The organism is Marinobacter sp. SS21 (assembly GCF_028369065.1).
Classification (GTDB): Bacteria; Pseudomonadota; Gammaproteobacteria; order Pseudomonadales; family Oleiphilaceae; genus Marinobacter.
In genome coordinates this window covers 114,213-229,555 of the sequence record NZ_JAQNDA010000005.1, presented here as the reverse complement: position 1 = coordinate 229,555, position 115,343 = coordinate 114,213, and the positions used below count along the sequence as shown (strand labels likewise).

The 115,343-nt window shown below is 59.7% G+C and carries 98 protein-coding genes and 1 pseudogene (2 of these 99 cut by a window edge); 35 read left to right on the top strand and 64 right to left on the bottom strand.

What is annotated here, in order from left to right; genetic code table 11:
* The 5 genes in view from N6L25_RS09080 to N6L25_RS09060 are tightly spaced (at most 36 nt apart) and all read right to left on the bottom strand, a layout consistent with a single transcriptional unit that may run on beyond the window.
* Positions 1-592 carry the 5' portion of an SDR family oxidoreductase gene (locus N6L25_RS09080; protein WP_271979509.1) on the bottom strand. The gene continues 176 nt to the left of window position 1, outside the view, so 592 of the gene's 768 nt are visible here — the first part of the coding sequence; its start codon is at positions 590-592; its stop codon lies beyond the left edge, outside the window.
* Between the two features lie 11 nt (positions 593-603).
* Complete coding sequence (locus tag N6L25_RS09075) at positions 604-1,293, bottom strand: histidine phosphatase family protein (protein WP_271979508.1); 690 nt, start codon at positions 1,291-1,293, stop codon at positions 604-606.
* Complete coding sequence (locus N6L25_RS09070; protein ID WP_271979507.1) at positions 1,293-2,357, bottom strand: phosphotransferase family protein; 1,065 nt, start codon at positions 2,355-2,357, stop codon at positions 1,293-1,295. The genes N6L25_RS09075 and N6L25_RS09070 overlap by 1 nt, the downstream gene beginning before the upstream one ends.
* 36 nt (positions 2,358-2,393) lie before the next feature.
* Positions 2,394-3,209 (bottom strand): SDR family oxidoreductase, encoded by an 816-nt coding sequence (locus N6L25_RS09065; RefSeq protein ID WP_271979506.1) that lies wholly within the window; start codon positions 3,207-3,209, stop codon positions 2,394-2,396.
* Between the two features lie 16 nt (positions 3,210-3,225).
* Positions 3,226-4,434 (bottom strand): acyl-CoA dehydrogenase family protein, encoded by a 1,209-nt coding sequence (locus N6L25_RS09060; RefSeq protein WP_271979505.1) that lies wholly within the window; start codon positions 4,432-4,434, stop codon positions 3,226-3,228.
* Between the two features lie 123 nt (positions 4,435-4,557).
* Here N6L25_RS09060 and N6L25_RS09055 point away from each other — a divergent pair, with 123 nt between their 5' ends.
* A complete protein-coding gene (locus N6L25_RS09055) occupies positions 4,558-5,454 on the top strand; it encodes a LysR family transcriptional regulator (RefSeq protein WP_271979504.1) in 897 nt (298 codons plus the stop codon).
* Between the two features lie 5 nt (positions 5,455-5,459).
* Here N6L25_RS09055 and N6L25_RS09050 read toward each other — a convergent pair whose 3' ends face one another.
* Entirely contained in the window at positions 5,460-5,816 is a 357-nt protein-coding gene (locus tag N6L25_RS09050; protein ID WP_271979503.1) for a hypothetical protein, read from the bottom strand.
* 177 nt (positions 5,817-5,993) lie between these two features.
* Between N6L25_RS09050 and N6L25_RS09045 the strand changes: the two genes are divergently transcribed.
* Together N6L25_RS09045 and N6L25_RS09040 are read left to right on the top strand one after the other, a co-directional pair.
* The gene (locus tag N6L25_RS09045; RefSeq protein ID WP_271979501.1) at positions 5,994-7,169 is read left to right on the top strand and encodes an isocitrate/isopropylmalate dehydrogenase family protein; all 1,176 of its coding nucleotides are present in this window, start codon (positions 5,994-5,996) and stop codon (positions 7,167-7,169) included.
* Positions 7,170-7,371: 202 nt separating this feature from the next.
* Positions 7,372-8,631 carry an aspartate aminotransferase family protein gene (locus N6L25_RS09040; protein WP_271979500.1) on the top strand — a complete coding sequence of 420 codons (1,260 nt, stop codon included), beginning with the start codon at positions 7,372-7,374 and terminating at the stop codon, positions 8,629-8,631.
* Between the two features lie 329 nt (positions 8,632-8,960).
* On the opposite strand, the gene N6L25_RS09035 is transcribed toward N6L25_RS09040, so the two are convergent.
* Positions 8,961-9,941, bottom strand: coding sequence for a D-2-hydroxyacid dehydrogenase (locus tag N6L25_RS09035; protein WP_271979499.1), 981 nt, complete (start codon positions 9,939-9,941; stop codon positions 8,961-8,963).
* A gap of 169 nt (positions 9,942-10,110) precedes the next feature.
* Between N6L25_RS09035 and N6L25_RS09030 the strand changes: the two genes are divergently transcribed.
* The 4 genes from N6L25_RS09030 (at position 10,111) to N6L25_RS09015 (ending at position 13,013) form a co-directional block, all read left to right on the top strand.
* Positions 10,111-11,334, top strand: coding sequence for a pyridoxal phosphate-dependent aminotransferase (locus N6L25_RS09030; protein ID WP_271979498.1), 1,224 nt, complete (start codon positions 10,111-10,113; stop codon positions 11,332-11,334).
* 10 nt (positions 11,335-11,344) lie between these two features.
* Complete coding sequence (locus tag N6L25_RS09025; RefSeq protein WP_271979497.1) at positions 11,345-11,536, top strand: CPXCG motif-containing cysteine-rich protein; 192 nt, start codon at positions 11,345-11,347, stop codon at positions 11,534-11,536.
* A gap of 179 nt (positions 11,537-11,715) precedes the next feature.
* A complete protein-coding gene (locus N6L25_RS09020) occupies positions 11,716-12,270 on the top strand; it encodes a DUF1439 domain-containing protein (RefSeq protein WP_271979496.1) in 555 nt (184 codons plus the stop codon).
* Positions 12,271-12,287: 17 nt separating this feature from the next.
* A complete protein-coding gene (locus tag N6L25_RS09015; protein WP_271979495.1) occupies positions 12,288-13,013 on the top strand; it encodes an esterase/lipase family protein in 726 nt (241 codons plus the stop codon).
* A 203-nt stretch (positions 13,014-13,216) separates the two neighbouring features.
* Here the strand turns inward: N6L25_RS09015 and N6L25_RS17705 are convergent.
* Positions 13,217-13,330, bottom strand: a pseudogene (locus tag N6L25_RS17705) (acetoacetate decarboxylase (ADC)); the annotation flags it as partial.
* A gap of 54 nt (positions 13,331-13,384) precedes the next feature.
* Here N6L25_RS17705 and N6L25_RS09010 point away from each other — a divergent pair.
* Positions 13,385-14,317: an NAD-dependent epimerase/dehydratase family protein gene (locus N6L25_RS09010; RefSeq protein ID WP_271979494.1), complete on the top strand. Its 933-nt coding sequence runs from the start codon at positions 13,385-13,387 to the stop codon at positions 14,315-14,317.
* A 28-nt stretch (positions 14,318-14,345) separates the two neighbouring features.
* Positions 14,346-14,840, top strand: coding sequence for a hypothetical protein (locus N6L25_RS09005; protein WP_271979493.1), 495 nt, complete (start codon positions 14,346-14,348; stop codon positions 14,838-14,840).
* 241 nt (positions 14,841-15,081) lie between these two features.
* Here N6L25_RS09005 and N6L25_RS09000 read toward each other — a convergent pair whose 3' ends face one another.
* The 5 genes from N6L25_RS09000 to N6L25_RS08980 all read right to left on the bottom strand — a co-directional run bounded on the left by N6L25_RS09000 (position 15,082) and on the right by N6L25_RS08980 (position 22,651).
* Positions 15,082-15,420, bottom strand: a complete 339-nt coding sequence (locus N6L25_RS09000; RefSeq protein WP_271979492.1) for a hypothetical protein — start codon at positions 15,418-15,420, stop codon at positions 15,082-15,084.
* Between the two features lie 688 nt (positions 15,421-16,108).
* The gene (locus N6L25_RS08995; RefSeq protein WP_271979491.1) at positions 16,109-18,514 is read right to left on the bottom strand and encodes an efflux RND transporter permease subunit; all 2,406 of its coding nucleotides are present in this window, start codon (positions 18,512-18,514) and stop codon (positions 16,109-16,111) included.
* A gap of 16 nt (positions 18,515-18,530) precedes the next feature.
* Positions 18,531-19,559, bottom strand: a complete 1,029-nt coding sequence (locus N6L25_RS08990; RefSeq protein ID WP_271979490.1) for a WD40/YVTN/BNR-like repeat-containing protein — start codon at positions 19,557-19,559, stop codon at positions 18,531-18,533.
* Positions 19,560-19,677: 118 nt separating this feature from the next.
* Positions 19,678-21,036, bottom strand: coding sequence for a DUF1329 domain-containing protein (locus N6L25_RS08985; protein WP_271979489.1), 1,359 nt, complete (start codon positions 21,034-21,036; stop codon positions 19,678-19,680).
* 25 nt (positions 21,037-21,061) lie between these two features.
* Positions 21,062-22,651, bottom strand: a complete 1,590-nt coding sequence (locus tag N6L25_RS08980) for a DUF1302 domain-containing protein (RefSeq protein WP_271979488.1) — start codon at positions 22,649-22,651, stop codon at positions 21,062-21,064.
* Between the two features lie 348 nt (positions 22,652-22,999).
* Between N6L25_RS08980 and N6L25_RS08975 the strand changes: the two genes are divergently transcribed.
* Positions 23,000-23,680: a TetR/AcrR family transcriptional regulator gene (locus N6L25_RS08975; protein ID WP_271979487.1), complete on the top strand. Its 681-nt coding sequence runs from the start codon at positions 23,000-23,002 to the stop codon at positions 23,678-23,680.
* A 40-nt stretch (positions 23,681-23,720) separates the two neighbouring features.
* Entirely contained in the window at positions 23,721-24,476 is a 756-nt protein-coding gene (locus N6L25_RS08970) for a TetR/AcrR family transcriptional regulator (RefSeq protein WP_442915223.1), read from the top strand.
* On the opposite strand, the gene N6L25_RS08965 is transcribed toward N6L25_RS08970, so the two are convergent.
* The 7 genes from N6L25_RS08965 to N6L25_RS08935 form a co-directional block, all read right to left on the bottom strand.
* Entirely contained in the window at positions 24,477-25,487 is a 1,011-nt protein-coding gene (locus tag N6L25_RS08965) for a methyl-accepting chemotaxis protein (RefSeq protein ID WP_271979486.1), read from the bottom strand.
* Complete coding sequence (gene phaZ, locus N6L25_RS08960; protein WP_271979485.1) at positions 25,484-26,335, bottom strand: poly(3-hydroxyalkanoate) depolymerase; 852 nt, start codon at positions 26,333-26,335, stop codon at positions 25,484-25,486. The genes N6L25_RS08965 and phaZ overlap by 4 nt, the downstream gene beginning before the upstream one ends.
* A complete protein-coding gene (locus tag N6L25_RS08955) occupies positions 26,328-28,064 on the bottom strand; it encodes an alpha/beta fold hydrolase (protein WP_271979484.1) in 1,737 nt (578 codons plus the stop codon). The genes phaZ and N6L25_RS08955 overlap by 8 nt, the downstream gene beginning before the upstream one ends.
* A 23-nt stretch (positions 28,065-28,087) precedes the next feature.
* On the bottom strand, positions 28,088-28,558 hold the full coding sequence (locus N6L25_RS08950) for a MaoC family dehydratase (RefSeq protein ID WP_271979482.1): 471 nt from the start codon (positions 28,556-28,558) through the stop codon (positions 28,088-28,090).
* Between the two features lie 230 nt (positions 28,559-28,788).
* Positions 28,789-29,484: a hypothetical protein gene (locus N6L25_RS08945; RefSeq protein WP_271979481.1), complete on the bottom strand. Its 696-nt coding sequence runs from the start codon at positions 29,482-29,484 to the stop codon at positions 28,789-28,791.
* A gap of 43 nt (positions 29,485-29,527) precedes the next feature.
* Positions 29,528-30,178: a c-type cytochrome gene (locus N6L25_RS08940; RefSeq protein WP_271979480.1), complete on the bottom strand. Its 651-nt coding sequence runs from the start codon at positions 30,176-30,178 to the stop codon at positions 29,528-29,530.
* The gene (locus N6L25_RS08935) at positions 30,175-31,668 is read right to left on the bottom strand and encodes a flavin monoamine oxidase family protein (protein WP_271979479.1); all 1,494 of its coding nucleotides are present in this window, start codon (positions 31,666-31,668) and stop codon (positions 30,175-30,177) included. Before N6L25_RS08935 ends, N6L25_RS08940 begins: the two co-directional genes overlap by 4 nt.
* 243 nt (positions 31,669-31,911) lie before the next feature.
* Here N6L25_RS08935 and N6L25_RS08930 point away from each other — a divergent pair, with 243 nt between their 5' ends.
* From N6L25_RS08930 to N6L25_RS08920, 3 genes are read left to right on the top strand one after another with little or no spacing between them, the layout of a single operon-like run.
* Positions 31,912-33,423, top strand: a complete 1,512-nt coding sequence (locus N6L25_RS08930; RefSeq protein WP_271979478.1) for a flavin monoamine oxidase family protein — start codon at positions 31,912-31,914, stop codon at positions 33,421-33,423.
* On the top strand, positions 33,420-34,094 hold the full coding sequence (locus tag N6L25_RS08925; RefSeq protein WP_271979477.1) for a c-type cytochrome: 675 nt from the start codon (positions 33,420-33,422) through the stop codon (positions 34,092-34,094). The genes N6L25_RS08930 and N6L25_RS08925 overlap by 4 nt, the downstream gene beginning before the upstream one ends.
* A 23-nt stretch (positions 34,095-34,117) precedes the next feature.
* Complete coding sequence (locus N6L25_RS08920) at positions 34,118-34,816, top strand: hypothetical protein (RefSeq protein ID WP_271979476.1); 699 nt, start codon at positions 34,118-34,120, stop codon at positions 34,814-34,816.
* A gap of 458 nt (positions 34,817-35,274) precedes the next feature.
* Here the strand turns inward: N6L25_RS08920 and N6L25_RS08915 are convergent, their stop codons facing one another.
* The 4 genes from N6L25_RS08915 to N6L25_RS08900 form a co-directional block, all read right to left on the bottom strand.
* Positions 35,275-38,328 carry an efflux RND transporter permease subunit gene (locus N6L25_RS08915; protein ID WP_271979475.1) on the bottom strand — a complete coding sequence of 1,018 codons (3,054 nt, stop codon included), beginning with the start codon at positions 38,326-38,328 and terminating at the stop codon, positions 35,275-35,277.
* A 3-nt stretch (positions 38,329-38,331) separates the two neighbouring features.
* Positions 38,332-39,420, bottom strand: coding sequence for an efflux RND transporter periplasmic adaptor subunit (locus tag N6L25_RS08910; RefSeq protein ID WP_271979473.1), 1,089 nt, complete (start codon positions 39,418-39,420; stop codon positions 38,332-38,334).
* A 94-nt stretch (positions 39,421-39,514) separates the two neighbouring features.
* Complete coding sequence (locus tag N6L25_RS08905; RefSeq protein ID WP_271979472.1) at positions 39,515-40,876, bottom strand: NAD(P)/FAD-dependent oxidoreductase; 1,362 nt, start codon at positions 40,874-40,876, stop codon at positions 39,515-39,517.
* 193 nt (positions 40,877-41,069) lie between these two features.
* The gene (locus N6L25_RS08900) at positions 41,070-42,089 is read right to left on the bottom strand and encodes an AraC family transcriptional regulator (protein WP_271979471.1); all 1,020 of its coding nucleotides are present in this window, start codon (positions 42,087-42,089) and stop codon (positions 41,070-41,072) included.
* 202 nt (positions 42,090-42,291) lie between these two features.
* Here N6L25_RS08900 and N6L25_RS08895 point away from each other — a divergent pair, with 202 nt between their 5' ends.
* The 5 genes from N6L25_RS08895 (at position 42,292) to N6L25_RS08875 (ending at position 49,794) form a co-directional block, all read left to right on the top strand.
* Positions 42,292-43,791: a flavin-containing monooxygenase gene (locus N6L25_RS08895; RefSeq protein ID WP_271979470.1), complete on the top strand. Its 1,500-nt coding sequence runs from the start codon at positions 42,292-42,294 to the stop codon at positions 43,789-43,791.
* Positions 43,792-43,891: 100 nt separating this feature from the next.
* Positions 43,892-45,529, top strand: coding sequence for a 3-(methylthio)propionyl-CoA ligase (locus tag N6L25_RS08890; RefSeq protein ID WP_271979469.1), 1,638 nt, complete (start codon positions 43,892-43,894; stop codon positions 45,527-45,529).
* 9 nt (positions 45,530-45,538) lie between these two features.
* A complete protein-coding gene (locus tag N6L25_RS08885) occupies positions 45,539-46,510 on the top strand; it encodes an alpha/beta hydrolase (protein WP_271979468.1) in 972 nt (323 codons plus the stop codon).
* A gap of 78 nt (positions 46,511-46,588) precedes the next feature.
* Positions 46,589-48,208, top strand: a complete 1,620-nt coding sequence (locus N6L25_RS08880) for a GMC family oxidoreductase (RefSeq protein WP_271979467.1) — start codon at positions 46,589-46,591, stop codon at positions 48,206-48,208.
* Entirely contained in the window at positions 48,205-49,794 is a 1,590-nt protein-coding gene (locus tag N6L25_RS08875; RefSeq protein ID WP_271979466.1) for an aldehyde dehydrogenase family protein, read from the top strand. The genes N6L25_RS08880 and N6L25_RS08875 overlap by 4 nt, the downstream gene beginning before the upstream one ends.
* A 172-nt stretch (positions 49,795-49,966) precedes the next feature.
* On the opposite strand, the gene N6L25_RS08870 is transcribed toward N6L25_RS08875, so the two are convergent.
* From N6L25_RS08870 to N6L25_RS08855, 4 genes are all read right to left on the bottom strand, one after another.
* The gene (locus tag N6L25_RS08870) at positions 49,967-50,974 is read right to left on the bottom strand and encodes a putative solute-binding protein (RefSeq protein ID WP_271979465.1); all 1,008 of its coding nucleotides are present in this window, start codon (positions 50,972-50,974) and stop codon (positions 49,967-49,969) included.
* A gap of 69 nt (positions 50,975-51,043) precedes the next feature.
* Complete coding sequence (locus N6L25_RS08865) at positions 51,044-51,439, bottom strand: hypothetical protein (RefSeq protein WP_271979464.1); 396 nt, start codon at positions 51,437-51,439, stop codon at positions 51,044-51,046.
* Between the two features lie 109 nt (positions 51,440-51,548).
* Complete coding sequence (locus tag N6L25_RS08860; RefSeq protein ID WP_271979463.1) at positions 51,549-52,751, bottom strand: alkane 1-monooxygenase; 1,203 nt, start codon at positions 52,749-52,751, stop codon at positions 51,549-51,551.
* 26 nt (positions 52,752-52,777) lie between these two features.
* Positions 52,778-53,839 carry a 2Fe-2S iron-sulfur cluster binding domain-containing protein gene (locus N6L25_RS08855; RefSeq protein WP_271979462.1) on the bottom strand — a complete coding sequence of 354 codons (1,062 nt, stop codon included), beginning with the start codon at positions 53,837-53,839 and terminating at the stop codon, positions 52,778-52,780.
* Positions 53,840-53,945: 106 nt separating this feature from the next.
* On the opposite strand from N6L25_RS08855, the gene N6L25_RS08850 reads away from it, so the two are divergent.
* A complete protein-coding gene (locus N6L25_RS08850; protein ID WP_271979461.1) occupies positions 53,946-54,974 on the top strand; it encodes an AraC family transcriptional regulator in 1,029 nt (342 codons plus the stop codon).
* Positions 54,975-54,985: 11 nt separating this feature from the next.
* Here N6L25_RS08850 and N6L25_RS08845 read toward each other — a convergent pair whose 3' ends face one another.
* Entirely contained in the window at positions 54,986-56,020 is a 1,035-nt protein-coding gene (locus N6L25_RS08845; protein WP_271979460.1) for an AraC family transcriptional regulator, read from the bottom strand.
* Positions 56,021-56,149: 129 nt separating this feature from the next.
* Here N6L25_RS08845 and N6L25_RS08840 point away from each other — a divergent pair, with 129 nt between their 5' ends.
* The 3 genes from N6L25_RS08840 (at position 56,150) to N6L25_RS08830 (ending at position 60,366) form a co-directional block, all read left to right on the top strand.
* A complete protein-coding gene (locus N6L25_RS08840) occupies positions 56,150-57,661 on the top strand; it encodes a flavin-containing monooxygenase (protein WP_271979459.1) in 1,512 nt (503 codons plus the stop codon).
* A gap of 3 nt (positions 57,662-57,664) precedes the next feature.
* On the top strand, positions 57,665-58,597 hold the full coding sequence (locus N6L25_RS08835; protein ID WP_271979458.1) for an alpha/beta hydrolase fold domain-containing protein: 933 nt from the start codon (positions 57,665-57,667) through the stop codon (positions 58,595-58,597).
* A gap of 137 nt (positions 58,598-58,734) precedes the next feature.
* Positions 58,735-60,366: a GMC oxidoreductase gene (locus tag N6L25_RS08830; protein WP_271979457.1), complete on the top strand. Its 1,632-nt coding sequence runs from the start codon at positions 58,735-58,737 to the stop codon at positions 60,364-60,366.
* A gap of 257 nt (positions 60,367-60,623) precedes the next feature.
* Here the strand turns inward: N6L25_RS08830 and N6L25_RS08825 are convergent, their stop codons facing one another.
* The 5 genes from N6L25_RS08825 to N6L25_RS08805 form a co-directional block, all read right to left on the bottom strand.
* Positions 60,624-61,721, bottom strand: coding sequence for a fatty acid desaturase family protein (locus tag N6L25_RS08825; protein ID WP_271979456.1), 1,098 nt, complete (start codon positions 61,719-61,721; stop codon positions 60,624-60,626).
* Positions 61,722-62,149: 428 nt separating this feature from the next.
* Complete coding sequence (locus N6L25_RS08820; protein WP_271979455.1) at positions 62,150-62,815, bottom strand: response regulator; 666 nt, start codon at positions 62,813-62,815, stop codon at positions 62,150-62,152.
* A gap of 29 nt (positions 62,816-62,844) precedes the next feature.
* On the bottom strand, positions 62,845-64,791 hold the full coding sequence (gene acs, locus N6L25_RS08815; protein ID WP_271979454.1) for an acetate--CoA ligase: 1,947 nt from the start codon (positions 64,789-64,791) through the stop codon (positions 62,845-62,847).
* A gap of 351 nt (positions 64,792-65,142) precedes the next feature.
* Entirely contained in the window at positions 65,143-66,678 is a 1,536-nt protein-coding gene (locus tag N6L25_RS08810) for a fatty acyl-CoA reductase (RefSeq protein WP_271979453.1), read from the bottom strand.
* Between the two features lie 596 nt (positions 66,679-67,274).
* The gene (locus N6L25_RS08805; protein ID WP_271979452.1) at positions 67,275-68,684 is read right to left on the bottom strand and encodes an AAA family ATPase; all 1,410 of its coding nucleotides are present in this window, start codon (positions 68,682-68,684) and stop codon (positions 67,275-67,277) included.
* 387 nt (positions 68,685-69,071) lie between these two features.
* On the opposite strand from N6L25_RS08805, the gene N6L25_RS08800 reads away from it, so the two are divergent.
* Positions 69,072-69,323 (top strand): ATP-binding protein, encoded by a 252-nt coding sequence (locus tag N6L25_RS08800; RefSeq protein WP_334312391.1) that lies wholly within the window; start codon positions 69,072-69,074, stop codon positions 69,321-69,323.
* A 44-nt stretch (positions 69,324-69,367) separates the two neighbouring features.
* A complete protein-coding gene (locus N6L25_RS08795) occupies positions 69,368-71,542 on the top strand; it encodes a putative bifunctional diguanylate cyclase/phosphodiesterase (RefSeq protein WP_271979451.1) in 2,175 nt (724 codons plus the stop codon).
* Positions 71,543-71,553: 11 nt separating this feature from the next.
* Here N6L25_RS08795 and N6L25_RS08790 read toward each other — a convergent pair whose 3' ends face one another.
* Positions 71,554-72,393 (bottom strand): substrate-binding periplasmic protein, encoded by an 840-nt coding sequence (locus tag N6L25_RS08790; RefSeq protein WP_271979450.1) that lies wholly within the window; start codon positions 72,391-72,393, stop codon positions 71,554-71,556.
* 364 nt (positions 72,394-72,757) lie between these two features.
* On the opposite strand from N6L25_RS08790, the gene N6L25_RS08785 reads away from it, so the two are divergent.
* Positions 72,758-73,411, top strand: a complete 654-nt coding sequence (locus tag N6L25_RS08785) for a class I SAM-dependent methyltransferase (RefSeq protein WP_271979449.1) — start codon at positions 72,758-72,760, stop codon at positions 73,409-73,411.
* Between the two features lie 47 nt (positions 73,412-73,458).
* Positions 73,459-74,466, top strand: a complete 1,008-nt coding sequence (locus N6L25_RS08780; RefSeq protein WP_271979448.1) for a DUF2156 domain-containing protein — start codon at positions 73,459-73,461, stop codon at positions 74,464-74,466.
* Here the strand turns inward: N6L25_RS08780 and murI are convergent.
* Positions 74,444-75,286: a glutamate racemase gene (gene murI / locus N6L25_RS08775; RefSeq protein ID WP_271979447.1), complete on the bottom strand. Its 843-nt coding sequence runs from the start codon at positions 75,284-75,286 to the stop codon at positions 74,444-74,446. The two genes, N6L25_RS08780 and murI, sit on opposite strands and share 23 nt — an antisense overlap.
* A complete protein-coding gene (nudC, locus tag N6L25_RS08770; RefSeq protein ID WP_271979446.1) occupies positions 75,283-76,083 on the bottom strand; it encodes an NAD(+) diphosphatase in 801 nt (266 codons plus the stop codon). The genes murI and nudC overlap by 4 nt, the downstream gene beginning before the upstream one ends.
* Before the next feature lie 134 nt (positions 76,084-76,217).
* On the opposite strand from nudC, the gene plsB reads away from it, so the two are divergent.
* Entirely contained in the window at positions 76,218-78,683 is a 2,466-nt protein-coding gene (gene plsB, locus N6L25_RS08765) for a glycerol-3-phosphate 1-O-acyltransferase PlsB (protein ID WP_271979445.1), read from the top strand.
* A gap of 23 nt (positions 78,684-78,706) precedes the next feature.
* Here plsB and N6L25_RS08760 read toward each other — a convergent pair whose 3' ends face one another.
* The 7 genes from N6L25_RS08760 to ppc all read right to left on the bottom strand — a co-directional run bounded on the left by N6L25_RS08760 (position 78,707) and on the right by ppc (position 86,531).
* Entirely contained in the window at positions 78,707-79,513 is an 807-nt protein-coding gene (locus tag N6L25_RS08760; protein WP_271979444.1) for a class I SAM-dependent methyltransferase, read from the bottom strand.
* Positions 79,513-79,860, bottom strand: a complete 348-nt coding sequence (locus tag N6L25_RS08755; RefSeq protein WP_271979443.1) for a UDP pyrophosphate phosphatase — start codon at positions 79,858-79,860, stop codon at positions 79,513-79,515. Before N6L25_RS08755 ends, N6L25_RS08760 begins: the two co-directional genes overlap by 1 nt.
* A gap of 120 nt (positions 79,861-79,980) precedes the next feature.
* Positions 79,981-80,778: an undecaprenyl-diphosphate phosphatase gene (locus N6L25_RS08750; protein ID WP_271979442.1), complete on the bottom strand. Its 798-nt coding sequence runs from the start codon at positions 80,776-80,778 to the stop codon at positions 79,981-79,983.
* Positions 80,779-80,808: 30 nt separating this feature from the next.
* Positions 80,809-81,504, bottom strand: a complete 696-nt coding sequence (gene tsaB / locus N6L25_RS08745) for a tRNA (adenosine(37)-N6)-threonylcarbamoyltransferase complex dimerization subunit type 1 TsaB (RefSeq protein ID WP_271979572.1) — start codon at positions 81,502-81,504, stop codon at positions 80,809-80,811.
* Between the two features lie 29 nt (positions 81,505-81,533).
* Complete coding sequence (gene adk, locus N6L25_RS08740) at positions 81,534-82,187, bottom strand: adenylate kinase (protein ID WP_271979441.1); 654 nt, start codon at positions 82,185-82,187, stop codon at positions 81,534-81,536.
* Positions 82,188-82,436: 249 nt separating this feature from the next.
* Entirely contained in the window at positions 82,437-83,804 is a 1,368-nt protein-coding gene (locus N6L25_RS08735; RefSeq protein ID WP_271979440.1) for an HDOD domain-containing protein, read from the bottom strand.
* A gap of 84 nt (positions 83,805-83,888) precedes the next feature.
* Positions 83,889-86,531 (bottom strand): phosphoenolpyruvate carboxylase, encoded by a 2,643-nt coding sequence (gene ppc / locus N6L25_RS08730; protein ID WP_271979439.1) that lies wholly within the window; start codon positions 86,529-86,531, stop codon positions 83,889-83,891.
* Positions 86,532-86,614: 83 nt separating this feature from the next.
* On the opposite strand from ppc, the gene N6L25_RS08725 reads away from it, so the two are divergent.
* A complete protein-coding gene (locus N6L25_RS08725) occupies positions 86,615-86,848 on the top strand; it encodes a hypothetical protein (protein ID WP_271979438.1) in 234 nt (77 codons plus the stop codon).
* A gap of 76 nt (positions 86,849-86,924) precedes the next feature.
* Here the strand turns inward: N6L25_RS08725 and N6L25_RS08720 are convergent, their stop codons facing one another.
* From N6L25_RS08720 to cysM, 5 genes are all read right to left on the bottom strand, one after another.
* Positions 86,925-87,269: a pilin assembly protein gene (locus N6L25_RS08720; protein WP_271979437.1), complete on the bottom strand. Its 345-nt coding sequence runs from the start codon at positions 87,267-87,269 to the stop codon at positions 86,925-86,927.
* 222 nt (positions 87,270-87,491) lie between these two features.
* Positions 87,492-88,343 (bottom strand): nucleoside triphosphate pyrophosphohydrolase, encoded by an 852-nt coding sequence (mazG, locus tag N6L25_RS08715; protein ID WP_271979436.1) that lies wholly within the window; start codon positions 88,341-88,343, stop codon positions 87,492-87,494.
* Positions 88,340-90,577 carry a GTP diphosphokinase gene (gene relA, locus N6L25_RS08710; RefSeq protein WP_271979435.1) on the bottom strand — a complete coding sequence of 746 codons (2,238 nt, stop codon included), beginning with the start codon at positions 90,575-90,577 and terminating at the stop codon, positions 88,340-88,342. The genes mazG and relA overlap by 4 nt, the downstream gene beginning before the upstream one ends.
* Positions 90,578-90,630: 53 nt before the next feature.
* Positions 90,631-91,968, bottom strand: coding sequence for a 23S rRNA (uracil(1939)-C(5))-methyltransferase RlmD (gene rlmD / locus N6L25_RS08705; protein ID WP_271979434.1), 1,338 nt, complete (start codon positions 91,966-91,968; stop codon positions 90,631-90,633).
* 91 nt (positions 91,969-92,059) lie between these two features.
* Positions 92,060-92,953, bottom strand: a complete 894-nt coding sequence (gene cysM, locus N6L25_RS08700) for a cysteine synthase CysM (RefSeq protein ID WP_271979433.1) — start codon at positions 92,951-92,953, stop codon at positions 92,060-92,062.
* Between the two features lie 256 nt (positions 92,954-93,209).
* On the opposite strand from cysM, the gene N6L25_RS08695 reads away from it, so the two are divergent.
* Complete coding sequence (locus tag N6L25_RS08695) at positions 93,210-96,071, top strand: response regulator (protein WP_271979432.1); 2,862 nt, start codon at positions 93,210-93,212, stop codon at positions 96,069-96,071.
* A gap of 10 nt (positions 96,072-96,081) precedes the next feature.
* Here the strand turns inward: N6L25_RS08695 and pdxJ are convergent, their stop codons facing one another.
* From pdxJ to rpoE, 13 genes are all read right to left on the bottom strand, one after another.
* A complete protein-coding gene (gene pdxJ, locus N6L25_RS08690; RefSeq protein WP_271979431.1) occupies positions 96,082-96,822 on the bottom strand; it encodes a pyridoxine 5'-phosphate synthase in 741 nt (246 codons plus the stop codon).
* Between the two features lie 10 nt (positions 96,823-96,832).
* A complete protein-coding gene (recO, locus tag N6L25_RS08685) occupies positions 96,833-97,540 on the bottom strand; it encodes a DNA repair protein RecO (protein ID WP_271979430.1) in 708 nt (235 codons plus the stop codon).
* A gap of 7 nt (positions 97,541-97,547) precedes the next feature.
* On the bottom strand, positions 97,548-98,462 hold the full coding sequence (gene era / locus N6L25_RS08680; protein WP_271979428.1) for a GTPase Era: 915 nt from the start codon (positions 98,460-98,462) through the stop codon (positions 97,548-97,550).
* A gap of 2 nt (positions 98,463-98,464) precedes the next feature.
* A complete protein-coding gene (gene rnc / locus N6L25_RS08675) occupies positions 98,465-99,154 on the bottom strand; it encodes a ribonuclease III (RefSeq protein WP_271979427.1) in 690 nt (229 codons plus the stop codon).
* Positions 99,151-99,540, bottom strand: a complete 390-nt coding sequence (locus N6L25_RS08670; protein WP_271979426.1) for a DUF4845 domain-containing protein — start codon at positions 99,538-99,540, stop codon at positions 99,151-99,153. Before N6L25_RS08670 ends, rnc begins: the two co-directional genes overlap by 4 nt.
* Before the next feature lie 24 nt (positions 99,541-99,564).
* Positions 99,565-100,365 (bottom strand): signal peptidase I, encoded by an 801-nt coding sequence (gene lepB, locus N6L25_RS08665; RefSeq protein WP_271979425.1) that lies wholly within the window; start codon positions 100,363-100,365, stop codon positions 99,565-99,567.
* 9 nt (positions 100,366-100,374) lie between these two features.
* Complete coding sequence (gene lepA, locus N6L25_RS08660) at positions 100,375-102,177, bottom strand: translation elongation factor 4 (RefSeq protein ID WP_271979424.1); 1,803 nt, start codon at positions 102,175-102,177, stop codon at positions 100,375-100,377.
* Positions 102,178-102,325: 148 nt separating this feature from the next.
* Complete coding sequence (locus tag N6L25_RS08655) at positions 102,326-105,052, bottom strand: bifunctional diguanylate cyclase/phosphodiesterase (RefSeq protein WP_271979423.1); 2,727 nt, start codon at positions 105,050-105,052, stop codon at positions 102,326-102,328.
* 156 nt (positions 105,053-105,208) lie between these two features.
* A complete protein-coding gene (locus tag N6L25_RS08650; protein WP_271979571.1) occupies positions 105,209-106,591 on the bottom strand; it encodes a DegQ family serine endoprotease in 1,383 nt (460 codons plus the stop codon).
* 185 nt (positions 106,592-106,776) lie between these two features.
* Complete coding sequence (locus N6L25_RS08645) at positions 106,777-107,238, bottom strand: SoxR reducing system RseC family protein (RefSeq protein ID WP_271979422.1); 462 nt, start codon at positions 107,236-107,238, stop codon at positions 106,777-106,779.
* On the bottom strand, positions 107,235-108,263 hold the full coding sequence (locus N6L25_RS08640; RefSeq protein ID WP_271979421.1) for a MucB/RseB C-terminal domain-containing protein: 1,029 nt from the start codon (positions 108,261-108,263) through the stop codon (positions 107,235-107,237). Before N6L25_RS08640 ends, N6L25_RS08645 begins: the two co-directional genes overlap by 4 nt.
* A gap of 32 nt (positions 108,264-108,295) precedes the next feature.
* A complete protein-coding gene (locus N6L25_RS08635; protein ID WP_271979420.1) occupies positions 108,296-108,841 on the bottom strand; it encodes a sigma-E factor negative regulatory protein in 546 nt (181 codons plus the stop codon).
* A 39-nt stretch (positions 108,842-108,880) separates the two neighbouring features.
* On the bottom strand, positions 108,881-109,492 hold the full coding sequence (gene rpoE / locus N6L25_RS08630; RefSeq protein WP_271979570.1) for an RNA polymerase sigma factor RpoE: 612 nt from the start codon (positions 109,490-109,492) through the stop codon (positions 108,881-108,883).
* A 214-nt stretch (positions 109,493-109,706) separates the two neighbouring features.
* Between rpoE and nadB the strand changes: the two genes are divergently transcribed.
* The 5 genes from nadB (at position 109,707) to N6L25_RS08605 (ending at position 114,021) form a co-directional block, all read left to right on the top strand.
* Positions 109,707-111,311 carry an L-aspartate oxidase gene (nadB, locus tag N6L25_RS08625; RefSeq protein ID WP_271979419.1) on the top strand — a complete coding sequence of 535 codons (1,605 nt, stop codon included), beginning with the start codon at positions 109,707-109,709 and terminating at the stop codon, positions 111,309-111,311.
* A 39-nt stretch (positions 111,312-111,350) separates the two neighbouring features.
* Positions 111,351-111,605, top strand: a complete 255-nt coding sequence (locus N6L25_RS08620) for an FAD assembly factor SdhE (protein ID WP_271979418.1) — start codon at positions 111,351-111,353, stop codon at positions 111,603-111,605.
* Positions 111,571-112,038, top strand: coding sequence for a hypothetical protein (locus N6L25_RS08615; RefSeq protein ID WP_271979417.1), 468 nt, complete (start codon positions 111,571-111,573; stop codon positions 112,036-112,038). The genes N6L25_RS08620 and N6L25_RS08615 overlap by 35 nt, the downstream gene beginning before the upstream one ends.
* 50 nt (positions 112,039-112,088) lie before the next feature.
* Positions 112,089-113,054, top strand: a complete 966-nt coding sequence (ygfZ, locus tag N6L25_RS08610) for a CAF17-like 4Fe-4S cluster assembly/insertion protein YgfZ (protein WP_271979415.1) — start codon at positions 112,089-112,091, stop codon at positions 113,052-113,054.
* A 133-nt stretch (positions 113,055-113,187) separates the two neighbouring features.
* Positions 113,188-114,021: an HDOD domain-containing protein gene (locus N6L25_RS08605; RefSeq protein WP_271979413.1), complete on the top strand. Its 834-nt coding sequence runs from the start codon at positions 113,188-113,190 to the stop codon at positions 114,019-114,021.
* A gap of 20 nt (positions 114,022-114,041) precedes the next feature.
* Here N6L25_RS08605 and ung read toward each other — a convergent pair whose 3' ends face one another.
* Positions 114,042-114,773: a uracil-DNA glycosylase gene (gene ung / locus N6L25_RS08600; protein WP_271979412.1), complete on the bottom strand. Its 732-nt coding sequence runs from the start codon at positions 114,771-114,773 to the stop codon at positions 114,042-114,044.
* Positions 114,774-114,775: 2 nt separating this feature from the next.
* Positions 114,776-115,343, bottom strand: the end of a protein-coding gene (lysS, locus tag N6L25_RS08595; protein WP_271979411.1) for a lysine--tRNA ligase. It continues 965 nt past the right edge of the window; 568 of the gene's 1,533 nt are visible here — the last part of the coding sequence; the start codon falls outside the window, past its right edge — the gene reads right to left on this strand; its stop codon occupies positions 114,776-114,778.

Genomic DNA, 115,343 nt, shown 5'->3' with positions numbered 1-115,343 from the left:
CAAACTTGGTGTCCGTCAGCCCCGGCAACAGGGCGTTGACGCGGATATTTTGCTGCCCCAGTTCCATCGCAAACGATTTGGTCATGGAAATCACCGCCGCCTTGGTGACGGAGTAGATGCCCTGGTAATGGCCAGGATTAACGCCGTTCACGGAGGCCACATTGACGATCGCGCCGCCGTCCTGGCGCTTCATCATCTGTGCGGCGCGGGCGCACATAAAGAAATAACCGCGGATGTTCACGTCCACCGTTTTCTGGAAGGCGCTCAGGTCAGTGTCCTCCACCGGCCCGAAATAGGGGTTGGCGGCGGCATTGTTGACCAGGATATCGACCTTGCCATGGCGCTCCTGAACCTGCCCCCACAGCCCTTCGATCTGCTCCATGTCACCAATATGACAGGCAATCGCCTCGGCGCTGCCACCGGCTTCCCGGATGCTGGCAGCAACCGCCTCACAGCCCTCAAGCTTGCGGCTGCTGACAATGACGTGGGCACCGTGAGCGGCCAGAGTGCGGGCGATGCTTTCACCGATACCACGACTGGCACCGGTGACCAGGGCCACCTTGCCTTCAAGATCGAACAGGTTGTTACGCATAGAGTTGCCTCTTATCGAAACGTCACCAGGGCGGGGTCTTCCGCTTCCAGGTGACTGTAATTGTTGAACACGGAAAGGCTGCGCCGAGCCCCGGAATACAGCACCCGGGTGACGCTGGTGTTGGCGATGACTTCGTTCAGCCGCAGGGCCTTCTCGTCCGTCAGGCCCAGCAACTCCTGGACAATGACCGAGATCGGGCCGCCAGAGGTGGTCACCAGTACATCGGCGCCATCGCCGAATTCGATCAGCTGATCCAGGGCCGCCAGCACCCGCTGCCGGAACGCCGGCCAGTTCTCGCAGTAATCCTGATCATGAAACCCGGACGCCCAACGCTGCACGGCCTGTACAAAGGCCTCCTGAAACGCCTTTGCGGGCTTGGGAAATGCCGACAGGTCCCGCGCCATCACCGCCCGATCCGCCCAGGCCGGCCGGAAGGCCTCAATGACCGAGCGGTGGTCGAATTCATTGAGTCCGGCCAGGATCTGCATGTCTGGGAGGTCGCCGCCATAACCGCTAGCAATGGCTTCAGCCGTTTCCCGGTGGCGCTCCAACGAACCGCCCAACACCACCTGGGGACTGATCTTGCCGGCCAGCCAGCGACCCAGCACCCGCCCCTGCCGCCAGCCGGTCTCGGACAGCTGGTCGTAATTGTCCTTGCCGAAGCTGGCCTGGCCATGACGGATTAGATAGATGGTGGCCATTACAAAGCGCTGCCCCGGATCAGGTGTTGGCAGCGCTGCTCAAGGTAATTCGCTGCCTCACCAAACCCCGCGAAACGCTGGTCCCTGGTCTGGCCGTGATAGAAGCGGTAATAAATTTGCTGGATGATGACCGCCAGTCGGAACAGCCCGTACACCTCGTAGAAATCAAAATTGGTGACCTGCAGCCCGGAACGCTCCAGGTAATAATCCACCACCTCTTTGCGGGACAACATGCCCGGACGGTGGGTGGGCTGGCGGCGCAGTATCTGCATTTCCGGATCGTCGTCCGCCTGAATCCAATAGGCCAGACTGTTGCCCAGATCCATCAACGGATCGCCGATGGTGGCCATCTCCCAGTCCAGCACACCCACCACCTCAAACGGGTTATCAGGATTCAGCACCACATTATCGAAACGGTAGTCGTTGTGGATGACGCACTGGGCCACATCCGCCGGCATCTTTTGCTCGAGCCAGGCCATCACCTCCTCAAAGTCGCCGACGTCCTCGGTACGGGCCTTGCGGAAACGGCTGCTCCAGCCACCGATCTGACGCTGGACATAGCCCTCGCCCTTGCCCAGTTTGTCCAGGCCAGCGGCTTTGGCATCCACCTGGTGCAGTTCCACCAGCTTGTCGATGACACTCAGGCACAGCTTGCGGGTATCCGCTTCGTTGAGGGTTAGGTCGGCCGGGAAGTCCTGCCGCAGGATAATGCCCCTGAACCGCTCCATGACGTAAAAATCGCAGCCCAGAACCTCGTGATCGTCGCAGATCGAGACAATGTCCGGCACGTACGGATATACCGGCCGCAACGCCTTCATCACCCGGGCTTCCCGCAGCATGTCGTGGGCGGATTTGGCGATGGTGCCAAAGGGCGGACGGCGTAGCACGTAGGAACGCTCGCCGTAGTCCACCTGGTAGGTCAGGTTGGAGGCACCACCGGGGTACTGGCGAATGGCAGCTTGTCCCTGCAAATCCGGGACAGCCTGTTTCATAAACCGGTCTACCGCTGCGGCATCCAGCTCTTCGCCCTCACGAATGGCCACCGCCTGGTCAATCTGTGTCATTTACTGCGCTCCTGTTGAATCCTGCACGGGTGAGTTTCAGGCTGTCTTGGCAATCTTGGCTAGCCAGCGTTTGCTTTCCTGGTGCATCAACCAGTCGAAGGCCCAGGGCGCATGGCGCTTGATCAGCCACAACCGACGCTCTTTGGCGTGGGGCAATACCCAAAAATCGCCTGCCTGCACGGCCCGGAAGATGTCAGCGGCCACCTGCTCCGCCGTCACCGTGGACCGCTTCATCAATTTATTGACGTTCTGCTGCATGCCGGCGATGTCCGAGCGCATGGTGCTGGCCAGGTTGGTCTGGAAAAAGGCCGGGCACACACAGCTGGTGTGAATGCCATAATCCCGCAGTTCCTGGTGCAGGGTTTCCGACAAGGCAATCACACCGGCCTTGGAGACATTGTAGCTACTCATCATCGGCGCCAGCATCAGCCCCGCCATGGACGCCACGTTGACAAAAGTGCCTGCGCCCTGCTGCTTGAACAGCGGCGTAAAGGCCTTACAACCCCGTACCACTCCCAGAACGTTAATATCGAGAATCCACTCCCAATCGCTCAGGGTGCTCTCTTCAATCGCACCGGCAGAGGCCACCCCGGCGTTGTTGACCACAATATCGACACCGCCCCAGCGCGCCTTCAGCTCGTCCCGTACCTTCTCCAGATCCGAGATCCGGCGCACATCGCAATCGACGTAGTAACCGTCGCCGCCGGCGGCGCGGATCTCCGCCTCGACCTGACCGCCCAGTTCCGGATTGATGTCACCAATACAGACCCGGGCGCCCTCACGGGCATACCGCAGGGCAAGGGCACGCCCCAGGCCGCTGGCCCCGCCGGTGATGAAGATACGTTGCGTCATGATTACTCCTCGCCAATTACGCGTATTTTTTGAGTTCCAGTCGGGCCACGGTCGCCCGATGTACTTCGTCAGGACCATCGGCCAGGCGCAGAACCCGGGCATAGCTGAATAGCTGAGTCAGCGGGAAATCCTCGTCGCTGACACCGGCACCACCATGGATCTGGATCGCATCGTCAACAATGGCTTGCAGCATTTTGGGCACCACGGCCTTGATCATGGCCACTTCCGCCAAGGCTCCTTGGATGCCCTGGGTATCCAGCAGCCAGGCGCACTTCAGGGTCAGCAACCGAGCTTGCTCGATGTTCATGCGCGCATTGGCAATGATGTCCGGGTTACCGCCCAGTTTGGCAATTGGCCGACCAAAGGCTTCCCGCGAGACGGCCCGTTTGATCAACAGCTCCAATGCCCGCTCGGCAGCTCCGATGGCCCGCATGCAGTGATGAACCCGGCCCGGTCCCAAGCGACCCTGGGCAATTTCGAACCCCCGGCCCGGCCCTGCGATAAAGGCGCTCGTGGGCAGGCGGACATTGTCGAACACCACTTCGCCGTGGCCATAGGGCTCATCGTAGGCGCCAAACACCGGTAGCATTCGCTCAATCCTGATGCCCGGAGTATCCAGCGGCACCAGCACCATGGAGTGCCGGCGGTGTTTGTGGGCTTCCGGGTCTGTCAGCCCCATGAAGATTGCCACCTTGCAATCGGGATGGCCGATACCGGTGCTCCACCACTTGCGTCCGTTAAGCACCACCTCATCGCCTTCAATCTTGGCCGTGGCCGCCATGTTGGTGGCATCGGAAGACGCCACACCGGGCTCGGTCATGCAGAAGGCAGAGCGAATCTCGCCGCTTTGCAATCGCGGTAACCATTCCGCCTTTTGAGCCGCCGAGCCATAGTGGATCAGCACTTCCATATTGCCGGTATCCGGCGCATTGCAGTTGAAGATCTCTGGGGCGATCCAGCTCTTGCCGGTTTCCTCGGCAATCAGCGCGTAATCGGAATTCAACAGGCCACAGCCGTGAGTCTCATCCGGAAAGAACAGGTTCCACAGGCCCTGGGCCTTGGCTTTTGCTTTCAGTTCCCGAATGATCGGCAGCACCACCCAGCGATTCTCCTGGGCGGCCAGCTCCCGGTGGTATTCCTCTTCAATGGGAAAGATTTCATCACGCATGAACGCCTTCACGCGCTCGAGATAATCCTGGCCCTTATCGGATAGGGTGAAATCCATGAAGCACTCCTCTCACTCTGTCAGCACATAGCACTCAGTCTAGATACGCCTAATGTATTAAGCGACTGAATCTTTCTTATCGTTTAATATTAGCGTTACTTATGCAATAACGGAGCCGACACCATGGCCCTGAATCGATTGGACCTCAATCTTCTGCATGTGTTCGATACCATTTATCGGGAAGGCAGCCTGACCCGGGCGGCCAAGGCGCTGCACCTGACCCAGCCGGCCATCAGCCATTCCCTGGCCCGGCTGCGGGAGCAGTTCGACGATCCGCTGTTTGTCCGCCAGGGCAATCAAATGGTACCGACACCACTGGCGCGCCGGTTCCTGGATTCCATGCGCCCTGGCCTTACCCAGATCCAGAGCGCAGTCAACCAGTTCCACAGTTTCGATCCGGCCAGCCAACGCAAGACCTACGCCCTGGCACTGCGAGACATTCTGGAGTCCACCTTTCTGCCGAGCCTGATGGCCCGGCTGGAAACGTTCCCGGAGCTGGAGATATCCAGCCAACGGGTGGCACGACGGGAGATGGAAACCCAATTGGCGGCGGGAAAACTGGATTTTGCGGTGGATGTGCTGCTGCCGGTATCCGACCAGACCGCCCATGAACTGCTTCACCGGGATCGGCTGGTGGTGATTGCACGCAAGGAGCATCCGGTACTGGATGGCGAAATCACCATGGAACGTTACCTTCAGGCCCACCACATCCTGGTGTCGTCGCGCGCGGAGGGGCCCGGCATTGAGGATTTCGAACTGTCTCGCCTGGGGGTGCAACGCAAGATTCGCCTGCGCTGCCAGCACTACTTCGCCGCCTGCCGGGTGGTGGAGCAAAGCAACCTGCTGGTCACCATGCCGGAGACCTACGCCAACATCATCGCCGAGAACGCCCGGGTCAACATCCTGACTCCGCCGACAGAACTGCCGGCGGTGGATGTCCACCTATACTGGCACCGGGCCTACGAGAAAGAGCCGGCACTGCTGTGGATGCGTGAGCAGTTGCACGCGGTGACCAGCTAACTGGCTCAGACCGCCCCCACCAGATAGAGGAAGGCGACAAAGCCCAGGCCGGTAATGGTCATTGCGGCGGCCACAATGGCCAGCCCCCACCAGACGGCGGCCGCATCGGAAATGTCTACATTATGGCCCCGGAGCGTGCGATAAAAGGCCCAGGGCCCCAACACGAAGGCGCCAACCCCGGCAAAGATCAATCCCACGCTGATGCCCGCAAAGGTCCAGGTGGCAAGTATGGTGGCCCGATCGGTCACCTGATCGTCGACGCCATGACGTTCGAGAAACTTACGACAAAAGAACCACAGCAGCGCAAATAACACCGCGACAAACACAATGCCGCCCACCAGCGTTACGATTCTGTATATCACTTTGCCATTTCTCCAATAGTTTCAAATACCTGAATTCATCTCATCATAACCAGCGCGGGACCATAGGTAAATGACAGCGGCTGGCGCCCTGCCCCAGGCTGGCTACACTGAATCCAGAACGGCTTCGATCAAGATCCGGCAAGCTTTGATCTCAAACCGGTAACAAGGAGCGGTGTCATGAGCCAGAGAACCCGAATCGCGATCACACCCGGCGACGGCATCGGCCCAGAGGTGGTGACCGAAGCGGTTCGCTGCCTGCAGGCATTGCGGGAAAAACACCAGTTGGCCCTGGAATGGGTGCGCTTCCCCTGGCCGTCACACGCCTGGCATGAAGAGCATGGTGAATGCATGCCGGCCGACGCCCTGACGCAGCTCACAGCGTTCGACGCCATCCTGCTCGGAGCCCTGGGCGACCCGGGCCCGGCGGACGATCCCGAGCGCTACCTGCTGCCAGACAGTGTATCGCTGGCGCCGCTGCTGGAGATCCGCAAAGGTTTTGACCAATGGGTGTGTGAACGGCCGGCACGGCTACTTCCCGGGGCGCACCAGTACCTGGCGGATGACCGCGCCCGCGACATCGACATGCTGGTGATCCGCGAGAACAGCGAGGGTGAGTATGTGGCCCAGGGTGGACGACTGCGCCAGGGCCGCCGCGACGAGGTCGCCACCCAGGTGGAGGTGTTCACCCATCGCGGCACCGAGCGCATTATCCGCTACGGCTTTGAACAGGCCCGACTCAGGGCACAGTTCCGCGGTCAGGAAGGCGTCCCACGCAGCTTTCGCACCTTCGATGGCCGCACCTTCGATGGCCGCACCTGCGAAAGCCAGGTGTGCCTGATCACCAAACGCAATGCGCTGCGCTACTGGGGCGACCTGTACACCGAAGTGTTTGCCGATGTCGCCCGCGACTTCCCCGATGTAGCGGTTCACCATGAGCTGGTGGATGCCGCCTGCATGAAATTTGTCCAGTGTCCCTGGGCCTTTGACGTGGTGGTGGCCAGCAATCTACAGGGCGACATTCTGACCGATCTGGCGGCGGTGCTGTCCGGCGGAATGGGCGTCGCCCCGTCCTGTAATCTGAATCCCGATAACCCAGACCTTCCCTCCATGTTCGAACCCACCCACGGCAGCGCCCCGGACATTGCGGGCCAGGGCATTGCCGATCCCACGGCGATGCTGCTCACCACCGCGCGAATGCTGAAGTGGCTGGGCCGGAAGGACCCCGCCCTGGCCCTGGCAGGACGCGAACTGTTCGAAGCTGTAGCCGCGGACCTGGCCGAAAAAGGCGGCCTCCAACGGGATACCCAAGAGGTCGGTAGCGCCATCTGTCAACGACTGGTCGCCCCCCCTTGACCGCCGCCACACCAAGTCAGATGCCGGTCATTTTTTCGGCTGCATTTTACATCCCCCGCTCAGCGGCTAGGCTGGAAAGTACTTAAGCTGCGAAGCATTTAATCTGAACAGTGCTTAAGCTGAACAGTACTTAAGCTGAACAGTACTTAAGCTGGAAAGTGCTTAGCCCGGTAAGAACGCAATCCATTTAGGGAGGTGCATCGTGACCGACCACAAAGGCAAACTGTCTCCGTTGCTCAAACAGGCCACCGGTATCATTGCCGCCAGGGGTGAAGGCGCCTACATACTCGATCCACAGGGGCGTCGCTACCTGGATTTCACCTCGGGCATCGGCGTCACCAGCACCGGCCATTGCCACCCCAGGGTGGTGGAGGCGGCGCAGAAGCAGGTGGCCACCATGATTCATGCCCAGGCCACCACGGTGATGAACCCACGACTGCCGGAACTGGCTGACAAGCTGGGGGAGCTAACCCCGGACCCGCTCAACAGCTTTTTCTTTTCCAATGCCGGCACCGAAGTGGCCGAAGCCGCCATTCGCCTGGTGCGGCAGGTCACCGGCCGCCCCAATATCATCGTATTTCACGGTGGTTTTCACGGTCGCACCATGGGGTCATTGTCGCTGACGACGTCCAGTGTGGGTTTGCGGGCCGGCGTCAGTCCGATGATGGGCGGCGTGGTGGTCGCGCCCTTCCCCCACCCCCACCATTACGGCTGGAATGAGGACGACACCACCGAGTTTTGCCTGCGCGAACTCGACCGCATCTTTGTCACCTACTCAGCGCCCAAAGAAACCGCGGCCATGCTGGTGGAGCCGGTTCAGGGTGAAGGCGGCTATGTGCCGGCCAATACCCGTTTCATGCAAGGACTGCGGGAGCGCGCGGACAAACACGGCATGCTGCTGGTGTTCGACGAAGTGCAGGCCGGGTTCGGTCGCAGCGGCAGGTTCTGGGGCCACGATCATTTCGGGGTGACGCCGGATGTGCTGATGATCGCCAAGGGTCTGGCCAGCGGCTTCCCGATCTCCGCCCTTGCCGCCTCCGAGGAAACCATGGCCCGGGGCTGGCCCGGTTCCCAGGGCGGCACTTACGGAGGCAACGCCGTGGCCGCCGCCGCCGCCATGGCCACCATCGATGTGATCCGGGAGGAGGGTCTGGTGGCCAATGCCGAGAAAATGGGCAAGCACCTGCGGGCCGGGCTGGACAGCCTGCAGCAGGATTACCCGGAGATGGATCATGTCCGCGGCCTGGGTTTGATGCAGGGGGTGGAGATGCGCCGCGATGGCGTGCCAGACGGCGAGCGGGCCGGCAATATCCTCAAGGAATGCGAGCAGCGAGGACTGCTGATGTTGCGCTGTGGCCCTTACCAGGAAATCGTGCGCTGGTTGCCGCCGCTGATCGTCAACCAGCAACAGATCGACGAGGCCTTGGGGGTCTTCGAGGAGGCGTTGAAGGCTACGGTCTGATACTTGATCGATACAGCAATCCTAGCCTGTCCGGTGGTGCCGGTGACCAGAGGCGGGACGATCGCCCCACCCCACAAACGTCAGGCTATAGCAGGAGGCAATCTAACCATTCTTCGGACTCTTGCGACGCTGGTAACGGCCATTGGCGGGTCTTTCGGAGCAGCAGCATGGATGCTGCGGTGCCCGACAGGTACATGGACGTACCTTGGAGGGCAGCGGAGAAAGACCTGCCAATGGCCGCAGGCACGGAATCCGCCGGCTAAAACAATCAAGACCCCATGGAGAAAGCCCTCCTACGGGCCGCCGGCACGGAGTCAATCAGAGGCTCCCTAAGCCCCGGCATAGCCCAAAGCCTTATTCACCTGATTGAACAACGCCTCGCCACGATGCCAACGATCAAAATTCTCCAGGAACTGATCGGTCAACGCCCTGCGCCAGCCAATAAAGTCCCCCGCCATATGGGCGGTCATGATCACGTTATCCATGTCCCAGAGCGGGTGGCCCGCCGGCAACGGCTCCTCTTCGAACACATCCAGCGCGGCGCCGGCAATCTCGCCAGCCTTCAGGGCTGAAATCAGGTCGTCGGTTTTCACGATCGGCCCGCGACCAATGTTGATGAGCCGAGCCCCGGTACGCATGGCGGCAAACGCCCTGGCATCGAACAACCCCGCCGTCTGCGGCGTCAGCGGCGCCGCGATCACCACATAGTCCGCCAGCGCCAACTGCGCCAACAGATCCGCCTGGCTGTGGACCGCCACGAAATCCGGATCGTCGTCATGGGCGCTGCGGGCAATGCCATGAACGTGCAAACCGATGGCCCTGGCCAGGCGGGCGATCTGACGGCCAATGGAACCGGCGCCCACCACCAGCACCCGCCGGCCTTCGGCCCGCTCGGTATCCCGGTGCTGCCAGCGGTGCTCCAGCTGGCAGCGGATCGACCGCGGAAAATCCTTGGCGAACATCAGGATGGTACACAGCACGTATTCAGCGATGGTGCGGTCGAAAATGCCTCGGGCGTTGGTTACCGTCACGGCCCCCTCAACCAAAGCCGGGAACATCAAGGCATCGACCCCCGCACTGGTGGCATGCACCCACTGCAGCCGGTCGGCCGCTGGCCAGGCCGCCGCCAGGGCTTCGGTGCGAAAGTCGGTCACCATCATCACCTCGGTTCCCGGCAGAGCCTCCCGTAATGTCGCCTCATCGCAGGCAAAGCGTACCTCTGCCCTTGCCCGCAGGGCGGCCACGCCCGGAAGCGCCGGCTCTCCTGGCGCGGTCAGGACTGTGACGACGGGGCGATGAGCGGCACTCATGGACGTTCTCCGGGTGGTGACTGTTGTTCCTAGTCTGGTGGCTAGGCCAGGGCGGGTCAAATGAGCCTGCGCCCTCACCAAAACGGTGACGAAAGTCTCTTGTACCTCGAGTGTATAATTACTAACCTGCAAACGTGGTCACCGGAATTGTGTCATCTGGGAGGTCGAGATGCCGGAAAGTGCAGCAGACACGGACAACCCCCAACCTCGCAAGGTCAAGTACCGCAAGACCAAGGCCCGCTGGCACCCGTCCATGCAGGCCATTCCTGTGCCGGGGATACGGCGCATGGTCAACATGGCCGCCACCATGAAGGACGTCATCCACCTGTCGATTGGCCAGCCCGACCTGCCAACGCCCCAGCACATCGTGGATGCCTACATTGATGCCCTCAATGCCGGCCAAACCGGTTACACCATGGACGCGGGATTGCCGGAGCTGCTGGTCGCCCTGCGCGATTATTACGGCAGACGCTATAACCGCAAACTCACCCGCGATAACATCCTGATCACCAGCGGTGCCACCGAGGCCATGTACCTGGCGCTGTCCGCCACGGCGGCACCCGGGCGGCAGTTCATCATCACCGATCCGTCATTTTTGCTGTACGCGCCGTTGATCCGGATGAACGGCGGCGAGGTCAAGTTCATTCCCACTCACCCTGAGAACCATCACCAGCTCGACCCGGATGACGTCTTAAAGGCCATTGGGGAACGCACCTTCGCCATTATCCTCAATTCCCCCAACAACCCCACCGGCGCGGTGTACCCCCGCAGCACCATCGAGACCATCGTGGAGGAATGCGCCTACCGGGGTATCCAGGTCTACAGCGATGAGGTCTACGACCACCTGATCTTTGATGATGACGAATACGCCAGCGTACTCAGCTGCGCCCTCGATCTGGACAACGTGATGTGCATCAGCAGCTTCTCCAAGACCTACAGCATGGCGGGGCTGCGGGTGGGCTGGGTCATCGCCAGCCAGGCTGCCATCAAGTCGCTGCGCCGCTTCCACATGTTCACCACCTCCGTCGCCAACACGCCCGCCCAGTTTGCCGGCGTGGCCGCACTGACCGGGGACCAACAGTGTGTCACCGACATGGTCAGTATCTATCGGGAACGGCGGGACCGAATCATGACGCTGATCAACCAAACACCCCACCTGACTGGCTACAAACCTGGGGGAGCGTTCTTCTCCTTTCCCAATCTGCCGCCCCATGTCGATGGCTCCGATCTGGCCCTGCGCATGCTTCAGGAAACCGGTGTCTGTGTGGTGCCGGGTGATGCCTTCGGCGAAGATACCGCCAATGCCTTGCGCTTCAGCTTCTCCACGTCGCTCGAGAACCTGGACGAAGCCTTCGACCGGATCATCCCGTGGATGGCCAAACAGTCGCTCTAAGGAGCTCGCCATGTCCGCAATGGAGACAGCCGAAATTCAATGCCCCTACTGCTGGGAAATGCTCGACATCAGTATCGACCCGTCAGTACCGGTGCAAACCTATGTGGAAGACTGCCAGGTGTGCTGCCAGCCCATCCTGATTTCCGTTTCCCACGATGAGAACGGCGACCTGAGCGTATCCGCCGATCAGGAAAACAACTAGGGACCCTTAACACAAGGGAGCCTCTGATTAATTCCGGATCAACGCTTGCTGAGCCGACACACGCCGCACCAACGCCTTACCGATCATTAATGGCTCGGGTAAACGGGAATCCCGGTACAATCTCACTACACTGTGAGGGCATTCTCGCCCCCAATCGACCCGATTATGGAGATCTCACCATGACACGCCTGGCCTTGATCCTGCTGCTGACACTGAGTTTCGGCGGCTGCGCCAGCTTTTCGCCTTATTCCATCAGCGAGCAGACTCTGGAGAATCACCTGCAGAAGTCCATCGCGGACTTTGACCGACAACAACTTCGCGCCGGCTCGCCGCTGAGCGTCACATTGGGTGATGCCGACATCACCCTGGGACCGGACGGTCGCGACGTGGCGGTGATCGACCTGACCGGCCAGGTGGCGGTGAATGCCCTGATGACCCGTATACCGGTGGACATCGTGCTCAAGGTGGAAGGCGCCCCGGTGTACGACAGCCAGGAGAAAGCGATCTACATCCGTCGCCTGCAACTGCTGGACAGCCGGGTGGAATCCACCCTGTTCAACCAGGATCTCCAACCATTGACCGACACCGTGATGCGCAGTGTGGCGCAACTGCTGGAAACCGTGCCGGTGTACCGGCTGGATGAATCCGACCCAAGCCAGAAGCTGTTTGGCATGGTGCCCATGGACATCCGGGTCGCGCCAGGGCGGCTGGAGTTCGTGATGGCGGATCAGTAGCGGGTTCAAGCCAAGCCATGCGCAGATTCACGGCCCTTGCACTCGCCGCCGTCCTCGGGCTACCGCCACTGGCCGGGTCGGCCTCGGAGGCCCAGCCCAGAACGGTAGTGCTGCTGCACGGCCTCGCTCGGTCGGCCGATTCGATGCTCGATATGGAAGACGCCCTGAAAGCGGCGGGCTACCTCACCTGCAACATTGACTACCCATCGACCGACCATCCTATCCAGACTTTGGCCAGTGTCCATATCCTGCCGACGATCCGTGCTTGCGCCGATAGCGAGCAGCGCACTCTGGACTTCGTGACCCACTCCATGGGCGGCATCATCGTGCGGCATCTCCGCACCGTTGAACCCACGCTGAAATTTGGCCGCGTGGTGATGCTGGGACCGCCCAGCAAAGGCAGCGAGGTGGTGGACAAGCTGGGCGAGCTGGCACCGTTTGAATGGATCAATGGTCCCGCCGGCCAGCAACTGGGGACAGACGAGCACGCCCTGCCCCGATCCCTCGGGGCAACCGACCTGGAGGTCGGGGTCATTGCCGGCGAGGATTCGATCAACCCTATCCTGTCGTTACTGATTCCGGGAGAAGACGACGGCAAGGTCTCGCTGGAGAACGCCAGGCTCGACGGCATGGCTGACTTTCTGATCGTACCGGTGAGCCACCCGTTCCTGATGACGGACCAAGAGGTCATCACCCAGACACTCTATTTTCTGGAGCACGGTGCATTCGAGCACGACGGCTAGTCAATGGATCAGCCGAAAGACGCTTCGCAGCCTAGCGCAGGCGGACGATCATGACCAGGCGTCGGCTCGTTGTGGCTTGTTCAGCAAAAACCTCCGCTGTTCACAGGCTTGGCCGCCAATTAAGCCTAATGGTAGAGTTAATCAAAGGCTCCTTAAGGTCACCCCTGACCACAATGGCTGGAAAGAAGTTGTCGCCAAAGACGCCTCGCAAGCTCGCTATCCATAGGCAGCTTGAGAACGTAACCCAAGAAATCTTCTAACATTGACTGCCCCAACAGGGAGACCGGCCCCAGATTCGATGGCCCCGGTTTGCTGGTGACCATGGCCAGAAAGGAGCCAGGCATTTCTATAGAGACCAAGGAGTTACGTGAATGCAGACGATTCTGGGAGCCACTGGACAAATTGGCCGCGAACTCGCTACCAATCTTGCACGCGACTTCACCACCGACCTTCGCTTAGTGAGTCGCCGCACGCAAAAGATCAACGACACCGACCAGCTACTGAGCGCCGACCTCCTCGATGCCGAGCAGACCCTGCGGGCCGTCGAAGGATCGGAGATTGTCTACCTCACGGCCGGATTGCCCATGGACACGCAGCTATGGGTCGACCAGTGGCCGACTATGATGCGCAACGTCATCGATGCCTGCGCCAGCCACAACGCCAAGCTGGTGTTTTTCGACAACACCTACATGTACCCGCAGACCGATGCCCCTCAGACCGAAGAAATCGCCTTTAAACCGCATGGCAAGAAGGGCAAAGTCCGGGCCGCCATTGCCCGGGAACTGCTCGACGCCATGAGCAGCGGTCGCGTTCAGGCCATGATCTGCCGGGCCCCGGAGTTCTATGGGCCAGGCAAGACCCAGAGCATCACCAACGTCACCGTAATCAATAAGTTGCGGCACGGTAAAACGGCAAAGGTGTTCCTGCGTGACGACACCCTGCGAACCCTGATCTTCACCCCCGATGCCAGTCGGGCCATGGCCTTGCTGGGCAACACCCCCGATGCCTTTGGCCAGACCTGGCACCTGCCCTGCGACGACAACCGACTCACCTACCGGCAATTCATCGAACTGGCGGCAAACACCTTCGGTGTCGAGGGCAACTACCAGATCCTCAAACATTGGCAGCTGACGCTTGCCGGCCTGGTTAACCAGAGGCTTAGGGACGCAGCCGAGCTACTACCCCGCTATAAGGCAGACAACCTCTTTGTCTCCGACAAATTCAAAACCCGCTTCCCGGAGTTTCGTGTCACGACTATTCCAGAAGGCCTTGCGGCGATCTGGGACGAAACCCCAAAGACATAAAGCGAAACGGGACAGCAAGATCACCACCGTGCCACTGGCGTACAAGGTGCGCCGCATCGACTTCGGCGACGGCGAGAAGGACGCTATGTCCATTCCCTGGGGCGATGTGTCCACCGCTTACCACACCACCGGCATTCCCAACATCGAAGTGTTCATCCCAGGCTCACCCAGGATGATTACCAGCGCCAAGCGCGCCAACTACATCCGGCCACTGCTGGGCATCTCCCTGGCGCAAAAGCTGATCAAGGCACGCATCGCAAAAACGGTGAAAGGGCCCGATGAGGCACAACGGGCGCAAATGCCAACCTTTGTTTGGGGCGAGGCCACCAATGCCCGCGGACAACGCAAGACCGCCCGCATCCGCACCGCCAACGGCTACAGCCTGACCGTTACCGGCTCGCTGGCGGTCATCGAACACCTGATGACCAACACCCCCGCTGGCGGTGCCTACACGCCATCGAAGCTGGTTGGCGCTGATCTGGTGACGCGGCTGCCGGATTCGGGGCAGCTGCAGATCTCCTAAGGGAAGCAGACAGGTTTGTAGGAAGGCACTAACTTGATCGCCCAACGGCGTATTTGGAACCGACGTTGGGTGCAATCTACTTTGGCGGCTTCACCCTCACCTCGGGGTGAAACCGCCAAATCGATCTGCATACATCAAGGCGCACTGATTAACGGGGCGGTCCCCAGACATTCAGAAGAAAAAAAGCCGGGGGGTAGCCCGGCCAAAAAAGCGTCATCGCTTCATCAAGATTCATAGTGCTTCAAGACGCAAACTGTTCCATGAAATCGGAAGCTTCCTGTCTGGTGAAGAAACGCCCGAGTCGTACAAACCCGGAAATAATGGAACTCTTGATCTTAACCACTCGCCCGGCCAGGTCTCTCTCGGTGACCCAATCCTCCGGCAAGCCGTCGATAAGGTGAAAAGGTGCAGGTCGACCGTCGCGAAAACGGGAAATTTCCACTTGCCCGGTTTGGGCATCCTGGAAAGCAGGCACAAAGTGGGCCTGTGCGTTGTTTTCGCTCACGCCCCCAGTACCGGCGAAATGACGGTTTTCTTCTACCAGGAACGATGTTGTCTGTTGATTAAACATCTGCGCCACCTATCTGATTTTCTGGCTACGCCGTTTTAATCTCCTTACCGTTTTCCGGGTCACTTCCTTTTATATGATCCTAACAAGGCCCACCATTTAACACAACAGTTGTTATGCTTAATTGGTGATTTGTAATGTTTGGCCCGACCGTGCCGCCCCAAGGCACTAGTCCAGCCTTAGCGCCACTGACGACGGCGGTGAGCCAGAGTCCTCAATCCGGCAGCAGACACACTCGGGGGCGACATTAGGTGCCTAAATTGGAAACGAAAAGAAAACCGGAGGTCGCAGGTAGGCCTGCAGCGGCGACGTCTGCCTGGTCAGAAAAAGGAGTCGTCCCTGACCCGTGACGTGCACAACAACACTTCAATGTGTTGGGAGGGGATGGTCTTACGAGTTCGGAGGATTTGGATTATGCAGTGATCCCGCCCTGCTCTATCAGGATTGAAAAGGAGCACCTGCATTAGCATTGAAAAAATGGGTCATCCATGACCCTTAAGGGCACAACAACAATCCTTTGGCATTAAGGACTCTCATAATCGCGAGAAAGGTCTCGCGTTGACTCGCGAACCGTGCCTGCCCGGTTATAAAAAGAGGACTTCCCCGACCTGTACGGGACCCAACAGCGTTCCAATGCGTTGAATGGCAGGACGACGCTACGTCATCTCTCGATACATCAACAAACGTTCAATGAGACCCTTTAGGTAGCGGCATCCACCAATTCCTCGCGGGACCGCTGCGAAGGCTTGGGCGCCTCCCCCACCTTATCCTTCTGCCCATTGCCCCGGCTCAGGAAGTGGGTCAGTGCAGGCAGCAGGGTCAGTGCACCGATCATGTTCCAGAGGAACATAAAGGTAAGCAGGATGCCCATGTCGGCCTGGAACTTGATCGGCGACACAATCCAGGTCGCCACCCCGATCGCCAGGGTCATGCCGGTAAAGGACACCGCCTTGCCGGTGGTTTTGAGGGTTTCCTGGTAGGCCACGCGCAATGGATGCCCCAGAGCCAGGTAGGAATTCAGACGGGTGTAGATATAGATGCCGTAGTCGACACCGATCCCCACGCCCAGCGCAATGACCGGAAGGGTCGCCACTTTGACGCCAATTCCCAGCACCGCCATCAATGCCTGGCACAGTAGTGACGTCAGCGCCAGCGGCAACAGGATGCAGATCACCGCCTTGATAGACCGGAACGTCAGCAACACCATCAGGCCGACGATGCCGTAGACATAGGCCAGGATCTCCAGCTGGGCACGCTCGATGACCTCGTTGGTGGCAGCCTCGTACGCAGCATTGCCCGTACCGAGACGGAACCAGATGTCGAAATCGTCGTGCTTGGCGGAAAAGTCCCGCACCACGCCGACGACTCGCTGCAGGGTTTCCTGGCTGTGATCGGTCAGCTCAAGCTGCAATTGTTGATGATCGCAGCCGGCCGATGCGCCGGTGAAGGAGAACCCGGAAACGGCGATCGCCCGGCTCAGTACCCGTTCGTCCCTCGGCAGCGCCATCATCTTCAGATTGCCCTCGTTACCAAGGTAGCGGTTCATTTTGGCCCGTGTTGCCGGAGAGCTCACGGATTGCACGCCCATGGTATTGGTCAGCTGCCACCCCAGGCGATCGATAAGATCGATGGCCTTGTAGGTTTCACATTTCCCCTCCGGCATACCGGCGAACACGGTCATCAGATCGGTACTGGTGCTGAAATGGCTGGTGATGAAGTTGTTGTCCTGGTTGTACCGGGAGTCGGCACGCAACTCCGGCGCCCCCTTGTCCAGGTCACCAATCTTCAGGCCCTGGCTGTACCAGACCCCTAAACCGGCCAGCACTACCGCGCTGATGACAGCGATGCGAGCCATTTTCGGCTGGGCAAAATGAGCAAGGCCTTCCCAGAGGGCGGACCGGGTTTCCAGCTTGTGCTGGGCATGTTCGACGCAACGCCGGGACACCCCAACGTAAGACATCAACACCGGCAGCAGCACCAGATTGGTAATAATCACCAGCGCCACACCAACACTGGCCGCCATCGCCAGGTCCTTGATGGCACCAATGTCGATCATGAACAGCGTCGCAAAGCCGATGCCGTCACTCACCAGCGCCACCAACCCCGCCTTGTGTAGGTGATGGAAGGTCATACGGGCCGCATTGAAGTGAGTCTCACCCTTGGCGGTTTCATGGGCGATGGCATTGATCACCTGCACGCCATGACTGACGGCAATGGCGAACACCAGGAACGGTACCAATACCGAAAATACGCCCAGCCCGTAACCCAGCAAGTTGATCGCGCCCAACTGCCAGACCACCGCCACCACCGAACAGAACAATGGCACCAGGGTGGATTTGAAACAGCGTGAGTAATGAAACAGCAGCGCCGCGGTGATCAGGAACGCGATCAGGAAGAACACGGCCACCTGGGTGAAGCCGTTCACCAGGTCGGCCACTTTCTTTACATCGCCAATCACGTGAATGCTGATGTCGTCGCCCTGGTACTTCTGTCGTACGCGCTCCAGACGCTCGGAGAAAGCGTTGAAATCCAGCGGCTGCCCGGTGGCCGGGTTGATCGGCAACACCTGGAAGTCGATCATGCTGGCCTTGAAGTCGTTGGACACATAGCTTCCCACCAGACCGGCCCGGAAGGCGTTGGTGCGGATGATGTCCATCGATTCGGTGGAATCCTCGAAGGTGGCAACATCAATCACCGGGCCGCTGTCGTACCCAAGGGGCGTGATCGCAAACCAGAGCATGCCCGGAGACCAGAGCGAGTTGACACTGCTGGTATCCACGCCCTGCAGCAACGACAGGTCATCACTGATTTTTTGAAGCTTGACCAGGTAATCGTAGTCGAACACGGTGCCTTGTTCGCGGGCGACCGCCACCCGCACTATGCTGCTGTCGCCCACGCTTTCCGTGCCGAGGAAATCCCTGCCATTCGCCACGAACTCATGGCCGCCCGGGATCAGACGTTCCAGACGGGTATCGGGCTGAACAAAGCTCGCCTGCCACCCCAGATACAGCGTGGCCAACAGGCTAAGCAGCAAAACAGGCAAGCGGAAGCGGAAGACGCCTCGGGTAAGCGCTGAAAACTGAAGGTTTTCGTTGAGATTACTCATTCACTCTCTCCTCCGCTTACCGGCGTGGCAACTGTTCAAGGGTTTGGATCCCGCCCAGGCCGACCAGTACGTAGTGGTCCTGGGATGGTTCAGCCACAGCACTCAACGGGAGGCCATTTTCAAGCTGGTATTTCGTTACCGAATTCAGGTCCGCAGCCACATGAAGTAACAGGCCATCGGTACCGACGACCAGAGCCGTGCCATCGTCCAGCCAGGTGCCGCTGGCCAGCCCAGCTTCGGTATGGGTTTCCAGCTCCCGCAAGCTTGCTCCGCCATCTTTGCTGGTAAACAGCTTGCCGCCGACGCCGGACAGAATCAGCCAGTCGTTTCCGCCCTCGGCCCGTTTCGCGAGAACACCGTGGAAAGAGCCATTGTGATCGGTTTGCAGCGGCTCAAAACTCTCGCCCCCATCCACGGAACGGAACAGCAGGCCGACTTCGGAACTGATGTATAGCGTGTCGGCATCCGTGGCCGCCATGGCGAAGAAATGCCACTCATTCAAGTTTTCGGCGTGATCGCTCCAGTCGGTCCAGGTGGTCCCGCCGTCATCGGTGCGATAGAGCTTATTAAAAACACCAACGGCGTAGCCTTCGTTGGCATTCCTGAAGTAAAGATCCAGCAACGGACCCGGGAATTCAGCGTCGCGGGCGTCGAACTGTTTCTGCCAGCTGCGGCCGGCATCGTTGCTATGCACGATGGCGGCGTCTTCCCCTACTGCCCAACCTTCTTTTTCATCGACAAAAAAGACGGCATTGAGCTGGGTACTAACGGCCACCTCAGCCTGCTGCCAGTTACCGCCCTGATCGTCCGAATAGAGAATATGGCCACGCTCGCCCACCGTCACCAGCCGGTCACCAGCCTTCGTGACATCCAGCAGTAAAGACTGGGGCGCGGAAGCCATTGCCTGCGCCGGCAGATCCAGCGGATCCTGATATTCCGCCCAGGCTGTCTGAACGCTTGCGGCAGCGCCCAGTCCGATCGAAAGCAGTATTTTCAGTGAGCGATGCAGGCCTTTGGAGCCCTTGTCGCTGTAGTTATTGGTCATAAAGTCACCTTTGCGGTTAGACGCATTCCTAACCGTGTCCCGGTCTAAGTGCCAGGAGAACAGCCTCACATCGAGGCTCCGCCCCCTACTGGTGACGAAGCCTCATTCCGGTCGGTTTCTACCGGCCGCGGCGGCGCAGCGCCGCTGCGGAGTAGTAGGTCGACTGGGGAGGTGCCTCATCGAAGGTCTGGGCCCGGTCCTGACCCGTCACGCCGTTGACGGCATAGTACCCACCCACCTTCAGGTCATAATGGACGTTAAAGCCGCCCGCGGTGACCGGCACTTCCGGTGCGGTGACCGGGAAGTTGAAGCCCACCCGCCACAGGTTGTCGTTACCGTCATACTTGTCGGTCGCCAGGATGGTCCAGGTATCTTCATCGATGTAGAAGACGCGCTTGGCGTAGATATGACGGGCATCAGGCTTGACGGTCGCCTCCACCACCCAGACACGGTGCAACTCGTAGCGCGTCAGCTCCGGGTTAATCACCGGGGCTTCATAGACATCGGCAATGGAGTGATTGATGGAGTTCAGACGGTTGTTGTTGTACGGCACGTACATTTCCCGCTTGCCCACCAGCGTCCAGTCGTATCGCTCTGGAGAGCCGGAGAACATGTCGAAGTCGTCAATCACGTTCAGCGGACGGTCCGGCGTATCGAAGGCCAGGTTCGGTGCGCGACGGGCGCGACGCTCACCCGGGTCATAGGTCCAGGCCTTGCGTGGGTTTTCCTTGGCGTCGATGTACTCAATAGCAATCTGGCCCTCTCCCGCGTCCCGGGCCGGGGCATGCACGGTGGCGGCGTATCGCAGCAGGGTACCTTCCTCCCTGGCCTCCTCACTGATACTGGGGTCGTAGTAGGTATAGTGCACCTTGTTATCAAACAGCCACTCGAGCTTCTGGCCGTTGTTGTAGACGACGTTCGCCAGCGCTGATGGAATGTCTAGATAAGTGCCCTGGTATCGCAGATTATGGTTCCAGATGACCTCATTGCCATTCTCAGGAATCGGGAACGGAACGGCGCCCCAGACGCCGGAGACACCGTTACCGTCGTCCACCAGCTTGGCCGTGGTGGCGTGTTCCGCAATGCTGTCGTAAACCTGTTGCGGCCACGCGGCGGTACGATGGGTCTTATAGACCGGCATGCTGAATTCGGGATAGCGCTCCAACAGAGCAATGGCGCCGTCAGTCAGACGATCAGCGTACTGATCGACATTGGCGGCGGTAATTGTGAATAGCGGCTCTTCGCCCGCAAACGGGCTCGGGCGATCATCGCCCCGCTTCCAATTGGCCGGGGCGTCGGTGAGTCCGCCCGTCCACGCCGGAATGGTGCCATCGGCGTTACCGGCACGCTCGGCGCCAACCGGCGTCAGCTCCGCCTGTAGCCGTTTGACTTCAGCCGCACTGATTGCCGCAGATACGTTTGCGCTGTAAAGGCCCAGCGTGGCCACCGCGGTATACAATACTTTTCGATTAAACATTGATCGTGTCCCCCTAAGCGCTGGCTCAGAACTTGTAGTTAACAGACAGGTTGGCGTTGTCCTGGGTTTCGTAGTTGGAGTTATCCTGTTCGATCCAGTTGTACCCCAGCTTGGCCTCCCACGAATTGCCGATATTGGCGGTCAGGGACACGGTGCCAAGCGTCCGGTCTTCGGCAAAGTTGCCCCAGAAATGAGAGTTGCCATCCAGGTCTCGCTGCAGGAACAGCCCCAGGGTGAGGTTGGTTCCGGGATAGACGGCGTACCAGGTACCGTTCCATTCCGCCGCGATGCCATAGGCCAGGTCATCCGGCGCCACGACTTCGTCATGAACTGAGTTATGGGCCCTCAGGTTGTCCAGATCACCGTCAATGTAGTCGGCGCCGAGTTGAACCAACACCAGCTGGGAGTCGATGCCCAGCGGCATGGCGCCGCCCAACCAGATGCCGTGAACCGAGGCGTGGAGGGTGTCATGCTCTTCGATGTTGCGACCTTCGGAATCAAAAGTGGTCAATTGAGTGAACAATGGGCGGTCTGGCCGGTACGCTATTTCACCGTTAACGGACCAGGTACCGATGGTTGTGGCCAGGCTGAGGCCATACATATCCAGATCTTCGGGCCAGGCTTGCTGCAGTCCCGTTGCCGAACCCAGATCGTCGGAGCTCCCCGGCACCGTCAGCTTTATAAAGGGCAAGGTTTCGTGGTAACGGGAGTAGTAGACGCCCAATTCGGTGTCTTCGGTCACGAACATCCGACTGGCAACGCCCCATTGGCCGCTGTCATCCGGTGTGTGATCCCGATCCCGAAGTGGAACGCCCAACAGCGGATCAACCTCGGTACCGCCCCGGAAGAAGAAGTCGTCACTGAAGAAGGTCCCACGGGGCCCGAATTCGGCTCGCTCCCAATCGGTTTGCACGTAGGCGGCGATGGATGCGCTGTCACCAAGCCCCATCTGTGCGAAAACACTGGTAACGCCGATATAGGCTTCTTTGAGATCCGAGCCCGGTGTGACCAGCTTGTTGTAGTTCAGGGGTACCTGTGTGGAGACGCCATCGATAAAGTAAAGCCCCTCCCCCCAGTTGATCACCTGCTTGCCAATCCGCAGGTCAAGGGGATTTCCCGCAACATCGAAAGAGCCATAGACATAGGCATCCAGAAGGTCGAAGTAGTTGCCGGCATAGTCTTCCGCGGCGTCGGTCCAGGGCGCGGAGTTACCCATGAAACCAACGGATTCATCATCCATGATCTCGGTGTCGTACTGATAGGTGCCGGAACCGGCAAAGCCGTAGTTGCGCCAATCCAGTCCCAGTTCCGCCGTAGCCTTGAAGACGTTGGAGATCAGGTCACCTGCCTCTGGTACCCGGGCGTCAGACAGATAGTTGGGCGTCGCGCCGGTACCCAGCAGGCTGTTAGCCGGGTTCAACGCAGATGGTTTCGCATCTTCTGCACGCACTGATGCCGCATAACCCAGAGTGATATCCAGGTTACCGGTCACCTCGCTGTCTTTACCGAAATCAAACTGCATGGCCTGCACCTGGCCGACACTCGCCAGGCCGATAGTGCCCGACAGCATCGCGACCGCCAGGGGCAGCCGTTTTAGTGGAAGACTCTTTCGCATACTTGGGACCTCTCGTTATTTATTGTTTTGCTTGTCCGTAAACCGAAGACGCGTCCTTGCTTTTTCTAATCGTTAAGTCACGTGCGTTGGTTTCAGGTCGGCGGGCGTTATGCGTGGCCCACCGGGTTACTCAAGAACACCTGTGGATAGGTGCATTTGCGTAACGTTTTTTCGACTCTATCAAGGCGACCACTTAAAGACAACATCCGTTATGTATATTTTTAGACCTTCGCCTTCATTTTTAATAACGGATGTTTGCATTAACTAGCAAGACTGCTAACCTGTTCCAAAACCCATAACGACCTAAATGGCTTTTATGGCAGCCAAACAGAGGAACGCGATTTACCCATGACACCCCCAGATGCACCACGCCCCCCAACATCCGGCCGAGACGCCCCCACCAAGGCCAAACCTTCTGGCCGACGTGGAAGACCGACCGGCGACCGCCAGGCCAAGCGAGCGGAACTACTTGCAGCAGCAATAGCGGTTACCGCACAGGTGGGTTACGCCGGTGCGTCCATGCGGAAGGTCGCCAAGCAGGCGGGGTGCACCACCGGTGCCGTCACCTATTACTTCGCGAACAAAGAAGATATGGACTCGGCCGTTGCGCAAAGCCTGTTCGACCGGTTCGACAGCCTGCTGGATGCCAACCAGGGACGAATCGATATCAGGGGGCTGATTGAGCAGTGGCTGGACTGGACCCAGGTTGAAGAAACAGACCTCTGGCTGGCGCTCACCCAGTTGCTTGCCCACGCAAGACACGAACCGGCCTTTGCCGGCATCGTTCAGGCGCGCTACTCAAGATTTCGCCATGCACTAAGCTCCATTCTTGCCAAAGGCCAAAACCAGGGCATCGTGCGCAACGACATCCCCGCCGATTTACTCGCAGATCAACTCAGTGCCATGGGCGACGGATGGATGATGCTGATGCCAATCGAGCCGGACAGATTCGAGCCATCCCGCGGCGAGGCCCTGATCAATGCGGTCATCACCCTGATCTCGCCGCCCCCACAGACCTCGGCATCCTGATAGAAATGCTTGCGCTACGAATCTTGCTTAGTGCATCCTCTTGAAGAAACAGGGCAAGCAAACCACCCATGGGGTGGGATATCCCATCTCAGCCATTCAACGATCAAATCCACCAGGTTCTATGCAGGATTCACATTCAAACCCGTCCACGGACACCGGTCATCGCGCATCGAAAAACGCCAGTGAGACCAAACCCGCTCGAAGGGGGCGCCCGGTCGGCGATCGCGAAGCCAAGCGGAAGGAATTGCTGACGGCGGCGATATCGGTGATTGCCAAGGAGGGCTACGCAGGGGCCTCCATGCGCAAAGTGGCCAAGCAGGCCGGACACACAACGGGCGCTGTCACCTACTACTTCGCCAACAAGGAGGAGATGGTGTCCGCGGTCGCGCAGAGCCTGTTCGACCAGTTTGACACCCTGCTGGAAGCGGACGAAACAGCCATTGATGTCAAGGCCATTATCCAGGAGTGGCTGGACTGGACGAGCATCAACGAGACCGATACATGGCTGGCGGTCTTTCAGTTGCTGGCCCACGCCCGACATGAACCGGCGTTTGCCAGCGTGATACAACAGCGCTATGCCAGCTTCCGGCTTGGGCTGGCAACAATCCTGAAAAAAGGACAACAACAGGGTATCGTGCGCGGCGATATCCCCGCGGATATCCTCGCCGACCAGCTCAGCGCCATGAGCGATGGCTGGATGATGATGCTGCCGATCGAGCCGGAAAGATTTGCGCCGAAGCGGGCCAGGGCTTTGCTGGACGCAGTGACCACCCTGATCTCGCCATCCGCCCGGTAATCAGTTCGACCGGGCCACCTCTCCTTCCTGAGACTCTAGCATCTCCTGGATTCGACTGGTCGCCTGCTGGGTTCGGTCCGCCAGTTTCTTGACCTCTTCAGCGACCACCGAGAATCCCCGCCCCGCCGATCCGGCCCTCGCCGCCTCGATAGCCGCATTGAGCGCCAGCAAATTGGTTTGGGTTGCGATACCGCTGATCACATCAACCACTTCGGAAATCTTACTGTAGGTTTCCTGGTTGGTATCCAGCAACTTCTCATGGGCAGTCTTTGATGCATGTTCGTCTTCGATATTACGAACGGCACCTATGATCCGAACGAGCCGGCCTTGCGCATCCCGTATTGCCCTGCCCCGCTCCCGAAACCAGCAGTACCCCCTGCTCTTATGGTGCATTCGGTACTCTTCCACATATTCTCCGGAGCCCGCTGGGGACAGTATGTTGGCTTCAATGACCGCCATGAGGCGAGGCAGGTCATCTGGATGAGTGATCCTGACCTGGCTTTCCAACCCATCCGGAAGCTCGTCACGGCTATACCCGAGTAATTGACGAAAAGGATCCGTTATAATTAGCTTACTGTCAGGGTCCTCAATGTTCCCGTTGCAAACGACGAAGTCCCAAACGCCCTCCGTAAGTGTCGAGAGGATCATGCCCCACACCCGGCATTCCTCGTGCAACCGGTCTCGGTCCTGCTCAAGTTCGCCCGAATAGCATCGCACCTCCCGGAGTTCCTGACCCAGTGATTCGATTCGATTATCCCGCTCTTCAATCTCTTCAGCATGCCGACGTTCCAGAACCTTGAGTCGAGCCATGAGCGTCTCAATCTCACAGGACAGCGCCACCTCTGTCTGATTGGCCTCATCCATAAAGGACCGGAGCGATGAGGAAATCGAAGGGTATTGCCTCAACGCTTCGAACTGCAATTCGTCCGGGTGCCCATGGCCATATTTGAGCTGATCCAGGAAACCCACGACCTCTGCCGCCAACTTCCTGGCCGAGCCAAGCTTGATCATCTGCAATGCCCCTCCGTACAGGACGTGCCCTGGGATCCCATACGCCTCGAGTCAGGAAGTATAAAGCGGCTAATCTCCCGGCTTACTTCTGGTAGATCATCAAGCGGAAACATGTGGCCTCCGCCACGGATGATACGCAACCGGGCCTTCGGAATACGCCACGCCAGCAAGCGCGCATTGGCGACAGGCACGATAGGGTCGTCATCGCCAGCGAGCACCAGCGTCGGCTGCGGAAGCTTGTGCAACCACAAAGCGCTGGTCCACCCCATGACCGCAAGAAGTTGATGGAGATAGCCGACGCCTCCTTGCCAGCGCACGCGACTAAAATGCTTCTTTAATCGATCGGGCCTGTGGCGTAATTTTCCACCGTAAATTGTCGGGCCTACTTCATGCATATAGCTCGCGCTGATGTATCGCTTGGGATGAGCCATTTTCAACAGCACCTTAGGCGACCCGGGAATCATCACCATGCCCATCGAAGTGGCAGCCAGGATCAAGCCATTGACCCGATCGGCTGAGAGATGGGCCAGCTGCTGAGCCAGCGTTCCGCCCCAGGAAATCCCCATCACCGTGACACGATCGTACCCAAGTTCATCCAGCAGCCTGACCACCAGGCGAGCCAGTGACGGTAAACGGTACGGAAACAAGCGGGCTGGAGAACCCCCAACCCCCGGGACGTCAAAGCGGACCACTTCAAGGCGCTCATCCAGTGCTTCCACAAGTGGATCCAGGAGTTCCAGATTTGCGCCCACACCGTTGACGATCAGCAGGACATGATGACTGTCGGAACGCCCAGGCCTGACCTTTACCTTCACCGCCTGTTTGCCGACACTCAAGAGCTTATCCATTGTCTTTCCTGGTAGCCTTGTAGCCCTTCATTACATAGCTGCCAGGCGCGTCTTCCAGAGGCTGAAAGTGGTTGTTACCGAGTTGCGATTTCGCTTCAACCAGTTCGCCTGAGCGCTGGTTCAGCCAGGCCTCCCAGCTCGCCCACCAGGAACCCTCTTGCAGGTTGGCCTCAGCTTTCCACTGTGTCGGGGATGGCGGCATTTCATCGTTGACAAAAAATTTCGCCTTCGGGTTACCGGGCGGATTCAGGATGCTCTGAATATGGCCACTGTTGCTCAGCACAAAAGTCTTTCTGCCACCGAAAAGATTGGCCGTTTGATAACAGCCTTGCCAGGGCGTGATGTGATCGGTGACTCCCGCAACGGAGAACAGATCAACATTGATCTCCTGCAAATCAATGGCATAGCCACCGATCTTCATTTTCCCCTTGGCAATCTGGTCGTCGTGAACGAAGAGATCCAGAAAGTCGCTGTGTAGCTGGGCAGGGATATTGGTGGTGTCACAGTTCCAGAACAGGATATCGAAGGCGGGCGGCTTTTTGCCCAGCAGATAATTGTTGACCCAATAGTTCCAGATCAAATCATTGGGTCGCAACCAGGAAAATGTTCGCGCAAAGTCGTTTCCGGACAGCACGCCCTTCTTTTGCGAATACTTGCGGGCATAGTCTATCGCTTCGCCTGATGCAAACAGGCCCAGCGAGGTCTCTGCCGAGGGATCCAGAATACAGACCAGCAAGGTGAGCGAGTTGATGGTGGACTTTTTCTTGGCCGCCAGGTAGCCGACCAGAACGCTTAGGGTAATGCCGCCCGAACACCCGCCCATCACATTGCAGCTTTCGGTCTCGCTGATGGCGCAGGTTACATCGACAGCCGATTCCAGTGCCTCGACGTAACTCTCCAGCCCCCAATAAGCAAATTTCTTATCGGGATTTCTCCAACTGACGATAAAAACCTGAAAGCCGGCTTTTAGATAGTGGTCAACAAGGCTGGCTCGTTCCGAGAGGTCAAAGATATAGAATTTGTTAATCTGGGGAGGCGATATTAACAGTGGTTTTTCGCGAACTTTTTCTGATTGGGGCAAGTATTGAATCAACTCAAACATCGCATGGCGATAGACCACCTTGCCCGGGGTTCTGGCGACATTCTCGCCCAGCCTGAATCGGGATTTATCGACCTGCAGCGGAAGTGAACCGTTGTTACGGAAGTCATCCCACAAATTCCGCACACCCTGTACAGCACTCGCTCCGCCGGTTTCGATGGCTCTTTTGATGGCCACCGGATTGGTTGGCAGGTTACTCGGCGATAACGCATCGATGGCCAGGGAAAGTAGATAATTCGCCCGCGACCTGTCGTGGTCATTGATGTCGATATCGTCAAGCCATTGATTTATTTCCATCGAGGCCGCGAGATACGTTTGCAGGGCTTTGCGGTACAATCCATTTTCCTGCCAGGTAACATCTTCAAATCGTTTGTCTTTTTTGTCGGGGGCCAGTTCCGACCTTCCATTTATGATGTCTTTGAACTGGTTCCCAAAGCTAGTGACCCGTTTCCACGTTGTATTTGGTTTCGAGCGAACCTGCTGCAGCAGCATCTCCGTGGTGGAAAGCAGCCCTCGACGATTGAGCCCAATGAATGCGTTTGGACCGTGCAACTGGTCCATGTCTTCGGCCTGGCGAGACACGGGAACGCATGCCTTTGATCCCGCCCCGGTACTTCCTTGCTGACTCATGACCTACACCTCTCCGATGGTTTCTACGATTTCGGTTGCTGCACCAAAACCAACGTGTCGGCAATGAGCGCAGGTTTTTCGCTGCCCTCAATTTCCACAACGTTTTCTATGGTCAGTAACTTCCGTGCCCCTTTGTCCTGGCAGTCGGTGAGCTTCATTCGATTCCGCACCCGTTTACCCGCGAGAACCGGAGACATAAATCGGACCTTGTTACTGCCATAATTCACCGCAGTTGCGGCGTCGGAGGGGATACCACCACTTTCAAAATTCCACTTCGCCAACAGCGACAACACCAGAAAGCCATGGGCAATCGTCGCCCCAAATGGACTCTCTTGAGCCGCTCGCTCGGGATCAACATGTATCCATTGCTGGTCACCGGTACAGGCTGCAAATTGGTTTATGCGCTGTTGATCAATTGCAAGCCAATCTGAGGTACCGATTTCCTTTCCTACATAGTGTTCTACATCATCGTATTGATACTGAGTTCCATGCATCGTTTTTTTCCCTGGCTAATTGAACGACTCGATTGCCTATATAGATCTGCGTTAGTTAACTCATGACTCAAATCTGATGGTCCACCGCATGCCACTGATCCTTGACGTTTGTGGTCCTCCTCGTTGATTCAATGGCTGACTGCCGAAGCCTTTCGCAGAGTCTATGTCTGCAAGGGCAAGCCGGATCCAGGATCGGCAGTCAGTTGGTTATGAAAATGAATGTTTAGCCTCTATCGACCGTTGGACGATGCAGTAGAGGCAAACAGCCCCACGCTGCCTTTAGGCAAATTATTCCGAGCTACCGCGCGCTCGAGGGCAAGGTAGGCGTAATACAGTACGACCACCAGATACGACCAGGTCGTCAGGGCGAGGATCAGGAAGATGATTTGATGTTCATCGCCCGGTATCGGGAAGAAATCGTAGATAACGGCGATGGTCTGACTGCACACCATGGCAAGAAATACATGCACAGCGTGACGAGCTTCCCCAGCCCGCATCAGTCTGGACGCGAAGCACACCAGATAGATCGAGAACCCGGTCCACATGGCGACGTAGAAGTAAGGCAGGGGTTTGGCAAAGACATCCAGTGAGAGCAGCGCGGCCGTTCCAGCAAAGGCACCCACAAAGAAGACCACGTCCACCACCTTGGATGGCTTGTAGTTATGGGTCACAGCCATCAGACCGGCAGTGGCAATGATTGGGATGCCGGCAGCCCTTGAGAATGCATCGAGGAAATACGAGATGTCGTAGGCGAGCTGGGATTCGATCAGCAGATAGATAAAGAGGTTGGTGGTCGACACCGTCACGACCAGGAACTCAATCCCAAGCAGGTAATTTTTCCGCTTGAGAAATTTCAACCCCCAGATCAGTGAGGTCGACCAAAGTAATACCGTAGCAGCACACAGGATGGCAATCTTGGTATCCATAATTACTCCCAGTGGTTTATTGTGGATGCGCGCTTGATCAGTTTTACTCTGTAGGCAAGCCCGCGAGGTAAGTTGCAATCGCCTTGCGATCCTCCGGTGACCAACCTGCTGCCAGGCTGTTCATCATGCCGGTGGGATCGTTACGCTCACCTTCGGCAAACGCATCAAGTTGATTCAGGAGATAGTCGTAACCCTGGCTGGCAAGGCGTGGGAAAGGGCCCTGCCCCATCAGGCGATCACCGTGACAGCCGGCGCAGCCACCGGACTCAGCCAATGTTTCACCACGTTCCCGGTTCTGGACATCCGCTTCGAAATATCGGTTGTCTTTAGCGGGCTGCCTGGCAAAGAACTTGGCGTATAGCTGGATTTCCTCTTCGCTCATGGTCATGGCGAGTGGGGTCATGTTCGGGTTTTCCCGATCACCATTGGCAAAGTTTCGAAGCTGGGTAGCCAGGTAGGCTTCCGGTTGCCCGGCCAAGCTGGGATACCCCTGGTGCAACGAACTTCCGTTACGACCATGGCAGGCCTCACAGGCATCGGTTAGATGCGGCCAGGCGCCCTTGTTGGCCTGGTACTGCTCTTCCGACTCGGTGAGATAGGCCTGCAACCGATAGAGGTCGACCAGCTCCTGGCCAAAGAACACCAGCAGCAGAACAACGACTGCCGGAAGACCAATCAGTAACGTTTTTTTCATGACCGACTCCTCAACCGCAGGGCATTGAGTGCCTCCAGGGCGCTCTGGTGACCGGAACGCACTGCGCCATCCATGTAACCGGCCCAGATATCGGCAGTCTCGGTACCGGACCAGATAAGGTTACCGCTGGGCGGATTCAGGGCTTCGCCATGGGTGGTCCAGAATCCCGGCGGAATGGCGGAGATACAGGTGATGGTCCAGGGATCTACTTTCCCCCAGTCCTGATCGTGGTAGGCCACGGGCCGCAAGGCTGCGTCGCCCCAAGCCTGGGCATAGATTTCCGCCAGTGCCCGCTTGGCCTGGTTGTGATCCGAGGGCAGATTGGCGTTCGATACGAAGGCGTTGATCACCCCCACCTCACCATTGACCGGCGAGTTGTCGTAGGCCCATATAATGGGACCATTCACCTGGAAGATATGGCCATTTAACCCCTTCTCCCGCCAGAACGGACGGGAATAAACCATGGCCGTCTTGCGCGCCGGGGAATGGGCGGGCCAGGCCCGCTGCAGCGCTGCCCGGTTCGCCGGAAGCGCCGGACTGAAGTCGATCTGCTGGCACAGCGGCGGACTCAACGCCATGATCACCTGACGGGTGCGAATGGTTCCCTGATCAGTGTGCAGGGTGACGACATCGCTGTCCCAGTTGGAGATCTTGCGAACCGGGCAGGACAGCCGAAGCTTATCGCCCAGCTCCTCAGCCATCTTGATGCTGAGCAGTTGCGCACCACCCACGAAACGGGTGCCTTGGGCACTGTCTTTAATTGCATCCAGCTTGAAATAGTCGCTGTTGGCGGAGTTGATCATGGACAGAAAGTGCAGGAGGCCCATTTTTGCGGGCAATGCGCCGCCGGTTAGGGCAATACTGCCATCCCAACCCGGTTTGTCTTCCGGCTTGATATCCTGCTTGGCCAGCCAATCGCCGACGCTAAGTTTGTCGAGTTCCTCAGCTCGCGGGGATGTCCAGGGAGCACCGGAGGGCACGTCCCGGGACAGCTCACTGAGTTGCTCGCCAAGGGCGTGATCGGTACCAAAGGTTCCCTCCAGGTCGATCGCGAGCTGTCCGTCACCACCCAGCATGACTGTCTTGCCTTCGTAGTAGGACGGGAAGGTATCTACCTCCAATTCGCGAGCCAGATCCGCTACGGCGGTCTGTCCGGGGCCGATCCACTGGCCACCCACATCCGATACTTCGCCGTGACCTACGTCGTAATTGAGCGTTCGTCCACCCACACGGTCCCGAGCCTCCAGCACCACAAAAGATTCGCAGCCGGCCCGCTGCAGATCCCGGGCCGAGGTCAGACCGGACAGCCCAGCGCCGATGATGGCGATATCCAGCACCTCGCCGGGGGCACTACCACTCAAGGCTTCACTTGCCCTGGCAAGCCCGGCACTCAAGCCCAGACCACCCACGGCGGCGGATGCGCCGGCAAACTTCAGCAGCTTCCTGCGCTGCGTGTTGATCGCAGTGTCAGAGGATTGTTTTCTGGCCATCTTGTTGTGCCTCGTGTTGCGCCTCGATTACAGGATTAAATTCGAGCTTAGCAATCCCATTACTTTAACGCAACGTTAGTTATGTTTATTTTGAAAGGGACCAGTGCAGTGCTGAAAATGGGCGGTTCGTGCCTTACCCAAACGATGCTTTTCGCGGTTGCACTTTGCGTAGGTGTATTAGTCAGGTATATTGTGATAACAGCTGTAATGTTTAATTCTGAGACCAACGCAGCAGGGGCCAAGATGAAAACAGAAAAAGACAAGCAGCCGCTCAGAGCCCGTCGGCGCTTACTACTTCAGGCGCTGGGCGGGGGGGCACTGGTTGGAGGCTTGGCATTGACCGGCAGTGCCAATGCCAAGGCAGCGTTATCCGGGAGCACTCGACCACGCCAAGCCGATTCCGACGTCCTGGACGTGGCCATCATCGGCGCCGGGCTGTCCGGCCTGACCTCGGCCCGGGATCTGCAGCGGGCCGGCTGCGAATCCTTTGTGGTGCTGGAGGCCCGGGAGCGCGTTGGTGGCCGGACCTATAATCACGAACTGGGAAACGGAGTGGTCTCAGAAGCCGGTGGCCAATGGATTGGCCCCGGACAAACGGCCATCGCGGACCTGGCGCGTCAGTTGGAGGTGGGCACCTTCGACCAGTACTACCAGGGTAAAACCGTCTACCTGGCGGGTGATGCCCGATACGCGGAAGCGTCCGCCAGTGGCGGCGCCAGCGTCAGTCACGACATTGCCCGCAAGCTGAACGAAATGGCCCGCTCGGTTCCGGGAGAGGCCCCCTGGACAGCACCAAACGCCGCTGAGCTGGACAACATCACTCTGGGCGAATGGCTGAACCAACAGGGCGTTACCACCGAAGACAAAATCGGCCTCAACATGTCCACCACTCTCACCTTCGGTGCACCACCGGCCAGTTTGAGTCTGTTGCACTATCTGTCGATCATCAACACGTCCGATTGCAGTCTCGAGCAACTCGAAGGCATCAAAGACGGCGCCCAGGAAACGCGGTTTGTCGGTGGCTCCCAGATTCTTTGCACCAAAATGGCCGAGCACCTGGGTGGCAAACTCAAGCTGTCGTGCCCGGTGCGCGAGATCGTAGGCTGGGACCAGGATGTTGTCGAATTGCACACCGATCAAGGCATCATTCGGGCCCGCCAGATCATCGCCGCCTTAAACCCAGCCCTTTGCAACCAGATTCGCTTTACTCCCGCCCTTCCCTCCGGCCGAGCTGGACTACAGGATCGCTGGCCGGCGCATGCGCCCATGCGCAAGACCGTACACGTCTACGCCCGCCCCTTCTGGCGTGACCAGGGAATGAACGGTCAGGTCGTTCAAACCCAGGGACCGATCATCTGGTCCTACGATAATTCGCCGCCAGACGGATCCGTCGGCATTATCAGCGCCTTCATCAAACCGGGGCAGCTTTCCCACAATCCCGCCGAGGCGGAACGGGTGCTCTCCGACCTCTACGCCCGCGCGCTGGGCGAAGAGGCCCGACATCCAACCCAATTCCACGATCATGACTGGGGCAAGGTCGACCCCTGGAGCCTTACCTGCATTCACCCAATCCCACCCGGGTTCTGGACACAATGGGGTGAATTCCTGCGCCCGGCAGCGGGCCGACTGATCTGGTCCGGGACCGAAACCGCCGACATCTGGCCAGGCGCCATGGACGGAGCCGTCCGCTCCGGTCACCGGGCCGCCTTCCAGGCACTCCAGGCGCTGACTGAAAACCGGAGGACGACCGGATGAGACGGGCAATTGTAGTCACCGCGATCCTGGCAATGTTCGGCGCCGTCGCACTGGGAGCACTGATTGGCCCGGACCTCTGGGCGGGGTATCAGTTCATGAAAGTTGTGGACCAGCAAACCACAGCGTACGAGGCTAACGGAGGCGCCTGGCCCCAACTTCAAGACACCTGCGCCCTCTGTCACGGCCAAAATGGCCAGGCTGCAAATGCCCACTACCCGTCCCTTGCAGGGCTATCCGCTTCGTACATCGAGAATCAGCTGCATGCCTTTGCTGAGGGACGCCGGCCTAACCCGCAAATGCAACCGTTGGCAAAAAGCCTGAGCGATGAGCAGATTCGAATGCTGGCTGCCTATTACGAACGCCAGTCCCCGGCTGCAAACGATCCTCTGTCCGCCAATGCATCCCTGGACCCACTGGGCCAGACGGTCGTTGAAACCCGCGGTTGCGCCACCTGCCACGGCGGCCAGTTTCAGGGCAGCCCGATGGCGCCACGCCTGGCTGGCCAGGGTGAATACTACCTGGTGGACCAGCTACAGGCCTTTAAAGCCAGCGTCCGTCAGGATCCAACCCAGGCGATGAATGGCATTGCCAGCACTTTGTCCGAAGCCGAGATCCAGGCTGCGGCCAGCTACCTGGCGAGCCTGACACCCGCCGATTCACCCGCGCAATAAGCCTCTTTAGGAGAGAAAACCCTATGAATCAAAACCAAAGCCAGATGGTGCGCTTCACCGCCTGGGTCGCCATACTCGGCGGCATTTTCGCCTACCTCAACGTTGTTCTGGCGGTGGTCGTCACCAGTGGGGACTTCACCGTCACTCTGGACGGCGCCAAGATGCTGGGTCTGCCCCCGGAAATGCGCGAGCTGTTCCGCCTGTCCATGTTTGCCGATGTCCTGGGATTCTATCTGCCAGTGCTGGTCATAGGTGGTTACCTGTGGCACCGATTCCGTGATGAAGCGGGGGCGCTAGGTGACATGGCCGCCCTGGCCATCCTGCTGTATGTGGTGGTGGGCGTGAGTGGAGCTGCCATCCTGCAAACGGCCCTACACACGCTGGGATCGCTGCACGACGGCGGCGATGAAGCAACCAAGGCGACGGCCGAAACCATCTGGGCAACCGTTGCCTACTTCTGCCAGCGAGGCCTATGGTGGTGCGAAGGACCGGTGGTTCTGTTTTGGGGACTGATCGTCGGAGCACACCTGAAGCGCGCCGGGTGGGGCAAGGCACTGCTGCTTCCACTAAAGATAGTTGGCTGGGGCTTTGGCCTGTTCTTCCTGTTCGGCTTCTTCCCAAGCCTGAATGCCGTTACCAATGGCATGCTGGTCATCGTGGTACTGATATTTCCAATGTGGATGATCCTGTTCGGCCGCCAGTTACTGCGTCAGCGGGCCTGACACCAGGACGCTCATAAGCCCAGAAAGCTCACCTGAAACCATTATCCCCGCCGCGCCCTTGAGCCGGCGGGGATTTTTTTGGCCGTGAGCCAGTCGCAGGATGCTGGTGAGGCTCTCCGAACCGTATCAACAAGCTGGATTAAGATGCGGTTCGCTTCGCTCACCAGCATCCTACCGGACGATTCCCCCTCATCAACTGGCAATACGGAAAGGTACTAGAGCTAGGACATCGGCCCAGGGAAACATCTGCCCAACAACAGCTGCCCAGTCGTAGGATGATGGTGAGGCTCGCCGCACCGCATCATTGCTCTGCAGATTCCGGCATCAACAGGAATTGCAGGCGGGTACTGGAGTTGAAGCCAAGGAAAGTGAAGGTGACGCTGTCTCGGAAGGAGGAGCCCAGCGGCGGGGCCCAAGAGTGCTTCGCTCAGGGGCCCTGGAAAGTATCAGCTGGTAACTCAATGATGACCGTCGGAGCCCTCCACGGGCGCACGATAGATCAATGCATACAGCACGGGCAATACAACCATGGTGAGCACCGTTGCAAACAGCAACCCGCCTATAATGGTGATTGCCATGGACACAAAGAAGGCGTCGAACACCAACGGAATCATGCCCAATGCCGTTGTGAGGGCGGCCATGGCCACCGGGCGCAAACGGCTTACTCCGGAATCCACAATCGAGGACAGCAATTCCTTGCCGCTTCCGACTTCCAGGTTGATCTCCTCCACCAGCACAATGGCATTCTTGATCAACATGCCCATCAGGCTGAGAAAACCGAGCAAGGCCATAAAGCCAAATGGCTGCCCCGTCATCAGCAGGCCCGCCGTCACCCCGATGAGCGCCAGGGGCACGCACAGCCAGATCACGAGCGGCTGTCGTAACGAGTTGAACATCATGATGGTAATCAGGATCATCGCGAAGATGAACACCGGAATCGTCTCGGCAAGGCCGGCCTCGGCTTTGCCGGCATCCTCGTATTCGCCGCCCCACTCCAGTGTGTAGCCCGGCGGCAATGCCAGCGCCTCAACCTGAGGCCGAAGCCTGGCGAACAGCTCGCTGGCATTCCCCTCCTGCGGATCCGCATAAACAGTGATGGTCCGCTTGCGATCGCGGCGGTGGACAATCTCATCCTCAAACAAGGTGTCGAACGATCGCACCACCTGTCGCAACGGAATCATCTTTTGCGCCACCGGGCTCCAGATCTGCAGGTTCGCCAGGCTGTCGATGTCATTGCGGGAGGCCTCATCCGCCCGAACGATGATGGGAAGCAGCAAGTCGCCTTCCCGATAGATGCCAGCGGTCACACCCTGAAAGCCCTCCTGCATGGCTTCCGCAACCATGGGCCGGGTGATGCCGTTAAGGTTGGCTTGCTCCTCGGCCAAGACCGCACGGACAAGCTTCACCCTTTGTCGCCAATCGGTGCGAACGCCCTTGGTATCAGGATCGCTGCGGTAGATGCTCTGTACCTCATTGGCCAGGCGTCGCAGTTCATTGGCGTCCGGGCCGCTCAGCCGGGTCTGGATCTTGCCGCTTGTCCCCGTACCAAGCTCGAACGGCGAGGCGTAGGCCAGCGCATCCGGAAACCGGGCGGCCAGCTCGGCTTCGACCCTGGGAAGCAACGCTTCAATGGTCCTGGAATCGTCCACGCTGACTAGGAACTGGGCATAGGCACTATTGGGCTGTTCCGGCTGGTAGGTCAGCAGGAACCGGAGCGCACCCTCGCCAATCGTGGTGGTTACGTGGGTGACGCCCGGTTGTTCCAGCAGCAGCTGCTCAACCTGCTCCGCATCCTTGCTCGTCGCGTTGATGTGGGCACCTTGCGGCAACCAGTAGTCCACCATGAACTGCGGCCGTGTCGAGCTGGGGAAAAAGCTTTGCTCGACATAGGAGAAGCCCCACACCGCAGCGGCAAATACGCCGACCACCGTTGCCGAACTCAGGTACCGGTGACGAATACAGCTCCGCAGAAACATGCTGTAACGCCGGTAAAATCCGCCGGCATAAGGGTCCGTATTCGATTGCTCAGCCTTAGGCGGCTTGAGGAACATCACACACAAAAGGGGCGTCACAGTGACTGCGGTGACCCAACTCAAGAGCAGCGACACCATCACCACCTGAAACAGGGAGCGACAGTACTCACCGGTAGCGTCGTTCGACGTGCCGATGGCTGCGAAGGCCAGAATGGCAATCAGCGTAGCGCCTAGCAGCGGCCAGGCGGATTGCTTGACCACCGCCGAGGCCGCACTCTCCGCGGTCTGCCCCTTCTGCATTCGCACCAGCACGCCATCGACCACCACAATGGCATTGTCCACCAACATGCCAAGCGCGATGATCAAGGCGCCCAGTGAAATGCGTTCCAGTGCAACCCCCATCGGGTCCAGGAACAGGAAGGAGCCGGCAATCGTGAGGATCAACACAAAGCCAATCAGCAATCCGCTGCGCAGGCCCATAAACACCAGCAATACCGCGATGACAATCGCCACGGCCTGCAACAGGCTGTTTACAAAACCTGAAATCGCCGTGGTCACCGCCTCCGACTGCATGGAGACAACACCGAACTCCACGCCCACTGGCCGCTCGCCTTCCAGCTCCGCCAATCGGGCCTGAACTGCTTCGCCCATGGTAACCACGTTGCCCCCGGACACCGTGGAAATCCCAAGGCCAATGCCCAGCTGACCGTCAAAACGGATGACGGATTCCGGAGGCTGGACATAACCGCGCCGAACGTTGGCAATATCGCGAAGGTACAGCTGGCGTCCCTCGCCACCGTGAATCAGCAGCGACTGGAAGTCCTCCACCGAGCTCAGCCCACCCGATGGCATGAGTGTGACATAGGCCGACCCGACCTGCGCCCGACCGGCATCCGCCGCCACGCCCTTCTGACGCAACTCTTCAATGATCGCGGTGGGCGGAATGCCCAACTGGGACATCCGATCCCGATTGAACTCGACAAAGATCGCCTCCTGCCGCTCGCCGAAGGTGGTGATCTTGCCAACATCCTTCACCAGCAGGAGCTCACGCTGGAGGCTGTCCACGTAGTTCTTCAGCTCGGCATAGCTGTAGCCGTCACCGGTGACCACCATGAAAACGCTGTAGACGTCGCCATAGTCATCGAGAACAATGGAGGGCCCGGCACCAGGAGGCAACTCCCGCTGTGCGTCGCTTATTTTCTGCCGAAGTTTGTCCCAGACCTGGGGTAACGTCTCGCTGTTGTAGCTCTCCTTAATGGTGACGGTCAGGGTGGACAGCCCGCGTTCGGATTTCGAGCGTACCCGCTCCAGTTCCCCGAGCTGCTGCACAACCTTCTCCAGTCGCTCGCTGACTTCCTGCTCAACTTCCAGGGCCGACGCGCCGGAATACGGGGTAATGACCAGGGCATCCTTGATGGTGAATTCCGGGTCTTCCAGACGGCTCATCCCGCTGTAGACCAGTAGCCCGGCAAAGAGCATGACACCCGTGAGAACCAGCGTGACCACCCGGTTCCTGATGGCAATGGCGGCAATATCCATGAATCAATTCTCCAGCGGATGCACGGGAAAGCCCTCGGAGAGCATGTGCACGCCGGAGACGGCGATGCGGTCGCCCGTCTCAAGTCCCGAGATCACCTGGATACTGTTGCCAGTGAGCTCTCCAACCTCAATGGATTGCCTGCTGACCGAACCGGATTCCGCATCGAACAGCCACACATAGGGGGCGTTATCCGGCGCCGCGACAACGGCACCGGCAGGCACCAGCAGGCCGCCCGGGGCATGCTCGGGAGGCGGCGTATAGGCGACATGACCGGTCATCCCCGGGCTAACGGAGCGGCCTTCGGGAGCCTCGAAACCCACGGTCACTTCAAAGGTCCGTGTTACCGGGTCTGCGCTACTGGAGAACGCCGTAATCCTGGCCGGAATGGGCGTGTTCGGCAAGGAACTGAGTACAACGCTGATATCGACATCCGAACTAATATCCGCAGCCGAATCCACGGGCTTGTAGCCTACCCAATCGGCTTCAGGGACATTGACCCTCATTTCCAGGGCGTCGTCGCTTTGCAGGATCAACACGGGCTGTTTGGCTTGCACGTTGGCGTAGTCCTCTACCAGCTTGCGGGCAACGCGGCCAGAAAAGGGCGCCCGGAGTACTGTATCCTCGACGGCCTTGCTGGCGCGCTGGAGCCCAGCCTCAGCCACTTCCAGGGCTCGCCTGGCCCGATCCAACTGCTGTGCCGTCACCGCATCGGCCTGAAACGCTTTGTCATAACGATTGAAGTCCGCTCGAGCGACATTGCGCTCGGCGCGGGCCCGATCACGCTCCGCCTCGTAATCCCTCGGGTCGAGCCTGGCCAGAACAGCCCCAGCCTCAACGCGATCGCCTTCAGTGACCGGCATCTCGACAATTCGCCCGGACACTTCAAAGGCCATGTCCGACTGCTGGACGGCCTCAACACTGCCGGGGAACTTCAAGGTCTGGCCACTGCCCAGCTCACCAACCGTAAACAGTTTGACGGGCCGCGATACCGGCTCCGCCACTTGAGGCTCCGGGTCGCTACAGGCACTCAGCATCACAGCGACGGTTAGCCAAAGCGAAAACGACTTGAAGTGATCACACACCCCTTCCATATCCCCTCCAGAATTGAAGTTATCCGCTATCGGTGCCGGCCGGGCTCAGGAAAACCGGCCTTCAGCGACCACGATGACAGCCGTTCTCACGGAGTCAGGATTTTGCTTTGCGCGCGTTACGATTAATATAGTCGTCCATCCGGTTTGCTGCACCCAGCGCCAACTTGAACGCGCACCACTGCAGCGGTTCCGGCAGGGTTGTCGGAGTTTTGTGGCGCAGCGCGGCGAGCAGCGGATGCTCCACTCCGTTTATGCGCTCCGCCAACAGTTGCCCCATCAACGATTGGGTAGCCACACCGTGTCCGGAACATCCGGCGGTATGGAACACGTTGTTCTGGCCACCGGTTTCTCCAACCACTGGCAGGGCGTCGTAGGCAAGGCTGACATAGCCGCTCCAGCAGGACTTGATGCCAATGCCCCTCAAGGTGGGGAATCGATCACTCAGGGCCACCGCGAGCTCACCATAGGCCGCCTGGTCCGGCACGTTCGGGGTCTTGCCGCCATAGGTGTAACCAAGTCGTTTGGTGGTGACAACAAGGGAATTGCGCGCGGTCAGTCGGTGACTTTCCATGGTCCAATGGGGCGTCACAATGCCCTCTCGTCCTTGCCATCCCAGGGACTCAAGTTGCGACGGACTTAACCGGTCGGTCTCGATGGCCGAGACCCGCAACGGCACCACCTTGTTCCCGAGCAGTCCGAGTTGAGGGGTATAGGCGTTGGTGGCCAGCACCAGGAACGGTGCCGAGGCACTGCCTTTTTCAGTCATGCAGGTGACGACCGGGCCCTCACGATAGGAGATTAGCGGTGTCTTCTCATAGATCCTGACACCCGCCTGAAGAGCCGCACGCCGCAGTCCCAACACGTACTTTCCAGGATCGAGCGTGCCACCGTGTCTCTGGTAGCAGCCAAACAGAAAAGCGGGTGGCACACCGCGGGCCCGCATGGCCGCCGGATCCAGGAATTCGGTTTTTGACCCCAGCTGAAGCCCAAGCTCCATACCCTTGCGCAGCCGTTTCTCCTGAGATGGATGGACAGCGGCGCGAATGATACCGGAGGCGTTGTAGTCGCAGTCGATCCCCAGTTCGCCCAGTCGCCGTTCCACATAGTCGACACCCTCATCGTAGAAACGGACAATCTCCTTGGCCCGCTTCAGCCCGACACGTTTCAGAAAGAACTCGAACTCGACCCCCATACTGCCGGCAAGGTAACCCGCGTTGCGTCCGCTCGCGCCGAAACCAGCGTAATCGCGCTCGAGCACAACCACGTCGGCCCCCTTGGCAGCAAGCTCAAGAGCGGTCGAGAGTCCGGCAAAACCCGCACCAACAATGACCACATCCGCAGTTACCTTGCCTTCCAGTGCCGGCTGCAAGTCAGCCGGAGGATCCATCCAGCCGCCTTGGGGCCGGAAATTCTCGAGCGTAACACCAGGATTCATTTCATCGCGCTGACTCGCCATACCACCCTCCATCAACCACCACCACGGAGTTCGGGTGTGAAGTCCGCATTCAGATCGCCGGCGTCCTCACCCGTTCCTGTTTCACCCATCGTAGCAAGTCGCCTACTTTACCACAACGTTTGTTATGTTTAATTGATAAAGAGCGATGAAGGATGATGGAATGAAGAATGAAGAATGAAGAGTCTGAGGGATATCACCCGCACCCAGCCGATCGAAGCGCCTCCCGGTATTTTTTCGGCGTCGTCCCGAACCAGCGCTGACACGAGCGGCTAAACGTACTCTGCTCGGTGTACCCAAGAAGGCCGGCGATCTGGACCATCGGCAGACCGGATTCATTCAGGTATCGCTCAGCTTGCTGCTGACGCTCATTGTCCAACAGGTCGTCGTAGCGATGCCCCTCTTCCGCCAGGCGACGCTGAAGCGTTCGAGGATGCAGCGCCAGTTCGGTGGCGATAGCCTGTGAACTGCACTGTCCGGTGGGCAATAGCCGGCGAATCAGTTCGGTAACGTGGGCGGAGAGCGCCGTGGTACCGGGCACATAATGGGACTCAAGATAGCTGGTGGCGTAATGCAGGGTCTGGGAGTCCGCATGATCGATGGGTTGGCGGGCCAACGCGCTGGATATCCGCCACCCACACCAGTCCTGCCCAAACCTTGTCTCGCAGCCAAACGATGCCTCATAGTTGAGCTCCGGCCCCACCGGCGCATGGAGAAACGAAACCAATTCTGGACGCGCGCCCTCCCCGGCCAGCATGCGGAGCATCTGCATGGCATTGGCGAGACTCAGCTCATAGGACTGACGAAGCTGAGGCGCGGAGAGCTCCGCAATCCGGTAATCAAACTGAATCCAGTCGCCCTCCTCCGGCGTCTGCAGAGTTAACAACAGCGCGGGACAGTGAATATACAGATAACGGGCAATGGCCTGAAAAGCGTCGAGGACGGTACAGGAATTCCGCGCGATAACCGCAACCGGCCCCAGCATTTCCAACCCCTGCCAACGGGCTAGCCGCAGCCCAAAATCCGGGCATGCCAGCTCGGTGGCCGTTGCCTCAAGCAGCAAAACGCCACTTCGGTACAGGATAAATGAATCGTCCGGCCTCTCGGCGGCGGGTGGAATATGATAGCGAGCCAGGAAGCGATTCGGATCGCCTCCCAGCTCACGGACCAGATCGTCATACCCCCACAAATTGGTGGCCTGAATCAGGCTACTCATGACACCTCCAGCAAGATCGAACGCCCCTGCACAACACCCGAATCACCTCCAACTTCACCGTCAGGCATGGGCTCCTTAGGCCAACCCTGTCGCTTATTGTTAAATTTTTGTCCGGTGATGGCAATAATTCCATGCAGTGTTCACATAACTTATGCAGTAACGAGCCTCTCTATCACCGGCTTTCGATGAACGTGGAGCGCACATGAACAAGCAGCATTACAACGTAATAATAATCGGTGCAGGACTTTCCGGAGTTGGAACTGCCAGCCATTTTGCAGACAAATGCCCCGACAAGAGCCTGGCCATCCTTGAGCGCCGCGAGCGCATTGGCGGAACCTGGGACCTATTCCGCTACCCGGGCATTCGGTCAGATTCCGATATGTTGACCTTTGGCTACAACTTTCGCCCCTGGAGTGGACTCAAGATACTGGCCGATGGTGGATCGATCCGCCAATACATCGAAAAAACAGCAGACCAATATGACATCAAGGACAAGATCCAATACGGCCTGAAAACCACCCACGCGGACTGGTCTAGCGAGGATCAACGCTGGCACGTGACCACGCTGCATGAATCCAGCGGCAAAACCCGCGAATTCAGCTGCGATTTTCTGGTGTGCTGTACTGGTTACTACAATCACGACGACGGGTTTCGTCCGGAATTCCCCGGTGAAAGCGACTTCAAGGGCACCATCATCCATCCTCAGCACTGGCCTGAAGACCTGGATTACAGTGGCAAAAAGGTCGTGGTGATCGGAAGCGGTGCGACTGCGGTCACCCTGGTGCCCTCAATGGCGGAAAAAGCCGGCCATGTCACCATGCTCCAACGGTCGCCTTCCTACGTGTATTCGATTCCCTCCATCGACCGGATTACTGGAGTGCTGCAGCGGGTCATGCCATCACGCTGGGCCTTCGGCCTTGCGCGACAGAGAAACATCGTGATGCAACGGGCTGTGTACGTTGCTTGCCGACGCTGGCCGAAATTGATGCGTCGCTTCCTGCTATCCCATGTGCGCAGGCATGTGGGGCCCAACGTCGACATGAAACATTTCTCCCCCAGCTATATGCCTTGGGATGAGCGCCTTTGCGCCGTACCTGACGCAGACCTGTTCAAGGCGTTAAGAAAGGGCGCTGCATCCATTGAAACGGATCACATTGACCACTTCACCGACAAGGGCATCGCACTGAAATCCGGCAAGACGCTGGACGCCGACATCATTATTACCGCAACAGGACTCAACCTCCAGATGTTTGGCGGCATGGAACTGTCTGTCGACGGCGAACCGGAAATACTGGGCGACAAGATGGCCTACAAAGGTGTGCTGGTCGAAAAGATGCCCAACCTGGCGTGGATGTTCGGCTACACCAACTCTTCATGGACACTCAAGCTGGATCTGGCTGCGGACTACCTGTGTCGACTCTTCAAGTTTATGACGCAGCGTGAGCTGGACGTGGTTGTACCACAGGACATCGACCAGAGCCGACTCGACGAAGGCATCCTGGACACCCTGAACGCGGGCTACATTCAACGGGGAAAACATCGCCTGCCCCGGCAGGGCAAAAACTACCCCTGGCAAATCTTCATGAACTACCGGGCTGACAAGAAGATGCTTATTGACGACTCCATCGAAGATGAGCGACTGAACTTTACGTCTGCCAAAAACCGCAAAGTGAATCGGAAAAACCGACAAATCGCCGCCTGAACCTAAAAATACCCAACGACGATCGGGAGGAAGTCTTGGCAGCCAAAGGCCGAGACTCCCCCCAACCAAACAACACCTACTTACAAAAAGAGAGTTACGTATGCAAGGCAAAATGATGAGTCAGCCTCTGATTGTGTCGTCCATCATGGAACATGCGGAGCGCTTTCATGGCAGCACAGAGATTGTTTCCCGAACGGTCGAAGGCCGCGTTCATCGCTACACCTATGCAGAGGCACACAAGCGCGCCAAGCAGGGCGCCAATGCGCTTCAGAAACTTGGCGTTGAACTTGGCAGCCGCGTTGCCACTCTGGCCTGGAACAATCACCGGCATTTTGAGCTTTATTACGCCATTTCCGGCATGGGCGCCATTACCCACACCGTGAACCCCCGCCTGTTCCCCGAGCAGGTCAGCTGGATTGTGAACGACGCCCAAGACCAGGTGCTGTGCTTTGACACCAGCTTTGCCTCCCTGGTGGAATCCATTGCCCCCCAATGCCCGAGCGTCAAGTACTGGGTTGCCATGACCGACCGCGACCACATGCCGGATGTGCGCGTTCCGAACCTGATCTGCTACGAAGACCTGATAGCCAGCGAACCGGAAGAATTCACCTGGCCCCAGCTCGATGAAAATACCGCCTCGTCGTTGTGTTACACCTCGGGAACCACCGGCAACCCCAAAGGCGTGCTCTATTCGCACCGCTCGACGCTGTTGCATGCCCTGTCCAGTTCCAATCCGGACGCCCTGAACCTTTCTGGCCAGGACGTGGTGTTACCAGTAGTCCCCATGTTCCATGTGAACGCCTGGGGCCTGCCCTACTCCGCACCATTGGCCGGCGCGAAACTGGTCCTCCCCTGCGACGGTATGGACGGAGCTAGCCTTTACGAGCTGTTTGAAAACGAGGGCGTAACCTTCTCCGCCGGTGTACCGACGGTCTGGCTTGGCGTTCTCCAGCACTTACGCAGTAACAACCTGAAACTCTCCAGCGTCAAGCGCATGATTGTCGGCGGTTCCGCCTGTCCGCCCGCACTGATGCAGAGTTTCAGGCAGGAGTACAACGTCAGGATTCAGCACGCCTGGGGCATGACGGAGATGTCACCACTGGGAACCGTCAACACACCCAAGGCCAAACATCGGGCACTGACCGAAGAGGAAAGGTTCGAGCTTGAGATCAAACAGGGACGCCCTCCCTTCGGCGTTGACCTCAAGATCGTTGACGACCACGGCAACGAACTTCCCCGCGACGGCAAGACGTCCGGCGACCTCCTGGTGCGGGGTCATTGGGTGATCGACCAGTACTACAACAAGGAAGACAGCCCCCTGGTGGACGGCTGGTTCCCCACCGGCGACGTGGCCAACCTGGATGCGGATGGCTACCTGCAAATCACCGATCGCTCGAAAGACGTCATCAAATCCGGCGGCGAGTGGATCAGCTCCATCGAGCTGGAAAACATTGCCATGAACCACCCGGCGGTCGCTGAAGCGGCAGCTCTGGGTATGCCTCACGAGAAGTGGGATGAACGGCCGCTGCTGGTCGTGGTCAAGAAAGAAGGCCTGGACGTCAGCTCGGAAGAGATCCTCGCCAAGTACCAGGGCCAGGTAGCCAAGTTCTGCATTCCGGATGATGTGGTGTACGTGGACGAGATCCCTCACACCGCCACCGGAAAAGTCAGCAAGATCACGCTGCGCAAGATGCTCACCGACTACCGTTGGCCCGCCCCCAAGAACTCCGGGCAGTGAGGAGTCCATATGAACATCTACCGGCACGATTCGGCCAGTACGGCCGCCTTCACTCAGGTTTTTAAGCATGCCAAGGGCCACTGGAAGTACTCGCTCCTCAACCTGCTGCTTCGCGTGTCCGTGAAGTGGCGGCATGGCCTGGAGGTGGACGTCAGCTCGGTGCGGGACCAGGTTGCAAAACTGGACCGACAGGCGCCGAAACAGTTGCCCGACATAAAGCGCCTGAAAGCCGATGCTGATGGTGTATCCGGCGAGTGGCTGGTACCCGACAACCATCATGAAAACCGGGTTGTGCTGTACCTGCACGGGGGCGCCTTCGTCGCCTCCTCACCGAATGTGCACGCAACCATGCTGGCGCCCTGGTGCCAGACCTTGGGCGCCAGAGCGTTGATGGTGGATTACCGGCTCTCGCCGGAGCACCGGTTCCCGGCGGCCAGCGATGACTGCTTTGTCGCATACAAGTGGCTGCTGGAACAGGGCATCGAGCCCCGGAACATTGTGATTGCCGGCGATTCCGCCGGCGGCAACCTGGTGCTCAGCACCCTCCTGCGTCTCAAGACAGAACAGGTTGCGCTACCGGGTTGCGCCGTTTTGCTCTCACCGTTCCTGGATTTCACCCTGAGCGGTCGCAGTGCCCTGACCAATGCCCGAAAAGACCCGATCTTCACGTCGGCATTCGCCATCGGCGTTCGCAATCACTACGCACCTGCTGAGCTGCATTCGGATCCCCGGGTTTCACCCTTGCTGGGGGATTTCGAAGGCCTCCCGCCCATGCTGTTCCAGGTTGGCAGTACGGAAATGCTGCTTGACGATTCCGTCAGGGCCGCCAACAAGGCCAGCGACGCCAAGGTTCCGGTCCAGCTGGAGATCTGGGAAGACCTGCCCCACGTCTTCCAGACGATCGACGCATTACCGCAGGCAAAAGTCGCAGCGCAGCGAATCTGTCAGTTCATTGAACAGCACACGGGCTGGGCTAACTAGCCGATGCGGCATCCACCTAATCCCACAACAACAAACTGCACGGACCCCGCAAACGGTTCCGCAACAGGAAGAGGTAACATGACCAATTTCGACTTCGATTACTTGATCATCGGCTCCGGCTTCGGCGGGAGTGTATCCGCCCATCGCCTGACCGAAAAGGGCTATTCCGTTGCCGTTATGGAAATGGGTAAGCGCTGGCGCGCGGAGGACTTCCCCGAATCCAACACCCAGGTAAACCGCTATTACTGGCGCCCGAAGATTGGTCTGAAGGGATTCTTTAACCTGCGCCCTTTCCGCCATGTTGCGATCATTTGCGGCAATGCCGTTGGCGGTGGCTCGATCACCTACGCCAACACCCTGCTGGTGCCACCGGATTCCGTCTGGGAAGACGGTTCCTGGGCCGGTCTGTCTGACTGGAAGAACGAAATGCCCGGCCACTATGCCGAAGCTGAACGCATGCTGGGCGTCACCGAAAATCGGATTTTCGGCACTGCGGACCACCTGCTGAAATCAATGGCGGAGCTCCAGGGTGTCGGCCACACCTACAAACCAACCCGCGTTGCGGCTTTCTTCCCCCCGCAGGGAGAGGAAGGGGGCAAGACCTATCCTGATCCCTACTTCGGCGGCGAAGGCCCGGATCGCGGTACCTGCACCGGCTGCGGTAGCTGCATGACCGGTTGCAAATACAACGCAAAGAACACGCTGGATAAAAACTACCTGTACTTTGCCGAAAAGAATGGCGCCAAAGTGTACGCCGAAACCCGCGTGGTGGATGTGCGCCCACTCAATGGCAGAGCCGACGGTTCCGCCGGCTATGAGATCACCACCGAACGCTCCACCGCCTGGGTTCGCAAACAGCGCCAAACCTTCCGCGTAAGGAGTGTTGTGTTCTCGGCATCCTCACTGGGCACCCAAGAGCTGCTGTTCAAACTGAAACAGAATGGCTCGCTGCCCAATATCTCCGATGACCTGGGTAACCGGGTACGTACCAATGCCGAATCGATTGTTGGCATCCGCTTCCCGGGCAAAGACATCAACATCAGTGAGGGCGTAGCGATCGGCTCAGGCATCCACATTGATGAACACACCCACATTGAAGCCACTCGCTACGGCAACGGCCACAACATGATGGCCTCGCTGATGACGCTCATGGTAGACGGCAAAGGCCCACTGAGAATTCTGAAATGGTTCTGGGCCATGCTTCGCCATCCCGTTACCTTTGCCCGGGCGGTAAGCCCAGCCAACTGGGCCCGCCAGTCACTGATCTTCCTGGTGATGCAGACTCTGGACGCTTCGCTGAATATGCGGTTCAAGCGCCGCTGGTATTGGCCGTTCACCAGGATTCTTTGCAGTGAGGGGAAAAAGATCCCCACCAACATTCCCCAGGCCAATGAGTTCACCAAGAAGATGGCCGCCCATTTCAACGGCATACCGTTCACCACCGCAACGGAAGTGTTCTTCAATGTGCCCTTTACAGCTCACTGCATGGGTGGGTGCGCCATGGCGGATTCACCACAACGAGGCGTCATCGACGCTCAGAACCGGGTGTTCAACTACCAAAATCTTTATGTGGTGGACGGCGCAATGCTCGGTGCCAACCTGGGCGTAAACCCCAGTCTGACCATCACCGCCCTCGCGGAACGCGCGATGAGTTTCATTCCTCACCGAGATCAAGCCATGAAGGAAGCGACCCTATGAACCAGGCTGTCACCCCCAACGTCAGGACCGGAAAAATCACCGCTGCGCCGAACCCGGCCACCGGAGCACTCCTTGGCGAGGTTCCCAACACTCCTGAAGAGGACTACGCATCGATCTTTAATCAGGCCCGTCGCGCACAAAAGATCTGGGCACAGAAGAGCTTTGCCCAACGACACAAGCACCTCATAAAGATGCGTAACCACATTCGCGACAACGCCGACGACCTGGCCCGTCTGATCAGCGACAGCAACGGCAAAACCCGCATGGACGCCCTCATCACCGAGGTACTGCCCTGCCAGTTGGCCTGCGATTGGTACGGCAAGAACGCCGCCAAGGTGCTCGCACCGGAGCGCCGCGGCCCATCGAGTCTGCTCTGGGTGGGAAAACGTTCCGAAGTCCGTCATGAACCCTTGGGGGTGGTGGGTATCATCAGCCCCTGGAACTACCCCTTGTCCATTCCCTTTGGCGAGATCCTGATGGGCTTGATGGCCGGTAACGCCATCGTGCTCAAGGTCGCCGCGGCAACCCCCCTGGTGGGCAAGGCCATTGAAGAGATCATCGCGGCCGGTGAACTGCCGGATGGCCTGTTCAGCCACATTGTCGGCTCTGGCGGGCGCGTCTCGACGGCGATGTTCGAAAATGGCATCGACAAGCTGTTCTTTACCGGCTCGGTGCCCACCGGCAAGCAACTCATGGCCCAGGCCGCCGAGACTCTGACGCCGGTGTCCCTGGAACTCGGCGGCAAAGACCCGATGATCGTGCTGAAAGACGCAGACCTGGAACGCGCCGCCAATGGCGCGGCCTGGGCCGGCTACCAGAATGCCGGGCAATCCTGCGGCGGCGTGGAGCGGATCTATGTGCACGAATCGGTCTACGATCGCTTCGTGACGCTGCTGGCGGACCGAACCCGGGCCCTGCGGCACGGGGTTCCCAACGACGAGTGTTCGGTGGATATTGGCTCGATGACCACCGCCAGCCAACGCCTCACGGTTGAAAAACAGCTGGCCGAAGCGGTGGCGTCCGGCGCAACCATTGTCGCCCAGTCTGAGGGACCAGGCCATGGCGATGGTCATTTCCACCCGGCCACACTGGTGACCGACGTCGATCACGCCATGACACTGATGCGGGAAGAAACCTTTGGCCCGATCATGCCGGTCATGCCATTTCGCACCGAAGACGAAGCCGTTGAACTCGCCAACGACTCCCCCATGGCGCTGACGGCCTCAATCTGGACCCGTGACACCCGTCATGGCAAGCAGCTGGCTAACCGGATCAAAGGCGGCGTGGTCGCCATCAATGATCATCTTTACACCCACGCCATGTCCGACGTGCCCTGGGGTGGCCCGGGTGAATCCGGTATCGGCCGCACCCACGGCCCGGAAGGGTTGATGGAAATGACCAAACCCAAGGTGGTTAACTGGGATTGGCTCAAAGCGAAACGTAACCTTTGGTGGTACCCGCAAGACAGGTCCAGCTACAACGCCATACGCAACGCCTTATACCTTGTGGCGCCGCGCTCGCCATTCGATTTTCTGCGCGCAGCGGTGAAGGTGTTGCCGGTGATGATTCGGAAGATGTACTTCTAACGGCCCCATCGTCATCCGGTGACTCATAGCGTCCAGATGAGTCACCGATGCCCTCCCGGTCCGCAGGAGCAGGCTGCCAGATTTCAGGCCCAATCCCGCCACCCTCCCCCAGGTGCACCGGCACCCGGGGGAGCGAAGCCCTGACATCTTGCGTCGTCAGTAATGACCGGCATTACTCCCGGTCAGTGGCGGTACATTCAGACAACGCCGGATCATCGGCACAGCGTATTTTTGACATCAGCGCCAGCATGCGTGGATCGTACACGGTCGGTGCCCCCTGGGTGCCGTCCCGCATCTGGAGGCGGTTCTGACGGAACATTTCCTGGTATCCCTCGATGTCCTGGCTAGAGATATCAATCCAGCTCGATTGCGGAATTGCCGATTCCTGCCGGCCGATCAGTTCCATGGTCTGCGGGAACATGGACCAGGCAATCTCCCGGGTTTGTTGGGCGGTCTCATCGTCCAGCCGGTCATCCCGCGCAATGATCTGTACGGTAAGCTGCGCCAAGGTGTAGTTGACGATGCCTCCGTCCGGTTGGATGCCCTTATAGAGTTCCAGCGCCTCGTAGGCGAAGGCCGGCGCATAGGCGGTATCGACCGAGCCGTTGTTGAATTTGCCGGCGAAATTGGTGATATCGGAGGGCACCACGGTGGCTTTGACGTAGTTCACCATGTGGATGGCGTCTTTCTGATAATCCAACGTTGCCATGCGCTTACCGGCCAGCGCGGAGGCCGAATTGATGCTGCGGTCATTCACAAACAGATAGCCCGCACCAATGGGAAGAATGCCCAGCACCTCAAAGCCACCGGATTTCATCAGGGGGGCCGCCTTGGGCTGGGCCAGCGTTGCCAGCAACGTTCGCAGGTTGTCGTAACTGGGCAACGCGCCGACCGCACTGATGGAGCCGGTAAACGGGTTAAAGGGCCGCGTCCTCAGGTCGGTGGCAGCCACCGCATCACACTGGCCGGCATTGAAATCCGCGACCGCAACGCCCTCGTCGGTGTAGGGTTTCAGCTCGAGATCCACGCCGATGGACTTGGCTTCAAGAGCAAAGTCTTTCATCAGGTTGAACACATCACCGTTGGCACCGATCACATCAAACACGCAGACCGACAGCGAATTGGCCGACGCCAAAGGGGCCATACAGGACAGGGCTAAAGCGCCAATGAACTTTCGCATGTGACTTTCTCCTGGGTTTTGTAGTTATTGAGTCATTTGGTTTTGAGTTCGGGTTTGCCTGCGTCGCATTCAAACCGCTGAGTTTCTGGTGGAGTAATAAATGGCCATCAGAACCGGTTGATCGTTGCCATGGAACACTCGCTCCCTCGCTCCCGATCGCGCATTCAGCTCCAGAAGCTGTTCCATCAAGATGCCGTTGGAAAACACCCGATGGTCGGAACCCTGGCTAACCAGCCGGAATTTCAGCCGGTACTTGTCACACAGGGCCTCCAATCGGTAGCTCTGGTAGTCCTGCCTGGGTTGCCACTTGCCAGCGGTCGCTAACACTTCATAACCACCTCCCCGTTGCCTTAAGTGCGATCTGAGTTCCCGAACCCGGTCCAGGTATGCCGAATCGATGGCAACCTCGATCCACAACGGCCTTGGCCGGCCCGGGTTGCGCTTCGTATAGATGACCAACTTCATTTGTCGCTCTTGTCTTCGAAATGCGGTGCGGTTGATCGCGCCCGGTGCCGAACCAGGCGCCCGATTCCAGTTGTACCGTTCGCGGGCCCGGCCCACCGTCAACCCGCTTTCAGCCGCTCACAGCGAGAGTGCTCTGCTGCGGGTAGTCCTGGTTGGCACTCATCAATTCCGGTATGCCACTAGCTGCGTTGGCCTGGGCCGCCAGAATCCGCTCTTCATCGGAGGCGTATTTGCGGTCCCACTCCAGCACCTTGGGGGTCATCAGCTTGTGCCAAAGGGGCGGGATCATGGCGATCACGATGGTGGTGAGGTAACCGCTGATCATCATGGGTGCTTCAGGAAATGGCTTGAGATCCTGGTAAGGCACTTCGCCCTGGGCGTGGTGATGGGAGTGGCGCGTCAGGTTGAACATGGTCCAGGAGCTGATGCGCTTGTTGGTGTTCCAGGAATGGCGGGGCTGAACCGGGGTTTTGGGGTTACGCACCATGCCGTAGTGCTCCATGTAGTTGACGATCTCCAGCAGCGCCTTCCCCCACACGGCACAGGCCACGAAATACAACGCTGCCGGGACGCCCCCCATGGCAAAGGCGCAGACAACCAACAGCGCACTCATCATGTGCCCGCGAATCATGGCATTCCGCCAGGACCATACTGACAGCGCCTTGCGGGATAGCCGACGCTTTTCGATTTTCCAGGCGCTGGCATTGCCTTTCAGGGTTGAGGCCACAACGTGGTGATAGACATTGCGTCCTCGGGGCGCCGTCGCCGGGTCTTCGGTGGTGGACACGTAACGGTGGTGACCGTAGACGTGCTCAATCGAGAAGACGGTGTCGAAACTGAAGGCCAGCAACCAGCGGCCAACCAACATCGAGATCGGGTCCCAGGTTCGGTGGGTCAACTCATGACCGGTGATGGTGCCGATGACGCCAATCATCAGACCGGTGAGCACAACACCGGACAGGTGATGGCCAAAAGACGTCGCCTCCCGGGCGGCGAGCACGTCATACCCGGTGAGATCCGTCACCAGGGCCCCAAAACCCAGCACATCGACGGCGCTAAAGCTCCAGACCGCCGCGAACACGATCAGCGCCAGCAGCGGCAAGGCCATCCATAGCTGCACCGTCAGAATTTTCGGGCGTTTGAACTCCGGCGTCGTGGTGTCATCGCCACACAGTCCGTCGCCACCAATGTAGATAGCCAGTACCGCCAGCAGGCCAAGGCTGATCCAGTGTCCGCCAGCCATCAGCGAGGCGAAGGACAAGAGCCCCACGCCGTGAAACAGAAAGAACTTCAGGTAGTGAAAAATCATCATCTGTCGGGTCCTCACGTCAATGTCGATTAATCCACCAGCTCAACGGAACTGGTGTTCAAGGCATCTGCAACGGTGGTAAAGCGATCCGCGTAAAGGTCTTCTCGGCGCACGCCCCCGGCGACCAACAGCGCCGCCGCCGCATCGATCATGGCGGGCGGCCCACACAGGTAGGCCTCCGCACCCGCCAGCCGCAGGGTTGGAATGGCGTCGGTCACCCGCCCTCGGGCACCGTGCCAATCCGACTGCTCATCCTCTCGGGACAGCACCGGGAAAAACTCGAACGGTGCCGGCCACCTCTCTTCGAGGGTGCGGATCTGCTCCAGCGCGTAGAGATCCGCCTGGGTTCGAGCCCCGAACAGCAACACCACCGGGCGCTGGCATTGCTCAGCGAGAGCGTGCTGAAGCATGGCGAGAATCGGGGCAAGCCCGCTGCCAGCGGCAATCAGGATCATTGGGACATCGGAGGGACGGAGCCAGAACTCGCCAACGGGGCCGTCCACGGTGATGGCCTGGCCGATCAGGTCCCGCTCATTGACGTCGGTTGAAAAGGCACCACCGGGCACCTTACGGATAAAGAACGACACCGATGAGTCCGGTTGCGGCGGTGAGGCGAACGAATAGCTGCGGGTGTGGCCTGGCAGGGATGCCATGGCAAGATCGGCGAACTGGCCGGCTTTGTAGTCCAGCACCTCGGCCAGCTGAATCTTCAGATGGGTGATGTCAGGGGTCAGACGCTGCTGTAACACCACCCGGCCGGTCAGGCGCTTGCGCTGAGTTTGGGCACTCAGGTCCACGTCAATACTGACATCGCTTTGCGGCACACTCTGGCAGGCAAGGATATAGCCCTGCTCGAGTTCCTCATCGCTGAGGATATAGCCAATGTCGGTAAGCTCTTTGACCTTGCCCGCCAGCAGGCGACACTTGCAGGACGCGCAGCCCCCTACGCGGCAGCTGTGGGGAAAGTCGATGTTCTCCCGCAAGGCCGCATGCAGCAGCGTTTCCTTTGGCCGTACCTCAACCCGTTTGCCATTGATGTCTGCGTAACGTACCGCTGGCGCAGACGCTTTGTTCTTGAAGAATGAAAACATGGGCTACCCCCTGTCGATGCCTTACCCGATTCATGCTACTGCTGAACCGGGGGCAGCGCTGGGTGATTAATTGACAGCCATGGGTTATTTATTGACAATCGGTCGAATGAGCAATCAAAACGTCACACTAAACAGTCAAAACGTCACCCTGCCCAACCACTACGTCCTCCAGATCATCGGGATTGTCGAGGACCGAGGTGTTCCGACCGAGGCCTGGCTGCGCCATCTCGGCATCCACCCGGACAAGGAAGAGGAGTCACTGGTCACCATGCCCTGGGGCACCTTCCGGCAATTGCTGCTGGATGCCGGGCGATTCAGCGACGACAACGCACTTGGCCTGATGATCGGCGAGCGCCTGCTGATCAACACCCATGGCATTCTCGGCTACGCAGCCATGAGTAGCGGGACAACCCGTCAGATCGTGGAGCTGCTGGAGCGCTACCTGGTGCTGCGCACGGACCTGGTGACCATGGAAACGTTAGAAAAGGACGGGCGGCTTTGGGTGAATTTTCTGGAGAACCGCCCACTGCAGGACATCCGCAAGCCGGTGACCGAAGCCATCGTTCTGGCCATCCGCAACATCCTGGATTTCACCACCCTTGGCACCTGCAACATCCTGCACGTGACCTTCCCATTTGATGGCGAAAGCAAGCTGGCCGAGGCCATGTTCCGCTGCCCGGTCTCCTACAATCAGGAGTCCGCCGGCTTTGCGTTACCGTTAGCCAGCATCGACCAGCCACTGAAGATGGCGAACACCGTCAGCTTTCAGGAAGCCCTGAAGGTGTGCCAGCAGGAACTGGATAAGATGCCGTCTGAGCACACCTGGGCTGCCCGGGTGCGTCGCCTGATGCTGCAAAGCCGGCATGGCTTCCCGACACTGGAGATGACGGCGAGGCGGTTCCATGTGACCCCGCGCACCTTGCATCGGCGGCTGATTGGCGAGGGGACCTCCTACCGGGCGGTGCTGGAGGGGGTGAGGCACCAGTTATCGATTCGTTACCTGGAAACCGGACAGATGACGATTCAGGAAATCTCCTTCGCCCTGGGCTACTCCGACATTGCCAACTTCCGTAAGGCGTTTAAACGCTGGGAGTCGGTGCCGCCTTCGGAGTTTCTGGCCTCGCGTCGGCTTTAAGGAGCCGCTGATTAATACCTGCCATCGAGATCCGGCTGGCGCGCTGGCCGACCGGCGGATGGGGTAACGCCGTACCACCGTTTGTAGGCATTAATGAAACTCGTCGCCCCCGAGTACCCCAGCCGTTCCGCCACCTGCTCCACCGATAACCGGGGCCCAGACAGGTACTCCTCCGCCAGGGTCTGGCGAACTTCGTCCCGGAGTTCGGCAAAACTGGTGCGCTCCTGCAACAGGCGGCGACGCAAGGTTCTGGGGATGGTGTTCATGGCCCTGGCCGCGGCTTCCATATCCGGCATGTTCCGGGCATTGCTGGCCAGAAACTGCCGCACCCTGGCGGCCAGGCCCGCCCGCTGCAGCCGTTGGTTCAACAGCGCCTCGCACTGGGATTCCGCCATCGTGCGGGCAAGATCGCTGGCCTGAGGCAATGGCTTCTGCAACTGAGCGGTGTTCAGAATCATGGCATTGCGCGCCATGCCGAACCTGGGTGTAACGCCATAAAAAGCCTCATAGGGCGCCAGGTCGTCTGGGGCATCAAACGTAAAATGAAGGCCCACGAGCGGCGACACACTACTGAAAATGTCTCGCTGCAAAGTTGCCAGGCAGGCGCTGTCCCGTTCGACGACGAACTGCTTCACCGGATCGGGTACGCCGTCAGGATCGAAGTAAACGTGGGTTCGGTCCGGCGTTACCCGTAATTCGAGGGCGCTGAAGCCGAACGTCAGCTGAACATACTTCAACCCGGTTTCGATGGCGTCCTGCAAGGTTCGGCTGCTCACCAGCGCAAAGCCGAGGGCACCGAACGCATTGAAGTGATAGCGCATACCGGCCTGCACACCCAGCGCAGGCAGGTGTCCCAACCCTTTCACGATGTTGCCAATCAGCCGCAGTTCCTGACGGGCCTCCACCACGGTGTCGGGCAGCTGCAACTGGCTGTGGCTAATGCCGGTGCCGGCCAAGGCCTTGGCCTCCGGCAGGCCGCGCTCGACCGCCAGGTCCGTCAGGATACGGGCGCTGTTTACGGTTCGATGAATATCCCAAGCCGGCATGGCAACCCTCCAACGCCCCAGTGAATGTCCTTTTTTATTGATATTTTGTCCCGACAGCTCATCGTTCGGCAAGCCCAGCGTTCCTACACTGTCCCCATTGGTCGCCTCGATACCTGGGAGAAACAGGGCATGAACACAGAAAACAACCACAACACTGCACCCCACAACACCACACCGCACATTGTCATCATCGGCACCGGCTTTGGCGGGCTTGGTATGGCCATTCAGCTCAAGAATGCCGGAATCGAATCGTTCACCATTCTTGAGAAAGCGGCCAGTGTCGGCGGAACCTGGCGGGACAACACCTATCCGGGCGCGGCCTGCGACGTCCAGTCCCACCTCTATTCCTATTCCTTCGAACCAAAGAGCGACTGGAGTCGCAAGTTCGGCCTGCAACCGGAAATCCGCTCCTACATGGAAAGCTGTGCCACCAAGTACCGCCTGCACGACCATATCCGTTTCAACCAGGAAGTCGAATCGGCCACCTTCGACAAAGAAAGCGGGCTCTGGAGTATTCGAACCAAAAGCGGAGACACGCTCGAAGCCCATGCCTTGGTGTCGGCAACCGGGCAGCTGAATCAACCCGCCTACCCCAACCTACCGGGCCTTGAAACCTTTCAGGGCAAGGTCTTCCATTCCGCACGCTGGGATCACGACTATGACCTTGCGGGTAAACGGGTCGCGGTCGTCGGCACCGGCGCCAGCGCGATCCAGTTCGTACCGGAGATCGTGTCCAAGGTATCGGAGCTTAAGCTGTTCCAGCGATCCGCCGCCTGGGTCATTCCAAAGCCTGACCGGCCTTTTACCGGCTTCGAACAATGGCTGTTCGAGGCCCTGCCCATTGCCGATCGCGTTTACCGCTCGCTGATCTACTGGAAGAACGAAAGCCGGGCCCTGGCCTTCACCCGTTACGGCTTCCTGCTGAATGCGTTCAAATGGCAGGCCAAACAGCTGGCGCGCAAGAAAATCAAAGACCCCGTCAAGCGCGCCAAGATCATTCCGGACTACCCGGTGGGCTGCAAGCGGGTGTTGATTTCCAACGACTGGTACGACGCCATCAATCAGGACAACCTGGATCTGGTGACCGACGGTATCGAGCGTATCGAGGAACACGCCATTGTCACCCGCGACGGGAGTCGCCATGAGGTGGATGCCATCATCTATGGCACCGGCTTCAAGGCCACCGATTTCCTGGCCCCCATGACGATCAGCGGCCTCGACGGACTCGACCTCAACCAGGCCTGGAAAGATGGCGCCGAGGCCTACAAAGGGCTCTGCGTGTCCGGTTTCCCCAACCTGTTCATTCTCTATGGTCCCAACACCAACCTGGCCCACAGCTCCATCGTCTTCATGCTGGAATCCCAGATCCGTTACGTCACCCAGTGCATCAAGATGCTGCAGGATCCCGGGCTTAGGTACATGAACGTCAAATCCGAGCGTCAGGACAGCTATGCCCAGCAGATTCAGGACCGGCTCAAGGGCAGTGTCTGGGAAGCCGGCTGTACCTCCTGGTATAAAACCGCCTCCGGCAAGAACACCAACAACTGGCCCGGATTTACCTTCAGTTACCGCCTGATGACCAGCAGCCTGGATCTACAGGATTACGAGCTACAGCCCGCCACCGAAGCAGCAGGAGCCTAAGCCGTGGCGTACCTCTGGTTCTGGTGCCTTCGGCTGCTGGTAAAACCGGTGCTGTCCGCCAGGGTGCCCGTTGGCTTTCAGCGGGCCTGGGGCCGCCTCGCTGCCCTGTCCCTGCGCGGCCCCAAAGGCGCGGTGTATCGTGCCGGCCGCATCGCCTCGGTGCCATCGCTAACCATCGATCCCGAGCGCTACAAACCCGCCACGGGCGTGCTGTACCTACACGGTGGCGCCTATGTGATGGGAGGTTTTGGCAGTCACCGCAAACTGGCGGCGGCGATCGGGGATGCGGCCGGCGCACGGGTCTGGCTTCCGGACTACCGGCTGGCGCCGGAGCATCCGCATCCGGCGGCGTTGAACGACGCCCTAGCGGTGTATGCGGCCTTGCTGGCGCAGGGCCAGGATCCCGCCCAGCTCACCATCGCGGGCGATTCCGCTGGGGCCGGCCTGGCTTTGGAGCTGGCACTGGCGATTCGCGATGCCGGGCTGCCATCACCGGCCGCACTGGTTCTGCTTTCTCCGTGGGCCGATGCCAGCCTCAGCGGCGATTCCATCACCAGCCACCGGCGCCGTGACCCGATGTTGTCGGCGGGCTGGTTGCGCTGGGCCGCGCAGGCCTACCGTGGTCACGGTTCGGACACCGACATCGCGGGCTCTCCGCTCTGGGCAGAGCTGTCCGGTTTGCCGCCGCTGCTGATCCAGGTGGGCTCGGAAGAGATCCTGCTATCGGACGCCCAGCGCCTGCAGCAACGCGCACTGGCCGCCGGGGCGGACTGCCAGCTCCAGCACCACCCGGAACTGTGGCATGTGTTCCAGCTGCAATACGGTTGGCTTGACGAAGCGAACCAGGCGGTCACAGCCATTGGCGACTTCATCCGGACAAAGGCGGCCCTGCGCTGCGCTAACCGGGCCGGCACGGCCAACTCTGTCAACTTATAACCCCCAACTGTCCATTAATAACCCAGAGCCAGGCCACCAAACTCGCTACGATGAACGATGTAAAACCGCCCGGTTTTGCGCCCCAAAACAATAACCAGGGAGCCTCTGGTTAACTCCCTAGAAAGAGGCATGACATCATGCAGTATGACTTTGACTACCTCATTATTGGCTCCGGATTTGGCGGCAGTGTGTCCGCCCACCGGCTGGCAGAAAAAGGCTATTCCGTCGCCGTCATGGAGATGGGCAAGCGCTGGCGGGCGGAAGACTTTCCCGAATCCAACTGGAACGCCCGACGCTTCTACTGGCGCCCCAAACTGGGCCTGAAGGGCTTCTTCAATCTGCGCCCGTTTCGCCACGTCATGATTATCTGCGGCAACGCCGTGGGCGGCGGCTCGATCACCTACGCCAATACCCTGCTGGTTCCCCCTGATTCGATTTGGGAGGACGGCTCCTGGGCCGGGCTGTCCGACTGGAAAGCCGAAATGCCGGCCCACTTCGCCGAAGCCGAGCGAATGCTGGGCGTGACCGAAAACAAGGTGTTCGGCCCTGCCGACAACCTGCTCAAGGAAATGGCGGAGCTCCACGGCGTCGGCGACACCTACAAGCCAACCCGAGTGGCGACGTTTTTCCCGCCCGAAGGCGAGGCCGGCGGGAAAACCTACCCCGATCCCTATTTCGAGGGCCAGGGGCCAGAGCGTGGCACCTGCACCGGTTGTGGCAGCTGCATGACCGGCTGCAAACACAACGCCAAGAACACCCTGGACAAGAACTACCTCTATTTTGCCGAGAAGAACGGCGCCCGGGTATTCGCGGAAACCCGGGTCACCGATGTGCGCCCACTCAATGGCAAGGCCGACGGTGCCGATGGCTATGAGGTGACAACGGAAAGGTCCACCGCCTGGCTTCGCAAACAGCGGCGCAGTTTCCGCGCACGCAATGTGATCTTTGCCGCCTCCTCCCTGGGCACCCAGGAACTGCTGTTCCGCCTGAAACAGAACGGCGCCCTGCCCCGGATCTCCGACGACCTGGGCAACCGCATCCGCACCAACGCGGAATCCATCCTGGGTATTCGGTTTCCGGGCAAGCAGGTCGATATGAGCCCTGGCGTGGCCATTGGCTCGAGCATCCACATTGACCAGCATACCCACATCGAAGCCACCCGCTACGGCAATGGCCACGACCTGAACAGCACCTTGACCGCGATGATGGTGGGCGGCGAAGGCCCCATGCGCATCCTCCACTGGCTCTGGGCGCTGCTGCGTCACCCACTGGTGTTTATGCGCGCCAGCAACCCCGCCGGCTGGGCTCGCCAGTCCCTCATCTTTCTGGTCATGCAGACCCTTGATGCCTCCCTGTCCATGCACCTGAAACGCCGCTGGTATTGGCCCTTCTCGAAACTGCTCTGTACCGAAGGCCAGCCAATACCCACCAACATTCCCCAGGCCAACGAATTCACCCGCAAGATGGCCAAACATTTCAACGGCATCCCGTTCACCACCAATGCGGAGATCTTTTTCAACATCCCCTTCACCGCCCACTGCATGGGCGGGTGCGCGATGGCCGACACGCCGGAAAACGGCGTCATCGACGCACAGAACCGGGTGTTCAATTACCAGAACCTCTATGTCGTGGACGGTTCCATGCTGGGAGCCAACCTTGGCGTCAACCCCAGCCTGACCATTACCGCCCTGGCCGAACGCGCCATGAGTTTCATCCCAGAGAAACGGGCATCGGCCGCCCCCATGGCCCCGAGGGACTCAAGGAAATGACACGGGTCGAGGTGGTGAACTGGGACTGGCTCCGGGCGAAGCGAAACCTGTGGTGGTATCCGCAAGACAAGGCCAGCTATGACGCCATCCGCCACGCCTTGCACCTGGTCGCCCCCCAAGTCTCTCGGGGACTTCCTCAAGGCGGCGGTTCGGGTCCTACCGGTGATGATTCGGAAGATGTATTTCTAGGGTGCCTTTAGGGGGCCCCGAGGCCCCCTTTTTTCTTTCAGCCGCCGCTGGTCAGGCGACTGTCGGCCTCACACTGCCTGGCGGTAATTAGTCGCCGAATACTGCTTCTGCAGCGGCAACAGGTCGAAGGTGCGCTCCGGATGGATCGGATCGACCAGTTCGGTGGCAGACTTGTACACCCGCGGCGTGCTGTACAGGTACTTGATGGCGGTGCCGTGGGGCATGGCCATGTAGCGATCGCCGTGATTGTCTTCCAGCCACTTGCGTACCCGTGGTGCCTTGTTGGAGGACATTTTCGGGAAGAAGTGGTGCTCCACATGGTGACTGAAGCGGTAGTGCAGCCGGTCCAGGATGGGGTGGCTACGCAGGCTCATGGAGTTGTCCAGCGGGTTGTTGGACACCGTCTGCGGACGCAGGAAGTGGTTGGTCAGGATGTAGCCCTGGCCCAGCGCGTTTGCCACCATGAACGGAATGACCACGGTAAACAGCGCCAACGGACCGGAAATGATCGCCAGCGCCACCCAGCAGCCCAACAGCAGGAACGACTGACGGATGCCTTTCTTGCGGTTCAGATCCTTGAACTGCTTGCGACTCCTGGCCTGCAACCACAGCACCAGCTGGGCGTGCATGGTGAAGGAATAGGTCAGGAACAGGTAGCTGTACCAGGTACGGCCACCCGGGGCCAGCTTGGTGAATTTCTTCTGTTTCGGATCGGTCTTGTAGCGACGCAGGGTGCCGAAGCTGTCCGGGTCCACATCACCGATGTTGGTGTTGCCGTGGTGCACCACGTTGTGCCATTTGCGCCAGAACTCCGGCGGCACAACCATCGGGCCAAAACCCAGCCAGCCAAAGAAATTCTGCCAACGCTTGCTCATGCCCAGGGCACCGTGCAGCACCTCGTGGGCCAATAGGGCCTGACTGCCGATGGTATGGCCTACCACCAGGCCAAGTAGCAGGTTGGCGTACCAGGGCAGCCCCGCCATCAGGATCGTGGCGATGCCTCCCCAAATGATCATTTGCAACGGCAAAAACCAGATAATCCGCCAGGTTTGGGCCGTGAAGGTATCCGCCGGCAGATCTTTACGCATCTGATCCCGCAGCTCCCGCTCATCGGGCAAGCCAAAACCCTTGTTATCCATTGCTTCAGGTTTGACAGCAGCGTTCATTCTCTCACCTTTTATTTCAGCGTACATTTGTAAGCTGAATTTACAGAAAGGCCCATGACAAGGCAATGGCATATTCATAAAACTTTGATGACACCCCGCCAAAACGTTCTCAAAACCAGACAGTTTATCCTTATTTATCATCAAGTAAGAAATAACCAACTAAAATTCATTCAGACATACAATTTATTGCCAGAAAAAACATTCCAGAACAGTCGTACCCATTTTATAGAAACAGGGATCGAAAACCGGTCAAAAATACGGTGCTGATGCGGGGTTCAACGACCAGGACGGGCTACAGGTTGGATTGAAGCGATTGGGCGGGAACAGATTGTGCCGGGCGGTCGACCCGGGCGTTCACAGCGAAAGATGATGAACAAAAAAAGGGGGGCGATCTGCCCCCCACTACCTGAAACCTCAAGGGCTTCTTATCATCCGCCGGACAGGGAGGTGTCGGACGGATCGATTTCCATTTGCTGGATCGCGATAACCGCCTGGGTACGGTTCCGTACTCCGAGCTTACGGAACACCGCCGTGATGTGTGCCTTGATGGTGGCTTCCGACACCTCCAGATCGTAGGCAATCTGCTTATTCAGCAGCCCCTCAGCCAACATGCCCAACACCCGGAACTGCTGTGGGGTCAAGGATGCCAGCTTCTCGGAAAAGTCGGTGGTATCCGCCTGCATGCGCTCGATCTTCTCGGCCACGCCTGTCGGCAGCCAGACATCCCCTTCCAGGACAGCCTGAATCGCTTCGGTGATGGTCGGCAGGGGCGCCGACTTTGGAATAAAACCCGACGCTCCATAGTCGATGGAGCGCCGCATGACCTGCAACTCCTCTGAGCCTGACACCACGACCACGGGCAACCCGGGATACTGCCCGCGCATAAACACGAGTCCGGAAAAACCGTGGGCCCCCGGCATGTTGAGATCCAGCAGGACCAGATCCGCATCCGGGTGGGAATCCACCGCCGCCTGGAGCGCCTTGATGCTTTCCACTTCCACCGTGTCAGCATCCGGAACCGCTTGATTCACAGCCTGTTTCAACGCAGCGCGAAACAGGGGGTGATCATCGGCGATGATTATTTGTTGTGCCATTCAACAGAGTCCTCGCAGGGTCGTCGGCCTTACTGGAAAGCACGGTGGCTGATGAGTTCATCCACCACACTGGGGTCCGCCAAAGTGGAGGTGTCTCCCAATTGATCGTGCTCATTAGCTGCAATTTTACGCAAAATCCGGCGCATAATCTTCCCTGACCGGGTTTTCGGCAATCCCGGCGCCCATTGGATAATGTCGGGCGAGGCGATGGGGCCAATTTCCTTGCGCACCCACTGCACCAGCTCCTTCTTCAGTTCATCCGTCGGGGTTTCACCCTGTACCAGGGTCACGTACACGTAGATACCCTGCCCCTTGATGTCATGGGGATACCCCACCACGGCGGCTTCGGCAACCAGCTCATGGGCCACCAGGGCGCTTTCGACTTCGGCGGTGCCCAGGCGGTGGCCGGATACGTTGAGTACGTCATCGACCCGACCGGTAATCCAGAAGTAGCCGTCTTCGTCCCGGCGCGCGCCATCGCCGGTGAAGTAACGGCCAGGGTAGGTGCTGAAGTAGGTTTGAACGAAGCGGTCGTGATCACCATAAATGGTGCGCATCTGCCCAGGCCAGCTGTCCTTGATCACCAGGTTGCCTTCGGTGGCACCTTCGAGGATGTTGCCATCGTTATCCACCAGCGCTGGCTGCACGCCGAAGAACGGCAGCGTAGCCGAGCCCGGCTTGAGCTCGAAGGCACCCGGCAATGGCGAGATCAGGATGCCACCAGTCTCGGTCTGCCACCAGGTGTCGACAATCGGGCAGTTGCTGTTGCCGATTACACGGTAGTACCACTCCCAGGCCTCCGGGTTGATGGGCTCGCCCACGGACCCCAGCAGGTGGAGGCTGTCCCGGGTCGTGCCCGCCATGCAGGATTCGCCCTCCGCCATCAACGCGCGAATGGCGGTTGGTGCGGTGTAGAGCACGTTCACCTTATGCTTGTCCACCACCTGGCCCATACGGGAGCTGTCCGGGTAGTTGGGCACACCTTCAAACAGCACGGTGATCGCGCCGTTGGCCAGCGGGCCGTAGAGAATGTAGCTGTGTCCGGTCACCCAGCCGAAATCGGCAGTACACCAGTAAACATCGCCGTCCTGATAATCAAACACATACTGATGGGTCATGGAGGCGTAGACCAGATAGCCCCCGGTGGTGTGCAGCACACCCTTGGGCGCCCCGGTGGAGCCGGAGGTATACAGCATGAACAGCGGGTCTTCGGCGTTCATCGGCTCTGGCGCGCAGTCGGGCGCAGCGGCGGCCATAAGGTCCTCGTAACGGGCGTCACGGCCGTCGTTCCAGTTCACCTCGCCGCCGGTACGGCTGACCACAACAACCTTTTCCACGCCGCTCAGATTGCTGCCGGACAAGGCCGCATCCACGTTCTTCTTCAGCGGAATCTTCCGCCCGCCTCGAATACCCTCATCGGCCGTGACCACAAAGCGGGACTTGCCGTTTTCAATACGCGCCGCCAGCGCCTCGGGAGAGAAACCGCCGAACACCACCGAGTGGATCGCGCCAATGCGGGCACACGCCAGCATGGCCACCGCCGTCTCGACAATCATCGGCATGTAAATAGTGACGACATCGCCTTTGTTGACGCCGAGGGATTTCAGGACATTGGCGAACTTGCAGGTTTCGGCGTGCAGCTCCCGGTAGGTGACATGGCGGGATTCGGAAGGGTCGTCACCCTCAAAAATGATTGCGGTCTGATCGCCGCGGGTGTCCAGGTGACGATCGAGGCAGTTGGCGGAGGCGTTCAATTCGCCATCCTCAAACCATTTGATAGACAGGTTGGCCTGATCGTAACTGGTGTTCTTGACCTTGGAGTAGGGCTTGCTCCAGCTTAGTCGCTTGCCGTGTTCGCCCCAGAACGCATCCGGGTCTTCAACTGACTGACGGTACATCGCGTCATACTGTTCCCGATTGAGCAAGGCCCGCTTGGCGAACTCCGGATTAACCGGGTATACATGCTTCTCAGTCATTGTGCTCCCCTCATTGTAATTAGAGATCTGTTAGTGATTATCGGTATTGTGAAAACAGAACCTTGCGGGCCTCAATGGGCCCGAGAATGCCGCCTTGTGATGTCGTATAGTGATTGGCGGCTTCCCAAAGACGGATTCCCTATAGTTCAACACGCAGGCTGTTAGTCGATGAATTAGACGATCGTCCTAGCTGGATAACACTTCCGAACAGGTGCTATCGTGCGCTGGTATCTCTCTGATACTTGTGACATTCCAGCCAAAGTACCGGTAAGCATAGTCACGCTTGCGGGAGAGCGAAAGCGCGGAACGGGCCCACCTGAGTGGCGCCCGTTCCAGGAGGGGATAAACGCCTTAGGCCGCCTGGCGGGTCCGGCGTGATTTCAGGCTGTAGAGTTTGCGCTCTTTCAGCGCGTACTTGTTGAGACCCGCCAGGTGAGTCTTGCGCAGATACCGGCCCCAGTCGATGCAGGCAGCATCCACCGGGAACAGTGCCTGGTCGGCAGCGCCCATGCGTCGGGACAGGTTCATCAACTCGTCGTTCTGGAACACATAATCCGGCGCCGTATAAAAGCCGAAAATGGTGGCCAGGGAGCGGGTGGTGTCGATGTTCTTAAGCAGCTTGAGCTCACGGGTATGGCCAATCACCTTCAGCATCCGGTCCGCCATCGACAGCGGCAATCGTGCGCCACTAATGACCGCATCGAACAGGCTACGATTCACTGCCATGAAGGGTTTGCGGGGCTGGCGGTAGAACAACTGATCGTATTCGGCGTAATTGTGCTTCGCCTCGTCCATCAGGTGGTCGATAAACTCGCCCAGCGTAATGGGATTGCGGGAGCCACTGCAGCACTGGTAAATCCGATGCTTGCCGGACTTCTCCAGGGCTTCCGCCAGGGACAGGATAATGCTGTTACCCACCAGATCCGCTGGGATAACGTCGATGATGCCGGAGCGCTTGCCTGGGAACAACGTAACCTTCTCGCGGGCGTAAGCCAGTATGATGGCATCCGCCACCTTGACCCCTTCAATCCAGCCCGGAGCCGGTTCTTCCACAGCGCTTTCGATGATGGACGGTCGGAGAATGGTCAGTGACTTGCCGGCCAGGGACTGCATCAGCAACTGCTCACCCAGCCATTTGGTAAAGGTATAGGTGTCACTCCAACCGTAATGGTTTGCCTCGCGGATGCCGAGGTCCACCAGCTTTTTCTCAAGCACCTTGCCGCTATAGCGGGAACGTACATCCGCAATCTTGTCCTGCAGCAGATTGACCAGCTCGTCGATGTCGTAGTGACCCAGTTCGTGACGCGGAATGGACGCGCCGGCCGGCTGCACCACGGCTTCGTGTGCCTTGCCCGAATTCTTGCCATTGACGTAGCAGGTGGACACCTGAATCACCGGTATTTCTCCGGCGAGATTGGCCAGTTCGGTGACGTTATTCAGACACAGGGTATTGATGGCCAGCGCCTTGTCCAGCTCTTCCCGGAAATTGACGCTGGCGGCGGAATTGATCAAGGCGTCCAGTTTGCCAGCCAGAGCGGAGAATTGATCCGGCGACAGCCCGAACCGCTCCTTGGTGACCTCTCCGGTCACACAGTAAATCCTGCTTTCGAGAAAATCGTCGAAAGCCTCACTGTCCTCCTGCCGCAACCGTTCGAAAACCGAGGAACAGGCAATTTCATTAATAAAACGTTCGCGGGCGTCGGGATGCCGCTTGTTACCTCGGATCAACAAATGGATGCCGCCAATATCCGGTACCGCCCGGATCAGCTTCTCCAGCACCACTTTGCCAAGAAAGCCCGTCGTACCGGTGATCAGTACGTGCTTTCCACGGAGCTGCTTTAGTACTCGCGACTCCGATTCCCCCATTTCAAGCTGTTGTTCAGCCATGGTTTGAACTCCTTCTCTGTTCGTGTCTCTGAAGTTGTTTCATTTCATGTCATGGACCACGTATCCCCACGGCATAGAGTTCTGCGCTCTACTGATTGGCGGAGAGTGGCCCTTAGCTTTTAGTCGGCAATCCGGGAAAAGGCAAACCGTTCCACCTTCGCCCTGCCGTTGTTATTGATACTGCATTTACCAGGCCACCACGTCATTTTGGGCCAATCATTACACAGTGTGCATGACAACGCGGTGACATACAGCAAAGAATCTCCATCTGCGGATTAATTTTGCTACAGGAAAGGCAACGCTTTGAAACTAGGGAGCCTCTGATTAACTCCGGATCCCCTCTGGCATTCAGAGCCATTCACAATCAAGGCGCGACTTTGCAGTAATGTCTGGACCTTGCAAAAAGGCGCAACGCCGAGTGTGGATGGCTCTGAACGCCCCGAAGGGCGCGCTCTGAAGGCTGCACCTGCGGCGTTGCGGCTCTTGCCAAGGGCTACGGCCATTGGCTGCGAACCGCGTCTTGCATCTACAGCCTTCAGATCGCGCAGAGGCGATTCGGAGTTAATCAGAGGCTCCCTAGAAATTTTTTCGCGCAATCAGGAAGGGGGATTGCCGGATTTCTCAGACAACGAACGCAGGAACTGCTCGAGGGAAGGATTGGACGATTGCTCTTGCCGCATTCGACTCCGTTGGCTCGGCTGGCCAAAACTGATGCGGTCATAATGGGGCTCTACAGCCCCCTGCGAGAGGGCCTGAGCCGCCTGGGAGAGCGGCACGTCAGCTTCCACCTGCTCCGCCAGCTGACGCAAATGGCGGGCGAAATGAAGGCGCTGGGGCGGCGTGAGCGCTTCCCAATCGAGGGACGCCAGTCCGGTTTGAATGATTTCGATGGCATCGTCATCCATAACGCGACCCAACAGGGCAAAAACGGCGTTCAATGCGTCATATTGGAGCATGGCCGACTCGCTGTGATCGGCAAGCAACCGCCCCAGCTCTTCCACCAGCTGTTGACAGCGCACCGATGGATCGACCACACCGGAAGCCGCCGGCGGCGACGGTGGAGTTAGGGCTTCCGCCTCACGCGCACGTGTAGAGACCCGGTGCCAATAGGCGGCAATACCTGACTTTCGTTGAGGGAGCTGGGTAAAGCGGACCGCCAGTATGTCGGCCAAGGTCAGAAACTGTCGACAGGACGGATCGCTCTCCGGCAACAAGGCCACCGGCCGCTGGTGCTGAATCGACTGCGCAATGGTTTCGTCCCGCCACACCGCCCCAAGATAATGAAGACTCATGCCCAGGTGGCGCCGCACCGCCGCCTGGAAGCGCTGGAATACCGCCTGGGCCTGGCTCGCCCCGCGTGCCATGTTGACCACCACACTGGGAGTCCTTCGGTAGCCCTTGCGCTGCATGACTTTTAACAACGAAAATGCATCGGTGAGCGAGGTGGGATCGGGGGTGATGACAACGCAGGCCATGGCCGCAGCGGCGATCATGTGCAGCCCGACCGACTGCAGCCCCGCCGCCGTATCGATCAGCACGTAATCGTACTGGCGTTCAAGCCTGGCCAATGCCTTTAGCACCCGGAGGCTTTGATCGGTATCGAGATTCAGGCATTCCTGGACGCCCGAGGCACCGGGCACGATATCCAGCCCGAAGGGTGCAGACAGGATGACATCAGCCAGTTCGCACTGCCCCGTCACCACCTGGGCCAGCGTTCGCTCCGGGTAACGCCCAAGCATGATGGTAACGTTCGCCAGGTCGGTGTCGCCGTCCAGCAGCAGCACCCGCTGCCCCTCCCGCGCCAGCACCAGCGCGAGATTCAGGAGGATGGAGGTTTTCCCCACGCCGCCCTTACCGCCCGTCACCGCGAGAATTCGCGGCAGACCGGCAGACGACTCAGCCGCAGGCTTCAGCGGTCGCTCCGGACGATTGGCTTGGCTGTATGAATCCATAGGGTTAGCGGCGGCACAGGGGATCGGGCTACCGGCGGCAGAAAGGCGAAGCACCACGCCTCCTGACTTCTACCCGGCGACTGCCGTCGAAGTTTAGCGCGATCCCAAGACCGGAAGTAGGTGCATCGAGGCCGATATCCCCGGAGAAGCCAAGAATTAACAGGATTTTACCGAACGAAATCCGGCCCTGATCACAAAGCGGCCAAGCATCAACTTATAAAGACCGTAATAACCTTTTAATAATTGGGCTATATTGTCTATTCTTTTACCCAACCAACAAAAATGAATGCGTTGTCATAAATGTGATTCACAACGAACCACACCGATGGGTATGACACAGCTAAGCGACGAGTGACATACCGCCGCCTGCGACCCTATTCCGATCTGCCGCCGCCAAGCATGGCCCGGTACCGCCTCCACTGAGGCGGTACCGGGCCATGCTTGGCCAACAGACGATCCAGGGTCAAATTGAGGGTTGGCAACGAGGGTCCCGAGCCACCAACGACCGTTCAACCGCGATTATTTCAACCCGTTGCACCGAACAGGGGCTCAAGCCGCAGCGGCCTCGGCTTGAGCCGTGTAAAACAGCTCACTGATGACATGGAGGGCATCATAAGCTGTCGTATCGGCACCACCGGAACCCTGTTCCGGATTTTGCTGCCGACGACAGTCGACGAACCAGGGAGCCTCTGAATAGCTCCCCAGACCAACAATGATGAACGCGTGGGCACACCTCCATGACCTGGGATAATCAGCAGTCAATTTACTCGCAGCCACAGCCGCCGGAGATACTGGTGGCCGACGGTGACCCGCGACTGCTGAACTTCCTGGCGAGCCTGCTTCGACAGCACGGTTACCGAGTCGCCGAGGCACTGGGAGGTCACGCCGCTTGCGACGCCCTGCGAGCCAGACCGTTTAAACTGGCCCTGCTGGATCTGCGAATGCCGGACATAAATGGCTTGGATGTCATGGCCTATGCCGCCACCGCGCAGCCCGATTGCGGCATTATTGCCGTCAGCGGCGAGAAAGGATTTACCTCGGTCAGCCGGGCCCTGCGGCGGGGTGCCCTCGACTACATAAAGAAACCCTTTGACCCGGAGGAACTGCTGGAAACCGTACGCGGTGTGCTGGGCCAGCAGTCGTTGCTGCAGAATCACGCCGACATGCAGTCGCGCCTGGAGAAGTCCGAGGCACTGCATCGCTACATCGTCAACAGTTCCCCGGACATCGTGTTCATGCTGGACCAGAGTGGGCGCATCTGTTTTATCAACAACAAAGTCCAGTCGCTGCTTGGATATGCACCCCATCAACTGATCGGCGCCCGCTTCAGCGCCCTACTGGACGAACAGGATGCCGCCCGGGGCAGTCACGCCATCCTGGATACCAGCGTCAGTTCCGACAACCCCCGAACGCTCGAAGTACGCATGAAAAGCCGGGGGAGTCGCAAGGCCAACCGTCATTTTGAAATTACCGCCTTCCCAATCGACCCGAACACCTGGCCCCACCCCTCCGGTGCACGGGATCAGCTCGCCAGCCAGCGGGCCCGGTTCTACGGCACCGCCCGGGATGTCACCGAGCGTAAGGAGGCCGAGGCGTTCATCAATTTCCAGGCCTATCATGACTTGCTGACTCGCCTGCCTAATCGGGCACTGTTCAAGGACCGGCTGAACCTGGCCATCACTCAAGCCCGACGCAACGGCCAGAAACTCGCGGTGATGTTTCTCGATCTGGACCGCTTCAAGGTCATCAACGACAGCCTCGGTCATGCCATGGGCGACCGGTTGTTACAGGCGGTGACCCGTCGGCTGAAATCCTGCTTGCGCAAGGGCGATACCCTGTCCCGCTTTGGTGGCGACGAATTCACCCTCCTGCTGCCCGCCATCCACGGTGAAGAGGACGCCAAACAGATTGCGCTGAAACTGATCGATACCCTGAGCGCCCCGTTCCGCCTGGGTGGGCATGAGGTATTCGTGGGCGTCAGCATCGGCATTGCGGTGTTCCCGAATGCCGGAGAATCGCTCGACCAGCTGATCCAGAACGCCGACATTGCCATGTACCACGTCAAGGGACGGGGCAAGGGGGACTACTGTTTTTTCTCCGAAGCGATGAGTACCGATACCGCCAACCGGCTGAGCATGGAGCGGGACCTTCGCCTGGCACTGGAACGGGACGAGTTGCGGGTCTTCTACCAGCCCCAGGTGTGCGCAAAAACCGACCGAGTGCTGGGCCTGGAAGCCCTGGTTCGATGGCTGCACCCGGAACGGGGCCTATTGTACCCGGGCGAGTTTCTGCCACTGGCGGAGGAAACCCGGCTTATCGGTGCGGTCAGCGAACGAGTACTCGCCATGGCCTGCCAGCAGGTTGGCCAATGGATTGACAACGGCCATGAGACGCTAAAACTGGCGGTGAATCTGTCGCCGATCCAGGTCGAACAGCCGGGGTTTGTCGACAACCTGATGCAACAGCTGACACGCCACCGCTTCCCGACACGCAACCTGGAGATCGAGATCACCGAGAACGTGATCATGAGTGACCTGGAACAGATCAGCCACAAACTCCGGGAATTGGCGGAAGCCGGCGTACGAATTGCCATCGACGATTTTGGCACCGGCTATTCATCGCTCAATTACATCCATCGGCTGCCCATTCACACACTCAAGGTAGACCAGTCGTTTGTGCAGGACATCCGCAACAGCGACGACGGCGCCTGCATTGTCAACGCCATTATCGCCATGGCCCATGGCCTGAAACTGGAGATTGTCGCTGAAGGCGTGGAAACCAACGCCCAGCTGGACTACCTCAGGCAACTCGGCTGCCACCAGGTGCAGGGATTCTTCTATGGTCAGCCACAACCGGCGGAACACATTGCCCGGTTGCTGGGGGAACTGGCCCGCCCCACGATCCTGGCTTAGGGAATCCCGAATCAGTGTCCCGCCTTGGCATTGATCTCCTGCGGTAACTCATCGGGTACGTAGCGGCGCCAGATTTGGGACAGCCGCCCGGTTCTGGCCATGGTGTCCAATTGCTGATTGATCCGCCGCCTGGTCTCTGCCGGCAACTGTCGATCCATGCTCAAATACACCGAGTAATTGGGGATGATGGCGCTGACGTCGACCTCGCGCATACAGGAGGTGTCGCCGCCGAAGCCGCTGAGGTAGAACCGCAGCCTGGACGCCATTTCCACGAATCCGTCCACCCGCTGCAGGCTGACCAGAGCCAGCCCCGACTCGAAGTCATCAACCGGCACCGGCCGAATCCGGCCCTGTTCCGCAGCCTGATCAAGCCCCAGGTATTGAAAGCCCCGTAACGTGGCGATCGACAGCCCCTCCAGGTCTGCCATGGAGCGAACCGGGCTGGCGACTTCGTCATTACAGGTCAACATGATGTGGCGGGTCTGGAACAGTGGCTGGCGGGCGTATTCGCCCCGGCCGGGGAAGGAGTCCCACACCGGCGCATCATAAGCGACCCAGTGCTTGAACTGGCCCTGGGCGACACCATAGAGCAAGCGATTTACCGGCAAGACGTGGTGGCGTACCGGCATGCCGATTCCGTGGAACAGCTCATCCACGATATCGGAAATAATGCCGCCGTCGCTGGCGCCCTCACGGATCAGCTGAAACGGCCCAACCCGGCTGTCCACCACCAGATAGTTGATTGAACCGGTCTCACCATCGTCGGCCTGAAGCGCCACAGGGATAAGCGCGAGGATGAGCAACCACCCCCAAAAGCCCCCCCGATCCGCCTTACCTACACCACATCCCACGCGCAACGGTTCCTCCCTGGCGAAACAGTGCAATGCCTCTAGTATAGAGCCATGCCCCTGAATTACCTCTTCGCAACCGCTTCCCCACCCAAGTCCTGATGCAAAAAGTTGCGCTGGCTCACACCTTTTCGATCAGCCGATAAACGGATTGTCCGACACTAGGATTTAAAAAATTGATCCAGTTTGCAAAGCATTGCCGAACGTTACGGTATGTATCTTGAAATGCGGCCTACTGCACATATTTTGCCCCCCCGCTTCTCTAAGCTCCAACCATACCCTGCCATCAGGCCAAATTGCCCAATCGGCCAAACCAAACAATCACAACAGGGTGGCGGGACGAGCGGATCAGCCAGGGGTAACCATCATGCGCGATAAATATAAGTACATTGGCCCGGTTTACGATTTTCTGAGCAACCTGTACAGCGGCCGGAGCATTCACCGCTGCAAGACCGCCATGCTCGACCTGGAAACCATCACCCCGGGTGCCCGCATCCTGTTCGCCGGCGTCGGCCATGGCCGGGACGCCTTGCGCGCCGCAGAGCTGGGCGCCGAGGTGACCGTGGTCGACCTGTCGGAAACCATGCTGCGCAAGTTCGCCCAGGCCCAGGAAACCGAAGCGCCTCACCTGAATATCCGCCGTATTCACAGCGACATCATGAACGTGGACGAGTTCGGGCAATACGACATGGTGATTGCCAACTTCTTTCTCAACGTGTTCGACGAAGACATGATGGTGCGCGTACTGGCGCACTTGATTCAACTGGGCAAACCCGATGCCCAGGTTGTGGTGGGCGATTTCAGCTACCCCAGCGGCAACCCGATCGCCCGACTCTTCAAAAAAGGGTACTGGTACCTGGCGGTGTTCATTTTCTGGCTGCTTGCCAACAACGCCTTCCACAAGATTTACAACTACCCCGATCACATGCAGCGGCTCGGCCTGAAGATCACCCGACAAAAACACTTTAAGTTGCTGAACATGAATTGCTACTGGTCGATCCTTGGCCAGAAGCAGGCATAACCGGCCCCGTAATCTCCCAATCACAACCGTTCATCGGGGATGGTGACATGGCAGACCAGATTCTCTCTCTCAACCGCACGGATGCACTGGCCGGAGGTTCGCTCAGTTTTTCCGAACGCGTGGCCTACCTGAAAAAATTCGGGGGGCATTCGCAGTCGTTCTCCACCTTGCAGCCGGGGATGGAGTACTTTGACCTGCCCGGCGTCGGTTACATCGGCTACATGCGCAAATGGGGCATGACCTTTGTGCTCTCGGATCCGGTGGCAGCCCCCGCAGACTTTGAACGCCTGCTTGAGCGCTTTCACCTACGCCACCCCAACGCCTGCTATATTCAGGTGTCAAAACCGGTGGTGGAGGTGCTGCATCGGCGCTTTGGCCTTTACGGCACCCAATTTGGCAGCGAATCCCGCATCCCGCTGGAGACCTGGTCGCTCAGCGGTAAGAAAAAACAGATCTTGCGCACCGCCCTGAACCAGGCCGAAAAGAACGGCATCACCGTCAAGGAACGTTTCAGCGACGACCATACCCGGGAAATCTCAGAAGCCTGGATTAGAACCCGCAAGTGCAAGAACAATGAAATTCGCTTCCTGATCCGTCCGATGCAGATGGATTACCGGGAGAATGAGCGGCATTTTTACGCCTATCAGGATGGTAAGGCGGTGGGGTTCATCTATTTTGACCCGATTTACCGGAATAACCGGATCATCAGCTACGTTCCCAATATTTCACGGGCCAACGCCAACTTCCGCCAAGGCATCTTTTACACCCTGATGGCCCATGCCATGGAGGTATTCAAGGCAGAGGGGGTGCCCTATCTGGACCTTGGATTGATTCCGCTCGCACTGGATGGTGATACCGAACACCAGGAAAGCCAGCTGTTAAAGCGCCTGCTCCATGGGCTCTACGATCATGGCAACTTCCTTTACAACTTCAAGGGCCTGGAATTCACCAAGTCCCGCTTCCGGGGAGACACCTGCAAGACCTATTGTTGCCACCGGCGGGCGATCCCGGCGCTGGAGTTTCTTGCCATGTTCAAATTGACCCGATTGCTGTAGGCAAAACCGTTTCAGAGGGCCAATCGCCGCGGAAACAGCCCGTCGCCAGGCCCAGCCGTGGCAGAAACGTCTCGATGCCAGGGGGCACCTTGCCGCTGAACAGCATGGCATCGAGCGCGGGAGTCTTGCCATGATTATCGCCAGGCAGATACCCCGCCCGATCAAGCAAATCCGCTGTGCGACGGGCGATGGCCTCTCCGGAGTCCACCCAATGGCGCACTTCCGGTAGCGAGCCTTGCAACTGCTGGCCAATCAGCGGGTAATGGGTGCAACCCAACACCACCGTATCCACCTGGGCTTCACGAAACGGCGCCAACACTTCCGCCAACTCAGCTTCGGGTAACGCCCTGCCCGCCACCCAGTCCTCGATCCAGCGCACCAAGGCGGGGTGCCCTACCCGGTGCAACTGACAATCGGCGGCGAATTCGTCCACCAGCCGGTCCAGATAGGCCCGTCGAATGGTCGCCGGAGTCGCCAGCAGACCGATTCGTCGGTTTTCCGATACCGCTGCCGCCGGCTTGATCGCTGGCACCACGCCCACCACGGGCAGATGGGTGCTCGCCCGCAGGTCGGGTAAGACCACCGTGCTGGCGGTATTACACGCCACCACAATCAGCTGTGATGGATAGACCTTCAGGCTTGCCTCGATCAGCTGCAGGCATCGAGCCGTCACCAGTTCTTCCGGTTGGTCTCCGTAAGGAAAGCAGGCGTTGTCGGCGAGATAGACCAGCCGGGCCGAGGGCAGCGCCCGGTGGATACACTGGGCAACGCTCAATCCCCCGACGCCAGAATCGAAGACTAGTATACGGGGAGGGTTCAAGCGTCTAGCTCCTCTTCCATCGCCCGAATCAAGCGGCCTGCGATGGTGGTCTTTGGCGGCACCGGCGGCAACTCACCCGGCCGATACCAGCCGGCATCGGCCAGCTCGTCTTCCTGCAACCGCAGTTCCCCACCTGCGTAGTCGGCAAAGAAGCCCAGCATCAACTGGTGAGGAAATGGCCAGGGCTGTGAGGTCTGGTAACGAATCGCGGTTACCTCCAGCCCGGTTTCTTCCCGGACCTCCCGCTGCACAGCAGCCTCCACTGTCTCCCCGGGCTCGACAAAACCGGCAATCAGGCTGTAGAAATGGCGTTTGACCCGGGACGATCGAGCCAGAAGCATGCGGTCGCCACGGCGGATCACCACGATCACGCAAGGGGCCAGCCTGGGATACCACGGGATTTCACAGCGATCACACCAACGCGCTCGTTCCCGGGGGTGGGGACCGGTTTCCTGACCACAGCGGCCACAGAACCGGTGGTCGCGCCACCATTGCAGGACCTGAAAAGCAGTACTGAGCAGCTCCGCCGGCACCGCCGCCTCGAACAGCAGGGCGTCCCTCAGTGGCACCGGTTCGGCCGCCGGCGTCAGAGACGCCAGCTCAGCCACGTACACCGCGCGACGGTTCCAGCGACCGACATAGATCGGCTCTGATCCGGGCGTGAGGGCCGCTTGCGCTTCAGACCAGGGAATGAGCCACTCATCTTCCCGACGCAGCACCGACTCCCCAATCAGCGCCAGGATGCCATCGTTCGGGCTTGGGGGGGTGGTTGTCCAGCCGGGCAGCCACTGACTCATGGACTTATCCTCTCGTTCACAATGAATTGAAATGTACCATACCGCCCATCCGGCCAGAAGGCGGCAGGCCGCTTTCCGCAAGCCGTTGAAGCAAGTAAACTTAGCGACTGTTTAGAGAACCGGAGCGACCACGTATGCAACTCTTCCCGAAACTTTTGGGACTGATCCTAACCATTTTCCGCAAGATATTGTTTCTTTGGGTCAGGAGCGTTGCCAGCGGCGCCACTCGGGAAGAACTGGCGTTGGATCCGGAAAAACCGGTTTGCTACGTGCTCCAGTACAGCTCGCTTTCCGGCCGATTGGTGCTGGAGCAGGAGGTCCGCCGGGCAGGCCTGCCTCGGGCAGAGATTCCCGTGCCGGCGGAACAGGCGCCGACGCAGTCGTTCTTCTTCCTTTATAAGCGTCTGGGCGGGCTGTTTCGCCGCCGCCAGGCGCCGATCCTCACGGCGCAGCTGCACACCCTGGTAAAGTACGGCATCCAGAACCCGGATCAGGATATCCAGATCGTGCCGGTGTCCCTGTTCTGGGGCCGCTCGCCGGACAAGGAGAAGTCCCTGGTCAAGTTGCTGCTGTCCGATACCTGGTCCGTGGCCGGCCGACTGCAGAAGTTGCTGATCATCCTGGTGCACGGTCGCAATACCTACGTGCAATTCAATAAGCCGCTGTCCTTGCAGCAGGTGGTCGCGGAATATCAGGACAACGAGCCCAGGGCGACCCGCAAGCTCGCCCGCATTCTGCGAACCCATTTCCGCCGGGTCCGTCAGGCAGTGCTGGGGCCGGATCTCTCTCACCGTCGCACGCTGGTTGAGGGACTGGTTCGAACTCAGGCGGTCAAGGATGCCATCCGCGAAACCGCCCGCAAGGACGACATCCCACCCGAGAAGGTCAAGGCCAAAGCCCGTAAATACGCCGACGAAATTGCCGCCAGCATGTCACTGACCACCATCCGGTTCCTCGAAGTGGTGCTGGGCTGGCTGTGGAACCGCATCTATAACGGCATCGCCATCAACAACATCGAGGTGGTGAAAGAAGTGGCCCAGGACAACGCCGTGGTGTACGTGCCCTGCCACCGCTCCCACATCGATTATCTGCTGCTGTCCTATGTGCTGTACACCAATGGCCTGATGCCGCCTCACATTGCCGCGGGCATCAATCTTAATATGCCCATTGTCGGCCCGATTCTGCGCCGCGGTGGCGCGTTTTTCATGCGTCGCAGCTTCCGTGACAATCCGCTCTACGCTACCGTGTTCAATGAATACATGCACGTCATGTTCTCCCGCGGCTACTCGGTGGAGTACTTTGTCGAGGGTGGACGCAGCCGGACCGGGCGCATGCTGCCACCGCGCCCTGGCATGCTGGCCATGACGCTGCGCAGTTACCTGCGGGACCACCGCAAGCCCATCGTGTTCGTGCCCGTTTACATCGGCTACGAGAAGGTGATGGAAGGCCGCTCCTATTTGGGCGAACTGCGCGGCAAGAAGAAGCAGAAAGAGAGCATCTTTGGCCTGGCCAAGACCGCCCGCAAGCTGAGTAACTCCTTCGGCCGGGTGGCGGTCAACTTCGGTAACGCCATTCACCTGTCCGGCGTTCTGGATGAAAACCACCGCAGCTGGCGCCAGGAAGCTTACGACAGCGATTTCCGGCCACCCTGGCTGAACGACACCATTGAACAGCTGTCTACCCTGGTCGCCACCCGCATCAATGCAGCCGTCGCGGTTAACCCGATTGGCATCACCGCCACCGTTCTGCTCAGCACGGAACGGCTGGCGATGGACCAGCGGCAACTGATCCGGCTGATGGACCAGTTTGCCACTCTGCTCAAGGCCTATCCTTACGCCGACACCGTCACCCTGCCGGAGGGTAGCGCCAAGGACTGGCTGGCCTATTGCGAAGGCATGGGCCTGGTTTCCCGGCAACCGCAGAAACTGGGCGACATCATCGGCCTGGAAGGCAGCAATGCCATCCTGATGACTTACTACCGCAATAACATCCAGCATCTGTTCGCGCTGCCCTCGCTGATTGCCTGCCTGTTCGAGAACAACAGCTCGCTGCGGCGGGAGAAGGCCGTGTCGTTGTGCGGCATTGTCTATCCCTACCTCCAGTCAGAACTGTTCCTGCGCTATCCGGTGGACGAAGCCGAAGTGGTCATTGGTCGCTGGATCGATGTGATGCTGGAACAGGGGCTGCTGCGCACTGAGGGCGACCGTATCTGCCGGCCGGAGGAAGGCACTGAGGCCATGTTACGCCTGCGTTCCCTGTCCCGCTTTATCATCCAGACCCTGGAGCGTTATCACATCGCCATCGCCATACTGCGCAAGTACGGCTCCGGCAAGATCAGCGCCGCCGAACTGGAAGAACAGAGCACCATGCTGGCGGAGCGGATGTCCATACTGTTCGGGTTGAACGCCCCCGAATTCTTCGACAAGACCCTGTTCCGCAGTTTCATCGCCAATCTGCAGAAGAACGAGGTATTGACCACCGATGACAACGGTCTGCTGTGTTACAGCGAGGGGCTGGATGAGGTGGCAGAGGATGCCCGCCTGGTATTGAATGTGGAGAAACGCCAAGCCATCCAGCAAGTGACCATGCTAGGCGCCTGACGGTTGCCGACGTCGCTGCGACTTCAGTCCCTGGGTAATGCCTTGATGGGATAGATGTCGTAGCGGCTGCTCTTCCCTTCCACTTTGGTTGCCGGCGCAATCCCGGCGATAGCGGGTGCCTTGCGGGGGCGCTTGACCACCACCCGATAGGTCGCCGCCTCAAGGGCGGTTGCCAGCAACACCGGCGCATCGTCGTCGTCCCCTACGATGGGCCGGAACAGCTGCATTTCCTTCTTCACCAGGGCCGACTTATCCCGGTGTGGAAACATCGGGTCGAGGTAAATCACATCGGCCGCGTCCACCCCACGTTCCTGTAGCCACTCAATGCTGCTACCGGCCATCAAGGCCATTCGCGCCACGATGGGCGCCGTCGCCTCATTGAGTTGAGCGCGTGCCAAACCGTCCGCCAGCAGCGCGTGGATCAGCGGTGAACGCTCGAACAGCGTCATCCGGCAGCCCAAGCCGGCCAGTACAAACGCGTCCTGCCCCAGACCGGCGGTGGCATCCAGTATATGCAGCGGATTACGGGTTTTCTGCAGGCCGACCGCCCTGGCGATCAACTGGCCGGTGCCGCCGCCGTGTTCCCGCCGATACCCCGCTTTGCCGGCGGTGAAATCTACCCGCACCGGTCCCGGCGCCCCCTTGCCGGTCACCTGCAGAGCCAGGCCGCGATCATCGAAGAACATCAGCATTTGATAGTCCTTCACCTGACGAGGTTGCACCACACCGAGATAGGGTAACTGGAGAGTGTCGGCCAGCAGATGGGCCGCCCGACTATCCCCCAAGGGGCTGCAGGCAACCGCGAGTTGTTGGGGATTGGCTGTAGTCATCAGACTCGGATGGAAATGCCGGCCAGCTCCGTCTCCCGCTCGCCCTGTTGGGCAGCAACGGCGGCAAAGGTGGACAGGGCCTGACTGGCGACCAGCGGCAGCTCATCGGCACGGAATGGTTCCAGGCGGACATCTTCCGCCGCCCGCCGGGCATCCACCCGGCGCTGAGCCAGCTCTCCGGTTTCCGCTTGCGGCGCAGCACGGGGTGCCGCCAGATCCTGGCGGACCTCGGCCCCCGATCGTTCGGGACTGGCTGCCGGATTACGGGCGACATCGGCGCGGTCACGGGCCGATGCATTGCCACTTTGCAGCGGGAGACTGGCGTTGGAATTGAGACTGCTGATCATCGGGGTCGATCCGCTTATCGCCTGGGTCGTTCAATCTGGGGTTTGGCCGAGACTCCAAGTATGGAAGGTGGCGGCAGGAAAACAAACCCCAGGGTGCATTTCTTTACCAAAAGCTACCGTTCACCACAGCACCACCAGCAGAATGGCGCCCAGCAACAAGCGGTAGATCACATACGGCATCAGCCCGATGCGCTCGAGAAACTTCAGGAACAAATGAATGCAGGCCACGGCGCTGATAAACGACAACAACGCGCCCAAGCCAATCGACACCCAATCGGCCCCCGCGCCCTGGCCGATCAGCTCCACGGTTTTGAGCGCGCCCGCGGCGGTGATCAGTGGGATCGACAGCAGGAAGGAAAATCGGGCGGCGGCCTCCCGCTGAAACCCCAGGAACAGCGCCGCTGTCATGGTAATACCGGAACGGGAGGTGCCCGGAATCAACGCCAGCGCCTGGGCGAGACCAATAATGACGGCATCCTTGAGCCTCAGGGCGGGTAGCTCCCGGCGCCGACGGCCCACCGCGTCGGACCACCATAGCACCAGACCGAAGCCGATGGTGGAGGCAGCAATCACCAAACCGGAGCGGAGATGGGCTTCAATCAGGTCATCCAACAACACGCCAGCCAGACCCGCGGGAATGGTGCCGACAATAATCGCCCAGGCCAATCCGCTGTCCTCAGCCACCCGCCCCCTGCTGGTATCCACCGCCCAGGCCGATGCCAGCCGCAACACATCACGACGGAAATACCAGACCACCGCCGCCAGCGTTCCGACATGCACGGCAACGTCGAAAGCCAGCCCCTGGTCCGGCCAGCCCAGCAATTGCGAAGGAAGGATCAGATGAGCCGAGCTGCTGATGGGCAGGAACTCAGTGAGTCCCTGAATGATCGACAAAACGATGATGTGCCACAGATCCATGGCAAAGTTTTCCAAAGGCAGGTAAAAGGATTAGCGACCTGGCAGTTTTTTCCAGGCCACGGTATTGCGCAGATAGACCGGTTGAGCCTGGGCGGCCGCTACGCCGCCCCCCTGCACCAGGGCCGATGCCGCCAGGGTCGCGACATAACGGGCTCTGGGCAGCAGGCTGTCATCGACCGACTGGAGCCGCCCGGTCACTTCCCCTGGCATCTGCTCTCGATAGCCGAATCCAGACCCGACACCGTGCCAGGTGGAGGGGCGGTCAGGCAGGGTCACCAACTCTGGGGCGCACACTCGCTCCTCTGTCACCGCGACCGGCAAACCGTCGCGGTTTTCGAAACAACCCCAATACACTTCGCCCATGCGGGCGTCGAACGCCACGGCCACGCCACTGTCGGCATCAACCCCGCCCGCGGCAATGGCCTCGAGGGCTACCGCAGCCAGCGAAGAGACCGGAACCACCGGAACGTCGAGACCATAGGCCAACCCCTGCACCACTCCGGTGGCGATGCGTAAACCGGTAAAGGAGCCCGGGCCACAAGCGAACGCCAGGGAGTCGAGGTCGGTGGGCTGCAACTGCCGGTCCGCCAGCAGTTGCCGGATCATCGGCATCAGCAACCGGGTATGCCCCCGGGGAGCCAGCTCGAACCGGTCAGAGAGCTGACCGTCTACCCACAGGGCCGCCGAACACCCCTCGGAGGAGGTATCCAGCGCCAGCAGCTTCAGCGTGCTATCCGACACTTGCTGTGGCCCGCTTACTTCAGCTGGCCCAGGATGCGATCACGGATCTCATCCAGGGAGCCGACACCTTCAACCCGCAGGTATTTGGGGGCAGCGGCGGCGTCCTGAGCGGCCCAATCCTGGTAGTAGCCCACCAGCGGCGCGGTCTGGTTATGGTAGATTTCAAGACGCTTGCGAATGGTGGCTTCCTTGTCGTCTTCCCGCTGCACCAGGGGCTCACCGGTTTCGTCGTCTTTGCCTTCAAGCTTGGGGGGGTCGAACTTGACGTGATAGGTACGACCGCTGGCTTCGTGAACGCGACGACCGGACAGACGACCGACGATTTCTTCGTCGTCCACGGCGATTTCCACCACATAGTCGATGGCAATGCCCTGATCCTTCAGTGCCTCAGCCTGGGGAATGGTGCGAGGAAAACCGTCGAGCAGGAAGCCGTTGACACAATCCGCCTGCTGGATGCGCTCCTTGATCAGGCCAATGATGACGTCATCGGAGACCAGGCCACCAGTCGCCATGATTTCCTTGACCTGCAGGCCCAGTTCGCTCTCCGCCTTGACGGCTGCGCGCAGCATGTCACCGGTGGAAATCTGGGGAATGTCGAAACGCTCGGTAATATACTGGGCCTGGGTGCCCTTACCGGCGCCTGGCGCGCCTAACATGATCACTCGCATAACGTTGTGCTCCCATTTTCGTGATTATCGTAGAAAAGATGTTGCAAAACCCCACAGCTTTGCGACAGCCTCTCGGTAAGGAGTCCGCGAAACGAAGCGGGCATTATACGAAGTCAGCCCGTCAAGAGAAAGTGGACCTCGGTAGCATAACCGGAGGGCCCGTGTGCCGGGGCGCCACCCGGCACCCTTTGGCGGGAGCCCGATCGACATCGGATGCCTGGGTCTGGGGCCCAGGAACGCACGGCCGGCTCAAGCAGTGAGGGAGCGAGCGAGCTCGGTCATTTCTGACGCCACCTGCTCAATGTCGCCGCGAAGAGCTTGCAGATCCGGCTCCGAGAAACCGAGCCTGTCCGCCAGGGCTTCCAGGTCGTCCGCATTGAACTCATCGCCAATCCCCTGTTCTTTCAGCAACCCATTGGCGAGCTGAACCATCAGCACAAAGACCTCGTGCTCACCATGGTATTCCGGCTGCTGGTGAACGCCGGCCGCCTTGACGACCGCATCGGGCAACTGCCAGAGCCGGTGAAGTATGCCGCCAATCGCACCGTGACCAACCGCCAGGAGATCCTGGTTGCCGCCACCAAATACCTGCCGTTCAAGCGAGCCCATACTGACTTCGGGGTTGGCTTCCCGGAGGCTGCCGAGTTCCTCGAATTCGGCGGGGAACAGGTGGCCAATCAACAGCAGGCCAAAGTTGTGCAGCAACCCGCACAGGTACGCCAAGCCCTTGTCCACGCCACAGGCCGGCGCCATCTTCTGACACAGGAAAGCGTTGCACAACGAATGGTGCCAGAATTTATCCATGCCCAGCGCGCCACCCCGTGGCACCTCGAACGCCTGCACCGATGCGATGCCCAGGGCAACATGGGCGACCCGTTCGAAGCCCAGCACCCGGGTGACCGCCTCCTGGACCGACTGGATCTGACCGGGGTAATTGAACAACGCCGAACGAGCGTATCGCATGATCTGGGCGGTCAGACTGGGATCAAGCTCAATCAGCTCCGCCAACTCCCGCGCGGTGGCCTCCGGATTGCCGGTGAGGCGCAGAATACGCAGCGCCAATGCCGGCATCGGGGGCAAGCGGTAGAGCTGCTGCAGTTTCTGGGCGACCTCTTCCAACGACAACGCGCTGCGCTCCGTTGCGGTCCGCCCCTTGATTACGCACGGACCGCGCCGCGACCCTGCCAGGGCCAGCCGCAGGTTGCGACCGTCCAACACCAGCAGACTGCTGTCGGTGCCCGCCGACAGCACCGCCCGGGGCAAATCGGCGGCGTCGTCATCCAGCAACACGGGCACCTCATAGGCGCCACCAATGGCGGGATGAAAACCAGGGGCACAGTCACTGAACAGACGATCTGCCTGACGTGCCGTCAGGGGCTGTAATCGCCGCCCGGTTAACTGCTGCACCGCCGCCAGATCCAGGACACTGCTAAACGGGTGAACCACCATCACCGTTCCGTCCAGGTCAATCAGCAGTGAGGCCCTCAGGATGCACTCCTGATCCTCACCCGCAACCATGACCGCCGCATCAAAATTCGCCACCGGGTCGATGGCCACTTCAGTAAAGGCGATTCCCTTGCGGTTGAGGAAATGTTCCAGTCGCGGGGCCAGAGCCACGGCGTTCTCCTATTTTCGGTGCTAGTTGCTCGTATCAGTGCTTGCGGTTCGTATCAGTGCTTGCTGTTCGCGCCTGCAGGCCCACTAGCCCGTATTGCGCATGCCGGCGGCGATGCCCGCCATGGTCACCTTGAGGGCCTGGCTGACGCTTTCCGGGATATCGTTATCACCCTCACTGTCCCGGTCCCGGCGCAGCAGTTCCGCCTGCATGTAATGCAACGGATCGGTGTAGGGGCTGCGCACCCGCATGGAATGGGCAAACACCGGATCGCTGGCGAGCAGTTCGTCCTGCTCTTTGAGGGCCTTGACCTGGGTAATGCAGGCCGATAACCGATCCCGCAGGTTGGCCCCCAGACCCTGCAATGGCGCCTCCACCAGGGTCTGTTCGTAATAGCTTGCGATGCGCAAGTCCGCCTTGGCCAGCACCATCTCCAGCATATCGATGTAGGTGCGGAAGAACGGCCAGCGCTCCATCATCTCCCGCAGCAGATCCAAGCGGCCACTGGCGGCGGCTTCCGTCAGCGCCACATCACTGCCCAGCCAGCTGGGCAACATCAGCCGCATCTGGGTCCAGGCGAAGATCCACGGAATGGCCCGCAAGCTCTCTACACCGCCGCTGGCCTTGCGTCGAGCCGGACGACTGCCCAACGCCAGCTTGCCCAGGGCCTGTTCCGGCGTGGCCTGGCGAAAGTACGGGACAAAATCCGGGTCTTCCCGAACCACCTCGCGGTACGCCTTCAATGAACGCGCCGTCAGCCAATCCATGGTGTCGCGCCAGGCCGGCTCCGGTGCCGGCGGCGGCGCCAGGGTGGCCTCCACCACCGCAGTGGTGTAGAGGGTCAGGCTCTGTTCCGCCAGGCGCGGCAAGCCAAACTTGAAGCGAATCATCTCGCCCTGCTCGGTGATCCTGAAACTGCCGTTCACCGATCCCGGTGGCTGGGACAGAATGGCCCGGTTGGCGGGCCCGCCGCCTCGGCCGACGGTGCCCCCGCGGCCATGAAACAGGGTCAGCTGCAGCTGGAACCGGCGCGCCACTTCCGTCAGCTTTTCCTGGGCCTGATACTGGGCCCAGGCGGCCATCATCTGGCCCGCATCCTTGGACGAATCCGAGTAGCCGATCATCACTTCCTGTCGCCCCTGGCAGTAGTTCCGGTACCAGTCGATCTCAAACAGCGCCGACATGGCCGCTGGCGCCCCACGAAGATCGTCCAGCGTCTCGAACAGCGGCACCACGCGCATGGGGTATTTCATCCCCGCCTCCCGCAGCAGCAGGATGACATGGAGCACGTCCGACGGCTTGCTGGCCATGGAAATGACGTAGGAGCCCAGAGCCTCCTCTGGCTGCGCCGCCACAGTGGCGCAGGTATCCAGCACCTCCTGCACCGCGTCGCTGGCTTGCCAGTTGCGGGGAATCAGCGGTCGCCGGCCCCTCAACTCCTCGACCAGGAAAGCCTGACGCCGTTCTTCCGGCCAGGACAGGTAATCGCCCAGGCCCAGGTAATCCACCATCTCCGCCACCGCCTCAGCATGACGACTGGCTTCCTGACGGATGTCCAGCCGTACCAGCGGCAGCCCCAGGGTATGGGCCCGACGCAGCGTATCCAGTAACGGTCCGTTGGCAATGGTATCGAGGCCGCAGGCCACCAGGGAGCGATAGCACAGCTCCAGCGGTGCGGTCAGATCCTTGTTCTCGAACAGAATGCCGGCGGCCGCCCCAGGCTCGCCGTTGACCTGCGCCTCCGCCCAGTCCCGGGTCCTGACCAGGCGATCCCGCAGCTGCCCAAGCACCTGACGATAGGGCTCCCGGCTGTCCTGGGTGACCGCTCGCAGTTCATCGCTGGCCTGGCCCATGGACAGCTCTGCCCGCAAGGCGTTGATGTCTCGCAGATACAGGTCGGCGGCCATCCAGCGCCCCAGCAGGAACACCTGTTGCGTCACCTCGTGGGTGACGTTGGGGTTACCGTCCCGGTCCCCCCCCATCCAGGACGCGATGCGAATGGGCGCCGAGCTCAGCGGTAGCCCTTGCCCGGTGGACGCCATCAGGGCTTGGTCCAGGCTCCGCAGAAACCGGGGCAACGCCTGCCAGAGACTGTTTTCAATGACCGCAAAGCCCCATTTGGCCTCATCCACCGCCGTGGGCCGGTGATGGCGAATCTCATCGGTGTTCCAGGCTTCCGCCACCAGTTGACGCAGTCGCTGGATGACTTCTTCGCGCTCGGAGGGCATCAGGTCTTCGTGATCCAGCCGGGCCAGACACTCCGACATTTCGTCGTATTTCAGGATCAGAGTGCGGCGGGCCACTTCCGTCGGGTGCGCGGTGAGCACGAATTCGATGCGCAGCTCAGCAACCCGGCGATGCAACTCCTCCGGGGCTATGCCATCGGCAATCAGGCGGTCGAACACCTCGCCCAGCGACTCCACCATCAGATCGGTATGGTGACCCTTGCGGCGCCGGATACCATGATACTGTTCGGCCAGGTTGGCCAGATTGAGAAACTGGTTGAAAGCACGGGTGACGGGCAGCAGCTCGTCGTCCTTGAGATCGCCAAGCAGCTGCAGCAGTCGCTGACCGGAGCCACTTTCCTGGCGCCGATCGGCCTTTGCCGCGGTGCGGATCTCCTCAATGAGTTCGTAGACTTCCTGACCGGGGTTCTGACGGATCGCTTCCCCCAGCAACTCCCCCAGCATACGGACGTTCTCTCGCAAATCGGGATGTAGCTCTGTCACAACGGCTTCCTTTTGAATTGACGAAGACCAACGGTTGTACCGATACTAATAACGATTAACGCAAGTGGCCGCAAGGAGTATTCATGAAAGTAACCGATTTGCCCAAGTACTGGGAAACAAAGCAAGATCCGGTCGAGCGGAGCCACGACTACAATCTGCGGCTGCCGCTGGAGGACGCCGCCCGCATCGCCGCCCTGGCGGATCTCTACCCGCACCGGTCGGAAGCCGACATTCTCAATGACATGGTGTCCGCCGCCCTGGACGATCTGGTGCGCCAAAGCCCGCTGAAGGACAAGCTCGCGGGGAAGGATAAGTAAAGCGGAAGTCGAGATGGCAGGGTGTGGTGACCGCCACACCCTGCGCAGCACTGACTGGTGAGTTACCGAGCGGAACTCAAGCGACGGATTCGAGCTGACGGGCCTTCAGCGTCTGGATGTGCTTCTGGCTCAGGCTGACGAACCGGGGCGTCAGCCCCTCGTCCTCATAGATTTCAAATCCATCTTCATCAAACGCCACCACCTTAGTGCCCTGCACATAGGGAAAACTGGTTTCCAGCTCATCGAGAGAAGCCGAAATCAGGTCCCGCAACAGGTCCTGCGGTGTTTTCATCGGATACACGGCGGCCAACTTTTCCAACCGCTGGTGATGCTGATCTGACAGCGCCATAAAATAAGCGTCGCGAGTTAGCCTGCCCCGTGCGTGCTTATCCCAATAATTGACCAGATCCTTTATCTTCATAGTACCGTAACTCCCGCCTTTTCATGCCCTGACTGGCCGCCGCCATTAGCGCGGCCATTATCGAAAAGTTTAGCTGAAGCTGTCGTTCCGGGCGCTGCTATATCGTTACGGATTGTACCTAGCCACGGATTGTACCTAGCCACGAATTGTACCTAGCCACGGATTGTAGCTAGTTACGGATAGTATCTGGCTCCGGATGGCACCTATCGAAACGACCGTTGGTTAGCGTTGCTTCTCGACACCCTTGACCGACTGCCAGATTCGATCCAGGGCTTCCAGGGGCTCGCTATCCATATCCCGCCCTTCGTCGGCCAGTTTCGCTTCAATGGCGCGAAACCGGGTCTCAAATTTATGGTTGGTTCCCTGCAACGCCTGTTCCGGGTTGACCCTCATGAACCGGGCGAGGTTGACGCAGACAAACAGCAGGTCGCCCAGTTCGTCGGCCACTGCGGCCGGATCACCGGTGCCGGCCTGGGCCTGCTGCAAGGCTTCCTTGAGTTCGTCAATTTCCTCGTGGAGCTTGTCGAAGACCGGCTCAACCGAGGGCCAGTCAAAGCCATGATGGGAAGCCCGACGCTGGAGCTTTTCGGCGCGGGCCATGGCCGGCAGGGTGCGTGCGATGCCGTCCAGACGGCTTGACGCCGCTGCCGCGACCGTCCGTTGCGACGCCTGTGCCCGCTCCTCGGCCTTGATCCGCTCCCAGCTGGCCTTGATCTCCGCCTCCGTGGGGCGGTTATCCGGGTCCACTTCGCTGGCCAAGGTGCCATCAGGAAAAACGTGAGGATGACGGCGAACGAGTTTTCGGACCAGGTTATCGACGATGCTGTCGAACTCGAAATGCCCCTGCTCGCGCCCTAACTGACTGTAGAACACCACCTGAAACAGCAGATCCCCCAGTTCATCCTCCAGGTGCGGGAAGTCTTCCCGTTCGATGGCATCCGCCACCTCGTAGGCCTCTTCCAGGGTATGGGGCACAATGGAGGCGAAATCCTGCTTCAGGTCCCAAGGACACCCTGTGTCCGGCTTGCGCAACCGGGCCATCAGGTATTTGAGGTCGTCCAATGTATAGCTCATCTCCGCCTCCGCCGGACTTCGACAATATTCGGCAGGTTGCGAATCTGCGCCAGCAGGCGGGCCAGTTGCTCCAGGCTGCTGATTTCCACCGTCACCGTCATGGTGGCGGTGTTGTCATCCGGATTGGAGACCGTATTCAGGGCGATCACGTTGCTGCGGGAGGAGGTCAGCACCTGGGTGATGTCCCGCAGCAGCCCCGATCGGTCGTAAGCCTCAATCTCGATATCGACCGGATAAACCGCCTCCGGACGCGTCCCCCAATCCACTTCAATAATGCGGTTCGGTTCATATTCCCTCAGGTTCAGGAAGGTGAGGCAATCCTGGCGATGCACCGTCACGCCCCGGCCAATAGTGATATAACCACCGATGGCGTCGCCTGGCAGCGGCTTGCAGCACTTGGCGACCTGGGTCTTGAGCTTGCCCACCCCCTGGATCTGGATATCCGATTCGGTGTCGTAGGTTTTGTGGCTATCCCGTACCAGCTTCAGGTCCAACTGCTGACTGCGGGGCTCCAGCAGTTGCTGGGCGACATTGGCGACGTGGGTTGACCGCAGGTCGCCAGCGCCGACGGCGGCGAACATGTCCTCGGCGGAGTGATAATTGACTTTCTGGGCCAGCTGACTGAGATCGAGTTCGTGGATCGACAGCCGTTTGAATTCGTCTTCCAGGATGGCCCGGCCGTCAATCACGTTGCGATCGTGATCCTGCTGTTTGAACCAGTGGGTCACCTTGGCCCGCGCTCGGGAGGTCTGGATATAGCCCAGGCTGGGGTTGAGCCAATCCCGGCTCGGAGCCGGATTGTTGGAGGTCAGGATCGACACCTGCTCGCCGGTTTTGAGCGGATAGGTCAGCGGCACAATGCGACCGTTAACCCGGGCGCCGCGGCAGGCATGCCCCACCTCGGTATGCACGCGGTAGGCAAAATCCACCGGGGTCGCCCCCTGCGGCAGATCCACCACGTGACCCTCCGGGGTAAAGACATAGACCCGGTCCGAGGCAACGTCGGATTTCAGATGATCGGCCAGGCCGGACAGGTCTCCCAACTCCTCCTGCCACTCCATGACCTGACGCAGCCAGTTAATCTTGGCGTCGTAGCCCGAGGACTTTTTGCCATTGTCCATGCCCTTGTACAGCCAATGGGCACACACACCCAGCTCCGCCTCCTCATGCATCTGGTGAGTACGGATCTGAACTTCCATCACCTTGCCTTCCGGCCCAACCACGGCGGTATGCAGAGACTGGTAACCGTTCTCCTTGGGGTTGGCGATGTAGTCGTCAAACTCATTGGGGATATGGCGCCAGAGACTGTGGACGATGCCAAGCGCGGCATAACAGTCGCGCACCTCCGGCACCAGGATGCGCACCGCCCGCACGTCGTAAACCTGGGAGAAATCGATGCCCTTGCGCCGCATCTTGCGCCAGATGCTGTAGATGTGTTTAGCCCGGCCCGACAGTTCGCCGTCGATCCCGGCGGACACCAACTCGCCCTTGAGGGCATGCAAGACCCGGCCGATGTAGCTGTCCCGGTCGAGTCGTCGCTCGTCCAGCAACTTGGCGATTTTTTTGTAGGCGGAGCCGTGCAGGTAGCGGAAGGACAGATCCTCCAGCTCCCATTTGATGTGACCGATGCCCAGCCGGTGGGCCAGCGGCGCATAGATGTCGAAGACTTCCCGGGCCACCCGCATCCGCTTCTCCGGGGCGGCACCCTTGACGGCGCGAATGGCACAGGTGCGTTCGGCCAGCTTGATCAGCGCCACCCGGACGTCGTCAATCATGGTCACCAGCATCTTGCGCACGTTATCGAGCTGGCCCTGACTCTGTCCCAGCACGTTGCCCTTCAACGGGTGATGGATCGCTGAGATAGCGGCCATCTGCCGGACCCCGTCGATCAGACCGGCGACTTCGTCACCAAACTCGGCCCGAATCTCCTCCAACGAGGCCCGTTCCTCGCGCACCGCGCGGTACAGTATGGCGGCCACCAGACTGGCCTGATCCAGGTGCAGTTCCACCAGCACCTGGGCCATATCCAACCCGGTGCGAAAGCTACTGGCGCCAGGTGCCCAAAGCCGGTCCTCCTGGACTGCCTGGAGATCAATTTCGGCCGCTTTTTCACAGGCACGACGGAACTGCGCCGCATCTTCCAGATGGGTTTGCGATTCGATCTGACGAACCCATCGCTCGATGTCGAGCTCGCCATCCTGATTCACCACGTAGTCTTCGCGAACTTTGACCATGCCGGCTCTATCTTTCCTGTGTTTCGCTCCAATCATCCCTGATTGGATGACCGTTAATTGCTCTCCCGCTCGAACAGCGCAATCGATTCCACATGCGTGGTGTGGGGGAACATGTCCATCACACCGGCTCGCACCAGGCGATAGCCGTTGCGAACCATGACTCCGGCGTCCCGGGCCAGAGTTGCCGGATTACAGGAGACGTACACGATCCGGTTGGCACCGAAGGCCGTCAGGTATTCACACACTTCCTCGGCGCCGGAACGGGGTGGGTCGATCAGGATCTTGTCGAATCCCTCCTGGGCCCAGGGTTCGGTGGTAAAGTCTCCGTGCAGGTTGGCGCCGTGGAAGGCCACGTTGTCCAGCCCGTTCAGCTTGGCATTTTCCCGTCCCCGTACCACCATGGCATCGTCACCTTCCACGCCAACCACCCGACCCGCGCGACGGGCCAGGGGGAGCGTGAAATTCCCCAGACCACAAAACAGGTCCAGCACCCGCTCTTCGGGCTGCACATCGAGCCACTCCACCGCTCGGTGGACCATCTGCTGGTTGATGCCGGCGTTGACCTGGGTGAAATCCATCGGATGGAATTTCAAGCTCAGGTCAAACTCCTCCAGCCGATAGGACAAGCGTTCCTCGCCGTCTTCGGGCCAAACCCGATGAACCGTGTCCGGCCCCTTGGGCTGCAGGTAGATATGCAAATCGTGGGCCTGGCCAAAGGCGATCAACTTGGCCAGGTCGTCCTCGCTCAGCGGGTCCATGTGTCGGACCACCAACGCCACCACATCATCACCACAGGCGACCTCCACCTGGGGTATGCGCTGGTAGCCGGCCAGGGTGTGGAGCAGCTCCCGCAACGGCGTGATGCGCTCGCCGATGCGCGGGTCCATCACCACACAACGATCAATATCGGTCAGGAAACTGTTGCGCTTTTCGCGGAAACCGACCAATACCGACTCCCGCTTGTGCACGTAACGCACCCCCAGCCGTGCCTTACGGCGGTAGCCCAGATCCTGGGACCGCATCGGCGCAACCCATTCCTCCGGTTCGATGCCACCAAAGTGGGCAAAGTGCTCGCGCAGGGTGTCTTCCTTGAACTGGATCTGGGCATCGCTGCCCATGTGCTGGAGACTGCACCCGCCACACAGATCGGCAAATTCGCACGGCGGCACGGCGCGTTCGGGAACCGCCGCCACCACCTGCTCGGCCCGCAGCTCATCGAATTTGCTGCGGGAGCTGACATATTTCGCCATCACCGTCTCACCGGGCAAGGCACCGTCGACAAACTGGATCTTGCCATCCAGGTGAGCAATCCCCCGGCCGTCATGGCTCAGTTTTTCGATGACGCATTGAATCGGTTCGGTGGGCAGGCTTTTCCTGCGACGTCTACTCATACTGCTTACTCTGAAAAGGCTTTTAATCACGACCGCAACGGCTTCGGTACAACCGGTACCCGCCACGGTCCTGGAATACGGGCGCCGGCGGTCAGGCGCCAGGGAACACTCCGGTGGACAGATAACGGTCACCCCGGTCACAAATAATGGCCACGATTACCGCATTTTCAACCTCCCGGGACAACCTGAGGGCTCCGGCAATGGCGCCACCGGACGACACCCCGCAGAAAATACCTTCTTCCCGGGCCAATGCCCGCATGGTGTCTTCCGCTTCCTGCTGGCCGATGTCCACCACTTGATCCACCCGCGAGGCGTCAAAAATCTTTGGCAGGTAGGCCTCGGGCCAGCGCCGGATGCCTGGAATGGAGGCGCCCTCCTGGGGTTGTAGCCCGACAATCTGAATATCCGGATTGCGCTCTTTGAGGTACTGGGAGACCCCCATGATGGTGCCGGTGGTGCCCATGGAGCTGACAAAGTGGGTGACCCGTCCGGCGGTCTGCTCCCAGATTTCCGGGCCGGTGCCACGATAATGGGCCAGCGGATTGTCCAGATTGGCGAACTGGTCGAGCACCCGGCCACGTCCCTCGACCTGCATCTGTTGAGCCAGATCCCGGGCGCCTTCCATGCCCTGCTGCTGACTGACGGTGATGATGTCCGCGCCGTAGGCCCGCATGGAAGCACGGCGCTCCTCGCTCATGTTTTCCGGCATGATCAGGATCATCCGATACCCCTTGATGGCGGCGGCCATGGCCAGGGCAATGCCGGTGTTACCGCTGGTCGCCTCGATCAGGGTATCGCCCGGTCGAATATCACCACGCCGCTCCGCTTCCTGAATCATGCTCAGGGCGGGGCGATCCTTGACCGAACCGGCCGGGTTGTTACCCTCCAGCTTGGCCAGGACCCGGTTACTGGTGTCGCCGGGCAAACGTTGCAGGCGCACCAGCGGTGTGTGCCCGACATAGTCTTCGATGGTTGGGAAATGCATATGGGATTCCACTCCTGTCAGCCGTATCCATCAGCCCGGCAAGATGACCTGCGGCCGGCCTGTGATACACTCAGGGTTCGCATCATACGCGTTAACGCAGCGGTCGCCCAATACGGGTTCTCGCTAAAACCATGACTGCCAGCTATAACCGGGGAAAATGTTACAGCCATCTTTTCCCGATTCATCTATTCTGACAGGGAAGCAGGCCACCATCCGGACAAAAGAGGCCGGAGGGGCATAACCGCGGGATCAGGACATGCGTCGCTGGGGCATTCGCAAAAAAGTACTGGTGGTGACGCTTGTCCCCACGTTGCTGACCACCTTGATGCTGGGGCTGTTTTTTTCCCTGAGCTGGGTCAAGAACATCGAGCAACTCCTGCAGGATCGGGGCGATTCCCTCTCGCGGCAACTGGCGGCTGGCGCCGAATATGGCATGTTTACCGCCAATCGCAGCCTACTGAGCAGTCTCTCCAACGCCCTGTTGGAAGAACAGGATGTTCGCTCCATTACCTTTTACGACGCCAATCACAAGCGCCTGCTGCATACCGGTCCGGGAGCCCGCGAACCACTGCCCGAAGACAGCTTGAGCAATGGCCAGGCACTGCGACTGGAACGGGCGAACAGCACCCTGTTCGTGACCCCGGTTCACCTCCAGGACCTGATGATCGAGAGCTTGCTGGATCTCGGGTCCGGCACCGCCGTCTCCCGCGCGCCAATCGGCTGGGTGGCGGTGGAGATGTCCCACATCCGCACCGAGAAGGAAACCTACAAGGCGTTGCTGATCTCGCTGTTACTGGTGCTCGCCGGCGTGATCCTGAGCCTGCTGATCGCGGTCAGACTCAGTCGGGCCTTTACCGATCCGATTTTCGAACTCAACAATGCGGTCGCCCACCTTAAGGAAGGCAAACTCGACACCCGGGTCTACACCGAGGCGGGCCCGGAATTCGAGCAACTGGAGTCTGGGCTCAACGCCATGGCGGCAGAACTCAGCAAGGCCCAGGCCGAAATGCAGCAGAATATCGATCAGGCCACGGAGGATCTCCGAGAAACGCTGGAGACCATCGAGATCCAGAACATTGAACTGGACTTCGCCCGCAAGGAAGCGCTGGAAGCCAGTCGGATCAAGTCCGAATTTCTGGCCAACATGTCCCACGAAATTCGCACACCGCTGAACGGCATCATCGGCTTCACCGAGCTGCTGCTGAAGAGCCCGATGCCGAAGCAGCAACGGGACCATCTCAGCACCATTCGCAAGTCGTCGGAGATCCTGCTGACCATCATCAACGACATCCTTGATTTCTCGAAGATCGAGGCGGGCAAGCTGATGCTGGACCGGGTTCCTTTCCAGCTCCGCGATATCATCGAAGACGTCATGGTGATGCTCGCTCCCGCCGCCCACAGCAAGAATCTGGACCTGGTGCCGCTGGTGTACAACGACGTGCCGGACAACATCATGGGCGATCCGTTGCGGGTCAAACAGGTCATCACCAACCTGGTCAACAACGCCATCAAGTTCACCCAGACTGGCGAGGTGGTGCTGCGGGCCAGTCTGGACGAAGAAGATGCCGAGAGTCATCGAGCCACCCTGCGCCTGAGCATTACCGATTCCGGCGTTGGCCTGTCCCGGGCCCAGCAACAGTCGCTGTTCAACGCCTTCAATCAGGCTGACGCGTCCACGGCCCGTCAGTATGGCGGCACCGGGCTCGGCCTGGCGATATCCAAGCGCCTGGTGGAGGAAATGGGCGGCACCATCGGTCTGGAAAGCGAGCTCGGCAAGGGCTCGACCTTCTGGTTCACCCTCACCGCTGACCTGTCCGCCACCAAGGAACCCACCTCACCCAAGGATGCCTTGCGGGGCGAAAAAGTCATTTACCTGGAACATCAGAAAACCTCCGGATTGGCCATCGAACACCTGATGCGGGACTGGGGCCTGGTGGTGGAACGGGCGGCCTCGCCCTCAGAGCTGCTCGACAAGGTGGAAGAAGCACAACTGCACCAGACCGGTTACGCCCTGGCCCTGGTGGGCACCACCCGGCACCTGCTGCACTCCAGTCAGTACTGCGGCCTGATCAGGGAACTGGAGGTTGAACGGGATTGCCGCACACTCCTGCTAACCCCGACGCTGGAAACCCACGACGACCCCCTCTCCAATCTGGCCAGCGGCCATATCACCAAACCGGTTTGTCGGGACACCCTCTACGATGAACTGCTACTGCTGATTCATGGCATTCTCCAGGGCACCCCCACCAAAGGCGCCGGCCACCAGGGTGCCAACGTCGGCGCCGGTGCCCCCAGGGTGCTGGCGGTGGATGACAACGAGGCAAACCTGAAACTGGTGCTCACCTTGCTGCGAGACCACCAGATTCAGGCGGAAGGCGCAGCCAGCGGCTTCGAGGCGTTGAGCAAGGCTCGCCAGAGCCATTTTGACCTGGTGTTCATGGACCTTCAGATGCCCGGCATGGATGGCGTGGAAACCACGGAACGGTTGCGAAACCTGGACGGTTACTCGCGCAAGCTGCCCATCATCGCCCTGACCGCCCACGCCCTGGCCGATGAACGGGAGCGACTGACCCAACAGGGCTTTGACGGCTACCTTGCCAAGCCCATCAGCAGCCAACAGCTCATGGACACCATCCGCGATCACACCGGCTATACCGACACCACCAGAGCCGGCAGCGGCGGCGTAATTCAGGAGGTGCGGGATACCCGCGGCGGCATTCGCCCCTCTACCCGCAAACAACAACTGGAGTGCGTCAACATTCCCGAAAGCGTACAGCTGGCAGCCGGCAAGACCGATCTGGCCGAGGAGCTGTTCAGCATGTTGCTGGAGCAGTTACAGAGCGACCTGCCCCGGCTGCGATCGCTGTGGGACAGGAGCGACATGGACAGCATACTGGAGTGCGTTCACAAGCTGCATGGGGCGACCCGCTACTGCGGCGTTCCCGAGCTGCGGGAAGCCGCCAATCAGTTCGAAACCGGGCTGAAACAATCGGCTCCCGATCTGGAACGGCTCAAAGACCAGCTTCTGGCCGCCATGGAGCGACTGGAAATCTGGGGGGAACAAAGCGATTGGCAGGCCCAGTTCCGGGCCTACCAGTCTCAGGCTTACCTGAGCTAACGGCAACGGCTTACGCCAGCCCCCGAGCCCGGTCGAGAATACGGCGCATGTCCTCGACTGCCGCCTTCAGCCCGGTGAACACCGCCCGGGCAATGATGCTGTGACCAATATTCAGCTCATTGATGCCGGGAATGGCCGCCACCCGCTCGGTATTATGGTAATGCAGGCCGTGACCGGCATTGACCACCAACCCCTGACTCCGGGCGTACCCGACGGCATCCACCAGCGCCTGGAAGCTCGCCTCAATCGACTCGGCATCTTCTGCTTCGGCATACTCACCGGTGTGCAGTTCCACCACCGGCGCGCCACAACGCACCGCCGCATCGATCTGCTCCCGGTCCGGGTCGATGAACAGGGACACCTCCGCGCCAATCCGGGCCAGGCGTTCACAGGCCTTGGCCACCCGCGCCTCCTGCCCCTTCACGTCCAGCCCACCTTCGGTAGTCAGCTCCTCCCGTTTCTCGGGCACCAGGCACACGCAATGGGGCCGAACCTGCTCAGCGAACGCCAGCATGGCATCGGTTACCGCCATTTCCAGATTCATTTTGCTATTGAGCATCTCTCGCAACATCAGTACGTCGCGGTCCTGAATGTGGCGGCGGTCTTCCCGGGGATGAATCGTAATGCCATCGGCTCCGGCTTCTTCCGCCAACAGTGCCGCCTGAACCGGGTCTGGATAACGGGTTCCACGGGCCTGACGCAGGGTCGCCACGTGATCCACATTCACCCCCAACAATACTCTGTGCTTCATTACGCTCTCCTCAGCCTTTGCGGAACAGGGCGCGACTGTGCAATGGCCGCCCCTGCAACAAATGGTCGATCAACACCCGCATCACCCGTTTCGCCATCTGCCGGCAGTCCGGCGACTGATAGTCGCCCGCGGCCAAGCGCAGCAGCGTTTGCCCTGAAAGCTCCCGTAACCGCACTGTCTCGCTGGCCCCCCGCACGATCCCCTGCTCCGGGTCATAGCCATAGCGACGTTGGGACTCGACCGGCACACCGGCATCGTTGGCCTGGTCCCACTCGAAGCCAACCCCCAACACCTGGGCAAAGGTACGCTCAAAACGGCGCAACAACGGCTCCACATCGACGCTGCTCGCCAGCGCGTTGAGCACGTCGATATAAGCGGCGAACAGCTCGGGATAAGGGTCCCCTGAAGGCAGGATACGCTGCAGCAGTTCGTTCAGGTAGAGGCCGCTGTAGAGCTGAAGAGTGCCCTTGATGGCAGGCGCGCTGCGGACTTCCGCCCGGAGCAAGGTCTTGAGTTCGTTCCGGCCCTGCCAGTCCACCAACAACGGCTGAAAAGGCTGGAGCTGTGCCTTGAGCGGGCTTTTCGGCGAATTTGCCCCTCTGGCAACCACCGTCAGGCGGCCGCCGTTGAGGGAGAACAAATCGACCAACAGGCTGGAATCCCGGTAAGGACGACGATGCAGGACGTAGGCCGGTTCGTCATATAGGGGCCGGGACATGGGTGACTCAGAAGTCGTTCATGCCCAGGCTCTTCAGGGCCCGGTCGCTATCGGCCCAGCCACGCTTCACCTTGACCCACAGCCGCAGCATGATCTTGCTGTCAAACAGCTGTTCCATGTCCTTTCGGGCTTCCTGGCCGATCCGTCGCATGCGCTCGCCCTTGTCACCGATGATGATCTTCTTCTGACCATTGCGCTCCACCAGAATCAGCGCCGAGATATGCAAGGTGGCGCCTTGCCGGCGAAACTCCTCGATTTCGACGGCGGCCGAGTAAGGCAGCTCCGCACCCAGCTGACGGGTGATTTTCTCCCGCACAATTTCAGCCGCCAGAAAGCGCTCGCTCCGGTCAGTGATCTGATCGTCGGGGTAGTAATGGATGCTCTCGGGCAGGAAGCGGCCAACCGCCTCTTCCAGAGGCTTCAGGTTCTGCCCCCGCAGCGCCGAGAGCGGGATGATTTCGGCAAATTCCCGTTTCTTCGACAAGGCGTCAAGATGAGGCAACAGCGTCTCGCGCTTTTCCGCCTTATCCACCTTGTTGACGGCGAGAATCACCGGGCATTTCAGCTTGGCCAGCTTGGCCAGCACCAGCTCATCCGCGGTGGTCCAGGCCATGTAGTCCACTACGAAAATCACCACATCGACATCCACCAACGCAGAACTGGCCGCCTTGTTCATGTATCGATTCAACGCCCTCGGCTCATCCTCATGCATACCTGGCGTGTCGACGTAAATGGTCTGCACCGGCCCCAGGGTCTTGATCCCCAACACCTGATGCCGGGTGGTCTGAGGCTTACGGGAGGTGATGCTCAGCTTCTGGCCAAGAATGTGATTGAGCAGGGTTGATTTACCCACATTGGGCCGCCCCACTATGGCAACGAAGCCACAACGGCTGTCAGGGTCATTCGGACGGGTAATATCCATCGCTAGTCGTTCTCCACGCCCAAGGCTTTCAGGGCACTGCGGGCAGCCTGTTGCTCTGCCAACCGACGGCTGCTGCCCACCCCAGTGGTGGTGCGGTCCAGCGACGGCAGATTACAGGATACATGAAAGGTCTGGGCATGGGCCTCGCCATCTACCGAAATCACCTCGTACCGGGGCAATGGAAACTGCCTCGACTGCAGATACTCCTGTAGCCGGGTCTTGGGGTCTTTCTGGGTATCCTGCAGGTTCAGGTTCTGCAGACGCTGCTCAAACCAGCTTAACACCAGGCTCCGACAGGTATCGAAATCGCTGTCGAGGTAGATGGCGCCGATAATCGATTCCACCGTGTCCGCCAGGATGGAATCACGGCGGTAGCCGCCGCTCTTCAGCTCACCGGAGCCAAGGCGAAGAAACTTGCCCAGCTCAAACTCGCGGCCGATTTCCGCAAGGGTCACACCCTTGACCATCCGGGCACGCAGTCGGCTGAGCTGCCCCTCCCGGGCTTTCTCGAACTGAACAAACAGGTGCTCCGCAATCACCATGTTGACGATGGAGTCTCCAAGAAACTCCAACCGCTCATTGTTCTGATTGCCGTAGCTGCGGTGGGTCAATGCCAGGAGCAAATGCTCTGACTGCTTGAACTGGTAGCCGATACGCCGTTGTAACCGTTCCAGGTCTGGTTGCGAACTCACTGGCCCTTCATCTCATACTCATGATTAAAACTGACAACCGCATCCAGATTGCGGAAGAGGTTGGTACGCTTCTCGTAAACCAGCTTGATGATGACCAGCTCGCCATTCTTTTCAATCTTGAAACTTTCAGGGTCAAGACTGCGCACATTATTGACCGTCAGGCGTTTGTTGATCAGCGACATCACCTGCGCCGGCCCCATTCTGGACAGGCCTTCGGTGCCGTCCAGACTTTCCACGGCCTCCTGGATGGTCAGGTCATCCAGGTAGAACGGCCCGACTTTCACAAGCAGGGTCAACAGTGCACCAAAAAACAGAACCATCACCAGCATGGTGATGGTGGAGGCACCGCGCTGATTGCCAATATGGGAACGGCCACTTCTTCTCATGGTTTGCACGCCTTCTGCAGAGGTTTATTCGATGCGACCGGCCCGGTCAAAGGTGGGCAGGCTGGTCAGGGACTTCCAGTGCATCCAGATGGCAAATGCCTTGCCCACCACCAGTTCGTCGGGCACCGTGCCCCAGAACCGACTGTCGTTACTGTTGTCCCGGTTATCACCCATCATGAAATAATGGTTCTCCGGTACGATCCACTCCCCTTCTCCGGCAGCGCTCTGACGGCCCAGGGTCAGGAAGATGTCGTGTTCGACCTCGCCAAGCTGTTCCCTGCGCAGTTCAACCGGCGGAAGCTTGGCAACAAACTGGCTGCCCACCTCCTCGCCGTTAACGTACAGAGTCTTATCGCGATAACGGATATGGTCGCCGGGCAAACCAACAACCCGTTTAATATAATTGGTTTCGCCGTCTTCCGGGAATTTGAACACCATGACGTCACCACGTTGGGGATCGCCGATATCCAAAATTTTGGTACCTATCACCGGCAGGCGCAGGCCATAGGCGTATTTGTTCACCAGGATAAAGTCATCCACCTCCAGGGTTGGCAGCATGGAGCCGGAGGGAATCGTAAAGGGTTCCACCAGAAACGACCGCAACACCAACACGATGGCCAGTACCGGGAAGAACGAGCGGCTCAGATCTATCAGGTACGGTTCCCTCGGTTCTGCTTCGGCCGCACCCGTCTCCTCACCCGTGGCAACGCTCTCGCCAGCCTGACCAGCAAGACGTCGGGCGCGGAGAAACAGCACATCCAGCAACCAGATCAGTCCGGTGGAAAACGTCAACACAACCAGAATCAGAGGGAAATTGATGTCCATTGAAGAGCCTTAGTTATCCACTTTCAAGACGGCAAGGAACGCTTCTTGAGGCACTTCAACGTTACCCAGCTGCTTCATCCGTTTTTTACCTTCTTTCTGCTTCTGTAGCAGTTTCTTCTTCCGGCTGACGTCGCCACCGTAACACTTGGCGGTCACGTTCTTTCGCAACGCCTTGACCGTAACCCGGGACACCACCTGGGTGCCAATGGCCGCCTGAATCGCGATATCGAACATCTGCCGCGGGATCAGTTCCTTCATCTTTTCCACCAGCGCCCGACCACGGTAATGGGACTGTTCCTTGTGGACGATCAGCGCCAGCGCGTCGACCCGGTCACCGTTGATCAACACATCCAGCCGGACCAGGTTGGCGGGCTGGAAACGGACAAAATGATAATCCAGGGAGGCAAAGCCACGGCTGGCCGACTTGATACGGTCGAAGAAATCCAGCACCACCTCGGCCATCGGCAGCTCATAGGTCAGCTGGACCTGATTGGAGAGGAAGTGCATGTTCTTCTGTACGCCCCGCTTCTCCTCGCACAAGGCGATTACGTTACCCAGATGCTCCTGCGGCACCAGGATATTCGCTTCCACAATCGGTTCGCGCATCTCCTCGACGGAACCAATATCCGGCAACCGCGACGGGTTGTCTACCGACAGGGTCTCACCCTGTTTGGTGACCACCTCATAGATAACCGTCGGGGCGGTGGTGATCAGTTCCATATCGTACTCCCGCTCCAGGCGTTCCTGGATGATCTCCATGTGGAGCATGCCCAGGAACCCGCAGCGGAAGCCAAACCCGAGGGCGTCGGAATTCTCAGGTTCGAAGAACAGCGAGGCGTCGTTCAGGGTCAGCTTCTCGAGGGCGTCGCGGAAATCGTCGTAGTCGTCGGAGCGGATGGGGAACAAGCCGGCATAAACCTGGGGCTTGACCTTCTGGAACCCCGGCAGTGCCGCGGTATCGTCGGCGTACTTCTGATGGACAATGGTGTCGCCCACCGGCGCCCCGTGAATGTCCTTGATGCCGGCCACGACAAAACCAACGTCACCGGTACCAAGCTCGCCGGTATCGGTCAGCTTGGGCGTGAAGATGCCCACCCTGTCGGCGCTCCAGGCCCGACCGGTGGACTTGATCACAATCTTGTCGCCTTTCTTCAGTCGGCCCTGGGTAACCCGCACCAGCGACACCACGCCCAGGTAGTTATCGAACCAGGAATCGATGATGAGGGCCTTAAGCGGCGCCTCGGTATCCCCTTCCGGCGGTGGAATCCGCTTGATCAGGTCTTCCAGTACATCTTCGACCCCCAGACCGCTCTTGGCGCTGCAACGCACCGCGTCGGCCGCTTCGATCCCGATGATGTCTTCAATTTCCTGGGCGACCCGTTCGGGCTCCGCCTGGGGCAGGTCCATCTTATTCAGCACCGGCACCACCTCGAGGCCCTGTTCGATGGCGGTATAACAGTTCGCCACCGACTGTGCCTCGACGCCTTGCCCGGCATCCACCACCAACAAGGCGCCTTCACAGGCATACAGCGAACGGGACACTTCATAGGAGAAATCGACGTGACCGGGCGTGTCGATGAAATTCAACTTGTATTCATTGCCATCCCGGGCGGTGTACTTGAGCGTTACGCTCTGGGCCTTGATGGTAATGCCCCGCTCCCGCTCCAGGTCCATGGAATCCAGCACCTGCTCTGCCATTTCCCGGTCGCTGAGTCCGCCACAGGTTTGGATGAAGCGGTCGGCAAGGGTGGATTTGCCGTGGTCAATATGAGCGATGATTGAAAAATTGCGGATTCGGCTAAGATCAGTCACGGACAATGGGTACTCACGTAAGACGAAAAACTCAATCCTGAATGTGCGAGCATCGGCGTAACGACGCTCGTACAAGCGTGTCCGCGCAATCAGCCACCAGGCGCAGCAACGCCGTGATTCTACCGGTTACCGGCCCGCAATGCCATGATCATGAAATCAGCGGGCGTTCGTACTGGCGCACCAGGAAGCCAATCAGCGCATCCTCATCCAGCGGGTAGCTGAACAGGTTGCCCTGACACTGGGCACACCCCGCATTCTTCAGGAAACTGAGCTGCTGCGGCGTTTCCACACCCTCGGCAACCACCGTCAGGTGAAGCTTGCGCGCCAGCGCGATGACCGCCGAGGTCACATCGGTCGCACTGACGTTGTAGGGGATATCACGAATGAAACAGTGATCGATCTTGACGACATCCAACGGCAATTGCTGCAGCGCCGCCAGCGAGCAGGAGCCGGTGCCAAAATCGTCCAGGATCAGACAGACGCCGATGTCGTGCAACGCCCCCAGCAGTTCTCTGAGCTTGCGCGGCTCCTCATTCAGTAATTCCGCCGGCATTTCCAGCTCCAATCGCTCCGGCGCCACACCGGTTTCGGTGACCACCTGACGAAACATGTCGAGGAATCCTGATTCCATCACCTGTTTCACCGACAGGTTCACCGCCACCCTAAGCTCTTCGAAGCCGGCCCGCTCCAAGGCCTGAATCTGGATGCACGCCTGTCGCAAGGCGATTTCTCCCAGCCGGATGATCAGGCCGGTTTCCTCCGCCAGATTGATAAACTGCTGCGCCGATACCAACCCCTTTTCAGGGTGCTGCCAGCGCAAGAACGCCTCAACCCCAAGCACCCGTTCGGTGGCCAGATCCACCTTGGGCTGGTAGTGCAGCACGAACCGCTCGGCCTCCAGAGCCGCGGCAAGCTCTTCCTGCTGCAGCAGGCGGCGTGCCGCCTTGATGTTCATTGCCGGCGTGAAGAACTGGAAGTTGTTGCGGCCGCATTCCTTGGCCCGGTACATGGCCAGATCCGCATACTTCATCAGCACACCCGGATCTTCGCTGTCGTGTGGAATCATGGTGATACCGATACTGACCGTGACACCGATTTCATGCTCATTCAGCCGGACTCGCTGGCACAGCCTGCGCAGGATGGTTTCCGCCACTTTGGCGACGGCGTCGGGGCCGCTGATCCGCGACAACAACACCACGAATTCATCCCCACCCATGCGCGCCACCGAGTCTTCCTCTCGGACACAACCAGTCAACCAGCGTGCCACTTGCTGCAACAGCTCATCGCCTGCGTCGTGCCCCAGGGTATCGTTAATGCGCTTGAAGCCGTCGAGATCCAGGAACATCAGTGCCGCGGGTTCCTCGGTGCGCTTGCACCGCCGGACGACATGAGTCAGCCGGTCCCGGAACAGTTGTCGGTTGGCGAGCCCGGTGAGCGGATCATAGAACGCCAGCCGGTGCAGCTCAGACTGGGCCGCCTTGAGCTGGGTCAGATCCCGCAGGCTCAGCACCACGCCGCTGACCCCGGGCACATCCAGCATCGAGGTGAAGGTTCCCTCCATATCCCGCCAGGCGCCCCCGGCATCGCGCACCCGTGCCCTGACGAGCGACATCTGGGCGCCCGGTTGACGCATGGCATCATCGAAGCCCGCCTGCAATTGCGACCAGTCATCGCCGTGAACGATGCTTTCCAGCGCCATATCTCGCACCTGCACCGCGTCGAAGCCAAGAATTTCCTTGCAGGAGGGGCTGGCGTACAGCGGGCCGCCATGACTGTCGAGCACCAGAGTGACGTTAGCCGCGCCCTCGGTGATCGCCCGATAACGCCCCGCACTCATTTGTGCCAGCAAGCGCGAACGCAACAGCACCAGGGCAAAGGCAAACATCAATACACTGATTAGCAGGCCAGCACCGAGCACGATGGTTGGCCGGGGGTCCGAGGCCAGGTAGTCGAATGCCGGCGTGGAGCGAGTCTGAAGCAGCCAGGTACGGCCACCGTGAGAGATGCTCTGGGTTTTCTCAAAACTGTAGTCGTTGTCCAGGGAGCCGAGGTTGGAGCCGTACATCAGGGCGTCCCGACTGATGTCGTCGTTGTCATAGATGCGGACGTCCAGAAAGGGTGAGATGAGCCCCACGATGCCGTCCACCAGGTTGTTCATCCGGAAGGCGCTGAACACAAACCCGCGTAGCAACATGCGTCGCTCGGTCAAACTGGCGGGAACCTCGCCGCCCTGGTAGACCGGGTAGTACATCAGGAAGCCCGCCTGATCCTCTGCCACCTCTTCCTGCACCAGCACCAGCTTGCCGGTGACCATGGGCACGCCGGTGTCTCGGGCGCGCTCCATCGCCAGGCGATGTACCGGCTCGCTGAAGGCATCGTAGCCGTGGGCTCGGCGATTTTGATTGCTGCTGGGTTCGAGGAAGACGATCGGATGGTATTCGTTCCGACCACCGGGCGGGCTGATGCGATAATCGGACATACCCTGGCTGCGCGCCCAATTGATATGTTTGACGACGTCGTCACTGGGCACCCGCGCGGAAAAACCGATCCCCTGAAGACCCGGGTAGTAGCGCTCGATCTCCACACTCTCGATGTAAGTGTGCCAATCGGTGTGATCAATCTCAGGCGCTACCGCAAACAGGCCGGCCGAGCCAGCCAGGACCTGTTCGTAATTGAGCAAGCGCTCCTCGATGGCGGTTTTCAATTGCAGGGATTGGGTACGAAAGCGTGCCTCGGTACGATCTTCCACCAGCCGAACCGACACATGCCACAGCACGGCGGTTGCCATAATGCAGGTCGCCAGCAGCAGCCAGGCGATCCAGGCGCTGCCAAACTTGAGCAATTGCGCCAGGGGAACGTCCTTTTTGTTCATCATGAGAATACATCCAGTCCTTGGCCTCGAATGAGGTGCCGAGCTTTCTATAATTGTAATTAGACGATAAGGAACCTTGGAATAACGACCTAAGCATAACAAAAACCCCGCGGGGTGTCGTACCCGCGGGGTTCGGGAGAAAACCGCAATCCGTTGGTGTTAGGGCTTCATCACCAGATAGGTAGCCCTACCCTCACGGATAACCCTGACGGACACGGCTTTGCCCTCCGGCAAGGCCCGCACTGCCGCCCTGAAGTCAGCGACGGACCGAATGGGTTTGCGATCAAGCTCGGTGATTACGTCCCTGGGCCGAATACCAGCGTTCAGCGCGGCACCGCGACCAACGTTGACCACCACAACGCCCCCCTCAAGTCCCAAGGTACCCCGGAGCTTGGCCGGCAACGGCTCCACCACAATGCCCAGGGGCGCGGCGTTGGATTCCGGCGTCGGCGTGGGCGCCGCCATCTGGCCGCCTTCTTCCGGCAACTGGCCAATCAGCACCGGCAAATCAATCCGCTCCCCTCCGCGCAGCACCTCAAGCGTGGCGGTTTCGCCCACCGGCGTACGACCAACCTTCGGTGGCAACTCCGACGACAACCGAATCTCTTCCCCGTCATAGGCGAGCACGATGTCGCCAGCCTTGAGCCCCGCGGCTTCCGCCGGCGAGTTAGTCATCACCTCCGCGATCAGCGCGCCACGGGGACGACGCAAGCCGAATGACTCCGCCAGGTCGCGATTGACCTCCTGGATCAGCACGCCCAGCCAGCCCCGGGACACCGCACCATGGTCCCGGAGTTGGCGAAACACATTCATTGCATCATCAATGGGTATCGCGAACGATACCCCCATGAAGCCGCCGCTACGGGTGTAAATCTGAGAATTGATGCCAACCACTTCGCCATCCAGGTTGAACAGCGGTCCGCCGGAATTGCCGGGGTTAATCGCGACATCGGTCTGGATAAAGGGAACGTAGTTTTCCGACGGTAACGAGCGCCCGATCGCACTGACGATGCCCGCCGTTGCGGTGTAGTCGAAGCCGAACGGCGAGCCGATGGCCAGCACCCATTCACCGGTCTTCAGTTCGCTGGAATCACCTACCGTTACGACGGGCAAGTCATCCCCGTTCTCAATCTTCAGCACCGCCAGATCCGAACGAGGGTCCGTCCCCACCAGGGTAGCGGTCAACTCGCGACGGTCGCTGAGTCGCACGATGATTTCATCCGCCCCTTCAATGACGTGGTTGTTGGTCAGGACGTAACCGTCCGCGGACACAATGAATCCGGAACCCATGGAGTGACGCTCTTCCGGGCGTCCCGGCTGCCGGCGACGGAATGGCGAGCCGGGCCCGCCGAAGAAATCCTGAAAAAATTCCGGCAACTGCTCCAGGTCACGCTCATCGAAGGGCAACCCATAGCGCGAACCCGGCTGCAGGGTCTGGGTGGTACTGATGTTCACTACGGCGCCGGAGTTTTCCTCAACCAGTTCGGTAAAATCTGGCAGCGAACGCGCAACCGCACTCTGCACCGTCAACATCGACACCATCAGCACCAACCAACCGAACGCCAGTCGGATACCTGGTGTTTCGATCGCAGTATCACACCATTGTCGTGACATCGTGAACTCCCTAGTCAGGTGATCTGATTGATATAACTTGAGTCGTTTCGAAGATTTTGAGTCGTTTCGAAGATAGTGTTGGTTATTCTGTGGGCAAAACCGAAAATTTCAACTTACGAATCAGTAGGGTGCATGGTTTCGACGGCAGCGGCGTTGATTCTGAGCAACTGAGGGGCATAGCCGTCTTCCCGACGATGCTGAAGCCCCCGGGCCAGCCCAAAGCCTGCCGCCAGTCCCGCCAGCGCCAGTAGGATGGCCACACCCTCCGATTCGGGCGCAAGCCAATGGCCACCAAGGGCGGCCACGACGAACAGCATCAGGGGCAGTGCGTAAATCAGCATCGATGCGCCCAGCAGCGCCGATTCATCAATCGCGACGGTGACCTCGTCGCCTACCCGGGCGTCCAGCGTATTCTCCACCAGCACCTGGTTCGCCTTGCCGCCCGAGGCGCTGGCCAGAACCCGCTGACCACAACCCTGCCGGGCGGCGCAGCTTTGGCAAGCACTCTGACGAATGGTCTGAATCCAGATTTTGCGGCCATCCTGGGCGATGACCCGGCCGGTTTCGGTAATCATTGCGTTCTGGTCCTGAATGCCATCGCGTCCTCTATATGTACCGAGTTGGCCACCTGCATGGCGGTTTCCGGTGGAATCTCGCCGATCACGGTGACCAGAAACATCCGCCCACCGACCTGCAGCTGTCGCATGTAGGCTGTGGTGGCGCCGATTCGAGACACCCCGGTAGGCATGTCCAGCTGACCGGCCGGCTCCACGAATACCGAGAATGCCGCGAGACCGTCCGAGAATGCAACTGCCTGCCCATTTCCAGACCTGGGTGCGGCCGCGGGCAGGAATCCATCCGGCTGCCAGCCCAAGGTCCAGCCATTCATCCGGTTCACCGGTTCGGGGCGAGGTGAAGGCGACAGCTGCTTCATCATCTCATGACCGGCCATCTGCACCTCAAACTCACGGTCCGGCAGGCTCTCGGTGATCTCCAGGTCGGTGAACTGATAACTCTCCAGCACGCCGCCATCACCGTCCCGGACATGACTCTTCACCAACAGGCCGGTTTCCCGCTCGAGCCAGAATCGGTAACTGTAGCGATGACCATCCATGGCCCGCAGGGCGATGACTTTGGCGCCATAACCGGCCACCCGGTCTTCTCCGAGCAGCTCGGCTTGATACCAGTCGCTGGTGGTTACCAGCTGGTTGGCGAACGCCTCTGCGAACGGGCCCGCCGGCATCACCTGCTCCAGCTGAATCCGACCATGGCGCGGCAACACACAAATGACGCGCATGCCCTTGCGCACGATCTCTCCACCTGCGCCGTCCTGCTGCACCAGTCGTTCCTCCACCACACCATTATGGTAGCGGTGCGCCACCCGCATGGAACTGACCTGGTCGCCGCGGGTATAAACAAACACGCCCCGATAGGTGGTCATGTTCAGCGATGGCCCCAATCGGGCAAGCCAGGTTTCGGCCTCGGCTTCGGCCTCGGCTTCGGCTTCGGCGTCCGGCCCGGCCGCCGTCCAGGGCGCACACAGGAGCAACAGCCCCATCACGCCGGCACGGAGCCAAAACGGAAGTCGCACTGTTTTCATAAAGCAACGCTTGCTCATTGCCGTCTTCAATCTCAATAATCCGGCGTCGACACACTGGCCAAACGGGCATAGCCCACCGCTCCACGACCGGCGGCAACGCTGTTGTGCTGGGCATGCTCGAGCAGGTAGCGACTCAATTGCTCCCACTGCTGCTCGTCCAGTCCCTGCAGGGCCACTTCCGGCATAACGTCCGGTCCTGGGGCGGCACTGACCATCGCGGCCGGCTCGTCCTGCCGAACTTCCCAGCCTGACCCCATACCGAACCCCACCACCAGGCCGGCAGTCACCATGGCCACGGCGGGCCAGTGCCAGTTGGTCCGCCGGCGTGGCTCGGGATCCGGCGACGATACCGACAGTGCCGGCCCGGCTCCGGAGAGTGACCTTCGCACCCGTTGACTGACGTCGATCAGGTCCGGACTGCCTTGGCTCTCATGCAACAGCTCACGCATCTGGTGCCATCGGCGCCACTGCGACCGCACCTCCTGCTGTTCGGTGTGCGACAGCAGCCGCCGCACAGAAAGCTCATCGGCCTGGTCGTCCAACATTGCAGACAGTGTTTCTTTGAGACGATCATCCATGGGATGCAACCTCGTTAAACCGTACAGAAATTCTCATCCTTAACTGGTCGCCAATAACGGCCCCAGTTGCCGATCCACTGCATCACGTGCCCGAAAGATCCGCGATCTGACGGTACCAATCGGGCATTCCAGAATACGAGCAATGTCTTCATAACTCAGCCCGTCGTACTCCCTGAGTAAAAAGGCCGAACGTAATTCCTCCGGCAAATTCGCTATGGCACGGCTCAGTTCCTGCTGCAACTGGTCCCGTTGCAGTTCTCGCTCCGGCGACGCGGTGTCACGCAGGCGGCTGCCGTCGTCAAAATTTTCCGCATCCGCCGCATCGGCACTGCCCTGTGGACGACGGCCACGGGCCTCCAGATAGTTTTTGGCGGTATTGACGGCAATTCGGTAGAGCCAGGTGTAGAATGCGCTGTCGCCACGGAACCGGTCGATGGCGCGATAGGCCTTGACGAAGGTTTCCTGGGCCAGGTCCATTACCTCCTGGCTGTCATAGACATAGCGACTGATGATTGAAGCAACCCGTGATTGGTATTTGATGACCAGCAGGTCGAACGCGGCCCGATCACCGTGACGGACCTTCCGCACCAATTGTAGGTCGGTTTGGCTGTCAGGGGGTTGATCAACACGTTTGCTGGACTCGGCGGTCATGGGTGGGTTGCCGGGGTTCACTCGGTTAGCGGCCAGAGGGCCTGCGAGTTGTTTGTCTGTAAGTGTCATCCTGATCTGTTATCCGGCAGTTAGGAGTGGTCATTAAACCCGTTCACGGCACCTGAAATGCGCCGTGCCCCGTCTGGCCAAATAGACAGCAGGCACAAAGTTTAGTTCAATACACCTTCACATTATGGCCCCTGATCCAGACCCAATGCCACAGCCTTACGATTACGATGTCCTGATAGTCGGCAGCGGTGCCGCCGGCTTGACCGTTGCACTGAATCTTCCCCGCCATCTTCGCATCGCCGTCATCAGCAAGGCGGATATCAGCAGCGGCGCCACGCTCTGGGCACAGGGAGGCATTGCCGCCGTGCTCGACAGCGAGGACTCAGTGGAGCATCACATCAGTGACACCCTCACTGCCGGTGCCGGCCTGTGCCATGAAGACGCCGTGCGTTTCACGGTCGAACATGCCAGGGAGAGCATCGACTGGCTCATCGACAGCGGCGTGCAGTTCACCCGCGACGAGAACGCCAAGCTGCACCTGACCCGGGAAGGCGGACACAGCCACCGTCGGATCATCCATGCCGCCGACGCCACCGGCCATGCGGTCTCCAGCACCCTGACCGAACAGGCGGCGGCCCGCACCAACATCGACCTGATGTCGCAACGGGTGGCCGTGGACCTGATCACCAACCGCAAGCTGTCGCTGCCGGGCAACCGGTGCATCGGGGCCTACATCCTCAATCTCGAGACCAACCACGTGGAGCTGTTCCGAGCCCGCGTCACGGTTATCGCCACCGGTGGCGCCAGCAAGGCCTACCGTTACACCACCAATCCCGATGGCGCGTCCGGTGACGGCATTGCCATGGCCTGGCGCGCCGGTTGCCGGGTGGCCAATATGGAGTTCAACCAGTTCCATCCCACCTGCCTGTACCACCCCCACGCCAAGTCGTTCCTGATTACCGAGGCAGTCCGGGGCGAAGGTGGCCACCTGTTGCTGCCGGACGGCTCCCGTTTCATGGACCGCTTCGACAATCGGGCCGAACTGGCGCCACGGGACATTGTGGCCCGCGCCATCGACCACGAAATGAAACGGCTCGGAGCCGATCACCTCTACCTCGACATCAGCCACAAACCGGCCGACTTCATCAAGCAGCACTTCCCGACCATCTACGAGAAGTGCCTTGGCTTCGGCATCGACATTACCCGCGACCCGATTCCGGTGGTTCCCGCCGCCCACTACACCTGTGGCGGTATTGTGACGGACCATCGGGCGCGCTCTGACATAAACCAGCTGTACGTGGTGGGCGAAGCCGCCTTTACCGGCCTGCACGGCGCCAACCGGATGGCCAGCAACTCCTTGCTGGAATGCCTGGTTTATGGCCGGGCGGCAGCGGCGGACATCGCCCGCCGCGAACACGACATTCCTGCGCCACCGGAGGCGCCTGAATGGGACGAATCCCAGGTTCGGGATTCCGACGAAGACGTGGTGATCTCCCACAACTGGGACGAGCTGCGCCACTTCATGTGGGATTATGTGGGCATAGTCCGCACCAGCAAACGCCTGCAGCGGGCGAAGCACCGGGTCGACCTGCTGGCCAGCGAGATCGGTGAATTCTACAGCAATTACCGGGTCTCCAACGACCTGCTGGAGCTGCGTAACCTGGTCACCGTGTCCGACCTGATTATCTGCTCCGCGCTACAACGCAAGGAAAGCCGAGGCCTGCACTACACCCTCGATTACCCGGGCCTGTCGCCGGAAGTGAAGGACACCCTCCTGGTGCCCACGACCTATCGCACCGTTGCCCCCTGATGGGCGCGCAGCGGCCACTGACCCAACACGAGATCTCCGATGTCTGATAACACCGAATTCAACCGTCTGTTCTGGCACAGCCGCCGGGGCATGCTGGAGCTGGACGTGCTCCTGCTGCCCTTCCTCAAGGAAGCGTATCGGGACCTGCCGGAGGAAGACCAGGCCCGTTACCGCAAGCTGCTGGACTGCGAGGACACCGATATGTTCGAGTGGTTCATGCAGCGCAGCCGCCCGGAAGATCCGGACCTGCAACGCATCGTTGACCTCATTCTCAGCCGTGTCCAACCGGACTGAGCTAAGGCTGTCCCCCAGCCTGGCTGCGGGACTGATCGCCGCGGCCCCCTGGTTCGCCCTGGGCCTGGCAACACTGGCGATGGCCAGCCAGGGGCCAGCGGCTTTGGCCCTGCTGGCGCCACTCGCCCTGGCCGGGGGCCTCGTTCAGTTCCACCGCTGTGGTCTGCTGCGCGGTCGCGGAGCCATCGTCGGCCTGAGCCTCCTTGGCAACGAACTCTGGGCGCAACTTGGCGACGGCCGCCAACTGCCAGTAACCCCCAGTCCGGACAGTCGCCTCGGCGGCCGTCTGGCGCTGGTAAAAGTCTCGTCTCCGGCCGTCCGGCTCTGGTCCAGAACCCTGGTTCTGGTTCACTATGGCGACAGCTGCAGCAATGTGGAACCTGAGCCATTCCGCCAGCTCCGAGTCTGGTTAAGACTGCGGTCACCCCGCTGAGCTCAGCCCTTACAGCAACACCGCACACCACTACCGTCGGGAGACCCCCCATGACCGAATCCAACCAGCCCGTTGCCGACAGCCCCCTTCCCGCCAGTGGCTACGCCGTACTTGCGGACGAACACATAGTCAGGGTTACCGGTCCCGGCACCCGGGATTTCCTGCAGGGTCAGTTCAGCCAGAACCTGGACGAAGTCAGTAACACCCGCTCCCCCCGGGCCGCTGCCTGCACCCCCAAAGGCCGGGCCTACTGCCTGACCCGCCTAGTTCGCCAGGACGAGGACATTCTGTTGTGCTTGCCCAGCGATATCGCAGACGATATCCAACGCCAGCTAGGCAAATATTTGATGCTGTTTCGCGGCACCACCATGTCACCGATTCCGGAGGCTCGCCTGATGGGTCTGCTTGGTACCGACATCGCCCAACGGCTGGCGCCGAAAGTAACAGGCCAATTGAAGGCAGCCGGCGACACCCTGGCCATCGGCCCCCATCGGTTGATCCGCAGCCAGGACACCGCCGAGGGTCTGGCGCGCTTCGAATTCTGGCAATCCGGGCCGCTATCCGAGGAACTGGCCGCCATCTTCGCGCAGGCGCCAGTCACCAGCCCCACCAACTGGCGTGCCTCGGAAATCGCTGCCGGGGTCGCCCGGCTGACGCCCACCAGCCAGGGCGCCTATGTGCCACAAATGCTGAATTGGCAGCACCTGGACGGCATTCACTTCAAGAAGGGCTGCTACACCGGCCAGGAAGTGGTCGCACGCATGCACTACCTGGGACAGCTGAAGAAGAGTCTGTTCCGGTTCCGGGCTGAAACCTGTGCCGCGGCTGCCGGAAGCCCCGTCGTTGCCGGAGAGCGGGAAGTCGGCGAGGTGGTGAATGCCTGCCCGCTGGCGGATGGCTTTACCGAGTTGCTGGCGGTGGTTCGCCATGACGCCGAGCAGGCGCAGCTGTGCCTCGGCCAGGGCGGCCCCACCCTGACGCCGATGCCCCTACCCTACACCGTCAGCGAACGTTAGCGTCCAGGAAGGCTCTGGATACATAAGTTGACAGGCAGTCGGGGAAGAATTTGCTATAACTTAGGAGTCCTTGGAGCGCCCCGCCTTCAGCGGGGCTCTTCGCAAACAATCAGCGCATGGATTCCCACTGATTATGTCAACGATCGTCGAGACCATCACTCAAGACCTAGCCGAGGCCATCGAGAAAGACAAGCTGGTTTTACCAACGCTGCCTGAAGCCGCCCTGAAGGTCCGCGACATCGCCGAATCCGACGATTCATCGATCAATGACCTGGTCAAAGTCATCAGCAGCGACACCGCCCTGTCGGCGCGCCTGATCCGGGTGTGCAACAGCCCCCTGTTTCGCGGCTCCCGCGCTATCGAAAACCTGAATGCCGCAGTCAGCCGTCTCGGCATGGCCTATACCAGCAACCTGGCCATGGGCCTGGCCATGGAACAGATGTTTCAGGCCACCTCGGACATGATCGACAGACGCCTTCGCACCACCTGGCAGACCAGTACCGAAGTGGCGGGCATCTGCCACGTGTTGGCCCAGCACTACACCCGCCTCAAGCCAGATCAGGCCACCCTGGCGGGGCTGGTGCATCTGATCGGGGTCTTGCCCATCCTGCGCTACGTCGAGGATAACGACATCCAGATCAGCGGCCTGATGCTGGACAAGGTGGTTGACGAGCTGCATCCACGCATCGGTGGCATGATTCTGAAGAAATGGGATTTCTCCCCTGAATTGCAGTCGGTACCCCAGGAGTACACCAACTTCCTGCGCCAAACCGACAAGGCGGACTACGCCGATCTGGTAATGGTCGCCAATCTGCAGTTGGTTGCCGGAACAGAACACCCCTGGACAGAAATGGACTGGAAAGCGGTTTCCGCATTCGCACGCCTGGGCCTGGACCCGGACATCGATATGAGCGAAGAGGAAGATCTCAACGCCGAAATGGAAGCCGCCATGGCCCTGCTGCAGTAATCAGCCGCGGCCTGGCATGGCTATTTTCGATACCGGGTCAACAGCGTTTGCTGCGACGGCAGCTGCCAATCGACCGGTGGCCGCCCCTGTTGCCGCAGCCAGTCGTTGGCCTGGGAAAAGTGCCGACAACCGAAGAAACCACGATAGGCACTCAGCGGCGACGGATGAGGCCCCTCCAGCACCAGGTGGCACTGGCGATCAATCATCCGGCCTTTCTTGCGGGCGTAACTGCCCCATAACAGAAACACCACGCCCTGCCGTTCCCGATTGATGACATCGATCACCCGGTCGGTAAAGGTTTCCCAGCCCTGCCCCTGATGGGCGCCCGCCTGACCCTGCACCACCGTCAACACACTGTTGAGCAACAACACCCCCTGCTCAGCCCAGGGCTGCAGGCAGCCGTGGTCCGGTACGGTGATACCAATATCCGCCTGCTGCTCCTTGAAGATATTGACCAGAGAGGGCGGTGGCGGTACGTCCGGGCGCACACTAAAGCACAGGCCGTGGGCCTGGCCGGCGCCGTGATAGGGGTCCTGACCCAAAATCACCACCGACACCTGATCCAGCGGGGTGCTGTTGAGGGCATTGAAACAGTGCTGGCTGGCCGGGTAAAGCACCTTGCCGGCCGCTTCTTCGGCCGCCAGGAAGTCAGCCAGGGCCTGCATATAGGGCTGTTCAAATTCCCCCGCCAGGTGTTCGGACCAGCCCCGATCGGAGCGGAGCTGGCATGCCAGTGCCTGGACCGAACTCACCTTCAGTCGTCCTTGCTGGTGTTGGCCTTATGCTCCGGCCGCATCGCCGGGAACAGGATCACGTCGCGGATGGACGGCGAGTCGGTCAACAACATGGCCAACCGGTCGATGCCGATGCCCTCGCCAGCCGTCGGCGGCAGGCCGTATTCCAGTGCGGTGATGTAATCCTCATCGTAGAACATCGCCTCGTCGTCGCCGGCGTCCTTCTCCGCCACCTGGGCGCGGAATCGTTCCGCCTGATCTTCGGCGTCATTGAGCTCAGAGAAGCCATTGGCGATTTCACGCCCCCCGACGAAGAACTCGAATCGCTCGGTCACGAACGGGTTGGCGTCCGAACGACGTGCCAGCGGAGACACTTCGGTGGGGTATTCGGTGATGAAGGTGGGCTGCATCAGCCGGTGCTCGGCGGTGGCCTCGAAGATCTCGATCTGCACCTTGCCCAGCCCCCAGCTGTCTTTCAGCGGGATACCCAATCCTGCGGCCACCTGACGGGCGCTGGCGTCATCCGCCAGTTGCTCAGCGGTGAGTTCCGGGTTGTACTTGAGGATCGCCTCCACCACGGTCAGTCGG

Excerpts from the sequence above, each read along its gene's own strand:
- N6L25_RS09075 (WP_271979508.1), bottom strand. The coding sequence starts at position 1,293 with ATGGCCACCATCTATCTAATCCGTCATGGCCAGGCCAGCTTCGGCAAG.
- N6L25_RS09070 (WP_271979507.1), bottom strand. The coding sequence starts at position 2,357 with ATGACACAGATTGACCAGGCGGTGGCCATTCGTGAGGGCGAAGAGCTG.
- N6L25_RS09065 (WP_271979506.1), bottom strand. The coding sequence starts at position 3,209 with ATGACGCAACGTATCTTCATCACCGGCGGGGCCAGCGGCCTGGGGCGT.
- N6L25_RS09060 (WP_271979505.1), bottom strand. The coding sequence starts at position 4,434 with ATGGATTTCACCCTATCCGATAAGGGCCAGGATTATCTCGAGCGCGTG.
- N6L25_RS09055 (WP_271979504.1), top strand. The coding sequence starts at position 4,558 with ATGGCCCTGAATCGATTGGACCTCAATCTTCTGCATGTGTTCGATACC.
- N6L25_RS09045 (WP_271979501.1), top strand. The coding sequence starts at position 5,994 with ATGAGCCAGAGAACCCGAATCGCGATCACACCCGGCGACGGCATCGGC.
- N6L25_RS09035 (WP_271979499.1), bottom strand. The coding sequence starts at position 9,941 with ATGAGTGCCGCTCATCGCCCCGTCGTCACAGTCCTGACCGCGCCAGGA.
- N6L25_RS09030 (WP_271979498.1), top strand. The coding sequence starts at position 10,111 with ATGCCGGAAAGTGCAGCAGACACGGACAACCCCCAACCTCGCAAGGTC.
- N6L25_RS09025 (WP_271979497.1), top strand. The coding sequence starts at position 11,345 with ATGTCCGCAATGGAGACAGCCGAAATTCAATGCCCCTACTGCTGGGAA.
- N6L25_RS09020 (WP_271979496.1), top strand. The coding sequence starts at position 11,716 with ATGACACGCCTGGCCTTGATCCTGCTGCTGACACTGAGTTTCGGCGGC.
- N6L25_RS09015 (WP_271979495.1), top strand. The coding sequence starts at position 12,288 with ATGCGCAGATTCACGGCCCTTGCACTCGCCGCCGTCCTCGGGCTACCG.
- N6L25_RS09010 (WP_271979494.1), top strand. The coding sequence starts at position 13,385 with ATGCAGACGATTCTGGGAGCCACTGGACAAATTGGCCGCGAACTCGCT.
- N6L25_RS08995 (WP_271979491.1), bottom strand. The coding sequence starts at position 18,514 with ATGAGTAATCTCAACGAAAACCTTCAGTTTTCAGCGCTTACCCGAGGC.
- N6L25_RS08990 (WP_271979490.1), bottom strand. The coding sequence starts at position 19,559 with ATGACCAATAACTACAGCGACAAGGGCTCCAAAGGCCTGCATCGCTCA.
- N6L25_RS08985 (WP_271979489.1), bottom strand. The coding sequence starts at position 21,036 with ATGTTTAATCGAAAAGTATTGTATACCGCGGTGGCCACGCTGGGCCTT.
- N6L25_RS08980 (WP_271979488.1), bottom strand. The coding sequence starts at position 22,651 with ATGCGAAAGAGTCTTCCACTAAAACGGCTGCCCCTGGCGGTCGCGATG.
- N6L25_RS08975 (WP_271979487.1), top strand. The coding sequence starts at position 23,000 with ATGACACCCCCAGATGCACCACGCCCCCCAACATCCGGCCGAGACGCC.
- N6L25_RS08965 (WP_271979486.1), bottom strand. The coding sequence starts at position 25,487 with ATGATCAAGCTTGGCTCGGCCAGGAAGTTGGCGGCAGAGGTCGTGGGT.
- phaZ (WP_271979485.1), bottom strand. The coding sequence starts at position 26,335 with ATGGATAAGCTCTTGAGTGTCGGCAAACAGGCGGTGAAGGTAAAGGTC.
- N6L25_RS08955 (WP_271979484.1), bottom strand. The coding sequence starts at position 28,064 with ATGAGTCAGCAAGGAAGTACCGGGGCGGGATCAAAGGCATGCGTTCCC.
- N6L25_RS08950 (WP_271979482.1), bottom strand. The coding sequence starts at position 28,558 with ATGCATGGAACTCAGTATCAATACGATGATGTAGAACACTATGTAGGA.
- N6L25_RS08945 (WP_271979481.1), bottom strand. The coding sequence starts at position 29,484 with ATGGATACCAAGATTGCCATCCTGTGTGCTGCTACGGTATTACTTTGG.
- N6L25_RS08940 (WP_271979480.1), bottom strand. The coding sequence starts at position 30,178 with ATGAAAAAAACGTTACTGATTGGTCTTCCGGCAGTCGTTGTTCTGCTG.
- N6L25_RS08935 (WP_271979479.1), bottom strand. The coding sequence starts at position 31,668 with ATGGCCAGAAAACAATCCTCTGACACTGCGATCAACACGCAGCGCAGG.
- N6L25_RS08930 (WP_271979478.1), top strand. The coding sequence starts at position 31,912 with ATGAAAACAGAAAAAGACAAGCAGCCGCTCAGAGCCCGTCGGCGCTTA.
- N6L25_RS08925 (WP_271979477.1), top strand. The coding sequence starts at position 33,420 with ATGAGACGGGCAATTGTAGTCACCGCGATCCTGGCAATGTTCGGCGCC.
- N6L25_RS08920 (WP_271979476.1), top strand. The coding sequence starts at position 34,118 with ATGAATCAAAACCAAAGCCAGATGGTGCGCTTCACCGCCTGGGTCGCC.
- N6L25_RS08915 (WP_271979475.1), bottom strand. The coding sequence starts at position 38,328 with ATGGATATTGCCGCCATTGCCATCAGGAACCGGGTGGTCACGCTGGTT.
- N6L25_RS08910 (WP_271979473.1), bottom strand. The coding sequence starts at position 39,420 with ATGGAAGGGGTGTGTGATCACTTCAAGTCGTTTTCGCTTTGGCTAACC.
- N6L25_RS08905 (WP_271979472.1), bottom strand. The coding sequence starts at position 40,876 with ATGGCGAGTCAGCGCGATGAAATGAATCCTGGTGTTACGCTCGAGAAT.
- N6L25_RS08900 (WP_271979471.1), bottom strand. The coding sequence starts at position 42,089 with ATGAGTAGCCTGATTCAGGCCACCAATTTGTGGGGGTATGACGATCTG.
- N6L25_RS08895 (WP_271979470.1), top strand. The coding sequence starts at position 42,292 with ATGAACAAGCAGCATTACAACGTAATAATAATCGGTGCAGGACTTTCC.
- N6L25_RS08890 (WP_271979469.1), top strand. The coding sequence starts at position 43,892 with ATGCAAGGCAAAATGATGAGTCAGCCTCTGATTGTGTCGTCCATCATG.
- N6L25_RS08885 (WP_271979468.1), top strand. The coding sequence starts at position 45,539 with ATGAACATCTACCGGCACGATTCGGCCAGTACGGCCGCCTTCACTCAG.
- N6L25_RS08880 (WP_271979467.1), top strand. The coding sequence starts at position 46,589 with ATGACCAATTTCGACTTCGATTACTTGATCATCGGCTCCGGCTTCGGC.
- N6L25_RS08875 (WP_271979466.1), top strand. The coding sequence starts at position 48,205 with ATGAACCAGGCTGTCACCCCCAACGTCAGGACCGGAAAAATCACCGCT.
- N6L25_RS08870 (WP_271979465.1), bottom strand. The coding sequence starts at position 50,974 with ATGCGAAAGTTCATTGGCGCTTTAGCCCTGTCCTGTATGGCCCCTTTG.
- N6L25_RS08865 (WP_271979464.1), bottom strand. The coding sequence starts at position 51,439 with ATGAAGTTGGTCATCTATACGAAGCGCAACCCGGGCCGGCCAAGGCCG.
- N6L25_RS08860 (WP_271979463.1), bottom strand. The coding sequence starts at position 52,751 with ATGATGATTTTTCACTACCTGAAGTTCTTTCTGTTTCACGGCGTGGGG.
- N6L25_RS08855 (WP_271979462.1), bottom strand. The coding sequence starts at position 53,839 with ATGTTTTCATTCTTCAAGAACAAAGCGTCTGCGCCAGCGGTACGTTAC.
- N6L25_RS08850 (WP_271979461.1), top strand. The coding sequence starts at position 53,946 with ATGAGCAATCAAAACGTCACACTAAACAGTCAAAACGTCACCCTGCCC.
- N6L25_RS08845 (WP_271979460.1), bottom strand. The coding sequence starts at position 56,020 with ATGCCGGCTTGGGATATTCATCGAACCGTAAACAGCGCCCGTATCCTG.
- N6L25_RS08840 (WP_271979459.1), top strand. The coding sequence starts at position 56,150 with ATGAACACAGAAAACAACCACAACACTGCACCCCACAACACCACACCG.
- N6L25_RS08830 (WP_271979457.1), top strand. The coding sequence starts at position 58,735 with ATGCAGTATGACTTTGACTACCTCATTATTGGCTCCGGATTTGGCGGC.
- N6L25_RS08825 (WP_271979456.1), bottom strand. The coding sequence starts at position 61,721 with ATGAACGCTGCTGTCAAACCTGAAGCAATGGATAACAAGGGTTTTGGC.
- N6L25_RS08820 (WP_271979455.1), bottom strand. The coding sequence starts at position 62,815 with ATGGCACAACAAATAATCATCGCCGATGATCACCCCCTGTTTCGCGCT.
- acs (WP_271979454.1), bottom strand. The coding sequence starts at position 64,791 with ATGACTGAGAAGCATGTATACCCGGTTAATCCGGAGTTCGCCAAGCGG.
- N6L25_RS08810 (WP_271979453.1), bottom strand. The coding sequence starts at position 66,678 with ATGGCTGAACAACAGCTTGAAATGGGGGAATCGGAGTCGCGAGTACTA.
- N6L25_RS08795 (WP_271979451.1), top strand. The coding sequence starts at position 69,368 with ATGACCTGGGATAATCAGCAGTCAATTTACTCGCAGCCACAGCCGCCG.
- N6L25_RS08785 (WP_271979449.1), top strand. The coding sequence starts at position 72,758 with ATGCGCGATAAATATAAGTACATTGGCCCGGTTTACGATTTTCTGAGC.
- N6L25_RS08780 (WP_271979448.1), top strand. The coding sequence starts at position 73,459 with ATGGCAGACCAGATTCTCTCTCTCAACCGCACGGATGCACTGGCCGGA.
- nudC (WP_271979446.1), bottom strand. The coding sequence starts at position 76,083 with ATGAGTCAGTGGCTGCCCGGCTGGACAACCACCCCCCCAAGCCCGAAC.
- plsB (WP_271979445.1), top strand. The coding sequence starts at position 76,218 with ATGCAACTCTTCCCGAAACTTTTGGGACTGATCCTAACCATTTTCCGC.
- N6L25_RS08760 (WP_271979444.1), bottom strand. The coding sequence starts at position 79,513 with ATGACTACAGCCAATCCCCAACAACTCGCGGTTGCCTGCAGCCCCTTG.
- N6L25_RS08755 (WP_271979443.1), bottom strand. The coding sequence starts at position 79,860 with ATGATCAGCAGTCTCAATTCCAACGCCAGTCTCCCGCTGCAAAGTGGC.
- N6L25_RS08750 (WP_271979442.1), bottom strand. The coding sequence starts at position 80,778 with ATGGATCTGTGGCACATCATCGTTTTGTCGATCATTCAGGGACTCACT.
- adk (WP_271979441.1), bottom strand. The coding sequence starts at position 82,187 with ATGCGAGTGATCATGTTAGGCGCGCCAGGCGCCGGTAAGGGCACCCAG.
- N6L25_RS08725 (WP_271979438.1), top strand. The coding sequence starts at position 86,615 with ATGAAAGTAACCGATTTGCCCAAGTACTGGGAAACAAAGCAAGATCCG.
- N6L25_RS08720 (WP_271979437.1), bottom strand. The coding sequence starts at position 87,269 with ATGAAGATAAAGGATCTGGTCAATTATTGGGATAAGCACGCACGGGGC.
- mazG (WP_271979436.1), bottom strand. The coding sequence starts at position 88,343 with ATGAGCTATACATTGGACGACCTCAAATACCTGATGGCCCGGTTGCGC.
- relA (WP_271979435.1), bottom strand. The coding sequence starts at position 90,577 with ATGGTCAAAGTTCGCGAAGACTACGTGGTGAATCAGGATGGCGAGCTC.
- rlmD (WP_271979434.1), bottom strand. The coding sequence starts at position 91,968 with ATGAGTAGACGTCGCAGGAAAAGCCTGCCCACCGAACCGATTCAATGC.
- cysM (WP_271979433.1), bottom strand. The coding sequence starts at position 92,953 with ATGCATTTCCCAACCATCGAAGACTATGTCGGGCACACACCGCTGGTG.
- N6L25_RS08695 (WP_271979432.1), top strand. The coding sequence starts at position 93,210 with ATGCGTCGCTGGGGCATTCGCAAAAAAGTACTGGTGGTGACGCTTGTC.
- pdxJ (WP_271979431.1), bottom strand. The coding sequence starts at position 96,822 with ATGAAGCACAGAGTATTGTTGGGGGTGAATGTGGATCACGTGGCGACC.
- recO (WP_271979430.1), bottom strand. The coding sequence starts at position 97,540 with ATGTCCCGGCCCCTATATGACGAACCGGCCTACGTCCTGCATCGTCGT.
- era (WP_271979428.1), bottom strand. The coding sequence starts at position 98,462 with ATGGATATTACCCGTCCGAATGACCCTGACAGCCGTTGTGGCTTCGTT.
- N6L25_RS08670 (WP_271979426.1), bottom strand. The coding sequence starts at position 99,540 with ATGAGAAGAAGTGGCCGTTCCCATATTGGCAATCAGCGCGGTGCCTCC.
- lepB (WP_271979425.1), bottom strand. The coding sequence starts at position 100,365 with ATGGACATCAATTTCCCTCTGATTCTGGTTGTGTTGACGTTTTCCACC.
- N6L25_RS08655 (WP_271979423.1), bottom strand. The coding sequence starts at position 105,052 with ATGATGAACAAAAAGGACGTTCCCCTGGCGCAATTGCTCAAGTTTGGC.
- N6L25_RS08650 (WP_271979571.1), bottom strand. The coding sequence starts at position 106,591 with ATGGTGTCGATGTTGACGGTGCAGAGTGCGGTTGCGCGTTCGCTGCCA.
- N6L25_RS08645 (WP_271979422.1), bottom strand. The coding sequence starts at position 107,238 with ATGATTACCGAAACCGGCCGGGTCATCGCCCAGGATGGCCGCAAAATC.
- N6L25_RS08640 (WP_271979421.1), bottom strand. The coding sequence starts at position 108,263 with ATGAAAACAGTGCGACTTCCGTTTTGGCTCCGTGCCGGCGTGATGGGG.
- N6L25_RS08635 (WP_271979420.1), bottom strand. The coding sequence starts at position 108,841 with ATGGATGATCGTCTCAAAGAAACACTGTCTGCAATGTTGGACGACCAG.
- rpoE (WP_271979570.1), bottom strand. The coding sequence starts at position 109,492 with ATGACCGCCGAGTCCAGCAAACGTGTTGATCAACCCCCTGACAGCCAA.
- nadB (WP_271979419.1), top strand. The coding sequence starts at position 109,707 with ATGCCACAGCCTTACGATTACGATGTCCTGATAGTCGGCAGCGGTGCC.
- N6L25_RS08620 (WP_271979418.1), top strand. The coding sequence starts at position 111,351 with ATGTCTGATAACACCGAATTCAACCGTCTGTTCTGGCACAGCCGCCGG.
- ygfZ (WP_271979415.1), top strand. The coding sequence starts at position 112,089 with ATGACCGAATCCAACCAGCCCGTTGCCGACAGCCCCCTTCCCGCCAGT.
- N6L25_RS08605 (WP_271979413.1), top strand. The coding sequence starts at position 113,188 with ATGTCAACGATCGTCGAGACCATCACTCAAGACCTAGCCGAGGCCATC.